Source organism: Streptomyces sp. NPDC006643 (assembly GCF_042870175.1).
Lineage (GTDB): Bacteria > Actinomycetota > Actinomycetes > Streptomycetales > Streptomycetaceae > Streptomyces.
Genome location: NZ_JBIAHA010000017.1, coordinates 113,612 through 228,954 on the forward strand (window position 1 = coordinate 113,612; position 115,343 = coordinate 228,954).

Genomic DNA, 115,343 nt, shown 5'->3' on the forward strand with positions numbered 1-115,343 from the left:
TCCTCGGGCGGCAGCCGCGTCCGTACCGGGGGACGGCGGCGGGCACCACGGCGGCGCACCCCGCCGAGAACTGAGAGAGGCAGGCGGCGACAGTGGCCAGAACGACGGACGGGAACGGCATGCCCGTACCCCAGCGGCTGCTGGCCGCCGCCACCCGGCTCTTCGCCGAGCAGGGCTACGGCAGCACGTCGGTCCAGGAGATCGTGGAGGCGGCGGGCGTCACCAAGGGCGCGCTCTACCACTACTTCGGCTCCAAGGAAGACCTCCTCCAGGAGGTGTACGCGCGGGTGCTCCGCCTCCAGCAGGAGCGGCTGGACGCCTTCGCCGACGCCGACGAGCCCGTGGAGCGACGGCTCCGGGCGGCGGCGGCCGACGTGGTCGTCACCACCATCGACAATCTGGACGACGCGGCGATCTTCTTCCGCTCGATGCACCATCTCAGCCCCGAGAAGAACAAACAGGTACGGGCCGAACGGCGGCGCTACCACGAGCGGTTCCGCGCGCTGGTCGAAGAGGGCCAGCGCACCGGGGTGTTCACCTCCGCCACACCGGCCGACCTGGTGGTGGACTACCACTTCGGCTCCGTCCACCACCTCTCCACCTGGTACCGCCCCGACGGGCCGCTCACCCCGCAGCAGGTCGCCGACCACCTCGCCGATCTGCTGCTGCGCGCGCTGCGCCCGTGAGCGAGTGCGGGCTCACCGCCCGGGGCGGCCGACGCGGACCTCGCCGCCCTCGGGGCTGAGCGCGATGAGACACGTGGTCGAGGACCGCCCGCTGCCCGCGTAGCCCGCGCGCCCGCGCCGGTGGGCCCCGATCGCCGAATGGGGCCCGGCGTGGGCCTTCGGACCCTCGCGCTGGGTCCGGGGGCCGTCGTTACCGTTCCGGACGGCGGGGTGACGCTCCCCGCCCCCGACGCGGGCTACGACGAGGTGACGTGTGAAACGCAGCGACTGGATACGCCGGGCCGTACGCCTGAACAGAGGGCAGTCGGCTCCCGAGTATCTGGGGATGCTGGCGCTCGTCGCCGTGGTGACCGGCGCGATCGTCGCGACCGGCATCGGCGGTGACGTGTCCGGTTACGCGCGCCACCATGTCTGCCGCATCGTCCACATGGCCGACGGCGGCGGCTGCGAGGCCGGGAACGAATCCGGTCCCGGCGAACCCGTCGAGCCCGCGACAGCCCCCGGCGAGAGGCCCGGCGGGCCGGGCGGGCCGGACGAGGGGCCCGTCGACAGGCCCGGTGAGACGCCCGTCGTCGAAGCCACCGGCAAGCCCGCCGGCGAGGGGAACGCGCTCCCCAGCCTCTGCTTCGAGCCGCGCGAGCGGTCCTCGAACTCCAGGGTCTCCGTGCCGGGCAACGGCCCCGTCAGCAAGGCGGCGGCCTGGGGCTACTCGTACCTGGTCAACTTCGTCATCGACGAGATCGACAACGAGAAGAACAAGGAGAAGCGGGTCCAGCTGGCGCTCGACGACCTCGCCTACTGCCTGCCCGACCACAACATCGTCATCGCCCAGCCGCACGAGGGAAACCTTCAGCAGATGGACGGCGCGGCCCTGATCGAGACCGTCGAGATCAGCGGCACGACCTACCGCGTCTACGCCTTCAAGACCGGGAAGTTCACCTGGTCCGACGACGCCGACCTCGGCTGGAAGAACCGGGCGTTCCACGGCGTCTTCGACGTCAGCGACGACCGCCGCACCGTCACCTTCCAGGAGCCGCCCCGCCCCAAGCGGAAGGAGGGCTGGCGGCCCGGCGACGAGGGGTGCCAGATCGAGGGGCAGGAACCGCCCGACCGCAGCCGGTACTACAACACCTACTCCCCGCTGGACAACGAGGCGTCGACGCAGGCGGTCCGGATGCTCGTGAACGATCTGCGCCGCTGCTACCCCGACTACAACGTTCTCGCGATGCACTCGGAGCAGCCGTCGCACTGGGTGGACGAGCCGGACTCCTTCGTCCACGAGGGCCGATACCGGCTGAACTCCCCGGAGTACCACGACGACGAGTCCGGCGACGACATCGCGTCCGGCCGGGCCGTGTTCGACGTGTACGTCTTCGACAAGGGGAGGTTCAGCAACGACGGCGACGGCGGCTACACCAACTGGGCCTACTACGGCGACTTCTCCCGCGACGGCAAGGAGGCGGCCTTCGAGCAGCCCGAACCCGCCGATCTGGAGGCCGATTCCATCCCCACCGGCCCGGGCACGGTCAACTTCAACGACGAGACACCGAAGTACACGGGGGCCGGACCGTACCCGGGCACCGACTACTCCGGCGATGTCCCGGGCGACGACGGCGAGCTGACGCGGTCGCTGATCGAGGAGTACGGCCGGAGCTTCCCCGACACGAACATCATCGCGGTGAAGTCCTTCAACGACATCTCCTTCTCCGGAGTCTCCGGTATCGAACACCTCGCGGTGGTGGACGGCGTCAACATCTTCGCCGTCGACGAGGGAACCCTCGTCAACAACGGTGACGGCGGCTGGCAGAACTGGGGCTTCACCGGCTACTACGACTACGACCCGGACGAGAAGCAGGTCACCTTCAAGCGGTAGCGGCCCTGGCTACTGATACTTCTTCAACTCCCGCCGCGCCAACGACCGTTGGTGCACCTCGTCCGGGCCGTCCGCCAGCCGCAGCGTGCGCGCCGCCGCCCACAGCTCCGCCAGCGGATAGTCCTGGCTCACCCCGCCCGCGCCGTACAGCTGCACCGCGCTGTCGATGATGCCGACCACCGCGCGCGGCGTCGCGATCTTGATGGCCTGGATCTCCGTGTGCGCGCCCCGGTTGCCGACCGTGTCCATCAGCCAGGCCGTCTTGAGCACCAGCAGCCGCAACTGCTCGACCGTCACCCGCGCGTCGGCGATCCAGTTCCGGACCACGCCCTGCGCGGCGATGGGCTTGCCGAAGGCCGTACGGGACACCGCCCGCCGGCACATCAGCTCGATGGCGCGCTCGGCCATGCCGATCAGCCGCATGCAGTGGTGGATCCGGCCGGGGCCGAGCCGGGCCTGGGCGATGGCGAACCCGCCGCCCTCCTCGCCGATCAGATGGGTGGCCGGGACCCGGACGTCCGAGAACGACACCTCGGCGTGGCCGCCGTGGGAGTGGTCCTCGTAGCCGTACACGCTCATCGCGCGCTCGACGGTGAGACCGGGGGTGTCGCGCGGGACGAGGATCATCGACTGCTGGCGGCGGGCGTCGGGCCCGTCCGGGTCGGTCTTGCCCATCACGATGAAGATCCGGCAGTCCGGGTTCATCGCCCCGGAGATGTACCACTTACGGCCGTTGATCACATACTCGTCACCGGCGCGCTCGATCCGGGTGCGGATGTTCGTCGCGTCGGACGAGGCGACCTCCGGTTCGGTCATCGCGAACGCCGAGCGGATCTCACCGGCCAGCAGCGGCCGGAGCCAGCGCTCCTTCTGCTCGTCGCTGCCGAACTGGGCGAGCACCTCCATGTTCCCGGTGTCGGGCGCCGCGCAGTTGAGCGCCGTCGGGGCCAACTGCGGGCTGTGGCCGGTGATTTCGGCGAGCGGCGCGTACTGGAGATTGGTCAGCCCGGCGCCGTGCTCGCTGTCCGGCAGGAAGAGATTCCACAGCCCGCGCCCGCGCGCCTCGGCCTTCAGCTCGTCCACGATCTCCGGGGTGTCCCAGGGGTCGGCGAGAGCGGCCCGCTGTTCGTGGGCGACCGGCTCGGCGGGACGGATGTGCTTGTCCATGAAGTCCAGCAGCTCGCTGCGGAGTTCCTCGGTACGGGCGTCGAATGCGAAGTCCATGGGTCCCGGTCAGCCTTCCTGGAGGGTGGTGAGGCCGTGCTCGATGAAGACGGGGACGAGATCCCCGATGCGCTCGAATCCGCCGCCGACGGTCTGGCCCAGCGTGTAGCGGTAGTGGATGCCTTCGAGGATCACCGCGAGCTTGAACCAGGCGAAGGCCGTGTACCAGGCGATCGCCGAGGTGTCGCGGCCCGACCCGGCGGCGTAGCGCGCGATCAGCTCGGCGGGGTCGGGATGCCCGGCCGCGCCCGCAGTCGTACTGATCGGGGAGCCGGTGATCTCCAGCGGCGCGCTGTACATCACGAGCAGCCCGAGATCGGTCAGCGGATCGCCGAGCGTGGACATCTCCCAGTCCAGGACGGCCTTGATGCGGTCGTCGTCGCCGATCAGGACGTTGTCGAGCCGGTAGTCGCCGTGAATGACCGTCGGCGCGGGGGAGTCCGGCAGCGAGCGGCCGAGCGCGGCGTGCAACTCGTCGACGCCGGCCAGGTCCCGGTTCCGTGAGGCGTCCAACTGCTTTCCCCAGCGGCGCAGTTGACGGTCGAGGAAACCCTCGGGCCGGCCGAAGTCGGCGAGTCCCACCGCCGAGGGGTCGACCGCGTGCAGTTCGACCAGGGTGTCGACCAGGCCGAGGAGCGCGGCGCGGGTGCGCCCGGGGCCGAGGGGGGCGAGCTGTTCGGCCGTACGGTACGGGGTCCCCCGCACGTACTCCATCAGGTAGAAGGGCGCCCCGAGCACATCGGGGTCCTCGCACAGCAGCAGGGGCTCGGGCACCGGCACGGCCGTCGGGTGCAGGGCGCTGATCACCCGGAACTCGCGCTTCATGTCGTGCGCCGTGGCGAGGACATGGCCGAGCGGGGGCCTGCGGACCACCCAGTCCCGCGCGCCATCGGTGACCAGATAGGTCAGATTCGACCGGCCGCCCTCGATCAGCCGGGCGCTCAGCGGTCCGCCCACCAGTCCGGGGCGCTCGCGGTCGAGGTGGCCGCGCAGCCGCTCCGGGTCGAGTCCTGGCGGGGGACTGGCGCTCATCGGTCGTACCTCCATGGGGGCGGGGGCGGTGGAAAGCCTTCGCCGTTCATGATGCCGACCAGTCGGTATGCCGTCCAGTGCGGAACGGGATCCAGGTGCCGGGTCCGGGGGCCGGACCCGGCGGCGGGCGGCCGGGTCAGTGGTCGTCCCAGTGGCCCTCGTGGGCGGCGTGCCGGTGGCCGTCGTGGACGTAGTCCTTGTGGTCGCCGTGCGCGACGGCGGGGTGGCCGCAGCCCTCGCCGTGCCGGTGGGGGTGGCTCTCGTGGACGACATGGGCCACGGGCTCGCACTCGTCCCAGTGCTCGACGTGCTTGCGGTGCAGATGGCCGTCGTGCGCGTAGTCGACGTGGTCGCCGTGCCGCACCTCGGTGTGGCCGCAGGTCGGTCCGTGGGTGTGTTCGTGCCTGGCGTGTTCCTGGTGAAGCGGCGTCATGATGTGCACCTTTGCTGTGGTTCGGGCGATAGGTGAGCGGCCGGTCGGGACGCTACCAGTCCTGTCCGTGATGGTCGGTAAGTCCGGTTCGCGTCCCGTAAATCGGATGACCGCACGAGCCGCCCGGTGCTGAACTGGGGGACATGACCGCCGCAGCCGCACCGCCGCCCCAGCCCTTCCGCTGGTCGCTGTCCTCGTTCGGCGGCGGCCGGCCCGACCAACTCGGCACGCTCGCCACGCCGGAGGACCCGAGCCCGCCCTCCGATGCGGTCCTCCGTGAGCTGACCACCGCCACCGCCAAGGTCCTCGCCCGCGTCGACGGCGCCGACCTCTGCTTCCTCGGCCGGTCGCTGGACTCGATGTACGACCTGCTGACCGGCGCGCTGGAGCACTCGCCGTGGGACGGGCGGCTGCTGCGGCTGCCGGTCTCCTGCATGGCCGACACCCACTGGAGCCCCGCCGACGCCCGCCGCTTCCGCGAACACCTCGCCTCCGTGGGACTTGAGCCGTACGCGCTGGCGCGCCGTAGACGCCCCATCGCCCTGGTCGACGTCGTCGCGGAGGGGCGCAGTTACGGCACGCTCCACCGTCATCTCGCCGAGTGGATCGAGGAGACCCGCGAGCCGTGGGCGGTCATCCGGCGCAAGCTCCGGTACATCGGCGTGACGGCGCGCACGCGCACCAGCCCCCGCACCTGGCGCTGGCAGCAGGATCCCGACAACGCCTGGGTGCGGACCCTGCCGGCCGCCCATGTGACCGACGTGTCCCTCGACGGCCGGGTGTGGTCGTATCTGGCGAACGATCAGCCGAAGGTCAACCAGTCCTTCCCGCACGGGAACTGGTTCGACGAGGAGTCGACGCCGGCGCCCCGCCACCACCGGGTCGCCCGCGCGCTCGCCGAGGCCCGGTACTTCACCGACGCGGGCCGCGACAGCCGGCTGCGCGAGGAGCTGATCCGGCTGATGGCCCGTGAGCCGGGCTTCGCGGGGCGCGAACAGCGCCGGATCGCGCTGGCGCTCCGTACCAGGGCGACCTCCCGCACCGGCTCGGGCGCCCGCCCCCGCTCCGGCACACGGGCGCGCTACAAGACGGGCAACCGGTAGCGCGCCCTCACAGCACCGTCACACCGAACGCCGCCAGACAGATCACACACACCACCGTCGCCACTCCCGCGCGCACCGGCAGCGCGCGCGGCTCCGCGGTGTCCAGCGCCACCATCCGCCGGTGCGCCACCAGGAGGAACGCCAGCCAGACGAGCAGGCCCAGCGCCGCCGCGACCACCCCGGCGGCCGTCGTGTCGCCCCGGACGACCTGCCGGCCCGCGAGCACCGCCACGACCGTGTACGTCAGCGTCGTACGCCGCCAGGCCAGCCGGGTCCGCTCCGGCTGGAGGCCCGGGTCCCGCGCGGCGTCACCCGGGGGCGGGCCGCCCATCAGCGGCTCCCGCCCGCCACCACCACGACCAGCATGATCACGGCGACGGCCGCCACCGACAGACCCAGCAGCGTCGGAAAGGCCGTCACCGGCAGATCCTCGCCCCGGCGCATCGCCCGCTCGCTGCGCACCCACTGGCTGATCGCCCGCAGCGCGCTGAGCGCGCCGATCGCGAAGAGCACCACCGCGAGCCCCACCCGGACACCCCAGCGCAGGTCCGGCAGGAACTGGTCGACCGCGAATCCGCCGCCCACCAGGGCGAGCGCGGTCCGGATCCAGGCCAGGAACGTGCGCTCGTTGGCGAGCGAGAAGCGGTAGTCGGGCGTCGTGCCCTCGTCGCTGATCCGCCGGGGCGCGAACCACAGACGCAGGCTCCGCACAAAGTCGATCACCCGTCGCACCTTACGCATCTCGCGTGCGGGCCGCCTTCAGCAGCTCGTACGCCATCAGACCGTCCGGCGTCCACCGCCGCCCGCCGTCGCCGGCGCCCTCCGCGTTTTCGGCCAGCCGTCGCTCCAGCTCCGCGTCGGTGAGAAAAGCGTGCCAGTCGATCTCCTCCAGCTGCGGGGAGACCGGCAGTACGCAGCGGACCTCGTAGACCCGGGACCACCACCGTCCCTCCTCGGCGTCGTAGAGGAACGTGAACAGCGGTACGGGGCGCGGCAGGCCCGACACCCCCAGCTCCTCCTCGGCCTCGCGCAGCGCCGCGTCGTCGTACGTCTCGCCCGCGTCCACCACACCGCCCACGAACATGTCGTAGTGGGACGGGAAGGCCGCCTTGGTCGGGGTCCTGCGGTGGACGAAGATTCGGTCGTCCGCGTCGCGCGCGAGGACGAAGACGCAGCGGTGCCGCAAGCCCTTCGCGTACGCCTCACCGCGTGTGGCCTGCCGTACGACGTGGTCGTGCTCGTCCACGATGTCGATGATCTCGTCGGAGCTGCTCATGCGGGACAGCCTGGCACGCACGGCCGGTTGACTCGTTACCGGCCCGTACGGAAGATCGGACCACCTCAGTCGCCCCGAGAAGGTGGGAACCCATGGCGTACGACGCCGACGTGATCGTGATCGGCGCGGGACTGGCCGGTCTTGTCGCCACCGCCGAACTCGTGGACGCCGGGCGCTCGGTGATCCTGCTCGACCAGGAACCCGAGGCGTCCATCGGCGGACAGGCGCACTGGTCCTTCGGCGGGATGTTCCTCGTGGACTCGCCCGAGCAGCGACGGCTGCGCGTCAGGGACAGCCGTGATCTCGCGCTCCAGGACTGGCTCGGCACGGCCGGCTTCGACCGCGCGGAGGACCACTGGCCGCGCAAGTGGGCCGAGGCGTACGTGGACTTCGCCGCCGGGGAGAAGCGGTCCTGGCTGCGGGAGCGGGGGGTGCGGTTCTTCCCGGTCGTCGGCTGGGCCGAGCGCGGCGGCTACGGCGCGCGCGGGCACGGCAACTCGGTGCCGCGCTTCCACATCACCTGGGGGACGGGACCCGGCGTCGTCGAGCCGTTCGAACGGAAGGTGCGCGAAGGCGTCGCCAAGGGGCTGGTGACGTTCCGCTTCCGGCACCGGGTCACCGGGCTCGGCGCCACCGCGGGCGTGGTCGACACCGTGACCGGCGAGGTGCTGGAGCCGAGCGACGCCGAACGCGGCACGGCCAGCAGCCGTGTCACGACGGGCGAGTTCGCGCTCCGGGCACAGGCCGTTATCGTGACGTCCGGCGGGATCGGCGGCAACCACGACCTCGTACGCGCCCAGTGGCCCGACCGCCTCGGGACCCCGCCCGAGAAGATGCTCTCCGGCGTGCCCGCCCATGTCGACGGACTGATGCTCGGCATCACCGAGCGGGCCGGCGCCCACCACATCAACCGGGACCGGATGTGGCACTACACGGAGGGCATCGAGAACTGGAACCCGATCTGGGCCAGGCACGGCATCCGGATCCTGCCCGGCCCCTCGTCGCTCTGGCTCGACGCGCGCGGGCGGCGGCTGCCGGTGCCGCTCTTCCCCGGCTTCGACACGCTCGGGACGCTCGACCACATCATGCACTCCGGCCACGACCACACCTGGTTCGTCCTCAACCAGCGCGTCATCGGCAAGGAGTTCGCCCTCTCGGGCTCCGAGCAGAACCCCGACCTGACGGGCAAGTCCGTCCGCGACGTGATCAACCGCGCGCGGCAGGACGTGCCGGGGCCGGTGAAGGCGTTCATGGACAACGGCGCGGACTTCGTCGTGGAGAAGGACCTCGCCTCCCTCGTACGCGGTATGAACGCGCTCACCGAGCAGCCGCTGATCGACGAGGCGGAGCTGCGCCGGGAGATCACCGCGCGCGACCGGGAGGTCGCGAACCCGTTCACCAAGGACCTCCAGCTGACGGCCGTGCGCGGGGCGCGCGCCTTTCTGGGCGACAAGCTGATCCGTACGGTGGCGCCGCACCGCATCCTCGACCCCAAGGCCGGTCCGCTGATCGCCGTACGGCTGCACATCCTGACCCGCAAGTCGCTCGGCGGGCTTCAGACCGACCTGTCGTCGCGCGTGCTGCGGGAGGACGGCACGCCGCTGGCCGGGGTGTACGCGGCGGGGGAGGCGGCCGGGTTCGGCGGCGGCGGGATGCACGGGTACCGCTCGCTGGAGGGGACGTTCCTCGGCGGCTGCGTCTTCTCCGGCCGCGCGGCCGGGCGGGCGGCGGCGCGGGCGGTGGCCTGACCCGTCCTAGAGGCGCTCGACCACCCGGAAACGTTCCGCCACCACCAGCGTCCCGTCGTGCACCGTGAACGACGGGTCGCCCAGGGCCTCGCGCATCTCGTCGCTGTGCCAGAACGCCTCGTGGCCCGCGCGCCAGGACTCCACCGAGTCGTACCCCTCGCCCTCGTCCAGCGCGTGCTGGAGGTCGACCTGGCCCAGCGGCAGCACCCGTACCTCCGTCAGCTCGACGACGGCGATCTCGCGGCCGTCCGAGTCGATCAGCGCCGAGCGCTCGCCGACCGGCGGCAGCTCCTCCTTCTCCGCCTCGTACTCGGCGAGCAGGCCCGTCGTAGAGACCTTCTCCCCGGACAGGACGGCCGCGACGAGCTGATCGCGCAGCGGCCCGGGGAAGGCGAGCAGGAACGGGGGCAGGGCCTCGCGGGGCGCGTCGCTGTTCTCCTGGGGCGTCTCCATGGGCGCCAGTCTGCCGGTCCCGGCGGATCCATGCCTGACGAAACCATGACGGAGGTCCGTCGGCCCTGGCTTCCGGGCCCCGGTGGTGTTCGAATCGAGAGATGACCACCGAAGACACCGGCCCCCAGGGCACGCCCGTCGGGCGGCGCCTGGTGCTCTCCATGCTCGGCCTCGGCGCGGCCGGGGTCGTCACCGCGCCGTATCTCCAGCGCGGGCTGGAATCCTTCCTCGGCGCGGTGTCCGACAGCGACCCGACGGGGCTGACCGGGCTGCTGCCCAACGGGGGCGGGTTCCGCTACTACTCGGTGGCCGCCTCCGTACCCCGCAAGGACGCCGGGAACTACCGGCTGACGGTGGACGGGCTGGTCGACCGGCCCGCCACGTACACGCTCGACGCCCTGCGGAAGCTGCCGCAGACCCGGATGGTCCGTGACGTCCAGTGCGTCACCGGCTGGCGGGTGCCGGAAACACCGTTCGAGGGAGTACGGCTGTCCCGGATCCTGGACGCGGCGGGGGTACGGCCCGACGCCGGGGCCGTGCGCTTCACCTGCTTCGACGGCACGTACAGCGAGAGCCTGACCATGGAACAGGCCAGGCGGCCCGACGTACTGGTGGCGCTGAGGATGCGCGACAAGCCGGTCGAGCACGCGCACGGCGGTCCGGTCCGGCTCTACGTGGCGCCCATGTACTTCTACAAATCGGCGAAATGGCTCTCCGGGATCTCCGTCACCTCCGACGTCCGGCCCGGTTACTGGGAGGAGCGCGGCTATGACGTCGACGCCTGGGTCGGGCGGTCCAACGGCCGCACCGACACCCCGACCGTCTGACCGGCCGGCCGACGCGAGGGACGCGGCGCGTCCGCGCCTGCGCCGGCGGTTCAGCCGGGCCGAGCGGCTGGTCCACCGCGCGACCGGCGTCCTGATGCTGGTGTGCGTGGCGACGGCGGCCTGTCTGTACGTACCGCAGCTGGCCGAACTCGTCGGCCGGCGTCATCTGGTGGTCACCCTGCACGAGTGGTCCGGGCTGCTGCTGCCCGCGCCGTTCCTGGTGGGGCTGGCGTCCCCGGCGTTCCGCGCCGATCTGCGGCGGCTGAACCGCTTCGCGCCGCACGACAAGGAGTGGCTGCGGGCGGTACGGCGGCGCGACTTCCGGCCGGAGTCGCGGCCGGCGGGCAAGTTCAACGCGGGGCAGAAGCTGTACGGCGGCTGGATCGCCGGAGCGGTGCTGGTCATGCTCGCGACGGGTCTGCTGATGTGGTTCACCTGGCTGACGCCGCTGGTGTGGCGCACGAGCGCGACGTTCGTGCACGACTGGCTGTCGCTGGCCGTGGGCCTGGTGCTCGTCGGGCACATCGGGATGGCGTTCGCCGACCCGGAGGCCCGGCGCGGTATGCGGACCGGGTCGGTGGAACGGCCGTGGGCGGAGCGGGAGCACCCTCTGTGGAAGGAAGAGGAGTGACCCGCCCCGCCCAGGCGGGGGACGCCGCTTCGGGACCGCGCTAGACGATCAGCGAGAGCAGCATCACAAAGCCGAGACCGACGACGGAGATGATCGTCTCCATCACCGACCAGGTCTTGATCGTCTGGCCGACGTCCATCCCGAAGTACTCCTTCACCAGCCAGAATCCGGCGTCGTTGACATGGCTGAAGAAGAGCGAACCGGCGCCGATGGCGAGCACCAGCAGCGCGGCGTGCGAGGTCGACATGTCGGCGGCGAGCGGCGCCGCGAGCCCGGCGGCGGAGATCGTCGCGACGGTCGCCGAACCGGTCGCCAGCCGGATCGCCACCGCGATCAGCCAGCCCAGCAGCAGCGCGGGGATCGACCAGTCCTCGGAGAAGTCGAGGATCATCTGTCCGACGCCCGCGTCGATCAGGGTCTGCTTGAAACCGCCGCCCGCGGCGACGATCAGCAGCACGCCCGCGATGGGCCCGAAGGACTTCTCTACGGTCGAGGCGAGCCGGTCCTTGGTGAATCCGGCGGCGCGCCCCAGGGTGAACATGCCGACGAGTACGGCGGCGAGGAGCGCGATCAGCGGGGAGCCGACGACGTCGGCGACCTTCTGGACCTGGTTCTCCGGGTCGTCCACGACGATGTCGACCAGTGCCTTGACCAGCATCAGGACGACCGGCAGCAGGACGGTCGCGACCGTGGCGCCGAAGCTCGGACGCTTCTCGGTCTCCTCCGACGGACGCTTCTCCAGCGTCTGGAGCATCCGCTCGGGCGGCTGGATGTCCACCCAGCGCGCGGCGTAGCGGGAGAACAGCGGACCCGCGATGATCACCGTGGGTATGGAGATGACCAGGCCCAGCGCCAGCGTGACACCGAGGTCGGCGCCGATGGCGTCGATCGCGACGAGCGGGCCGGGGTGCGGCGGTATCAGCCCGTGCATGACGGAGAGACCCGCCAGGGCCGGGATACCGATCCGCATCAGGGAGAAGTTGCCGCGCTTGGCGACCAGCAGCACGACCGGGATCAGCAGCACGATGCCGACCTCGAAGAAGAGCGGCAGCCCGATCACCGAGGCGATGAGGACCATCGCCCAGGGCATGGCCCGGCCGCTCGCCCGGCTGAGGATCGTGTCGACTATCTGGTCGGCGCCGCCCGAGTCCGCGAGCAGCTTGCCGAGTATCGCGCCGAGCGCGATCAGCACACCGACACCCGCGACGGTGGAGCCGAGACCGGCGGAGAAGCTGGTGATCGTGTCGCCCAGCGACGCGCCGGCGAAGGCGCCGAGCGCCAGCGTGCCGATGGTCAGGGCGAGGAAGGCGTGCAGCTTGAACTTGGTGATGAGCAGGACGATGACGGCAATACCGGCGAGAACGGCGATGCCCAGCTGCGTGTTGCCGGCCGAGGTGATCGGTTCTACGGCGTCCGCTGCCAGCGTCTCGACACTGAGACTGGTCACGGGGATTTCCTTAAGTGATCGGGGAGATGGGGGAAGTCGGGTCTTCGGGGAGTGGACCGGCCCTGCTGTCAGGCGGGTTCGGGCTCGGCTCCTGGTTTGTGGGGGCGGTCGAGCGCCGTGAGCGCGGCGACGCCCCGTACGGCGATCTCCTCGGGGGTGCCCGAAACGTCGACCGTGACGCCCGCCTCGTCGTCGCCCAGCGGCTGCAACGTGGCGAACTGCGAATCCAGCAGGGCGGTGGGCATGAAGTGCCCCTTGCGGTCGGCCATCCGCCGCTCGATCAGGGCCCGTTCACCGGTGAGATGCAGGAAGACGGCGTCCGGCGCCGCCGCCCGCAGCCGGTCCCGGTAGGCGCGCTTGAGCGCCGAACTGCTGACCACGCCGCCGAGACCCGCCCGGCCGTGCGCCCAGCGCCCGATCGCGTCCAGCCAGGGCCAGCGGTCGTCGTCGTCCAGCGGGGTGCCCGCGGACATCTTGGCGATGTTCGCCGGGGGATGGAAGTCGTCGCCCTCGGCGTACGGGACGCCCAGTGCGGCGGCAAGCAGGGGACCGACGGTGGTTTTGCCGGTACCTGCCACGCCCATCACCACGACGACGTGGGGGGTGCTCATCTCATGCCTCGCTGTCTTCACGTGCTCCGCTGCCTCCGCGCTACTGAAACCCATATGTACGACGTATTCAAGGTGTCGTAACCCACACGTCATATTTTTTCTTCGCCGAGCCCGCCCCGTAGGCTTCCGTCATGACCACAGAAGGCCGGGGCCTGCATACCCATGTGCTCGACACCCTCGGCCTCGCCATCACGGGGGGCGAGTACCCCGAAGGCGGCGTCGTGCGCACCGACGAGGTCGCTCAGCGCTTCGACGTCTCGCGCACCGTCGTACGGGAAGTGGTCCGCGTCCTCGAATCGATGCACCTCGTCCAGTCACGGCGCCGCGTCGGGGTGACCGTGCGGCCCGCCCGCGAGTGGAACGTCTACGACCCGCGCGTCATCCGCTGGCGGCTCGCCGGCAACGACCGGCCGCGCCAGCTGCGCTCGCTGACCGTGCTGCGCTCCGCGATCGAACCGGTCGCCGCCGGGCTCGCCGCCCTCCACGCCACGCCCGAACAGTGCGCCGCCCTCACCGAGCAGGCGCTCGGGATGGTCGCCACCTCGCGCGGCCACCAGCTGGAGGGCTATCTGCGCCACGACATCGCCTTCCACCGGGTGGTTCTCGACGCGTCGGGCAACGAGATGTTCGCGCGGCTCGGGGACGTCGTCGCGGAGGTGCTGACGGGCCGTACCCGGCACGAGGTGATGTTCCACGACCCGGACCCGGCGGCCGTGACCCTGCATGTACGGGTCGCCGAAGCCGTACGGGAACGGGACGCGGCCCGCGCCGAGGAGCTGACCCGGGAGATCGCCGTCGGCGCCCTCCAGGAACTCGACGTCCTCGCGCCCTGACCCTGGACCGCGAGGGCGCGGCGCGGTGTCAGACTTGGCCCTTCGGACTCGATGGAGAGGCAGGTCCTGGCATGTCGCAGCAGGTGCGAGGCGTCGTGGCGCCCGGCAAGAACGAGGCGGTGCGGGTCGAGACGATCGTGATCCCCGATCCCGGCGCCGGCGAGGCCGTGGTGAAGATCCAGGCGTGCGGGGTCTGCCACACCGATCTGCACTACAAGCAGGGCGGGATCAGCGACGACTACCCCTTCCTCCTCGGCCACGAGGCGTCGGGCATCGTCGAATCGGTCGGCGCCGGGGTCACCGATGTCGCCCCCGGTGACTTCGTCATCCTCAACTGGCGCGCCGTCTGCGGCAGTTGCCGGGCATGTCTGCGGGGCAGGCCCTGGTACTGCTTCAACACCCACAACGCCACCCAGAAGATGACTCTGACGGACGGCACGGAGCTCTCCCCGGCGCTGGGCATCGGCGCCTTCGCGGAGAAGACCCTGGTCGCCGCCGGACAGTGCACCAAGGTCGACCCGTCGGTCGCCCCGGCCGTCGCCGGGCTGCTGGGCTGCGGCGTCATGGCGGGCATCGGCGCGGCGATCAACACCGGCAACGTCGGCCGGGGCGACTCCGTCGCCGTCATCGGCTGCGGAGGCGTCGGCGACGCGGCGATCGTCGGATCCCGTCTCGCGGGCGCGGCCAGGATCATCGCCATCGACATCGACGACCGCAAACTCACCACGGCGAAGACGATGGGCGCCACCCACACCGTCAACTCCCGCACCACCGACGTCGTCGAGGCGGTCCGTGAACTGACCGGGGGCTTCGGAGCCGATGTCGTCATCGAGGCGGTCGGCCGCCCGGAGACGTACAACCAGGCTTTCTACGCACGGGACCTGGCCGGCACCGTCGTCCTGGTCGGAGTCCCCACCCCGGAGATGAAGATCGAACTGCCGCTGCTCGACGTCTTCGGACGCGGCGGATCGCTCAAGTCGTCCTGGTACGGCGACTGTCTGCCGTCCCGCGACTTCCCGATGCTGATCGACCTGCACCAGCAGGGCCGTATCGACCTGGCCGCGTTCGTCACCGAGACCATCGGACTCGGCGACGTGGAGCAGGCGTTCGCCCGGATGCACAAGGGCGACGTGCTGCGCTCGGTCGTGATGCTCTGATGGCCGCCCGGATCGACCACCTCGTCACCTCCGGCACGTTCTCGCTCGACGGAGGCACCTGGGACGTCGACAACAACGTCTGGATCGTCGGTGACGACACCGAGGTGATCGTCATCGACGCCGCCCACGACGCCACGGCCATCGAGGCGGCGCTCGGCGGCCGTACGCTGCGCGCCGTCGTCTGCACCCACGCGCACAACGACCACATCGACGCGGCCCCGGCGCTCGCCGCCGCCACCGGCGCGCCGATCCTGCTGCACCCGGACGATCTGCCGCTGTGGAAGCAGACCCACCCGGACCGGCTGCCCGACGGCCAACTGACCGACGGTCAGAGCCTGTCGGTGGCCGGCACCACCCTCACGGTGCTCCATACGCCCGGCCACGCGCCCGGCGCGGTGTGTCTGTACGCACCCGAACTGGTCACCGTCTTCACGGGGGACACGCTCTTCCAGGGCGGGCCCGGCGCCACCGGCCGGTCCTTCTCGCACTTCCCGACCATCATCGAGTCGATCCGTGAGCGGCTGCTGACGCTGCCGCCCGGCACGGTCGTCAGGACCGGGCACGGCGACTCGACCACCATCGGCGCCGAGGCGCCGGCGCTGGACGACTGGATCCGCGAAGGCGGCTGAACCGGCCACGAGGCCACCGGATCACAAGGCCAGGGGCCCGGACACGTGACTCATGTCCGGGCCCCTGCCGTATGCCTGGGTAAGGCCGGAATTCGCAACATCCCTCCGGCCGGATCCCCTTTTCTGCTTTCAGCCCGGGATTGACTGGCTGGTACAAATGTGAGTTGGCTCCCACTGCTCGCGCACCGATCGTTTCCGGCCGGTCAACTGGCCTGAACCTTCAGTCCGAGACGGAACTCCTGCTCGTCGCCGTGCAACGACGGGTGGCGCTGGCGGAGTTCGTCGGCCAGGGCGCGGCGGCCCCTTATACCCAGTTTGCGGTAGGCCCGGGTCAGATGCTGTTCGACCGTACTCACGGTAACGAACAACCGGCTGCTGATTTCGCGATTGGTGTATCCGCGTACGGCGAGTTGGGCGACGCGCAGTTCCGCTTCGCTGAGAACGGACGTGTCGCTCGGTTCCGGTTGTTCCCGCAGGGCCATCGACGTACCCGCCGGTACGACGGCATCGGCCGTACGGGTGTGGTCGAGCGCTTTCGAGGGCGCGGGCGACTGACGCGCCGGCAGGCTTTTCTGTTCCGGGATCTGACCGGGCCGGACGGCGCTCGGTCGTTTCTCCTGTCCCAGCGTCTGGAATCGGGCGATCGCCTTCAGTGTCCGGTTCAACTCCAGCTGATTCCCGGAATCCTGGAATGCCTTGGCGGCACGGCCGAGAAGCCGCGAGTCCTCGGTGGGCCCGCTCGCGAAAGCGAGTACGCGCAGTGCCAGCCCGCAGGCATATGGATCCGAATCCATCGAGAGCTTTATCTGCTGCTTCGCCAGATCGCGTGCCACCTCGATGTTGCCGAGCTGAAGATTCGCCTCCGCGAGGTCACTTCGCCAGGGCACGGGTGTGGCCGCGATCGAGTCCCATTTACGCATCAGCTGCTGGCAGCGCTGGAAGTCGCTCACCGCGGCGAGCGGCCGATTGGTCGCCAGATGGAAATGGCCGCGCGCCCGCAGATATCGGAGCCCGCCCATCGTCTCGAATGCCGCGTCGGGGACCGGAATCCGCAACGTCCTCGCCGCGTCGTCGAAGGCGCCGGCCGCGATGTCCGCGTACAGCATGATCGCCAGCGGATGGCTGATCGACACCCCCCAGTTGCCCTCACCGAGCAGCGCGAGGGACGCCTTGGCACGTTCGGACGCGGCGGTCACCTCGCCGCGCTGGAGCATGATCCCGGCCCGGAGCGCCTCGAACACCGCCTGCCAGGTCACCGCGGAGCGCTGGCGCGCCTCCAGGGCGAATCGCGCGCACCACCGTTCGGCGCTCTCGCTCTTGCCGCCGAGCGTCAGCGCCGTGATGGCCGTGGCCAGCGCCTCCAACGAGGTGTCGCTCAGGCGGCAGTTCTGGAGGATGCGCTCCGCGCTCGCGTTCGTCGCGTCGTCGCCGCCCCTGCGCCACGCCTGCTTGAGGGTGCCCGCCGTCTGGTTCCACGGCGCGGACCGCGGCTGGATGCCGGGCCCGGCCTCGTCCGGCCGGACCGCCGCGGGGCCGAAGTGCCACTCGTACGCCAGGTTCAGCTCCGCCTCCGTCTGGGGGTCCACCGGCTCGGGAGAGCCGGTCAGGACCTCGTGCGCCCGGATGAAGGTCTTCTTGTCCCCGTTCCACAGCGCGTGCCGCATCAGCGCGAAGCACCCGTCCTGGTCGAGGTTCCCGGCATGGGCGGCCTCGCGCAGCGACGGTATGTACGACGCCGCGGCGGAGGGGTTCACCCGCCAGCCGCTCCAGACGATGGACTGCCGGATGGAGAGCTGTTCACGTACGTCCTCCGAGGCCGCCAGCGCCAGTTCGAGAGCCTGTGTGGCGAACTCGACGTCGTTCGCGCCGACGGCCTGGTCGGCCGCCTGACGCAGTACGGGGATCGACCAGCCGGGCGGTCTCTCGCCGGCCGCCACCAGGTGCTTCGCCACGTCGGTCGCGGATGACGCGTGTAGATGTTTGAGCTCGGCGGCCGACGCGTGCAGACGTGAACGGGCGGCGGGCGAGAGGCTGTCGAGCACCGCCGAGGTGGCGCGCGGATGCCGGAAGCCGCCGTCGACGAGCAGCCCGGCGTGGCCGAGCGCGTCCAGCAGGGTGGTCACGGCCTGCGGGTGGACGCCGGAGAGCTTGGCGATCTGCTCCGGGCCCCCGTGGCCGCCGAGGACCGCGAGCGCCGCCGTCACTTCGAGGAGCTGGGTGTCGGGGCGGTCGAGGAACGCGTACACGGCACGGGCGTAGGCGTTGCCCACGACCGCCTGTCCGCTCCGGTCACCCTCGCGGTAGTCGTCGACCAGCGCGTTCGCCAGCATCGGATTCCCGGCGCTGAGCGTGCGGATCTGGAGCGGCAGTTCGTCGGCGAAGCCGCCGTCCAGCGAATCCTCCAGGAGCCCGGCGATGGCTTGTTCCGACATGGGCGTCAGCTGGACCGAGAAATACCGGGGCTGTCGCGAGAAATACGTACTGAGTCGGGTGAACGGACTCTGCTGCCAATCCGGCTGATTGAGCAGGATCAACAGCTTTGTCGAGCGGATACGGCGCTGGAGTTGCAGGAGCAGTTTCAGTGAGGTTTCGTCGGCGAAATGGAGATCGTCCACTCCGATGACAATGGGCTGGGCACGCGCCAGATCGAGGATTGTGTCGCAGACGTTCCGTACGTACGCAGCTTCGGCTTGGTCATCGCTGAGCCTTGTGGTGCGGTCGTCCTTCTTGCCGGCGGCGGCGGCCCGGGGAATCGCGTGTCCGCGACTGGGCACCTCTATCGGACAAGAAGAATTTGCCAGCAGTTGGTCTATGACTGCTGCCCCGATTTGCTGTTCGTCAGGAGCGCCGGTGGCACTCAGGGTAAGGGCACCGGAACTCGCCGCGTAGTCGAGCAGTTCGTTCTGGAGAGCGGTCTTTCCGCTGGCGATCCCTCCGCTTACCATTACCAGGCGGCCTATTCCTGGCGAACTCTGGTCAAACTGATTGCGCAAGAAGATCCTTGCGGAGTCCGGTGCTATGCGCAATTGATTACTACAGGCGGTTATCATAGCTAATCTATCCCCCCAGATAGACTGACCTGTGAGTAGTGTATTGTTCATTGCCACGGTATCAGAATTTCTGCGGCTGTGGACGTTTGTGATCGAGTTCGCGGAGTGTTGGTGGCGCTTTGGGGCGCGGTTGGGATAGCTCGCTGTGACGGTTGGTGCAGATATCCCCCGATGTCCCTGCGTACAGACCCACGGAACTCCGTGGGGCGCTTAGTGGGGGCGCGCGGGAGTTTTTCCAGTTTTTACACAGGAGCCCCCGGCACAAGGTGTGCCGGGGGCTTCGGGGCGGAGCGCGGGCCTAGTCCACACGGCTCGCGGTGATCATATGGAGGCTGGTGCTCTCGTACAGCTCCTCGCCCGCGTTGTGCAGCTGGAAGCCCTTCTCCTTCAACAGGGAGGCGGTCGCTTCGAGCCGGCCGTCGATGTTGTGGACCTCGGCGGCGACCATACGGATGGACGGCCAGTACTTGTCGTCGATGCCCCGCAGCACTTCGAGTTCGGCGCGCTCGACGTCGACCTTCAACAGACCCACGTCGCCCACCCCGTGCTCGGCGAACAGCTCCGTCAGCGTGACCATGCGGACCGGGAACTCGATCGCGTCGGAGCGGCAGAGCGAGATGAAGCCGTCCCGCTCGGCCTGGCTGTCGATCCCGGCGCTCGTGAGCCCCGCCTCAAGGGTCCGGCGGTCGTCGTCCTCGTCGACGAAGACCGTCGACATCACCTCGCTGTTCGGGTAGTAGGTGAGCGTCACGTCGCGCGACTCGGAGCCGACCGCCACATTGACCGGGGTGCCCCGCGGGATGTGCCGCGCGAAGTTGTTCGTCAGACACTCGAAGCTCGGCGGGGCCGGCTCGCACGCGATCACCCGCAGATCGGCGACCTCCTTCGCCAGCATCAGGGAGATCAGACCCACGTGCGCGCCGACGTCGATCACCGTGTCGCCCGGCCGGAGCCGGGAGACGCAGTCCGCGTAGGCGCCTTCGGTGAACTCCTGGCACACCACCGACGCGGTGAGCCGGTTGGTGCAGTTGATCATTCGCCCATCGGGCAGGGAGTATTCGACAAGACTGCTCTGACCAGTTGCCATGAGTGTCGAGAACCTTTCAGCGAGCCCACAACCGACAGTCGTCAGACTGCCGTTGTGGGCTCGCTGTTCCTACCCTTGCCCAACCCCTATTCTTTGCCCGCTATTTGCGACTCGGTGCCACGTTGTTGGGCAATTACGGACTCAATGATGTCGTCCAGCGTCCGGCTCGGCCGGAAGCCGATCCGGTCACGGGCCTTGTCGCAGTTGGGGATCCGGCGCTGCATGTCCTCGAAGCCGGGGCCGTACGCCTGCTCGTAGGGGATTTTCACCACGGTGCTGGTGGAGCCGGTCGCCGCGATGACCTTCGCCGCCAGCTCGGCCATGCTGACCTGCTCGGAGCTGCCGAGGTTGTACACGGTGCCGTGCGCCCCCTCGTCCTCCAGGAGCGCCACGAGCGAGGGGATCACGTCCAGGACATGGCAGAAGCACCGGATCTGCTGCCCGTCGCCGAACAGGGTGACCGGTTCACCGGCGAGCGCCTGCGCCACGAAACGGGGGATGACCATGCCGTAACGGCCGCTCTGACGCGGTCCCACCGTGTTGAACAGCCGGACGATCACCGTCTTCACGCCGTACTCGACGCCGTAGAGATACGCCATCGTCTCGTCCAGGGCCTTCGCCTCGGCGTACGACCAGCGGTTCTTCAGCGGGGAGCCGACGATCCGGTCCGCGTCCTCGGTCAGCCCGTTCGCGGTGTTCTTGCCGTACACCTCGCTGGTGGAGGCGACCAGGATCGGCACGTCGTGCCGGCGGGCCGCCTCCAGCACGGTCTCGGTGCCGCCCAGATTGGTGCGCAGGCTCTCCAGCGTCTTGCCCATGATGGTGAACACACCGACGGCGGCGGCCAGATGGTAGATACGGTCCACCCCGGCCATGCAGCTCTCCACCGTCGCGGTGTCGCACACCGAGCCCTGGACGAGCCGGAGCCGGGGCTCCTCTGACCAGGCGGCGAGATTGTCCGCGCTGCCGGTGCTGATGTCATCGAGGACGACCACCTCGTGCCCGAGGCTGAGCAGGTGTTCGGTGAGGTGCGAGCCGATGAAGCCCGCGCCCCCCGTGATCAGGCAGCGCAAGTTCTGGTCCTTTCCGGGAGACGGCCGGCCGGGTTCACACCGGCCCGCCGACGGTGGTCGGGTCGAAGCGGTAGGTCGCGTCCAGCACGAGCGGGCAGTCCGCGATCCAGGAGTAGTCGTGGCCGGGCTGCACCGTGTGGATCAGCACCAGATCCCAGTCCTGGGCGGCCGGTTCCACGGTGCTGTCCATACCGGCGCCGCTGGGCAGGGTCATCCGGGTGACCAGCGGGTCGAAGTACTCGACCTTCGCGCCGCGCCGGGCGAGAGAGTCGATGATCTCCAGCGCCGACGACGAACGGACGTCGAGCACACCCGGCTTGTAACTGACGCCGACGATGAGGATGTTGCTGCCGCCGAAGCCCTTGCCGGCGTCGGAGAGCACGCTCTGCATCCGGTCGACGACCCCCTTCGGCCGCTCGGCGATCGCGTTCATCGCCTGGTTGACCAGGGGGGCGGTGGTGCGGGTCTCCCGCAACTGCCAGAGCAGATAGTGCGGATCGCACGGAATGCAGTGACCGCCGACGCCCGGACCGGGGTGGAAGGCCATGAAGCCGTACGGCTTGGTCCTGGCCGCCTCGATGACCTCGATCGGGTCCAGCGAGAAGCCCGCGCAGATGTCGGCGAACTCGTTCGCCAGCGCGATGTTGACGGCGCGGAAGGTGTTCTCGTACAGCTTGGTCATCTCGGCGACCTCGGGGGAGCCCACCTGGTGGGTCACCGAGGCCAGCAGCTCGATCACACGGGTCGCCTTGGCGGCGCACTCCGGTGTGACGCCGCCGATCACGCGCGGTGTGTCGCGCTGGGTGTGGGTGACGTTGCCCGGGTCGATCCGCTCCGGACTGGACGCCACATAGATGTCCGTCCCGATGGTGAAGCCCCGGTCGATCAGCGGCTCGACAAGCATCCGGGTGGTGGTCCCGACGAAGCTGGTGGAGGTGAGGATCAGGGTCTGGCCCGGTCGCGCGTACCGCACGACCTCGTCGCAGGCGCCCTGCAACGGACCGAGATCCGGCAGCAGATGGCGGTCGACGGGGGTCGGGACGCAGACGATGACGACATCGGCGTCGGCCATCCGGTCCGCGTCGGTGGTGAGTTCGAAGCCCTCGCGGCCCAGCGAGCTCTCAAGCTGCCGATGATCGGACTCGATCAGATCGACGGCCTGGGACTCGATGGCCCTCAGACGGCCGGCGTCGCGGTCGATCCCCACGACATGGACCCCGCCCGCGTGCAGTCCCAGGGCGGTCGGCAGCCCGACGTATCCCATGCCGACGACCGCGACGGACGTGTGCTCTCCCGGGCTGGGCGAAGCCTTCTCGATGATCAGGGATTCCGGCATTATCCACTCGACCTCACGTTGGTTGGCCTGGGCTGCTCCGCCAGGAACAGCAGGCGCGGGTCCGGTGCTCGTCCTCGACCGCCGGACTGACTTGGGCCCGTCCTGCGGGCCGGACAGGCCCCAGGGCCTTCTCTCGGGCCGGGACTTGACCTGTGGCCTTACCTCGGGCCGGACAGGACCTAGAGGACGGCCCTCAGCAGTTCGAAGGCCTCGGCGTAGTCCGTCGTGACCTGTGAGCCGCGGTACTCGGCGAGCGCGCGCACACCGCGCTCGCTACGGGGGTTGGGCCAGGACTCCACCTCGTTGCCGTACGCGCGCAGCGCTTCGAGCTTGCGCTCGACGTGCGAGGCGTCCAGCGGCTGCCAGCAGTTGGGCCGGAACGTCGGGAGCCCGGACGCCTCCCCGCAGTCGGTCGCCGAGCGGACCTCGAAGCAGCGGATCTCCCGCACGCTCCCCTTGCCGGGCCGGCCGGCCACCCGCGCCGCCCGGCTCACGATCTGGTGATCGAGACTCAGGTCGCTCATGCTCGTGGTGAAGAGCGCGTCCGGCTCGAACTCGCGGACCTCGCGCTCGAACACCCGGTTCAGCTCGAGGTGGCCGACGGTGTCCAGCCGGTTGTCGCCGTACGTGTGGATGGTGACCCGCTCGATTCCGAGGATCTTCGCGGCCCGCTCGATCGAGGAGGCGCGCGGGGTCACGTTCAGTCCGTTCTCGGACCGCGAGCCGTCGTCGTTGGTGAGCACGCACAGACTGATCCGCACGCCGTCGTCGGCCAGCTTCGCGATCGTGCCGCCGGCGCCGAGGGTCTCGTCGTCGCCGTGCGCGACAGCGATCAGCAACCTCCGCATCATTCGCAGCATCGGTTTCCTTCTCGTGTGTGGCAGCCGGTCGGCTGCCTGAGACCACAAAGGACGTTCGGATGCCGTCGCGCACCGCGCGCATGGCCCGGTATTCCGAACGGTGTGACAGGTTGCCGGCCGGCGGCCCGACCTGAATTCGTGAATACCGCCGACCGCTATTAGGCGTTCGAATGTGTCAGTGGCGGAGACGGCCGTCAACCCCTAGCCGGGCCATGGGAAACGCGTCCGCCACCACCTCAAATGAAGCTCAACTCAATCCGCGGACCGTCTGCTCGGGGCGACTCGGCGGCTACTTCTATTCGGGGTTGAACGTGCCATCGGCGGTCAGTCGCGGGCAACCCCTAAAGTCCCGCGAACAACCTGTCAAGAGCGGGATGGCCTGCGGTGGTCACCGATATGCCGACGCGTCCCGCGCCGGTCGCGCGGGTCCGCCGCGGCTCGCCACGACCCGGCCGCGCGCCCGGCGCGAAGCCCCTCGCGACGTACTGAGGGGTGCCGTGGAACCAGCTAGGGGTACGGGCCGGCTGCCCTCGCTCGTAAAGTGTCGCTCATTGGAACTATCCAACTGACGGGCCGGTAGGTAAAGAACTCACCTGCCGGACGTAAAGAGAGCGGCCGGTTGAGCCCTGCGGTTCGCTGGAATTCATGAAATCGGGCCGGGACGACGGGCATTCTGCCCCATCCATAAATTCGGCGGGCACTGTGAGCGGGCCCGCGACGGCTAAAGACGTAGGGGTTACGTGAGCATGTCTGAAGAGCGACTGGTCGGCGCTTTGCGTGCGTCGTTGAAAGAGACCGAACGACTCCGCGAGCAGAACAAGCGGCTCACGGAGGCGGGCAGCGAACCGATCGCGATCATCTCCATGGCCTGCCGTTTCCCCGGCGGGGTGAAGACCCCGGAGGAGCTGTGGCAGGTGCTCGCCGACGGCACCGACGTCATCGGCGAGTTCCCCACCGACCGCGGCTGGGACCTGGAGCGGCTCTACGACCCGACCGGCGAACGGCCGGGCTCCACCTACGTCCGCGAGGGCGGCTTCCTCCACGACGCCGCCGACTTCGACGCCGACTTCTTCGGTGTCGCCCCGCGCGACGCCCTGCTCATGGACCCGCAGCAGCGCCTGCTGCTGGAGACGTCGTGGGAGGCCTTCGAGCGCTCCGGCATCCCGCCGCGCTCGGTGAAGGGCAGCCCCGTCGGCGTGTTCACCGGCGTGATGTACCACAACTACCCCGGCAGTTACGGCTCTTCGGGACCCGTGTCCGGCCGGCTCTCCTACACCTTCGGACTCGAAGGCCCCGCCGTCACGGTGGACACCGCCTGCTCGTCCTCCCTCGTGACACTCCATCTGGCCGCTCAGGCCCTGCGCCAGGGCGAGTGCACCCTCGCGCTGGCCGGCGGTGTGTCCGTGATGGCGAGCCCCCGGACGTTCGTCGAGTTCAGCATCGACGGCAACCTCTCGCGCGACGGCCGCTGCCGCCCCTTCGCCGAGTCCGCCGACGGCACCTCCTGGTCCGAGGGCGCCGGTGTGCTGCTCCTGGAGCGGCTGTCCGACGCCCGCCGCAACGGCCACCAGGTACTGGCCGTCGTCCGGGGCAGCGCCGTCAACCAGGACGGCGCCACCAACGGCATCGCCGCCCCCAACGGCCCCGCCCAGCAGCGCGTCATCCGCCAGGCGCTCGCCGCCGCCCGCCTGACGCCCGACCAGGTCGACGTCGTCGAGGCACACGGCTCGTCCACCGAGCTGGGCGACCCCATCGAGGCCGACGCGCTGCTCGCGACGTACGGCAAGGAGCGCCCCGCCGACCGGCCGCAGTGGCTCGGCTCGGTCAAGTCCAACCTCGGTCACACCCAGGGCGCCGCGGGCGTCGCCGGGATCATGAAGATGGTCCTGGCCATGCGCAACGGCGTGCTGCCCAAGACACTGAACGTGGACAGCCCCAGCAAGCACGTCGACTGGTCGCAGGGCGCCGTCAGACTCCTCACCGAGAACGTCGACTGGACGACCCTCGACGGCGCGCCCCGCCGGGCCGGTGTCTCCTCCTTCGGCCTCAGCGGCACCAACGCGCACGTCATCCTCGAAGAGGCCCCGGAGCCCGAGGCCGACGAGTCGGCCGAGCCCGCGCCCCGGCGCGCCGGACACATCCCCTGGGTGCTCTCCGGCCGCAGCCGTGACTCCCTGCGCGCGCAGGCCGCCCGGCTCCTCACCCACCTCACCGAACGCCCCGGGGCCGACCCGCTGGACATCGGCCACGCGCTGGCCACCACCCGCTCACCGCTGGAGTTCCGGGCCGCGATCCTCGGCGCCGACCGCGACGAGCTGATGCGCGGACTCACCGGGCTGGCCGAGGGCGAGCCCACCGGCGTCGAGCAGGGCGTGGTGCGGGGCGAGACCTCCTCCACCGCCTTCCTCTTCCCCGGCGGCGGCGCCCAGCGCGTCGGCATGGGACGCGAACTCAGCGCCGCCTACCCGGTGTTCGCCGCCGCCCTGGACGAGGTCTGCGCCGAGCTGGACAAACACCTCGACCGGCCGCTGCGCCCGATGATCGACGGCGACGCCGAGGCGCTCGACCAGGTCGGCAACGCGCAGGTCGCGCTCTTCGCCGTCGAGGTGGCGCTGTTCCGGCTGATGGAGTCGCTGGGCATCCGCCCCGACCTCCTCGCGGGCCACTCCACCGGCGAGCTGACCATCGCGCATGTCTCCGGGATCCTCTCCCTGGCCGACGCCGCCGAACTCGTCGCCGCCCGGGGCCGGTTGATGCAGGCGCTGCCCACCGGTGGCGCCATGGTCGCCATCAACGCCACCGAGGACACGGTCAGGCCGCTGCTGACCGACGGGGTCGGCATAGCCGGCGTCAACAGCCCCGACTCCGTCGTCGTCTCCGGCGACGCCGACCAGGCCCGCGCCGTCGCGAAGATCTGCGCCGACCGGGGCCACCGCACCAAGCAGCTGCGCGTCAGCCACGCCGCCCACTCGCCGCTGATGAAGCCCATGGTCGACGAGTACCGCGCCGTCGCCGAGCGCATGATCTTCCGCCCCGCGCGCGTCGCGATCGTCTCCACCGTCACCGGCCGGCTCGCCGCCGACGACGACCTGCGCACCCCCGACTACTGGGTGCGCCACCTCCTACAGACGGTGCGCTTCCGCGACGCCGTCGACAGCCTGCGCGCCGAAGGCGTCAACCGCTTCGTGGAGCTGGGCCCCGACGGTGTGCTCGCCGGCATGACCCAGGGCTGTCTGACCGACGCCAAGGACAGCCCCGTCGTGGTCTCCCTGCTCCGCAAGGACCGGCCCGAGGAGGTCGCCTTCGCCGGGGCGCTCGCCCAACTCCACGTACGGGGCGTCTCCCTGGACTGGGCGACGCTCTTCACCGACCGGGGCGCCCGCGCGGCGCAGCTGCCGACGTACGCCTTCCAGGGCAAGCGCTTCTGGCTCCAGGCGTCCACCGACGGCGACGCCACCTCGCTCGGTCTCGATCCCGTCGACCACCCGCTGCTCGGCGCCGCCACCGTCCTCGCCGGCACCGACGGCCTGGTGCTCTCCGGTCGGCTCTCCGCCGCGACGCACCCGTGGCTCGCCGACCACACCATCGGCGGCTCGATCATGCTGCCGGGCACCGCCTTCGTGGAGCTGGCGATGAGCGCCGGGACCCGGGTCGGCTCCCCGCGCCTTCGTGAACTGTCCCTGCACGCACCGCTCGTACTGCCCCGCGAGGGCGCCGTACGCATCCAGCTGACCGTCGGCGCCGCCGACGCCTCCGGCACCCACACCATCGACGTCCACTCCCGGACCGAGGACGAGTCCGGGCGGCTGCCGTGGGTGCACCACGCCTCCGGTCTGCTCGTCGCGGCCCGCGGCGGCGCCCCCGCCGAGCCCGTCACCACCTGGCCGCCCACCGGCGCCGACATCCTCGACGTCGACGGGATGTACGAGGAACTGGCCGCCCGCGGCTCGGAGTACGGCCCCATGTTCCAGGGGCTGCGCGCCGCCTGGCGGCGCGGCGACGAGATCTTCGCCGAGGTGAGCCTCCCGGAGAACGCGCGGGCGGTCGCCGAGGACTTCGGCCTGCACCCCGCCGTGTTCGACGCGGCTCTGCACGCCATCGGGCTGGCCGACGCGGACGCCGCGACCGACGACGGCACCGTTACGCTGCCGTACGCGTGGACCGACGTGGAGCTGCACGCCACCGGGGCGGCGTCCGTACGCGTACGGGTCGGGCCCGCCGCGAACAGCACCGCCGCCGGCCGCAGCATGGCGCTCGACATCTTCGACGTCGCGGGGCAGCCCGTCGCCTCCGTCGGCGCGCTGATGCTCCGCGCGATCTCCGAGGAGCAACTGGCCGCGGCCGGCCGCCCCGGCGGCACCGTCGCGGGCGACGCGCTGTTCGGCGTCGAGTGGACGCCCGCCCCTCTCGCGGAGAGCGTCGCGCCGCTGCGCGTCGCCGACTTCGATGCGCTCGGCACGCTCGGCGACGACGCGCCCGCGCCGGACCTCGTCGTCCTGCCGCTCACCGGCGGCGGCGACGCCGCGTCCGCCCGCGCCGCCACGCACCGGGCACTGGACGCCGTACAGCTGTGGATCCGCGAGGCGCGCTTCCGCTCCGCCCGGCTGGTGATCCTCACCCGGGGCGCGCTCGCGCTGCCCGGCGAGGACATCACCGACCTCGGCGCAGCCGCCGTACACGGACTGATCCGCTCCGCGCAGACCGAGGACCCGGGACGTTTCGTCCTCGTCGACACCGACGCCGAACAGGACGCCCGCGATCTGCTGCCGAAGCTGGTGGCGCTGGGCGAGCCGTCCGTCGCGCTGCGCGCCGGCGCCGCCTCCGTGCCGCGCCTCGCCCGCGCCTCCTTCGGCGAGGACACCGGCGCGCCCGCCTGGGACGCCGAATCGACGGTCCTGATCACCGGTGGCACCGGGGCGCTCGGCGGGCTCGTCGCCCGCCATCTCGCCTCGGCCCACGGCGTACGGCGGCTGCTGCTCGTCAGCCGCAGCGGGCCCAAGGCGGCCGGCGCCGCCGACCTGGTGGCCGCGCTCGCCGAACTCGGCGCCGAGGCCGAGGTCGTGGCCTGCGACCTCGCCGACCGGAAGGCCGCCAAGAAGCTGCTGGCCCGCCGCCGGGTCACCGCCGTCATCCACTCCGCGGGAGTCCTGGACGACGGCATGCTCGGGTCCCTGACACCCGAGCGCCTGGACACCGTGCTGCGGCCCAAGGCGGACGCCGCGTGGAACCTGCACGAGCTGACCAAGGACTCCGGCCTCACCGCGTTCGTGCTGTTCTCGTCCGCCGCCGGAGTGCTCGGCGCGCCGGGACAGGCCAACTACGCGGCGGCCAACGCCTTCCTCGACGCGCTCGCCCAGCACCGGCGCGCCCAGGGCCTGCCGGCCCAGTCGCTGGCCTGGGGCCAGTGGGCCCAGGACTCCGGCATGGCGGGCGTCCTCGCCGACCCCGCCCACACCGGCCCGAACCGGGGTGGCATGCCCGCGCTCACCGAGGTCGAGGGCCTGGCCCTGCTCGACGCCGCGCCGACATCGCCGAACGCCGTCCTCGTCCCGCTGAAGCTGGACGTCGCCGAACTGCGCAAGGCGCCCGGCGGCGTCGCGGACATGCTGCGCGGCCTCGTCAGCACCGTACGCAGGGCGGCGAGCGCCCCGGAGTCCGAGACCGACCCCCGGCTCGCGGGCTATCTGCGGATGCCGGAGGCCGAGCGGCGCGCCGCGCTGCTCGATCTCGTCGTCGGCAACGTCGTGGAGGTGCTGGGGCACGGTTCGAAGGAACTGATCGACGCGGACCGGGCGTTCAAGGATCTCGGGTTCGATTCGCTGACGGCCGTTGAGCTGCGTAACCGGTTGAGCGCCGCGACGGGTGCGCAGTTGGCGAGCACGCTGGTGTTCGACTATCCGACGGCCAACGAACTCACCGCCCATCTGTACGAGTCGATGTTCGCCGGGCTCACGGAGCGCACGACACCGGCCCTCTCGCACGGCGCCCTGCTCGACCTGGTCCTCGGCAATGTCGCCGAGGTGCTGGGGCACGGTTCGAAGGAACTGATCGACGCGGACCGGGCGTTCAAGGATCTCGGGTTCGATTCGCTGACGGCCGTTGAGCTGCGTAACCGGTTGAGCGCCGCGACGGGTGCGCAGTTGGCGAGCACGCTGGTGTTCGACTATCCGACCGCCAACGAACTCACCGCCCATCTGCGCGAGACGCTGTACGGCACGCTCGCCGACCTCGCCGCGACCGGCGCCGCCGAGCCCGGCACCACCGGCGCGGCCACCGGCGACGACCCGATCGTCATCGTCGGCATGGCCTGCCGCTACCCCGGCGACGTCAACACCCCCGAAGACCTCTGGGAGCTGGTCTGGGAGGGCCGCGACGCGGCCACCCCGTTCCCCACCGACCGGTCCTGGGACATGGACTACTGGCTGGGGCTGCTCGCCGAGGCGAACACCACCCCGCAGGGCGGATTCGTCTCCTCCGCCACCGACTTCGACGCCGCGTTCTTCGGGATCAGCCCCAACGAGGCGATCATGATGGACCCGCAGCAGCGCATGCTGATGGAGACCACCTGGGAGGCGCTGGAGCGGGCGGGCATCGACCCGCTGTCCCTCAAGGGCACCGCGACCGGGGTCTTCGCGGGCAGCATGCAGGGCAGTTACGACTCGGGCCCGCTCAGCACGCTGGAGCAGTACAGCCAGTACATCGGCACCGGCGGACTCGGCAGCATGGTGTCCGGGCGCATCGCGTACACCTTCGGCTTCGAGGGCCCCGCCGTCTCCGTCGACACCGCGTGCTCGTCCTCGCTCGTCGCCCTCCACCTCGCGGGCCAGGCCCTGCGCAACGGCGACTGCTCGCTCGCCCTCGCGGGCGGCGTCACCGCCCTCGTATCGGCCGAACCGTTCGCGCAGTACGCCGACGGCACCGCCGCCGACGGCCGCTGCAAGGCGTACTCCGCCTCCGCCGACGGCGTCGGCTGGGGCGAGGGCGTCGGCCTCGTCGTTCTCGAACGGATGTCGGACGCCACCCGTAACGGCCACCAGATCCTGGCCGTCGTACGCGGCACCGCCGTCAACTCCGACGGCGCGTCCAACGGCCCCACCGCACCCAACGGCCCCTCCCAGGAGCGGGTCATCCGCAAGGCGCTGAGCTACGCGGGCCTTCAGCCGCACGAGGTGGACGTCGTCGAGGGCCACGGCACCGGTACGACCCTGGGCGACCCCATCGAGGCCAACGCCCTGCTGTCCACCTACGGTCAGGGCCGCCCCGACGACCGGCCGCTGTGGCTCGGCTCCGTGAAGTCCAACTTCGGGCACACGCAGGCCGCCGCCGGTGTCGCCGGTGTCATCAAGATGGTCCAGGCGATGCGGCACGGCGGGCTGCCGATGAGCCGCTTCGCCGGCGAGCCGACCCCGCAGGTCGACTGGTCGACGGGCAACGTCAAGCTGCTCGCCGAGAGCATCCCGTGGCCCGACCACGACCGGCCGCGCCGCGCCGGCGTCTCGTCCTTCGGCCTCAGCGGCACCAACTCGCACGTCATCCTGGAGCAGGCGCCCGAGCCGGCCGCGCCCGAGACGAAGGCCGCCGAGCCCGCCCAGGACACCACGGCGGAGCGGGAGTTCGACGGGCACGCCGTACCGTGGCTGCTCACCGCCCGTACCGCCGAGGCACTGCCCGCGCAGGCCGCGCGGCTGCGCGCGCACCTCGCCGAGAACCCCGGCAGCGACCCGCGCGACATCGGCCACTCGCTCGCCCTGCGGCAGCCGCAGTTCGCGCACCGCGCGGCCGTCGTCGGCGCCAGCACCGAGGAGTTGCTCACCGCCCTCACCGCCCTCGCCGACGAGGAGGAGTCGCCCGGCGTCGTGACCGGCACCGCCGGCTCCGGCGGACCACTCGCGTTCGTCTTCCCCGGCAACGGCAGCCAGCGGCCCGGCATGGGGCGCGAACTGTACGCGGCCTTCCCCGCGTTCGCGGCGGCGTTCGACGAGGTCAGCGGATACTTCGACGAGTACCTCGACCGGCCGCTGCGCGATGTGATGTTCGCCGAACCCGGCTCGGTGGCCGCGCAGTTGCTCGGCCAGGTCGCCTTCGGGCAGGCCGCCCAGTTCACCATGGGCGTCTCGCTCGTACGGCTCCTCGAATCCTGGAAGGTACGGCCCGACCAGCTGCTCGGCCACTCCGGCGGCGAGATCGTCGCCGCGTACACGGCCGGGGTGTTCTCGCTCGCCGACGCCGTCAAGTTCACCTCCCACCGCAGCGAACTCCTCCAGGAGATCCCGAGCGGCGGCGCGATGATCGTCATCGAGGCCGACGAGGACGAGATCCGCCCCCACCTCACCGACCGCACCGGCATCGCGGCCGTCAACGGCCCCCGCTCCGTGGTGGTCTCCGGCGAGGCCGCGCAGGCCGAGGCCGTCGCCGAGCACTGGCGCGCCCAGGGCCGCCGCGTCAAGCGGCTGCCGATCCCGCGCGCCGGGCACTCCCCGATGATCGACCCGCTCCTGGACGACCTGCGCGAGGTGGCCGCCGAACTCAGCTGCGAGCCGCCCCGGATCAAGGTCGTCTCCACCGTCACCGGCGCCCCGGTCACCGGCGGCGAACTCGCCGACCCCGAGCACTGGGTCGCCAACGTGCGCGGCACGGTCCGCTTCCTGGACGGCATCCGCGCGCTGGAGGCCGCCGGCGTCACCCGCTACCTCGACCTCAGCTCCGACGGCGCGCTCGCCGGAGTGCTGGCGACCTGCCTCACCGGCGCCGTCGAGGACGCCGCCGCCCTGCCCGTCCTGCGCAAGGACACCCGAGAGGACACCTCCGCCGCGCTCGCCGCCGGCCGGCTGTACGCCGACGGCTTCGCCATCGACACCACGAGGCTGCTGATCGGGCGCGGCGCCGAGCGGGTCGAACTGCCGCCCTACGCGTTCCGCCGCAGGCGCTACTGGCCCGACGTCGACATGGCGGCGGTCAAGCAGACCGGCGGCACGGCGTCGACCGGCGTCGACTCCACCGAGCACCCGCTCCTCGGCTCCTCCATCGAACTGGCCGGCTCCGGCGAGGTCGTCCTCAGCGGCCAGCTGTCGCTCGGGACACAGCGCTGGCTCGCCGACCACGCGCTCGGCGACACGGTCCTGTTCCCCGGCGCCGGATTCGTCGAACTCGCCGTCCGCGCGGGCGACGAGGTCGGCTGCCGCCGCCTGGAGGACCTGACCATCGAGACGCCGCTGCTCCTTCCCGAGCACGGCAGGACACAGGTACAGGTCGTCGTCGGCGCCCCCGACGCGTCCGGCGCCCGGCCGGTCACCGTCCACTCCCGGCCCGACGGCGCCCCGGCCGCCGACGGCGCCGGGTCCTGGACCCGGCACGCGAGCGGTCTGCTCGTGACCGACGGTGCCCCCGAGCCCGCCGGCCTCACCCAGTGGCCGCCGCCCGGCGCCGAGGCCATCGGCGTCGACGATCTGTACGACGGCTTCGCCGAGGCCGGTTTCCGCTACGGGCCCGCCTTCCGCGGGCTGCGCGCCGCCTGGCGCCTCGGCGACGAGGTGTTCGCCGAGATCCGGCTCGGCGCCGAGGCCAGCAGGCTCGCCGAGCGGTTCGGACTGCACCCGGCCGCGCTCGACGCCGCCATCCAGGCCGTCGGCCTCGCGGGCGCCGTCGACGTCGAGTACGGCATGCCGTTCTCCTGGTCCGGAGTCGACCTGTACGCCACCGGGGCCACCAAGCTCCGGGTCAGGGTCACCCCGACCCGCGCCGACGCCGTGTCCGTCCTCATCGCCGACCAGGCCGGCGACCCCGTCGCCTCCGTCGAGTCGCTGGTGCTGCGCCCGGCGGGCATCCTGAACGCCGCGTCCGGCGCCGCGCCCCGGCACGACTCGCTCTTCGGCTGGGACTGGCAGCGGCTCCGCACCGCCCCGGCCACCGCCGGGACGCCGCCCCTGACCTGGGCGCTCGTCGCCGGCGCACCGACCGGCACCGCCAAGGCGCTCGCCTCGTCCGGCCTCCAACTGGCCGCCGAGGACGACCTGTCGGCGCTCGCCGCCCGGGTCCCCGGCGCCGATGTGGTCGTCGTGGACGCCACCGCGCTCACCGAAGGCGCACCGGCGGGGCCGCGGGCCGTGCACACGGCGGTCGGCAACGCACTGACCCTGGTCAAGGAGTGGCTGGACACACCGGTCTTCGCCTCGGCGAAGCTGCTGGTGCTGACCTCCGGCGCCGTCGCGGTCGGCGACGAGGACATCACCGACCTGGCCGGCGCCGCCGTCCGCGGTCTGGTGCGCTCCGCGCAGTCGGAGAACCCCGACCGGTTCCTGCTCGTGGACACCGACGGCGCCGCCGAATCCCTGCGGGCCCTGCGCACCGTGCCCGCCGGCGGCGAACCGCAGACAGCGCTGCGCGCGGGCGTCGCGTACGCGGGCAGACTGATCCGTACGGCCGCCGGGACCGGCGGACCGAGCGGCACCTTCGACGGGACCGGCACCACCCTCGTCACCGGCGCCTCCGGCTCCGTCGGCCGGCTCCTCACCCGGCACCTGGTGACCGAACTCGGCGTGCGGAGGCTGCTGTTGGTCAGCCGGGGAGGCGCGGCCCCCGACCTGGTGGCCGAACTCACCGAGCTGGGCGCCGCCGTCACCGTCGCAGCCTGCGACGCGGCGGACCGCACCGCGCTGGCCGCCGCGATCGACGGCATCGGGCCGGAGCACCCGCTGACCTCGGTCGTGCACCTCGCGGCCGTGGTGGACGACGGCACGATCGCCTCGCTGACCGAGGCGAAACTGACCTCGGTGCTGCGCCCGAAGGTGGACGCGGCATGGCATCTGCACGAGCTGACCCGGGACAAGGAGCTGAGCGCGTTCGTGCTCTTCTCCTCCGTCGCGGGCGTCCTCGGCAACCCCGGACAGGGCAACTACGCGGCGGCGAACAGCTTCGTCGACGCCCTGGCCGCCCACCGCCGGGCGCTGGGCCTGCCGGGCCAGTCGCTGGCCTGGGGCCTCTGGGCGGCGAGCGGCGCGGGCTCCGGCGCGGTGACCGACGTCGACGAGGCGGCGCTGACCCGTGGGGGCATGGCCGGACTGACCGACGCCGAGGGGCTGAAGCTGTTCGACGCCGCACTCGCCCGGCACGAGTCGCTGCTCGTCCCGATGGACGTCGCACCGGCGGCGGGCGACGGCGGACCCGTGCCGCACGTCCTGCGCACGCTGGTGGCACCGACCCGGCGGGCCGCGTCCCGTACGGCCACGTCCGACGTCGCCGCACTGCGCGGGCGGCTGGCCGGCCGGAGCCGCGAACAGCTCGACAAGGCGCTCCTGGAACTGGTTCTCGACCACGCGGGCGCGCTGCTCGGATACGGCGACAACGAGACCATCGAGCCGGACCGGCACTTCCTGGAGTCCGGCTTCGACTCGCTGACCGCCGTGGAGCTGCGCAACCGTCTCAACACGGCGACCGGACTGCGGCTGCCCGCCACGATCGCGTTCGACCACCAGACCCCGGCGGGGCTCGCCGCCCATCTGGCCGGTGAACTCGGCGCCGCCGAGGCCGAGGTGGCGGCGACGGAGCCCGTCACCGGACCGGCGCCCGAGTCCGAGCCCGGCGAGACGGTGCCCGAACTCTTCCGGGAGATGGTGCGCGCCGGACGGATCCAGGAGGGCCTCGGGCTGCTCCAGTGGGTGGCCAAGGTCCGGCCGACGTTCTCGTCACGGGCCGACATCGACCAACTGCCGCCGTCCGTACAGCTGTCCGACGGTACGAAGGCCCCGCACCTGGTGTGCCTGTGCACGCCGGCCGCGATGGGCGGTGTCTACCAGTACGCGCGGATCGCCTCGTACTTCCAGGGCTCGCGGAAGGTGTCCGTGGTGCCGATGCCCGGCTTCGGCACCGGTGAGCAACTGCCCGATTCGGCGGGCGCCGTCATCGACGTACTCGCCGAGACCGTCCGGAGAATCGTCGGCGACGAGGAGTTCGCGCTCGTCGGGCACTCCGGCGGCGGACTGTTCGCCTACGCCACCGCCGAACTGCTCGGCAGGACGGGCCGGGCGCCCCTGGGTGTCGCGCTGCTGGACACGTACCCCATCGCCAGGTCCGAGGAGTTCGAGAACTTCGCGGCCGAGGTGGCGATCGGGGCGCTCGCCCGGGAGGTCTGGTCGAACCAGCTGGGCAACAAGACCTCGCTGAGCGCCATGGCCAGGTACGTGACCCTGATGCCCGACGTCGAGCTGACCGAGATACCGACGCCGACGCTGCTGCTGCACGCGACGGACCGGTTCAACGTCGCGGACGGCGAGGCCACGGAGACCCCGGCGGCGGGGGCGGCGGGCGCTGAGGCGGGCCCGGCCGACAGCTGGAAGTCGACCTGGACCCTGGCCACTTCGGTCGAGACCGTCCCCGGCGACCACTTCAGCATCGTCGAGGGCCACGCCGACACCACCGCCACCGCCATCAAGACCTGGCTCGACTCGCTGAGCTGAACAGAGCTGAGCGAGCCGGACCGGGACGACCCTGAACCACCGCGTGGCCGAGGACGCTCCGTTCTCGGCCACGCAGTGGTCGTCACGCCACCCGAGAAGCCGGGGCCCGACGGCCCCGGCGCGTTCCCAGGAAAGAAGGGTTTCGTATGGACGCGTTGGCCGAGGCGCTGCTCGCCGGAGCGGCAGCCGACGAGCTGGAGAAGCTGCCGGTCCCCACGGAGTATCTCGCCGCCCACACCCGCGTCGAGGACATCGGCATGTTCGGCGACGCCGAGGACAAGGACGTCCGGAAGTCGCTGCGCGTCGGCCGGGTGCCGATGCCCGAACTCGCCCCGGACGAAGTACTCGTGGCCGTGATGGCCAGCTCCGTCAACTACAACACGGTGTGGTCGGCCACCTTCGAGCCGGTGCCCACCTTCACCTTCCTCAAGTCGTACGGCAGGACCGGCCCGTGGGAGAAGCGGCACGACCAGCCGTACCACGTGCTCGGCTCCGACGCCGCCGGTGTCGTCGTACGCAAGGGTGTCGGCGTACGGCGCTGGCGGATCGGCGACCATGTGCTCGCCAGCCCCATCCAGGTGGACGACCAGGAGGCGGTCACCCACGCCGACGGCATGCTCGGCGAGGGCCAGAAGGCCTGGGGCTACGAGACCAACTTCGGCGGCCTCGCGCACTACGCGATCGTCCGCGCCAGCCAGTTGATACCCAAGCCCGCCCATCTGACCTGGGAGGAGGCCGCGAGCACCCCCGCGTGCGCCGGCACCGCCTACCGCATGCTGGTCAGCGACCGGGGCGCGCGGATGAAGCAGGGCGACATCGTCCTCATCTGGGGCGCGGCCGGCGGACTGGGCGTGCACGCCGTCCAGTTGGTCAAGAACGGCGGCGGTATCGCCGTCGGCGTGGTCGGGTCCGAGGAGAAGGCGCGGGTCCTGCGGGAGCTGGGCTGCGACCTGGTCATCAACCGCAGCGAACTGGGCATCGGCGACGCCGACGGCCATGACCCCGCGCAGGTCATCGAGGCGGGCAAGAAGATCGGCAAGATCATCCGCCGGGAGATCGGCGAGGACCCGCACATCGTCTTCGAGTACACCGGCCAGTCCACCTTCGGCATCTCCATGTTCGTCGTACGCCGCGGCGGAACCGTCGTCACCTGCGGATCGAGCACCGGCTACCAGCACCAGTACGACAACCGCTACCTCTGGATGAAGCTCAAGCGCGTCATCGGCAGCCACGCCGCGAACCTCGCCGAGCAGTGGGAGAGCAACCGGCTGATCGACATGGGCCGCGTCATGCCCGTGCTCTCCGCCGTCCACCCCCTCGAAGCGATCGGCGAGGCCGCCAGAGAGGTCCAGAACAACACCCACATCGGCAAGATCGGTGTCCTGGCCCTCGCCCCGAAGACCGGCCTCGGCGTCACCGACCAGGCCAAGCGCGACCGGATCGGCGAGGACCGCATCAACCCCATGGGGGTCACCAACCATGTCTAGTCGCACCGTAGGCATCCTGGCGACCGGCTCTTACGTGCCCGGGACCGTCGTCGGCAACGACGACCTCGCACCGGGCCTCGACGTCACCGCCGAGTGGATCGAACGCAAGACCGCCATCAAGTCCCGCCGGTACGCGGCGCCTTCACAGGCCACGTCCGACCTCGCCATCGCGGCGGCCACCAGCGCGCTGGACCAGATCGGGCTGCCCGCCGACCGGCTCGACTACATCATCGTCCCCACCACCACCCCCGACTCCCCGCTGCCGCCGGTCTCCTGCCTGGTGCAGTCGGCACTCGGCGCCCGCCGGGCGGCCTGCTTCGACATCAACATCGGATGCAGCGGCTTCGTCGTCGGGCTCGACGTCGCGGCCAAACTGGTCGCGGCCCGGCCCGGCTCGTACGCCCTGGTGGTGGCCGCCGAGATCTGGTCGCGCTTCACCGACCCCAAGGAGCGCGGCACCCGGGTGCTCCTCGCCGACGCGGCGGGCGCCGCCGTGATCGGCCCGGTCCCCGAGACGTACGGGATCATCGGCACCGACCTGCTCGGCCACGGCGACCAGTCCGAACTCCTGGTGATCGAAGGGGGCGGCAGCCGGAACCCCGCCTCGCACCGGACCGTCGACGAGGGCGGTCACTATCTGCGGATGCGCGGGCGGGACGTGACCGAGTACGTACGCGGGAAGGTGCCGCAGGCCATCAAGGAGCTGCTGGCCAGGACCGGCGTCGGACAGACGGACGTCGACCACTTCGTACCGCACCAGGCCAACGGGGTCCTGCTGCGCGACCTCGCCGACGAGGCGGGTCTGGAGAACGCCCGGACGCATCTGACGATCGAGGAGTTCGGCAACTCGGGCGCCGCCTCGCTGCCCGTCACGCTCGACCACGCCAACCGGGCCGGTGAGCTGCGCGACGGCGACACCGTCCTGCTCGCGGCGTTCGGCGGCGGCATGGCGCTGGGCGCCGGTGTGCTGCGCTGGAAGACGACCGGAGGACCGTCGTGAGCGCCGCCGCGCCCGCCGCGCCCGCCGGGGCCGCCGGGGCCGCCGGGGCCGGCGACCCGGGCGACGGCACCGAGATCAGCCGGGTCGGGGTGGTGGGCTGCGGTCTGATGGGCTCCGGCATCGCCGAGATGTGCGCCGGATCCGGTGTGGACGTGCTCGTCGCCGTCTCGTCCGACCGCTCGGCGACGGCCGGCATACACCGGATCGAGAAATCGCTGGACCGGGCCGTGGCCAAGGGCCGGGTCGCCGAGGCCGAACGCGCCGCGATCCTCGGGCGGATCACCCTCACCACCGATCTGCGCGACCTCGCCGGGCGCCAGCTGGTCCTGGAGGCCATCACCGAGGACGAGCCGGCCAAACTCGCGCTCTTCGCCCGTCTCGACGCGATCGTCGAGGACCCGCGGGCCGTCCTGACCACCAACACCTCGTCGCTGCCCGTCATGCGGGTCGCCGGCGCCACCGCGCGCCCCGAGCGGGTCGTCGGGACGCACTTCTTCAACCCGGTGACCGTCATGCCGCTGGTCGAGCTGACCGGCTGTCTGCTCACCTCGGAGCAGACGTACGACCGGGTCGAGACGTTCGTCACGAAGATGCTGGGCAAGGAGGTCGTACGGTCCCCGGACCGGGCCGGCTTCGTCGTCAACGCCCTCCTCGTCCCCTATCTGCTCGCGGCGATGCGGATGGCGGAGTCGGGGTTCGCCACGCCGGAGGACATCGACCGGGGGATGACCCTGGGCTGCGCCCATCCGATGGGGCCGCTGAGACTGGCCGACATGATCGGTCTCGACACGCTCGCGGCGGTCGCGGACGGGCTGTACGCGGAGTTCAAGGACCCCCTGTGCGCGGCGCCGCCGCTGCTGTCCCGGATGGTCGAGGGCGGACTGCTCGGCAAGAAGTCCGGTCGTGGTTTCTACAGCTACGTCTGATGCCGCGTCAGGTTCTGCTGCCGGTGCCGCGTCTGACGTCGCGTCAGTGTTCGTGGCGGGGGCCGTGGCGGGGCGGCCCGGCCGGCCGGTCAACCCCTATCCGGGGGCGCCGGTACGAGGCGGCCGGGCGCCCGTCGACGGTCGCGGGGGCGGCCACGGCCGGGTCCGCACCGGGCCGGGCCACCACCCCCTACGCCCGTCCGCTTAGGGGTCCGCGCGGCGACGCGCGGGCGCTATCGTCCGTGACGTCCCGTCGCGTGCTCAGCTGCTCAGCGCCGACTTGCCGGGTTCCGTGGAGGGGTTCATGCGCGTTCTACTGGTAGCGCCGTCTTCGCACACACGACTGCACCATCTGGTGCCGCTGGGCTGGGCCCTGCGCACGGCGGGGCACGCGGTGCTGATCGCCGCCCGCCCCGCCTTCACCGAGGCCGTCACCGCGGCCGGCTTCGTCGCCGTCGCCGTCGGCACGGACGCCCCCGACGGGTCCGACTCGCCCGGGGCGGCCTCCGGCGATTCGGCCGACGGCGCGCGCCTCGCCGAACAGGCCGACGTGGACGGCCTGGTGGCCCACGGCGAGCGGTGGCGGCCCGACCTGGTGCTCTGGGACGCCCACGCGCCCGCGGGGGCGACCGCGGCCGGACTGCTGGGCGCGGCGCGCGTCCGCGTCGTCGGACCGTTCGACAGCCGCCCCGGCGCGGACGGCGACCCGGTGGACCGTACGGCCGGCGAACGGGCCGGCGGCGAGCGGGTGGCCGGCGAGCGAGTGGCCGGCGAACGGGCCGACGGTGACGGCACCCTGGACTGTCTCCCGCCGTCCCTGCGCCGGTCGGAGGACGCCGACAACCTGTCCGTACGCCTGGTGCCCTACACCGGCCCCGACGTGATCCCCGCCTGGCTCCAGCGCACCCCGCGCACCCGCAGGATCTACGTGGCCCCCGACGTACCCGACAGCGCGATCCCCGCCCTGTTCGACGCGGCGGCCGGAACCGACGCCGAGCTGATCTGCGAACTGAGCCAGGACCGTATCCCGCCCGGCGTCCAACTCCCCGCCCAGGCAAGGCTCTTCGACTCCGTACCGGCCGGGACCGTCCTCGCGTCCTGCGTCGGTGTCGTGCACGGGGGCGGCACCGCGCTCGCCATGGCCGCGCTCTCCCACGGGCTGCCGCAGCTCACCCTTCTGTCCGACTCCGCCGCCCCGGGCGCCGGTATCGCGCAGCGGCTCGCCCAGCACGGCGCCGGACTGCTCAGCGACCCGGCACGGCTGGACGCCGCCGTCATCGGGCAGCTCGCGGGTGATTCCCCGGCCCGGGAGAAAGCTCGGCTCCTCCTCAAGGAAATGACGTCCATGCCGACCCCGCGCGAGGTCGTACCGGAATTGGTCGGCATCGCGACCGGCCGATGAAGGGGCGGGCGGTCCGGCCCCACCGAATTTAGGGGTGGGTGCGGGTACCCGATCTCGGTAGCGTTCAGCGTGGAGCTTCGACGGAGCGAAGAAGGAACTCTCCGGTTCGCGACGCACGGCGAACTCATTCGATCTCATTCCAGTGGTGTCATTCCACGCGCTGGGCAACCGAATTGGGCATCTCGTGAACGGGGCCGCCATGGGTCAGGAAGAAAAGCTTCGCGCATATCTCAAGCGGGCGACCGCCGACCTCCAGGAGACGCGGCAACGGCTGCGGGAAGTCGAGTCGCGTGGCTACGAGCCCATCGCGATCGTCGGTATGAGCTGTCGTTATCCCGGCGGTATTTCCACCCCGGACGAACTGTGGCGGCTCGTGGCGGAAGGCCGGGACGCGATCGGTGATTTTCCGGCCGATCGCGGCTGGGACGTGGAGCGCCTCTACCACCCCGATCCCGAGCAGCCCGGAAAAACGTATGTGCGTAGGGGTGGATTCCTCTACGACGCCGCCGAATTCGACGCCGCGTTCTTCGGGATCAGCCCCCTGGAAGCCGGCCGGATGGACCCGCAGCAGCGCATCCTCCTCGAAGCGTCCTGGGAGGCGGTCGAACGGGCCGGTATCGCCCCCGAGTCCCTGCGTTCCAGCGCCACCGGTGTGTTCGCCGGTCTGATGTACCACGACTACGACGGCGGCGCCCCCGGCGGCAGCCTGGTCTCCGGCCAGGTCGCCTACAACCTCGGACTTGAGGGCCCGGCCGTCTCCGTCGACACCGCCTGCTCGTCCTCGCTGGTCGCCGTGCACCTCGCCGCCCAGTCGCTGCGCAGCGGCGAGTGCACGATGGCACTGGCCGGCGGGGTGGCCGTGATGAGCACCCCCGAGATCTTCGTCGACTTCAGCCGCCGCCGCGGGCTCGCCCCCGACGGCCGCTGCAAGTCGTTCTCCGACGACGCCGACGGCACCTCCTGGGCCGAGGGCGTCGGTGTGCTGGTCCTCGAACGGCTCTCCGACGCACGGCGGCTGGGCCACCGGGTGTGGGGCGTGGTGCGCGGCTCCGCCGTCAACCAGGACGGCGCCAGCAACGGCATGATGGCGCCGAACGGCCCCTCCCAGATCAAGGTCATCCAGCAGGCCCTCGCCGACGCGGGCCTCACCACGGCCGACGTCGACGCCGTCGAGGCGCACGGCACCGGCACCGCGCTCGGCGACCCCATCGAGGCGCGCTCGCTGCTCGCCACGTACGGGCAGGGCAGGCCCGCCGACCGGCCGCTGCGGCTCGGCTCCATCAAGTCCAACCTCGGCCATCCGCAGGCCGCGGCGGGCATCGCCGGCATCATCAAGATGCTCCTCGCGATGCGGCACCGCCAACTGCCCAAGACCCTGCACGTGGGGGAGCCCTCACGGCACGTGGACTGGGCGTCGGGCGCGGTCAGCCTGCTCACCGAGGCCGAGCCGTGGCAGGACCACGGGCGTCCGCGCCGGGCCGCCGTGTCGTCGTTCGGCCTCAGCGGCACCAACGCGCACATCATCCTGGAGGAGACCGACGAGCGGCCGGGCGGCGCGGACGCCACCGGCGAGCGGCCGGCCGGCGGCGCGGTCACCCCGCTGGTGCTCTCGGCCAGGACGGAGTCCGCGCTGCGGGAGTCGGCGCGCCGCGTCGCCGTCCACCTGGACACGGCCGGCGCCCTGGACACCGCCGTCGGCCCGGACACCGCCGGCCCCTTGGACACCGCCGCCCGTCTCGACGACACCGGCCTCTCGCTGGTGACCGGCCGCTCCCTCTTCGAGCACCGCGCCGTCGTCGTCGGCGCCGACCGGGCCGAACTCACCGCCGGGCTGGGCGCCCTGGCGAGCGGCGAGGCCGCGCAGAGCGTCGTGACCGGCCGCGCGGCCGGGGCGCGCGCCAAGACGGTCTTCGTCTTCTCCGGCCAGGGCTCGCAGTGGGCCGGCATGACGACCCGGCTCCTGGCCGAGTCCGAGGTGTACGCGCAGCGGCTCGCCGAGTGCGAGAAGGCGTTGTCCCAGTACGTCGACTGGTCGGTCACCGAGGTCCTGCGCGGCGATCCCGGCGCACCGCCCGCCGAACGCGTCGACGTCGTCCAGCCCGTGCTGTGGGCCGTGATGGTCTCCCTGGCCGCCGTCTGGCGCGCGCACGGCGTCGAGCCCGACGTCGTCATCGGCCACTCGCAGGGCGAGATCGCCGCCGCGAGCGTGTCGGGCGCCCTGTCGCTGTACGACGGCGCGCGTGTGGTGGCCCTGCGCAGCAAGGCCATCGCCGAACTCCTCGACCGGCGGGGCGGCATGCTCGCCGTGGGCCTGTCGGCCGAGCGCGCCGAGGCGTACGTGGACCGCTACCGCGACCAGGTCTCGATCGCGGCCGAGAACGGCGCCGAGTCCGTGGTGCTGTCCGGCGAGGGCGCCGTACTGGACCGGCTGCGGGAGGAGTTGGCGGCCGACGACGTACGCGCCAAGCGGGTCCCCGTGGACTACGCCTCGCACTCCGCGTTCGTCGACGCCCTGGAGGAGCGCCTGTTGAGCGATCTCGCGCCGATCGAACCGCGCGAGGCGGAGGTGGCGATGATGTCCACCGTCACCGGCGGCTGGGTCGACGGCACCGAGCTGGACGCGCGCTACTGGTTCGACAATCTACGGGGCCGGGTCCGGTTCGCCTCGGTGGTGGGGGAGTTGGCCACCTCGGGCCCCATGGCGTTCCTGGAGATCAGCGCCCACCCGGTCCTCGGCATGAGCATCCAGGAGACCCTGGACGCGCTGGAGAACACCGCCGTCGTCACCGGCACGCTGCGGCGTGACGAGGGCGGGCTCGACCGGTTCGTCAGATCGGCGGCCGAACGGCACGTGCGCGGACTGCCCGTGGACTGGGCGACGTTCTTCCCGGACGCCGAGCCCGTCGACGTACCGACCAACCCGTTCCAGCGCAGCCGTTACTGGCATCCCGAGTGGGCGCTGCCCACCACCTCCGCGCCGGTGCCCGGCACGGCGGACGACGGCCCGTTCTGGGCCGGTGTGGAGCGCAACGACACCGGGGCGCTCGCCGAACTGCTCGACGTGGACGCCGCCCGGCTGGGCGATGTCGTGCCCGCACTCGCCGCCTGGCGCCGGGAGCGCAACCGGCGGTCGACCGTCGACTCCTGGCGCTACCGGGTGACCTGGGCGCCCCCGGCCGGCGGCCCGTTCACGGGGCTGACCGGCTGCTGGCTGCTCGTCGTCCCGCCCGGCGACCCGCGGGCCGACGCGATCGGCCGCGCGCTCGCCGCGAGCGGCGCCACCGTCGTCACCGCCGGGACCGGGGAGGCCACGGACCGCGCCGCGCTCGCCGCCCGGCTGCGCGACGCGCTCGCCGGTCAACAGCCCACCGGCGTCCTGTCGTTGACGGCCACCGAAGGACCGGCGGGAGCCGGGCACGCGGGACTTCCGTACGCCGTCCGGAGCACCGTCACCCTCTTCCAGGCGCTGCGCGACGCGGACATCGCCGCGCCCCTGTGGTGCGTCACCTCCGGCGCCGTCGCGGTCGACACCGCCGAGGACGTCGACCCAGACGCCGCCGCCCTCTGGGGACTGGGCACCGTACTCGCGCTCGACGCCCCGGACACCTGGGGCGGCCTCGTCGACATCGCCGCGTCCGAGACCGGCGACCCGGCCGCCCTGGACCGCCTCTGCCGGATCCTGTCCGGCGCCGACGGCGAGGAGCAGGTCGCCGTGCGCCGTACGGGAGCCTTCGCCCGCCGGCTGGTACGCGCCCCGCTCGGCGACGACGCCCCCACCACCTGGCGCCCGCGCGGCACCGTGCTGGTCACCGGCGGCACCGGAGTCGTCGGCGGGCACGTGGCCCGCTGGCTGGCGAGCGCCGGAGCCGAACGCGTCGTCCTCACCAGCCGGCGCGGCCCCGACGCACCCGGCGCCGCCGAACTGGCCGCCGAACTGAACGAGTTGGGCGCCGAGGTGGTCGTCGAGTCCTGCGACGTCGCCGACCCGGCGGCGGTCGCCGCGCTCGTCGCCGCACTGCCCGACGACAAACCGCTGACCGCCGTCCTGCACGCGGCCGGGGTACTGACCGGGGAAACGCCCCTGGCCGAGGTGACCCCCGAGGAGTTCGCCGACGCGATGCGCGCCAAGGCCGGCGGAGCCGCCGCCCTGGACACGGCGCTGGGCGACCGGGAACTCGACGCCTTCGTGCTGTTCTCCTCCGGCGCCGCCGTCTGGGGCACCGCCGGACAGCCCGCCTACGCCGCCGCCAACGCCTACCTCGACGGGCTCGCCCAGCGCCGCCGCGCCCGCGGCCTCACCGCGACGTCCGTCGCCTGGGGCTCCTGGGGCGGCGGCGGCATGGTCGGCGAGGAGAGCGGCGCGCACCTGCGCCGGATGGGCCTGGCCGAGATGGACCCGGAGGCCGCCGTACGGGCGCTCGGCCTCGCGCTGGACCGGGACGAGAGCCATCTCGTCGTCGCCGACATCGACTGGGACCTCTTCGTCCCCGTCTACACCCTCGCCCGCGACCGCCCGTTGCTGCGCGACCTCACCGACGCGCGGCGGGTCCTCGACGAGCAGACCGGTGCGGGCGACGCACCGGCCACCGCCGACGGCGCGGGTACGGCGCTGGCCGACCGGCTCGCCCCACTGAGCGAGACCGAGCAGCACCAGCACCTCCTCGAACTGGTGCGCGGCCATGTCGCCGCCGTACTCGGCCACCCCGGCGCCGCGTCCGTCGAACCCGACGGTGTCTTCAAGGAGATCGGCTTCGACTCCGTGACGGCCGTCGACCTGCGCAACCGGCTGGGCGCCGCCGTCGGGCTGAAGCTGCCCGCCACCGTCGTCTTCGACTACGTCAGCTCCAAGGCGCTCGCCGCGCACCTCTGGACGCTCGTCTGCGAGACCGAGGGCGCCGGAGCCGTACCGCTGAGCGTCGAACTCGACCGGCTGGAAGCCCGGTTGGCGGAGCTGAGCCGCGACGAGATCGAACGCACCCGCGTCACCGCACGGCTCCAGAGCCTGGTCGGGAAGCTGACCGGGACCCTCGGCGGCGGGGACGGCCCGAGTGTGACGGACCGGCTGAAGTCGGCCACGACCGACGACCTCTTCGACTTGATCGACAACGAACTCGGCGCGAGTTGACCGGGCATCCCCCAGGGACAGGACACGAGAAGCAATGGCTGCTGACGAAGACAAGCTGGTCGACTACCTCAAGCGCGTGACGGCCAATCTGCACCAGACCCGCGAGCGGCTGCGCGAGCTGGAGGCCGCCGAGCAGGAGCCGATAGCCATCGTCGCCATGGGCTGCCGCTTCCCCGGCGACATCCGCACCCCGGAGGACCTGTGGAAGCTGGTGGCGGCGGGCGGCGACGCGATCGGCCCGTTCCCCACCGACCGCGGCTGGGACGTGGACGCGCTCTTCGACGGCGGTCCGGCCGACGACCGGGTCACCGAGGGCGGATTCCTCAGCGGCGCCGGTGACTTCGACGCCGCGTTCTTCGGCATCTCGCCGCGCGAGGCCCTGGCCCTGGACCCGCAGCAGCGCGTCGCGCTCGAACTCGCCTGGGAGACCCTGGAGCGCGCCGGCATCCCGCCGCTCTCGCTGCGTGAGGCACCGGTCGGCGTGTTCCTCGGCAGCGGCAGCCAGGACTACTACGACGGAGTCGCGCCCGCGCGGATGGCGGCCGTCGCCGACGACTACCTGAGCACCGGCACCGCGGGCTCCGTCATCTCCGGCCGCATCGCCTACTCGCTGGGACTCGAAGGCCCCGCAGTCACCGTCGACACCGCCTGCTCGTCGTCCCTGGTCGCCCTGCACCTGGCCGCCCAGGCCCTGCGGCAGCGCGACTGCTCCCTCGCCCTGGCGGGCGGTGTGATGGTGATGTCCACACCGTCCCCGTTCCGTGCCTTCAGCCGGCAGCGCGGTCTCGCCCCGGACGGCCGCTGCAAGGCGTTCTCCGACGACGCCGACGGCACCGGCTGGTCCGAGGGCGCCGGACTGCTGCTGCTGGAGCGGCTGTCCGACGCGCGCCGGGCCGGCCACCCCGTACTCGCCGTCATCCGCGGCTCCGCCGTCAACTCCGACGGCGCCTCCAACGGCCTCACCGCGCCGAACGGCCCCTCCCAGCAGCGCGTCATCCGGCAGGCGCTCACGAACGCGGCCCTGTCCCCGGCCGACATCGACGCCGTGGAGGGGCATGGCACCGGTACGACCCTGGGCGACCCGATCGAGGCGCAGGCGCTGCTCGCGACATACGGCGCGGACCGCCCCGAGGACCGGCCGCTGTGGCTCGGCTCGGTCAAGTCCAACATCGGGCACGCGCAGGCCGCCGCCGGGGTGAGCGGTGTCATCAAGATGGTTCTCGCCATGCGGCACAAGCTGCTGCCGAAGACGCTGCACGTGTCGCGGCCGAGCGGTGAGATCGACTGGTCGGCCGGCGCCGTACGGCTCCTGGAGAGCGAACGCCCCTGGGAGAACGGGGACCGGCCGCGCCGCGCGGGCGTGTCCTCGTTCGGGGTGAGCGGAACCAACGCCCACGTCATCCTGGAGGAGGCCCCGGCGCCCGCCCCCGAGCCCGAGCCCGAGCAGCCGGCCGACGCCGCGCCGTGGCCCGCCGGGGCCGCCGTACCCCTGCCCGTCACCGCCCAGAGCCCGACGGCGCTCCAGGCCCAGGCCCGGCAGCTGATCCCGGTCGCCGCCCACCTCACGGAACACTCCGCGGACCGGCTGCTCGACCTCGGCCACTCGCTGGCGACGACCCGCTCCCCGCTCCAGCACCGCGCCGTGGTCCTCGCCGGCGACACCGCCGCCGCGGCCGACGGGCTCACCGCGCTCGCCGACGGGGCCACCGCCCCCGGACTCCTGACGGGCCCGCCGGTCCCCGGCCGTACCGCGTTCCTCTTCTCCGGCCAGGGCTCCCAGCGCGTCGGCATGGGACGTGAACTGCACGCCGCCTTCCCGGTGTTCGCCGCCGCGCTGGACACCGTGTGCGACGTATTCGGACCGTTCCTGGACCGCCCGCTGCGGGACGTCATCTTCGACGACGCCGAGCGGCTCGACCGCACCGAGTACACCCAACCCGCCCTGTTCGCCGTCGAGGTGGCGCTCTTCCGGCTCCTGGAGTCCTGGTCCGTCACCCCGGACGTGCTGATCGGCCACTCCATCGGCGAACTCGTCGCCGCCCATGTCTCCGGGGTGCTCGACCTGCACGACGCGTGCGCGCTCGTCGCCGCCCGAGGCCGGCTCATGCAGGCGCTGCCCGGCGGCGGCGCGATGATCGCGGTCGAGGCCACCGAGGACGAGGTACGGCCGCTGCTCACCGACCGGGTGAGCCTCGCCGCCGTCAACGGCCCCCGCTCCGTGGTGATCTCGGGCGACGACGGCGAAGTCACCGCCCTCGCCGCCCGGTTCGCCGACACCGGCCGCAAGACCCGGCGGCTGCGCGTCAGCCATGCCTTCCACTCCCCGCACATGGACGGCATGCTCGCCGAGTTCGGCGCCGTCGTGCGGGGTCTGACCTTCGCCGCGCCGACCGTTCCCGTGGTCTCCAACGTCACCGGCGAGCTCGCCACGGCCGGCGAACTCGGCAGCGCCGAGTACTGGGTTCGGCACGTCCGCGAGGCCGTCCGCTTCCACGACGGCGTACGCACCCTGGAATCCACCGGCGTCACCCGCTACGTCGAGGTCGGCCCCGACGGCGTGCTCGCCGCGCTGACCCGCCGCGCCCTCACGGCGGCCGAGGACGGCGCCGTCGTGCTGCCCACGCTCCGCGCGAACCGGCCCGAGCCCGGCAGCGTACTGACCGCACTGGCCCAGCTGTACATCAGCGGCGTCGACCCCGACTGGACGGCCGTCTTCGCCGGCCGGGGCGCCCGCGAAGTCCCGCTGCCCGTCTACGCGTTCCAGCACCGCCGCTACTGGCTCGACGGGCGCGACACGCAGGACGACGTCGCCTCGGCGGGCCTGCGCACCCACGGACACCCCCTGCTCGGCGCCGCGATCACCCTCGCCGGCACCGAGGGCGCCGTGCTGACCGGTCGGCTCTCGCTGGCCCAACAGCCCTGGCTGGCCCAGCACATGGTGGGCGACACCGCGATGCTGCCGGGCACGGCCTTCGTGGAACTCGCCGTCCAGGCGGGCGACCAGGTCGGCTGCGGACGCGTCGAGGAACTGACCCTCAGCGGCCCCCTGGTGCTGCCCGCCCACGGCGGCGTACGGGTCCAGCTCACCGTGGGCGCCGCCGACCCGTCCGGGCGCCGCCCCGTCGCCGTGCACTCGCAGCCCGAGGACGCGCCCGACGACGAGCCGTGGACCCGGCACGCGGCGGGCACCGTCGCCCGGTCGACCGGCCGCCCCGGCGCCTCGCTCACCGTCTGGCCGCCGAAGGACGCCGAGGAGATCCCGACGGACGGGCTCTACGACGACTTCGCCGACACCGGACTGACCTACGGCCCCGTGTTCCGCTCCCTGCGCGCCGCCTGGCGCGTCGGCGACGAGATCTTCGCCGAGGTACGGCTGCCCGACGAACCGGCCCACGGCGCCGAGGAGTTCGCCCTCCACCCCGCCGTACTCGACGCGGCGACCCACGCCCTGCGGGCGGCGGGCGGCGGCGACAGCACGGCCGGCGGCACCGGCCTCGTCCCGTTCTCCTGGTCCGGCGTCGAACTGCACGCCAGCGGCGCCTCCGCGCTGCGCGTACGCTTCTCGCCGACCGCGCCCGAGACCTTCGCCGTCACGGTCGCCGACGCGGCGGGCGACCCCGTCGCCACCGTCGAGGCCAACGTGTTCCGCCCGCTGGAGACCACCGCGCACACCGCCGGGGCCGTACGCCTTCCGCTGTACCGCACCGACTGGCTGCCGATGCCGGCCGAGGCACTGCCCGAACACCGGTCGGCCACCGCCGAGTTCGACGCCGTCGACCTCACCGGACCGGTCCCCGAGGTCGTCGTCCTGCGCGGCGTCCCCGGCACGGACGCCGGGGCCACCCGCGCGGCCACCAGCCGCGCGCTGCTCGCCACCCAGGCGTGGCTCGCCTCCGGCCACACCGCCGGCGCCACGCTGGTCCTGCTCACCTCCGGCGCCGTCCCGGCCGTCGGCGAGCCGGTACGCGACCTCGCGGGCGCGGCCGTCTGGGGCCTGGTCCGCGCGGCGCAGGCCGAACACCCGGACCGGTTCGTACTGCTCGACGTCGAGGACCCCGAGGCGGACATCGCCGACGACGTCCTGGCCGCCCTACGCGCCGGTGGCGAGCCGCAGATCGCGGTACGCGGCACCGTCCCGCACGCCGCCCGGCTCATCCGCACCGCGCCGGAGCCCCAACAGGGCGGTGGCGGACCGGCGTTCGACCCCGCGGGCACGGTGCTCCTCACCGGCGCGTCCGGCGCGCTGGGCGGCGTCGTCGCCCGCCGTCTCGTCACGGAGCACGGCGCCCGGCACCTGCTGCTGCTCAGCCGCGGCGGCAAGCCGGCCGTCGCCGCTCTCGTCGCCGAACTCACCGCGCTCGGCGCCCAGGTGAGCGTGTCCGCCTGCGATGTCGCCGACCGCAGGGCACTGGGCAAGGTGCTGGGCCGGATCCCCAAGAAGCACCCCCTCACCGCCGTGCTGCACGCCGCCGGTGTGCTGGACGACGCCGTACTGACCGCGCTGACACCCGAGCGGGTGGACGCGGTGCTGCGGCCCAAGGTCGACGGTGCACTGAACCTGCACGAGCTGACCCGGGGCGCCGACCTCGCCGCGTTCGTCCTCTTCTCCTCCGTCTCCGGCGTCCTCGGCGCCCCCGGCCAGGCCAACTACGCCGCCGCCAACGCTTTCCTGGACGGCTTCGCCGCCCATCGCCGCGCGGCCGGACTGCCCGCGCTGTCCGTCGCCTGGGGCCTGTGGAGCGGCGTCGGCGGCATGGGCGGCGCGCTCGCCGACACCGACACCACCCGCCATGCGCGCGGCGGACTGCTGCCGCTGTCCACGGACGAGGGGCTGGCGCTCTTCGACGCCGCGATCCGTACGGCACCGGACGGGACCGGATCCGGGGCCGAGCCCGAGGCCGAGCCCGGGGCCGACTTCGGAGCCGGGGCCGCCGTCGTCGCCGTGAAGCTCGACCTCGCCGCCCTGCGCGCCCGGGGCGCCGACGCCCCGAAGCCGCTGCACACCCTGGCCGTCGGCCGCACCCGCCGCGCCGCCTCCGGAGCCGTCGCGCACACCTCGTCGTACGCCGGCACGGTCGCCGCGCTGCCCGCCGAGGACCGTCTCGCGGCCGTCCTGGACCTCGTACGCGAACACACCGCGTCCGTCCTCGCCTACCCCTCCGCGCGCGAGGTCGACCCGCTGCTCGAATTCCAGCAGCTCGGCTTCGACTCACTGACCGCGATCGAACTGCGCAACGGCCTGGGCACGGCCACCGGCCTGCGGCTGCCCGCCACCCTGGTCTTCGACCACCCCACCCCCACCACACTCGCCGAGCACCTGCTCGCCACCCTGTCCGGTGCCGCCGATGCCGCCGTCGTCACCGCGCCGTCCGGCGCCGAACAGGACGAGCCGGTCGCGATCGTCGGCCTCGCCTGCCGCTTCCCCGGCGGTGTCTCCTCGCCCGACGACCTGTGGCGGATGCTCACCGAAGCGGCCGACGGCATAGGGGAGTTCCCCGCCGACCGGGGCTGGGACGTCGAGGGCCTTTACGACCCCGAGCGCCGCCGCCCGAACACCAGTTACGTCCGCGAGGGCGGCTTCCTGTACGACGCGGGCGACTTCGATCCCGCGTTCTTCGGCGTCGCGCCGAAGGAGGCGCCGATGATCGATCCGCAGCAGCGGATCCTCCTCGAAGCGTCGTGGGAGGCGCTGGAGCGGGCCGGTATCGACCCCCGGTCGCTCAAGGGCTCCCGTACCGGGGTGTACGCCGGTGTGCAGTACCACGACTATCTGGGCGCGGGCAGCTCCGGCTCCATCGTGACCGGACGGGTCGCCTACAGCCTCGGACTCGAAGGCCCCGCCGTGTCCGTCGACACCGCGTGCTCCTCGTCGCTGGTCGCGCTGCACCTCGCCGCGCAGGCCCTGCGCCAGGGCGACTGCTCGCTCGCGCTGGCCGGCGGAGTCACCGTGATGGCGACGCCCGAGACCTTCGTGGAGTTCAGCAGGCAGGGCGGGCTCGCCCCCGACGGCCGGTGCAAGGCGTTCTCCGACGACGCCGACGGCACCGCCTGGTCCGAGGGCGCCGGTCTCGTCGTCCTGGAACGGCTCTCCGACGCGCGCCGCAACGGCCACCCCGTGCTCGCCGTCGTACGCGGCTCCGCCGTCAACCAGGACGGCACGTCGAACGGTCTCACCGCCCCCAACGGCCCCGCCCAGCAACGGGTGATCCGGCAGGCCCTGGCCGGCGCCCGCCTCACCGCCGGCGACATCGACGCCGTCGAGGCGCACGGCACCGGCACCAGGCTCGGCGACCCCATCGAGGCGCAGGCTCTGATGGCGACGTACGGCCAGGAGTCCCCGGCCGACCGGCCGCTGCTCATCGGGTCCGTCAAGTCCAACATCGGGCACACCCAGGCAGCCGCGGGCGTCGCCGGGATCATCAAGATGGTCCTCGCCATGCGCCACGCCGAACTGCCGAAGACCCTCCATGTCAACGCGCCGTCGGGGGAGATCGACTGGTCGGCGGGCCATGTCCGGCTGCTCACCGAGGCCGTGCCGTGGGAGCGCTCGGAGCGGCCCCGGCGCGCGGGCGTCTCCTCGTTCGGCGTCAGCGGCACCAACGCGCACGTGATCATCGAGGAGCCGCCGGCCGACGCCCACGGGACGGCCGACGCCCCCGCGCCCTCCGACGCCGACTCCGACGAGGCCGCGCCGACCGTCCCGTGGGTGCTCTCCGGCCGCACCACGGAGGCCCTGCGCCTCCAGGCCGAACGTCTGCTCTCCTACCTCAACGACGACCCCGACCGGGACCTCGCCGACGTCGGCCACTCGCTCGCCACCTCACGCGCCGCGCTGGAGAACCGCGCGGTCGTGGTCGGCGCCCGCTACCCGGAGTTCCTGCGCGGTCTGATGGCCCTCGTCGACGGCGAGGAGGCACCGGGCGTCGCCGAGGGCGTCGCCACCGGCGGCGGCCGGACCGGGTTCCTCTTCTCCGGCCAGGGCGCGCAGCGGCTCGGCATGGGGCGTGAACTGTACGACGCCTTCCCCGTGTTCGCCGCCGCGCTGGACAGCGTGTGCGAGGTGATCGACCGGTACGCGGCCCGGCCGCTGCGCGAGGTGATGTGGGCGGAGCCCGACACGGCCGACGCGCTGCTGCTGGACGAGACCGAGTTCACCCAGCCCGCGCTCTTCGCCGTCGAGGTGGCGCTGTTCCGGCTGCTGGAGTCGTGGGGGATCAGCCCCGACTACGTGGCGGGCCACTCCATCGGCGAACTGGCCGCCGCGCATGTCTCCGGCGTCCTCACCCTGGAGGACGCCGGCGCCCTCGTCGTGGCGCGCGGCGCCCTCATGCAGGCGCTGCCCACCGGCGGCGCGATGACCGCCGTCGCCGCGTCGGAGGAGCGCGTACGGGCCGCCCTGACGGACGACGTCGACATCGCCGCCGTCAACGGCCCCGAATCCGTGGTGATCTCGGGCCCGGCCGACGCGGTCGACGCCGTCGCCGCGGCGTTCGACCGGACCCGGCGGCTGCGCGTCTCGCACGCCTTCCACTCGGGCCTGATGGACCCGATGCTGGACGAACTCGCCGCCGTGGCACAGAAGTCGCAGTTCCAGGCGCCCCGTATCCCGGTCGTCTCCACGGTCACCGGCCAGGAGATCGGTGACGAACTGAGCACCCCGGACTACTGGGTCGGGCAGGTACGCCGTCCCGTACGGTTCCACGACGCCGTACGCGCCATGGACGCGCTCGGCGTGACCCGCTACGTGGAGATCGGCCCCGGCGCGACCCTCGCCGCCCTCGCCCAGGAGGCCCTGGTGGAGCGGTCGGACGAGGTCCTGGTCACCCCGCTCATCGGCAAGGACCGGCCGGAGGCCGCAGCCGCACTGACCGGACTCGGGCGGCTGCACATCAGCGGCGCGTCCGTCGACTGGCGCGCCGTGTTCGGTGAGCGCCAGCAGGTCGAGCTGCCCACCTATCCGTTCCAGCGGCAGCGCTACTGGCTGGAGACCGCGTCGGCCGGCGCCGGTCCCGAGGAGCACCCGCTGCTCGGCTCCGCGACCGAACTCGCGGGCGCCGACGGTGTGTTGTTCACCAGCCGTATCTCGCTCGGCACCCACCCCTGGCTCGCCGGGCACCGCGTCGACCGCTCCGTACTCCTCCCCGGCACCGCCTTCGTGGAGATGGCGATCCGGGCGGGCGACGAGGTCGGCTGCCCCCAGCTGGACGAACTGACCATCGAGGCACCCCTGGTCGTGCCGGAACGGGCGGGCGTACGGCTCCAACTCGCCGTGGACGCGCCCGACTCGGCGGGTGTACGGCGCTTCGGCGTCCACTCCCGTGTCGAAGGCGCCGACGACCGGCTGCCGTGGACCCGCCATGTGAGCGGGGCGCTGGCACCGGCCGCCGCCGTACGGCCGTCGTTCGACCTCACCGAGTGGCCGCCGCCGCGCGCCGAGCGGCTGCCGCTCGACGGGATGTACGCCGACCTCGCGGAACAGGGCCTGGTCTACGGTCCCGCGTTCCAGGGCCTGCGTACCGTATGGCGGCGCGGCGACGAGGTGTTCGGCGAGGTGAGCCTGGAGCCCGGCACCCACACCGACGTCGACCGGTTCGGGATCCACCCCGCGCTGCTCGACGCCGCCCTGCACACCATCGGCTGCGGAGCGTCGGCGGGCAGCGAACCCGTACTGCCGTTCTCCTGGGAGCGGGTGGACCTGCACGCGGTCGGCACCACCAACGTGCGCGTACACGTACGGCCTTCGGGCAACGGCGTGGTGGCCCTGGACATCGCCGACGCCGCCGGAAAGCCCGTCGTCTCCGTCGGATCCCTGCTGCTGCGTCCCCTGTCGGCCGCGACCGCGCGGCCCGTCGCCGCGCCCGCCGCGAACGCCGACACCCTCTTCGGTGTGGAATGGCAGCGGGTCACCGCCGAACCGGTCGGCAGTGTGGGCGGTGCGGACGGTGTCGGCGGTGCGGGCGGCTGGAGCGTGCTCGGCCCCGACCGCTGGGGGCTGGCCGACGGGCTCGGCGCCACGGTCGTCGACGACCCGTCGGCCGGCGAGGGCCCCGTCCTGCTGCCGGCCGGCTCCGACGAGGCCGGCGCCCCCGCCGTGCACCGCGAGGTGCACCGCGTCCTCGGGGTCCTCCAGTCGTGGCTCGCGGACCCGCGCTCGGCGGACCGCACGCTCGTCGTGGTGACCCGGGGCGCGGTCGCCCGCGACGGCGAGAACCCGAGCGACCTCACGGGCGCGGCGGTGGCCGGACTGGTGCGCTCGGCGCAGGCCGAACACCCCGGCCCCGTCGCCCTCGTGGACCTCGAAGCGACCGGCGCCACGGACACCGGCGCCACGGACGCCACAGTGCGGCTGCTGACCGCCGCCGCGGCGGCGGACGAGCCCCACACGGCGCTGCGCGACGGCGCCGTCCTGGCCCCCCGGCTGATCCGGACTGCCGCACCCGTCACCCCGGCCGCCCCGCTCTGGGACCCCGAAGGGACCGTCCTGATCACCGGCGCGGGCGGGGCACTCGGTGGCGCCGTCGCCCGCCATCTCGTCGCCCGGCACGACGTACGGCACCTGCTGCTGGCGAGCCGGCGCGGCGCGGACGCCCCCGGGGCCGCCGCGCTGCGCGACGAACTCACCGCACTCGGCGCGACCGTCTCCGTGGCCGCCTGCGACATCGCCGACCGGGACGCGGTGGCGGCCCTGCTCGCCACCGTGCCCGCCGACCGGCCGCTGCGCGGCGTCGTGCACGCCGCCGGTGTGCTGGACGACGGCGTGATCACCTCGCTCACCCCGGACCGGGTGGCCGCGGTGCTGCGGCCGAAGGTCGACGCGGCGCTCAATCTGCACGAGTTGACCGGCGGGCTCGACCTTTCGGCGTTCGTCCTGTTCTCCTCGGCCGCCGGTGTGCTCGGCTCGCCCGGACAGGGCGGCTACGCGGCGGCGAACGCGTTCCTCGACGCGCTGGCCGCCCGGCGCCGGGCCGCCGGTCTGGCCGGGACATCGCTCGCCTGGGGCGCGTGGGACACCGGCGACGGCGGTATGGCCGACGGCCTCGGCGCCGCCGACACCGCCCGGCTCGCCGGCACCGGCATCGGCACGCTCAGCACGGCGGAAGGCCTCGGTCTCCTCGACGCGGCCCGCGCCCTGGACGACGCGCTGCTGCTGCCGATCCGGCTGGACACCCGGGCACTCGCCGGCCGGGACGCCGACGAACTGCCCGCGCTCCTGCGGAGCCTGGTGCCCGCGTCCGGGTCCGCGCGCCGTACCGCCGACGACGCCCCGGCCGAGAGCGGCACGCTGCGCGAACGGCTCGCCGCGATGCAGCCCCACCAGCGGATGCCCGCGCTGCTCACGCTCGTGCGGACCCACGCGGCCGGGATCCTCGGCTACGCGGGGCCCGAGGAGATCGAGCTGGACAAGCCGTTCAACGAGGTCGGATTCGACTCGCTGTCCGCCATGGGCTTCCGTAACAAGCTCACCCTCGTCACCGGACTGAAGCTGTCGGCGGGGATGATCTACGACTACCCCGACCCGCGTTCGCTCGCCGAACACCTGGGCGCCGAACTGGCCCCGGCGGCCGACGAGTCGGCGGGCCCGGCCCTGACCGACGACGGCATCCGGGACGCGCTCGCCGCGATCCCGGTCGCCCGGCTGCGCGAGGCGGGACTGCTGAACGGACTACTCGAACTCGTCGGGATCGAGCCGGAACCCGTTTCCGGCGCCGCCGCCGACGGGGAGTCCGAGGGGAGCGGCGAGTCGGCGGCCATCGACGCCATGGACAGCGACGCACTGATCAGCATGGCCCTGGGCGAAACGCTCGGCGACGATCCGACGAGAGACTGACCGCGCGTGCGGCGGCCGGCGGGAACGCCCCGCCGGCCCCGCCCCCAGGTCCCGCCCGATCCGCCCAACCGCACTATTCATGTAGGGAGATGTACCTGGATGACCAGTAGCTACATGATCGAGGCGAAGGGGCTACGCAAATCGTTCGGCAGCGTGTCGGTCCTCACGTCGGTCGATCTGACTGTCGAACGCGGCAAGATGCTCGCGCTGCTGGGACCCAACGGCGCGGGCAAGACCACGGCCGTACGGATCATGAGCACCCTGCTCGGCGCCGACGGCGGGACCGTCACCATCGGCGGCCACGACGCCACCAGGAACGCCCGCGCGGTACGCAGGATCATCGGGCTCACCGGCCAGGACACGGCGGTGGACGAACTGCTCACCGGGCACGAGAACTTGGTCATGATGGGCAGACTGTTCCGGCTCGGCAAGGCCGCGGCCGTACGCCGGGCGGGTGAACTGCTCGAACAGTTCAGCCTCGTCGACGCCGCGCACCGGCCCATCAAGACCTACTCCGGCGGGATGCGCCGCAGACTCGACCTCGCGGTCAGCCTGCTCAACTCGCCACCGGTGCTCTTCCTGGACGAGCCCACCACCGGTCTGGACCCGACCAGCAGGATGGAGATGTGGGACACCATCAGATCGCTGATGGCGGCCGGCACCACGGTCCTGCTCACCACCCAGTATCTCGAGGAGGCCGACCAACTCGCCGACCGCATCGCCCTGATCAACGGAGGCAGGGTCGTCGCCGAGGGGACGGCGAAGGAGCTGAAGAGCCAGGTAGGCACGGAACGCGTCGAACTGACCTTCGCGGCGGCCGACATGACGATGGCTCACGCACTCTTCGCCGGACACCGGTTGGACGAGCACACCATCAGCGTGGCCATCGACGGCGTCGCGGACATCCGCGCCCTGCTGAACCTGGCGGCGGAGAAGGGCATCGACGTGGCGCGGTTCGCGCTCCACGAACCCACGCTGGACGACGTGTTCCGCACGCTGACCACCGGCACCGGCGCCGTCAAGAGCACCACCACGGGAGACACGAAATGACCCAGGCCGTCGCGGTGAAGGAACGCTCGTCGTTCGCCCTCGTCCTCGGAGACTGCGGGGTGCTCGTCGGCAGAAGCCTGCGCCATCTCACCCGCAGCGCCGACCAGATGATCCAGGCGGTCGCCCTGCCGGTCATGCTGCTCCTGCTGTTCCGCTACATGTTCGGCGGCGCCATCGACACCGGCGGCCCGTCCTACGTCAACTATCTGATCGCCGGAATCGTCGTGCTCAGCGTGGCGTTCAGCGCCTCGGCGACCTCGGTCGGGGTGGCGAGCGACCTCCAGAACGGGATCGTCGACCGGTTCCGCTCCATGCCGATGTTCGGCCCCGCCGTCCTCGTCGGACACGTCGTCTCCGCGTCGCTGCGGAACATCCTGTCCGTCGTGATGGTGATCGGCGTCGGCTATCTGGTCGACTTCCGCCCGAACGCGACCGCCTCCGAATGGCTGGCCGCCTGCGGCATCCTGCTGCTGTTCGTGGTCGCCATCGCCTGGATCGCCACACTCTTCGGAGTCATCGCCGGCAGCGTCGAGGCCGCCAGCGGCTACGCCATGATCCTGGTGTTCCTGCCGTACGCGAGCAGCGCGCTCGTACCGGCCGACGGGATGCCGACCGTGCTGCGCGTCATCGTCGAGAACCAGCCGTTCACGCCGGTCGTCGACGCCGTACGCGCGCTGCTCGTCGGCACGCCGCTCGGCAACAGCGCCTGGGTGGCGCTCGCCTGGTGGGTGCCGATCCTGCTCGTCACATCGGCGTTCACGATGCGGGTCTTCCACCGGCACACCACCCGCTGACACCGGCCGGGCGGGCCGCGCCGCCGTCGACTCAGGCGACGCGGTCCCGCGCGGCCGACCAGCGGGCGATGTGGTGGTTGACGGCGGCGATGACGGCGGCGGCCTGGTCGTTGAGATAGAAGTGACCACCGGGGAAGACCTGGATCTCGAAGTCCGCCTCCGTGTGATCGGCCCACGCCCGCGCGTCGTCGACGGGCACCTGCGGATCGGCGTCGCCGACCAGCGCCACGACCGGACACGCGACCGAGGCGCCCGGTTCGCTCCGGTACGACTGCACGGCCGCGTAGTCGCTGCGCAGCGCGGGCAGGATCATGCGCAGGATGTCGTCGTCACCGAGGACCTGTGCGTCGGTACCGCTCATCCGGCGGACCTCGTCGAGGATGTTCTCGTCCGTGGACAGCTCACGCGTCGACACACATATGCAGGGCGGCGCGCACCGCCCGGAGACGATCACCCCCAGCAGATCCACGTCCGTGCCGCGCAGCCGCCGAGCGACCTCGAACGCCACCGTCGCGCCCATGCTGTGACCGAAGAGGGTCACCGGCCGGTCCGCCCACTCCAGCACCTCACGCGTCACCGCGTCGGCCAGCTCCGGAATGTTGTCGATGCCTTTCTCGTCCCGCCGGTCCTGCCGGCCCGGATACTGGACGGCCAGTACGTCCGTCCCGGGCGCGAGCGCCTTGGCCACCGGCAGAAAGAACGACGCCGAACCTCCCGCGTGCGGCAGGCACACCAGTTGGGTGCTCGCCGCCGAGGCCGGCCGAAAGCGTCGAATCCACGGCTGCGTTTCGCGGGATGCGAGAGTCATGATGTTTCGTAGCCTCATTCTGCGCGCGCACGTCGATTGAGCATTGCATGCCCAATGTGCCAGCGTAAGCCCCCCGTACGCAACCCCTAACCCCCCGGACCCGTGCGCGCGTTGGCGATATCGGGGGCAGTCCTTAGGGGTGGCTGAGGTAAATCTTCGTCGCTATCGTGTCGAGCGTATTCGCCACTGAATTCATATCGATTCTGGGCGTGGTGAAGGCCGCGGAAAAGCCGCAACGAAACTGATTGGTAATTCGTGCTGGTGCGCCGTGCTGAGTTCGACCGGAGCGATGGGTGACGTCGGTGGGGAACAACGAAGAAAAGCTGCTCAACTACCTCAAGCGCGCGACAGCCGACCTCCGCGACGCGCGGCGGAAGCTGAGCGAGGCCGAGGAGCGGCAGCACGCCCCGATCGCGATCGTGGGGATGGCCTGCCGGTTCCCGGGAGGCGTGACGTCCCCCGAGCAGCTGTGGCAGCTCGTCGCCGCAGGCGCGGACGGCGTCACCGGCTTTCCCGCCGACCGCGGCTGGGACACCGAGGGGCTGTACGACCCGGAACCGGGAAAGCCCGGCACGACTTACGTCCGCGAGGGCGGCTTCCTGCACGACTCCGCCGACTTCGACCCCGCGTTCTTCGGGATATCGCCGCGCGAGGCGCTGGCGATGGACCCCCAGCAGCGGCTGGTCCTGGAGACGTCCTGGGAGGCGTTCGAGCGCGCGGGCATCGACCCGCACACGGTGCGCGGCTCACAGACCGGTGTCTTCGCCGGTGTGATGTACCACGACTACGGATCATGGGTCCGGGAGATCCCCGACGAGCTGGCCGGTTATCTCGGCAACGGCACGTCCGGCAGCATCCTCTCCGGCCGGATCGCCTACACCCTGGGCCTCGAAGGCCCCGCCATGACCGTGGACACCGCCTGCTCGTCCTCCCTCGTCGCCCTCCACTCGGCGATGCAGGCGCTGCGCCGGGGCGAGTGCTCGCTGGCCCTGGCCGGCGGGGTGACGGTGATGTCGACCCCGGACACCTTCGTCGAGTTCAGCCTCCAGCAGGGCCTCGCCGCCGACGGCCGGTGCAAGCCGTTCGCGGCGGCGGCCGACGGCACCGGCTGGGGCGAGGGCGTCGGCATGCTGCTGCTGGAGACGCTGGCCGACGCGCGGCGCAACGGGCACCAGGTGCTCGGCGTCGTACGCGGCTCCGCCGTCAACCAGGACGGCGCCTCCAGCGGTATGACCGTCCCCAACGGCCCCTCCCAGCAGCGGGTCATCCGGGCCGCGCTGGCCGACGCGGGGATCGAGGCGTCCGGGGTGGACGCCGTCGAGGCGCACGGCACCGGCACCCGGCTCGGCGACCCCATCGAGGCGCAGGCCCTGCTCGCGACGTACGGCAAGGAACGCCGGGAGCCGCTCTGGCTGGGGTCGGTGAAGTCCAACATCGGGCACACGCAGGCCGCCGCCGGTGTGGCGAGCGTCATCAAGATGGTCATGGCGATGCGGCACGGCGTGCTGCCCCGGACGCTGCACGTGGACGCGCCGTCGCCGCACGTGGACTGGTCCCAGGGGCCGGTGGAACTGCTCACCGAGGCGCGGCCCTGGGACAGCGGCGACCGGCCGAGGCGCGCGGGCGTCTCGTCGTTCGGGCTGAGCGGCACCAACGCGCACGTGATCCTCGAACAGTCACCGGCGCAGGAGCCGGCGCCGGGCACGACGGCCGAGGCCGCGAGCCCCGCCGGGACGCCCGCCGCCCGCTCGGCCGCCCCCGCCGCCGTGCCGTGGCTCATCTCCGGCGCCAGCGACGGCGCACTGCGCGGCCAGGCGGCGCGCCTGCTGGCCCTGCTGGACGAGACCGCCCGGCAGAGCGCCGAGAGCCCCGCCCCCGACCCGGTCGACATCGGCCACTCACTCCTGCGCGGCCGGGCCGCGTTCGACCGCCGCGCCGTCGTGGTCGGCTCCGGCGCCGAGCAGTTGCGCGCGGGACTGACCGCGCTCACCGACGACGACCTGCCCGTACGGGTGGCGGCCACGACCGGCGGCAGACTCGCCCTCGTCTTCCCCGGCCAGGGCGCCCAGTGGCCCGGCATGGGCGCCCAACTGGCGGCGGAATCACCCGCGTTCGCCCGGCGTCTCGCCGAATGCGCCGCCGCGCTGGCCCCGTTCACCGACTGGTCGCTCACCGACGTCGTCAACGGCGCCGACGGCGCGCCCTCGCTGGAGCGCGTCGACGTCGTCCAGCCCACGTCGTTCGCGGTGATGGTGTCGCTCGCCGCGCTGTGGGAGTCGTACGGTGTGCGCCCCGACGCGGTCGTCGGCCACTCGCAGGGCGAGATCGCGGCGGCGGTCGTCTCGGGCGCCCTGACCCTCGAAGACGGCGCCCGCGTCGTCGCGTTGCGCTCGCAGGCCATCGCGCGGACCCTGGCCGGGGCCGGCGGCATGATGTCCGTACGGCTCCCGGTCGCCGAACTGGAGCCGCGTCTGCGCCCCGGCGTCTCCGTCGCCGCCGTCAACGGCCCCGGTTCCGTGGCCGTTTCGGGTGATCCGGCCGGACTCGACGCGCTGTACGAGGAGTTGACGGCCGACGGCGTACGGGTCCGGCGCATCGCCGTCGACTACGCCTCGCACTCGGCCCATGTCGAGCTGCTGCGCGACGAACTCCTCGACGTACTGGCGCCGGTGGCGCCCCGTACCTCCGAGATCCCGTTCTACTCCACCGTCACCGGCGACTGGCTGGACACCACGGCCATGGACGCCGGGTACTGGTACCGCAATCTGCGCCAACGCGTGCTGTTCTCGGACGCCGTCGAGGCACTGACCGAGGACGGCTTCGGCACGTTCGTGGAGTCCAGCGCGCACCCCGTCCTCGTCCCCGGCATCAGCGACAGCCTCGACGCGGGCGAGCACGACGGCACCGTGTCCGGCACCCTGCGCCGCGACGAGGGCGGACTCGACCGCTTCCTGCGCTCGGCCGGCGACCTGTGGGCCGCGGGCGTCGACATCGACTGGAGCACGGCCTTCCCCGCCGACGCGCGGCGCGTCGACCTCCCGACGTACGCCTTCGACCGGCAGCGCTACTGGCTGGACGAGACCGCCGTCGTCGGAGACGTCGCGTCCGCCGGTCTCCTGTCCACCGGACACGCGCTGCTCGGCGCCGCGTTCCAGCGCGCCGACGGCCAGGGCATGACCTTCACCGGCCGGGTCGGACTCGGTACACACCCGTGGCTCGCCGACCATGTGGTCGAGGGCCGCACGCTCTTCCCCGGCACCGGCTTCGTCGAGCTGGCGATCCGCGCGGGCGACGGGGTGGGCCACTCCCGCCTCGAAGAACTCACCCTGGGCGCACCCCTGTTCCTGCCCGGCACGGGCTCCGTGGTGGTGCAGGTCCAGATCGACGCGCCCGCCGACGGATCCCCCGACCGGCGCGACGTCGCCGTCTACTCACGGCCCGAGGACGCGCCCGCCGATCTGCCCTGGACCCGGCACGCCACCGGCACACTCGCCGCCGCGCACAGCGGCCCCGGCTTCGACCTCACCCAGTGGCCCCCGACGGGCGCCGAGCCCTTCGCCGTCGACGACGTCTACGGCCGGCTGGCCGACGCCGGACTCGCGTACGGCCCCGCCTTCCGCGGGCTGCGCGGCGCCTGGCTGCGCGGCACGGAGATCTTCGCCGAGGTCGCCCTGCCCGCCGGGGCCCGCGAGCAGGCCGGACGGTACGGGCTCCACCCCGCGCTCCTCGACGCCGCGCTGCACGCGATCGGACTCGGGGCCGACGCCGCCGCCCGGACCACGGGCGGCGCCGAACTGCCCTTCGCCTGGCAGGACGTCGAGCTGTTCGCGACCGAGGCCACCGGCCTGCGGGTACGCGTACGGCCGATCGCACCCGGCACCGTCTCCATCGAGGCCGCCGACACCACCGGGACACCCGTCGCGTCGGTCGGTTCACTGGCGCTGCGCCCCGTCACCGCCGAGCAGTTGGCGGCCGGCGCGAACGCGACGCGCGACGCGCTCTTCCGGGTCGAGTGGCAGGAGACGGCCACCGGCGCGGAGCCGGAGGCCCGGCGCTGGACCGTGATCGCCCCGGCAGCCGCCCGCTCCCTGGCCGGCGCCCTCCCGGGCGCGGGGAGCGCCGACTCGCTCGACGACCTGACCGACCCCGACGCCGCGGCCGGCGTGGTCGTGCTGACGCCCCACCGCTCGGGGCCCGATCCACTCGCCGTCCACGAAGCCGTCGCCAGGACGTTGACGGACCTTCAGAGCTGGTTGTCCCGGGAACGGTTCGCCGATGGCACGCTCCTCGTGGTGACGCGCGGCGCGACCGACGGCACCGACCTGGCCGGAGCGGCCGTCTGGGGCTTGCTGCGCACCGCCCAACAGGAGAACCCCGGACGGTTCGTGCTCGTGGACCTGGGCGAGCACGACGAACCGTCGGACCTCGCCCGTCTCCTGCCCCGGGCCGCGGCGCTCGGCGAGCCCGAGATCGCCGTACGCGCCGGCGCGCTCCGCGTACCACGCCTGGTACGGGCGTACGAGAGCCCGACCACCCCCACGGCGACCGACGGCGCACCCGTCTGGAACCCCGAAGGCACCGTCCTGGTGACCGGCGCGAGCGGCACACTCGCGGCCTCGGTCGTCCGCCACCTCGTCGCCGAGCGCGGTGTGCGGCATCTGCTGCTCCTCAGCCGCAGCGGCGCGACGGTCACCGACCTCGGCGACGCCACCGTCACGGCGCTGGCCTGCGACGTCACCGACCGGTCCGCGCTCGCGGCGGCGCTGGCGGCCGTTCCGGCCACGCACCCGCTGACCGCCGTCGTCCACACGGCGGGTGTCCTGGACGACGGCACGATCCCGTCGCTGACCCCGGAGCGGGTGTCCGCCGTACTGCGGCCCAAGGTCGACGCCGCCTGGCATCTGCACGAACTGACCGCCGGCCTGACCCTCGACCACTTCGTCCTGTTCTCGTCGTTCGCCGGCCTCGCAGGCAGCGCCGGACAGGCCAACTACTCGGCCGCCAACGCCTATCTCGACGCCCTCGCCCTCCACCGCAGGGCGGCCGGCCTGCCCGCGCACGCGCTCGCCTGGGGCTTCTGGGACAGCGCGAGCGGCATGACCGGCCATCTCGACGCCGCCGACCGCGCGCGGATCGGCCGCGGCGGTATCGCCCCGCTCTCCACCGGCGAGGGACTGGAACTCTTCGACGCGGCCGTCACACACGCCGAGCCCGTCCTCGCGCCCGCACGTCTCGACCTGGCCCAACTCCGTTCCCAGGGAGCCGAGTCGCAGGCACTGTTCCGCGTACTCGTGCCGACGGCGACCCGACGCGGCGTCGCGGGAGCAGCCGCGACGGCCACGGCCGACGCCGACTCCTGGCAGGGCGCGCTCCTCGCCCTCCCCGAGGCCGAACGCGAGCAGCGGCTGCTCGATCTCGTACGCGGCCAGGCCGCCGCCGTACTCGGCCACGGCAGCGCCGCCGCCATCGAACCGACCCGCGCCTTCCGGGACTTCGGCTTCGACTCGCTCACGGCCGTCGAGCTGCGCAACCGGCTGAACTCCGCCACCCGGCTGCGACTGCCCGCCACTCTCGTCTTCGACCACCCGTCCCCACTGGTCCTCGCGCGCTTCCTCCACGGCGAGCTGGCCGGACTGGTCTCAACTCCCGCCGCGACGCCCGCTGTTGTGACCGGCGCCCCGGCGACCACGGACGAACCCGTCGCGATCGTCGGCATGAGCTGCCGCTACCCCGGCGACATCGCGTCCCCCGAAGACCTGTGGCGCCTGGTGTCCGGCGGCGTCGACGCCATCTCGGACTTTCCGCACGACCGTGGCTGGGACATCGACGGCGTGTACGACCCCGAGCCGGGTGTCGAGGGCAAGTCGTACGTCCGCCAAGGCGGATTCCTCGCCGGAGCCGCCGACTTCGACGCCGGATTCTTCGGGATCTCGCCGCGCGAGGCACTGACGATGGACCCGCAGGAGCGACTGCTCCTCGAACTGTCCTGGGAGGCGTTCGAGCGCGCGGCCATCGCCCCCGACGCCGTACGCGGCAGCCGGACCGGTGTCTTCGCCGGGCTGATGCACCACGACTACGCGGCCAGCAGCAGCGGCGGCAGCCTGGTCTCCGGCCGTATCTCGTACACCTTCGGCCTCGAAGGCCCCGCGATCACCGTCGACACCGCGTGCTCGTCGTCGCTGGTCGCCCTGCACTGGGCTGCTCGCTCGCTGCGCGCGGGCGAGTGCTCGCTGGCCCTCGCGGGCGGCGTGGCCGTGATGTCGACACCGGAGATGTTCGTCGACTTCAGCCAGCAGCGCGGTCTCGCGCCCGACGGCCGCTGCAAGTCCTTCTCCGCGGGCGCCGACGGCGCGGCCTGGTCCGAGGGCGCGGGCATGCTCCTGCTGGAGCGGCTCTCCGACGCGCGCCGCAACGGTCACCGGGTGCTCGGTGTCATACGCGGCTCCGCCGTCAACCAGGATGGCGCGTCGAACGGCTTCGCCGCCCCCAACGGCCCCTCGCAGCAACGCGTCATCCGCGCCGCGCTGGCGAACGCGGGACTGACGGCGGCGGACGTCGACGTCGTGGAGGGCCATGGCACCGGAACCTCCCTCGGCGACCCGATCGAGGCGCAGGCGCTCCTCGCCACGTACGGGCAGAACCGCGAGACACCCCTCATGCTCGGCTCGATCAAGTCCAACATCGGGCACGCGCAGGCCGCCGCCGGAGTCGCCGGCGTCATCAAGATGATCACGGCCATGCACCACGAGGTCGTGCCCCGCACCCTCCACGTGGACGAGCCCAGCGACCAGGTCGACTGGTCGACCGGCGCCGTGGAGCTGCTGACCGAGGACCGCGCGTGGCCGGCCGTCGACCGGCCCTGGCGGGCGGGTGTGTCGTCCTTCGGCATCAGCGGCACGAACGCGCACGTCATCGTGGAACAGGCCGCACCCCAGGACGAGCCGGCCCGACCGGAGTCCCCGGCCGGCACGCCCCTGGTCCCGCTGGTCCTCTCCGGGCGCAGCGCACGGGGCGTACGCGAGACGGCGCGCAATGTCTCGGCCCTGCTGGACGGCGGCGTGGCCGCGCGGGACGCCGCGTACTCCCTGGCGACCGCACGCGGTGCGCTCGACCACCGCGCGGTGGCCGTCGGCGGGGACGCCGACGAACTCCGGGCGGCACTGACGAAGATCGCCTCCGGCGGCACGCCGCTGCGGATGGCTCCCGGTGGTGGTCTGGGGTTGGTGTTCTCGGGTCAGGGGTCGCAGTGGGTGGGGATGGGGCGTGGTCTGTACGAGGCGTTCCCGGCTTTCGCGGTGGCGTTGGACGAGGTGCTGGACGTACTGGACGGCGATGTGCGGTCGGTGTTGTGGGCGGAGCTGGAGTCCGCCGAGGCGGCTTTGCTGGGTGAGACGGGGAGCACGCAGCCGGCGTTGTTCGCGGTGGAGGTGGCCCTTTTCCGGTTGTTGGAGTCGTGGGGTGTGCGGCCGGACGCTCTGGGTGGTCATTCGGTCGGTGAGATCGCCGCCGCGCATGTGGCGGGGGTGTTGTCGTTGTCGGACGCTGCCGCTTTGGTGTCGGCGCGTGGTCGGTTGATGCAGGCGCTGCCGACGGGTGGCGCGATGGTCGCGGTCCAGGCGACGGAGGAGGAGACGACTCCGCTGCTGGGCGAGGGTGTGTCGTTGGCGGCGGTCAACTCGCCTGGTTCGGTGGTGGTTTCGGGTGCGGAGGACGCGGTGGCCGCGGTCGCCGGGCACTTCACCGCCCTGGGCCGTAAGACGTCGCGGCTGAAGGTGTCGCACGCGTTCCACTCCGCGCTGATGGCCCCGATGCTGGACGACTTCCGCGACGTGGTGGCCGGTCTTGAACTCCGGGAGCCTCAACTGCCGTTGATCACCGGCGGTGACGTGCGGTCCGTCGACTTCTGGGTCGACCACGTACGCGACACCGTCCGGTTCGTGGACGTCGTGCGACGTATGGAGTCCCAGGGCGTCACGACGTTCGTCGAGATCGGCCCGGACGCCGTGCTCTCCGCGATGGGACCCGAGTGCGTCACCGGCGACGACACCGCGTTCATCCCGCTCATGCGCCGTCACCGGGACGAACCGCGCACCGCGCTGGAGGGTGTCGGTCGGGCCTGGACCCGGGGCGTGCCCGTCGACTGGCGTGCGCCGGTCCCCGGCGGACTGCCGGTCGACCTCCCCACGTACCCCTTCGAGCACCGCCGCTACTGGCTGGAGCCGTCCCCCGGCGCGGGCATGTCCGGTGGCAGCGGTCAGGACACGACGGACCATCCGATACTCGTCGCCGCTCTCGACCAGGTGGACTCCGATGGAGTCACGCTCACCGGCAGGCTCTCGCTCGGCACCCACCCCTGGCTCGCCGAGCACCGGGTGCACGACACGATCCTGCTGCCGGGAACGGCCCTGGTCGACCTGGCGTGGCACGCCGGCGCGTACGTGGAGTGCCCGACCGTCGACGAACTGACGCTGTACGCACCGCTGGTGGTCCCCGCCGACGGCGACGTACGGCTGCGCGTCACCGTCGGCGAACGGTCCGTGGCGGGCCGCCGGTCGGTCTCCGTGCACGGCCGGGCGACCGGCGAGGAATGGACCGAGTACGCGGGCGGCACTCTCAGCGAGGAACTGCCGGCCCCCGTCTCCCTCACCCAGTGGCCGCCGCCCGGCGCCACCCCGCTGGACGTCGGCGCCGCCTACGAGCGGCTGTCGGACGCCGGAATCGAGTACGGCCCCGTCTTCCGGGGCCTGCGGGCCGCCTGGCAGCAGGGCGCCGACATCTTCGCCGAGGTCGCGCTGCCCGAGGACACGGATCCGGACGGCTTCGCGCTGCACCCGGCGCTGTTCGACGCCGTCCTGCACGCGGGTGCCTTCCAGGGCACCGACGGACTGCCCTTCGTCTGGAACGGCGTCGCCGTGCACCGCACCGGCGCGACCGGCCTGCGGGTCAGGCTGACGGCGCGCGGCGAGAACGGGGTCGCGCTCACGGTCGCCGACACGGACGGCTCGCCCGTCGCGACGGTGGAGTCCCTGGTCACCCGCCCCGTGACCGCGGGGGCGCTCACGACCGGCGCCGACCGGTCGCTCCACCGCCCGCTGTGGCGGGAGCTGTCGGGCACCACGCCCTTCGACGGCACGATGACCGTGGTCACGGACCTGGCCGACCTCACCGCGGAGGCACCGGACGTCGTCGTCCTGCGTGTCGACCCGGCGGACGGGGACGGTACGGTTCCGTCGGCCGCCCGCGCGACGGCGCTAGGTGTGCTGACGGCCCTTCAGAACTGGCTCTCCGACGGGCGGTTCACCGAGTCACGGCTTGCTGTGCTGACCCGCGACGGCGCCCCGGCCACGGCCGATCCGAACCTCTCCCAGTCCCCGGTCTGGGGTCTCGTACACGCCGCCCAGGCCGAACACCCGGGCCGGTTCGTCCTGTTCGACACCGCATACGGCCCCGACGCGACGGGCGTGTCCGACGAGGCGCTGCGCGCCGCGCTGGGCTGCGGCGAGCCCGAGGTCCGGATCATCGAGAACGGCACGCTTCTCGTACCGCGCTGGACCCGGACGAAGGCGGTGGACGGCCCGCGCATGCCCGCCTCCGTCCTCATCACCGGCGGCACCGGCGGTCTCGGCGCGGCGGTCGCCCGGCATCTGGCCGGGACCCACGGCGTACGCGACCTGGTCCTGGTGAGCCGGCGTGGCCCCGAGGCCCCCGGCGCCCAGGAACTGCGCGCCGAACTGACGGCGCTCGGCGCCGAGGTGGCGCTCGTCGCCGCCGACGTGTCCGAACGGGACGCCGTGGCGGCGCTGTTCGCCGCCCATCCCGTCGACGGAGTCATCCACGCGGCGGGTGTACTGGCCGACGGGCTCGTCGAGTCGCTGACGGCGGATCAGTTCGACACCGTGTTCCGCCCGAAGGCGGACGCGGCGTGGAATCTGCACGAGCTGAGCGGCGATCTCTCCCTCTTCGTGCTGTTCTCGTCGGCGACCGGCGCCATCGATCCGGCCGCCCAGGGCAACTACGCCGCCGCCAACGCCTTCCTCGACGCCCTCGCCCAGCACCGCGACTCCCTCGGTCTGCCGGCCACCTCGCTCGCCTGGGGCTTCTGGGACGAGGAGGGAATGGGCGCCCAGCTCGACGCCGCCGACCGGGAGCGCATCCGCCGTACCGGCATCGCCGCGCTGTCGACCGGGGAAGGACTCGCACTCTTCGACGCCGCCGTGGCCACCGGCTCCCCGGCGCTGGCCCCCGTACGGCTCGACACCCAGGTCCTGCGCTCCCGCGACGGTGAAGTCCCCGTCGTCCTGCGCGACTTGATCCGCCGGCCGGGCCGTCGGGCCACCGCCGGTGCCGGGCTGCCGTTCACGGTGAAGCTGACCTCGCTGCCCGAGGCCGAGCGGGAGGCGTACGTACTCGGCATCGTCCGCGCCGAGGTCGCCGCCGTCCTCGGCCACGACAGCGCCGCCGACATCGAACCGCGCCGCGCCTTCACCGACTTCGGCTTCGACTCGCTGACCTCGGTCGAGTTCCGCAACAAGGTCGCCGCCGTCACCGGTCTGCGACTGCCCGCCACCGTCGTCTTCGACCACCCCACACCGCGCGCGCTCGCCGACCATCTGCTGGCGGCGGCGATCGAGTCCGCGCCGGCGCGGGCCGCCACGACGGCGACGGCCGCCGACCGCGACGATCCGATCGTGATCGTCGGCATGAGCTGCCGCTACCCGGGCGGTGTCGCGTCGCCCGACGACCTGTGGGAGCTGGTCTCCGGCGGCGTGGACGCGATCTCCGGCTTCCCGGCCGACCGGGGCTGGGACCTGGAGTCCCTGCACGGCGCGGCCCCCGGCCAGTCGTACACCGCCGAGGGCGGGTTCCTCTCCGGCGCGGCCGACTTCGACGCCGACTTCTTCGGGATCTCGCCGCGCGAGGCGCTGGCGATGGACCCGCAGCAGCGGCTGCTCCTGGAGACCGCCTGGGAGTCGTTCGAGCACGCGGGCATCGACCCGGACTCCCTGCACGGCACCGACACAGGCATCTTCGCCGGTGTCATGTACCGCGACTACGGCAGCACCTTGACCGCCGTCCCCGACGACCTGCTCGGCTACTTCGGCAACGGCACCCTCAACAGCGTGGTCACCGGCCGCGTCGCCTACTCGCTCGGCCTTGAGGGCCCCGCGGTGACCGTCGACACGGCGTGCTCGTCGTCGCTGGTCGCCCTGCACTGGGCCGCGCAGGCCCTGCGGGCGGGGGAGTGCTCGCTGGCCCTGGCCGGCGGGGTGACGGTGATGTCCACACCGGGCACGTTCGTGGAGTTCTCCCGGCAGAACGGCCTTGCCTCCAACGGGCGTTGCAAGTCGTTCTCCGTCGACGCCGACGGCACCGGCTGGTCCGAGGGTGTCGGCCTCGTCGTCCTCGAACGGCTCTCCGACGCCCGCCGCAACGGGCACCGGGTGCTCGCCACCGTCCGGGGCTCGGCGATCAACCAGGACGGCGCGTCCAACGGCCTCACCGCCCCCAACGGCCCCTCGCAGCAGCGGGTGATCCGCTCCGCGCTCGCCAACGCGGGCCTGTCGACGTCGGACGTCGACGTCGTGGAGGCGCACGGCACCGGTACGCGGCTCGGTGACCCCATCGAGGCGCAGGCGCTCCTCGCGACATACGGGCAGGACCGCGAGACGCCGCTGCTGCTGGGCTCGATCAAGTCGAACCTCGGGCACGCGCAGGCCGCCGCCGGTGTCGCCGGTGTGATCAAGATGGTGCAGGCGATGCGGTACGGGCAGGCGCCCCGGACCCTGCATGTGGCGGCACCGTCGGACCAGGTGGACTGGAGCGAGGGCGCCGTCGAGCTGCTGAGCGAGGCGCGCGACCTGCCGGCCGTCGGCCGGCCGTGGCGGGCCGGGGTGTCGTCGTTCGGCATCAGCGGCACCAACGCGCATGTGATCCTCGAACAGGGCCCGGACGCCGACGCGTTGACACCCGGGCCCACCACCGAGACCGGGAGCCCCGTCGGCCCCGTCGTTCCCCTCGTCCTGTCGGGCAAGACCGAGCGCGCCGTCCAGGACCAGGCGGACCGGCTGCTCGCGATCGTCGACGGCGCGCCCGCCGTGGACGTCGCCCACGCCCTGGCCACCACCCGCGCCGCGCTCCAGCACCGCGCCACCGTCACCGGCGGCACGCCCGACGAGCTGCGCGCCGCCCTGACGGCCCTCGCCCGGGGCGGCCCGGCCACGGACCTCGTCCGCGGCACGGTCTCCGGTGGCGGCCTCGGCCATGTCTTCTCCGGCCAGGGCTCGCAGTGGGCCGGGATGGGACGTGGACTGTACGAGACGTTTCCCGCCTTCGCGTCGGCGCTGGACCGTGTGTGCGCGCTGCTCGACAAGGAACTGCCCCGTCCTCTCACCGAGGTGATGTGGGCGGAGCCCGACTCGCCCGACGCGGCCCTGCTGAGCCAGACCGGCTACACCCAGCCCGCGCTCTTCGCGGTCGAGGTGGCGCTGTTCCGGCTCCTGGAGTCGTGGGGGCTGCGGCCGGACGCCGTGGGCGGTCACTCCATCGGTGAGATCGCCGCCGCGCACGTCGCGGGAGTCCTGTCGCTGTCGGACGCCGCCGCGCTGGTCGCGGCCCGTGGCCGGCTGATGCAGGCACTGCCCGCCGGTGGCGCGATGGTCGCCGTCCAGGCCACCGAGGACGAGGTCACCCCGCTGCTGAGCGACACCGTCTCGCTCGGGGCCGTCAACGGCCCCGGCGCCGTGGTGGTCTCCGGTGTCGAGGAAGCCGTGCTCGCCGTCGCCGACCACCTCACCTCACTCGGCCGCAAGACGTCACGGCTGAAGGTGTCGCACGCGTTCCACTCCGCGCTGATGGCCCCGATGCTGGACGACTTCCGCGCCGTCGTCTCCGGTCTCGAACTCCGGGAGCCACAGCTGCCGTTCGCCACCACAGGGGACGTGCGGTCCGTCGACTTCTGGGTCGACCACGTACGCGAGCCCGTCCGCTTCATGGACGTCGTCCGCACGATGGAGGGCGCGGGCGTCACCACCTTCCTGGAGATCGGGCCGGACGCCGTCCTGACCGCCATGGGACCGGCCTGTGTCACCGGCCAGGACATCGCGTTCGTCCCCGTGCTGCGCCGCGACCGCGACACGGTCCGCACCGCTCTCCAGGGCGTCGGCCGGGCCTGGACCCGGGGCGTGCCCGTCGACTGGACGGCGCTCCTGCCGTCCGCCCGGCGCGTCGACCTCCCGACGTACGCCTTCCAGCACAGCCGCTACTGGCTCGAAGGCTCCCCGCACACGGGCGACATGGCGGGCGCCGGGCAGGAGGCGGCGGACCATCCGATGCTCGCCGCCGTCGTACCGTCACCGGACACCGACACCGTCACCCTCACCGGGCAGCTCTCCGCGCGCGGCCTGCCGTGGCTGGCCGACCACGCCGTGCACGGCGTCGTGATGGTGCCGGGCACCGCGCTCGTCGAGCTGGCGATGCGGGCCGGCCGTGAGGCAGGCGCCCCCGCCGTCGAGGAACTGACCCTGGAGGCACCGCTGTTGGTCCCCGGTACGGGAGCGACCGCGCTACGGGTGGACGTCGCCGAACCCGACGGGACCGGCCGCCGCCGGATCCGGCTGCACTCCCGCCCCGACGGCGGCGCGTGGCAGCGACACGCCACCGGCTACGTCAACGCGACCGTGACCGGGCCCGATCCGGCCGGCGTCGATCTCGTGGCCTGGCCGCCGCCGGGTGCCGAACCGCTCGAAGTGAGCGGTGCCTACGACGAGTTGGCCGACCGCGGCTACGCGTACGGCCCGGCGTTCCAGGGGCTGCGCGCCGCCTGGCGCCGCGACGACGAGACCTTCGCCGAGGTCGAACTGCCCGAGCACACGGACCCGTCGGGCTACGGCATGCACCCCGCCCTGCTGGACGCCTGCTGGCACGCCCTGCTCCTCGGCGCCCAGGACGAACGCCCCGTCCTGCCGTTCGCCTGGACCGGCGTCGCCCTGCACACCGAGGCGCCCACCCGGGTACGGGTACGCATCGCCCCCGCGGGACCCGACACGATGACCATGACCATGACCGTCGCCGACCCCGCCGGGCGCGTCGTCGCCACGGTGACCGGTCTCGTCGCCCGGCCCGTCTCCGCCGAACAGCTCTCGGCCGGTCCGCGTTCGCTGTACCGGATCACCCCCACCCCCGTCTCCGCGCCGGCCACCGCCGAGACGGAGAAGCGGAGTTGGGCGGTGCTCGGCGCGGACAGCCTCGGACTCGGCCTGCCCGTCCACCCCGACCTGGCAGCCGTCCCGGACCCGGCACCCGACGTCGTCACCTACCACTGCCCCGTCCACGAGGGGCCCGTGCCCGACGCCGTCCGTACCGCGACGGTCGATCTGCTCGGCCTGCTGTCGGCGTGGCTCGCCGAACCCCGGCTGGCCACCACCCGCCTCGTCCTCACCCTCGGCGACCACCTCAGCCAGTCGCCCCTCGCCGGACTCGTCCGCGCCGCCCAGGCCGAACACCCGGGCCGCATCACCCTCGTCCATCTGCGCACCACCGACGCCCGCCTGCTCACCCGCGCCGTCACCGCCGACGAGCCCGAACTCACCCTCGGCGACGACACGATCGAGGCACCCCGGCTGACCAGGATCACCGATCTCCCGGAGCCCGCCGACCTCACCGACCCGGCCGGGCCGGCCGTCGAAGGCCCCGTCCTGATCACCGGCGGCACCGGCGGTCTCGGCGCGATCGTCGCCCGGCACCTGGTCCGCACGCACGCCGTACGCGAGCTGGTCCTGGCCAGCCGGCGAGGCCCGGAGGCGCCCGGCGCCGACGACCTGCGCGCAGAACTCACCGCGCTCGGGGCCCGGGTGACCCTCGTCGCCTGCGACGCCGCCGACCGGGACGCGCTGGCCGCCACACTGGCCCGCCATCCCGTGCGCTCCGTGGTGCACGCCGCCGGAGTCGTGGACAACGGCGTACTCGCCTCACTGACCCCGGACCGGGTCGCCGCCGTGCTCCGGCCCAAGGTCGACGCCGCGTGGAATCTGCACGAACTCACCGAAGACCTCGCCGCGTTCGTCCTGTTCTCCTCGTCGGCGGGCACACTCCTCGGCGCCGGACAGGCCAACTACGCCACGGCGAACGTCTTCCTGGACGCCCTGGCCCGCCACCGGCACACCCTCGGCCTGCCCGCCGTCTCCCTGGGCTGGGGCCTGTGGGACACCGACTCCGGCATGGCCGGCGAACTGGACGAGGCGGGCAAGCAGCGCATGCGCCGCCTCGGAATGCCGGCGATCGGCACCGACGAGGCACTGGGTCTCTTCGACGCCGCACTCGGCGCCCGCGACCCCGCCGTACTGCCGATCCGCTTCGACACCGCCGCCCTGCGCTCGCGCGGCGACGACCTGCCCGCCATGCTGCGCGCCCTGGTCCCGCGGCCCGTCCGCACGACGGCCGCCGCCGCCCCGGTCGCCTCCGCGACCGAGGACCTGGCGAAGGTCCTGGCCGGTCTGGAACGCGAGGACCAGGACGCGTACTTGAGCACACTCGTACGCGGACATGTCGCCGCCGTGCTCGGCCACCCCGACGCCGCGACGATCGACCCCGGCCGCGCGCTGCGCGAGATGGGCTTCGACTCGCTCGCCGCCGTCGAACTGCGCAACCTCCTCAGCGCGGCGACCGGTCTGCAACTCTCCGCCACGCTCGTCTTCGACCACCCGTCGGTCGACGCCCTCGCCCAGCACCTGGGCGATCAGCTCCTCGACCACGGCGTCGACCCGACGGCGCTCGCGCTCGCCGAGGTCGACCGGCTCGCCGAGGCCCTGACCCGGACGGACGCCGACCACGCGTCGGTCACCAACCGGCTGGAGGCGCTGCTGCGGCAGTGGCGGGACACCGAATCCGCCGAGGACACCACCGCGCGGCGCGACTTCGACTCGGCCACCGACGACGAGCTGTTCGCCCTCCTCGACAACGAACTCCCGGACTGAGCCTCCGCCAGGACCGGGCCTCATCCGGACCGGGGCGCAGCCCCGCCCGAGTCCCGGTCCCACCCCGAGCTGCCATGGCCCCGAACACCGAAGAATGGAACGCGCTGATGAACGAGCCGGAGTACGCCGCACTCGGCCAGGCGCCCGGCGAGCCGGCCGGCCGCGTCCCCTGGTCGGCCGACCGCCCGCCGGCCGAGGCGCTCGACGCGCTGCGCCGCCTGGTGCGCGACCACACGCTCGCCGTGCTGCGCAAGGCACGCCCCGACGCGCCGGGCGCCGGCGACGCGCCCGGCACCCCGGGCCCGCCCGGGGCCGTCGACCCCGACCGGGCCTTCCGGGACCTCGGTTTCGACTCGCTCGCCGTCGTCGGCCTCGTCAAGGCACTCTCGGCGGCCACCGGCACCGAACTGCCCGCCACCGTCCTGTTCGACCACCCCACCCCCGAGGCACTGACCCGCCACCTCGCCACCGAACTCCTCGGTATCGAGGCCGACGCGGACCGCACGGCGCGGCAGCCGGCCGAGGACGGCGAGCCCATCGCCGTCGTCGGCATGGGCTGCCGCTTCCCGGGCGGCGTGATGTCGCCCGACGACCTGTGGCGGATCGTCAGCGAGGAACGCCACGTCATCTCCGGCTTCCCCACCGACCGCGGCTGGGACCTCGGCAAGCTCTTCGACCCGGACCTGAGCAAGGCCGGCACGACATACGCCCACGAGTCCGGCTTCCTCGACGACGCGCTCGAATTCGACGCCGACTTCTTCGGCATCTCGCCGCGCGAGGCCAAGGCCATGGACCCGCAGCAGCGCCTCGTACTCGAAACGTCCTGGGAGGCGTTCGAGCGGGCCGGCATCGACGCCACCACACTGCGCTCCAGCGCCACCGGTGTGTTCATCGGCGCCGAGCAGCAGGAGTACGGCCCCCGGCTGCACGAGGCACCCGAGGGGACCGACGGCTATCTGGTGACCGGCAACGCGCTGAGCGTCCTGGCGGGGCGGGTGAGTTACGTGTACGGGCTGAGCGGCCCCGCCCTCAGCGTCGACACCGCCTGCTCGGGCTCCCTGGTCGCCATGCACCTCGCCATGCGCTCGCTGCGCGCGGGTGAGTGCTCCCTGGCCCTCGCCGGCGGCGCGGCCGTCCTCAGCGGCCCCGGCACCTTCACCGCGTACAGCCGCCAGCGCGCGCTCGCGGCGGACGGCAAGTGCAAGGCCTTCGCCGCCGCCGCCGACGGTACGGGCTTCGCCGAGGGCGTCGGTCTCGTCGTCCTGGAACGGCTCTCCGACGCCCGGCGCAACGGCCACCAGGTGCTCGCCCTGCTGCGCGGCTCCGCCGTCAACCAGGACGGCGCGTCCAACGGACTCACCGCGCCCAACGGCATCGCCCAGCGCCAGGTCATCCGCGACGCCCTCGCCGACGCCGGTATCGCACCGTCCGACGTCGACGTCGTGGAGGCGCACGGCACCGGCACCACACTCGGCGACCCCATCGAGGCGCGGGCGCTGCTCGCCGCGTACGGACAGGACCGGCGGAGCCCGCTGCGCCTCGGCTCACTCAAGTCGAACATCGGGCACACCCAGGCCGCCGCCGGGGTGGCCGGTGTGATCAAGATGGTGCAGGCGCTGCGGCACGGCGTACTGCCGAAGACGCTGCATGTCGACGCCCCGTCGACCCAGGTCGACTGGTCGGCGGGCGACGTCGAACTGCTCACCGAGGCACTGCCCTGGGAGAGCGGCGACCGGCCGAGGCGCGCCGGTGTCTCCTCGTTCGGCGTCAGCGGCACCAACGCCCACCTCATCGTGGAGGAGGCCGCCGACGAGATCCCCGCCGAGGCCCCGGTCGCACCGGCCGAGGACGGCGCGGACACCCTCGTGCCCTGGGTGCTCACCGCGAAGAACGACGCCGCGCTCGGCGCTCTCGCCACCCGCCTGCTGGAGTATCTGGACACGCGCGAGGACGCCGACCTCGTGGACGTGGGCCACTCGCTCACCACCGGCCGCGCCGTGTTCGGCCGGCGCGCCGTCCTCGTCGGCCGCGACCGCGCCGAGCTGCGCGCCGCGCTCACCGACGTCGCCGCCGGGAACGACCTGCCCCCGGAGACCGTCACCGCCGGCGGCAAGACCGTGTTCGTCTTCCCGGGCCAGGGCACCCAGTGGATCCGCATGGGCGCCCAACTGGCCGGGGAGAGCCCCGTGTTCGCCAAGCGCCTCGCCGAGTGCGCCGACGCTCTCGAACCGCTCACCGACTGGTCGCTCTGGGACGTCCTGCGCGACCCCGACGGCTCCGCGCTGGAGCGCGTCGACGTCGTCCAGCCCGCCTCGTTCGCCGTGATGGTGTCCCTGGCGGCCCTCTGGCGCTCCTACGGTGTGCGGCCGGACGCCGTCGTCGGCCACTCGCAGGGCGAGATCGCGGCGGCCGTCGTCTCCGGCGCCCTGTCCCTGGAGGACGGTGCCTGGATCGTCGCCCTGCGCTCCCAGGCCATCGCCCGCTCCCTGGCCGGCGCGGGCGGCATGATGTCGATCGCCCTGCCCGTCGCCGATGTCGAACCACGGCTGCGTCCCGGGGTGTCCGTCGCCGCCGTGAACGGCCCGCGCTCGGTCGTCGTCTCCGGCGACCCCGATCAACTCGACGGCCTGTACGCGCAGTTGAAGACCGAGGAGATCCGCGTCCGGCGTATCGCCGTCGACTACGCCTCGCACTCCCCACAGGTCGAGGAGTTGCGCGACGAACTCCTCCAGGTCCTCGCCCCGATCCGGCCGCGCACCGCCCGGATCCCGTTCTTCTCCACCGTCACCGGCGACTGGCTGGACACCACCACCATGGACGCCGGGTACTGGTACCGGAATCTGCGCCAACAGGTCCTGTTCGCCGACGCCGTCGCCACCCTCGCCGAGGAGGGCCACACCGGCTTCCTGGAGATCAGCGCCCACCCCGTCGTCACGGTCGGCATCCAGGAGAACCTCGACGTCCTCGATCGGCACGCGGCCGTCGTCGGGACACTGCGCCGGGGGGAGGGCGGCCTCGACCGATTCCTGCGCTCGGCGGGCGAGTTGTTCGCCCACGGGGTCGACGTCGACTGGACGACGGCGTTCCCGAAGAGCGCGCGGCGGGTCGACCTGCCGACGTACGCCTTCCAGCGGGAGCACTATTGGCTGGACAGCACCCCCCGGTCCGACGGGGGCGACGTCGCCTCCGTCGGACTCACCCCCACCGGCCATCCGCTCCTCGGCGCCGCCATGGTCCTCGCCGAGGGCGACACCCTCGCGCTGACCGGACGCCTAGACATCCGCACCCAGCCGTGGCTCGCCGACCACGTCGTCGCGGGCAGCGTCCTGTTCCCCGGCACCGGATTCGTCGAACTGGCCGTCCGCGCGGCCGACGAGGTCGGCGCGGGCACCGTCGAGGAGCTGACCCTCCTGACGCCGCTCGTGCTACCGGACACCGGAGCGGTCGTCGTCCAGGTCGCCCTCGGCGCCGCCGACACCACCGGCCGCCGTCCCCTCACCGTCCACTCCCGCCCCGAAGGCGCGCTGCCCGACCAGCCGTGGGCCGAGCACGCCGTTGGCCACCTCACCGCCACCGCCCCCACCCCGGGCTTCGCACTCACCCAGTGGCCGCCGCCCGGGGCCGAGCCCGTCGACCTGAGCGGCGCGTACGCCACGCTCGCCGAGCAGGGTTACGGCTACGGCCCCGCGTTCCAGGGGCTGCGCGCCGTGTGGCGCCAGGGCGACGAGGTCTTCGCCGAGGTGGCACTGCCGGACGGGGCGGAGGCCGACCGGTTCGGCATCCACCCGGCGCTGCTCGACGCCGTCGTACAGGCCGTGGACGTGGGGGAGTTGCTGCCGCCCGCCCCCGAGGGGGAGATCGCCCTGCCCTTCGCGTGGAACGGTGTCGCGCTGTTCGCGCAAGGAGCGGCGGCCGTACGCGTACGGCTGACGCCCGCCGGGGACAACGCCGTCGCCATCGAGGTCGCCGACGCCACCGGCGCGCCCGTCGCCTCGGTCGAATCGCTGCTGATCCGGGCCATGCGGCCGGCCGCCACCGCGGACGCCGCCAGGGACTCGCTCTACCGCATGGACTGGCAGCCGCTGCCCGACACCGCGCCCCTGCCCGACACCGCGCCCCTGTCCGACGCCGCGCCCCTGTCCGAACCGGTTTCCGCGCCGGACAGCGCCGTCGTCGGCACCGACCACTTCGGTCTCCGGGAGGCCGTCGGCGCGCGGGCCGACCTCGACACCGCCGTACCGGACACCGTCTTCCTCTCCGTCACCTCCGCCGACAGCGCGGACACCGTCGACCAGGCGCACCGCGTGACCGCCGCCGTACTGGCGGACATCCAGCGCCTGCTGGCCGACGAACGCCTCGCCGGCTCCCGGCTCGTCGTCGTCACCCGAGGCGCCATGTCCACCGGCGGCGAGGACGTCACCGACCTGCCGGCCGCGGCCGTCTGGGGACTCGTCCGCGCCGCACAGGCCGAGGAGCCGGGCCGCTTCGTGCTGCTCGACATCGACCGGCAGCCGCCCGGCGCCGGAGACCTGCGCACGGCGCTCGACTCCGGCGAGTCCCAACTCGCGCTGCGCGACGGCCGGTTGTTCATCCCGCGTATCGTCCGCGCGGCCCCCACGACGCCCACGGCCCCGGAAGACGCCTCCCGCCCGCTCGACCCCGAGGGCACCGTCCTGATCACCGGCGGCACCGGCGTACTCGGCGCCCTGCTCGCCCGGCATCTGGTGCGCGCGCACGGCGCACGCCACCTCCTGCTCACCAGCAGGCGCGGCGCCGACGCACCGGGCGCCGCCGACCTCGCCGCCGAACTCGGCGCGCTCGGAGCCGAGGTGACGATCACGGCGTGCGACACCGCCGACCGGTCCGCGCTCGCGGCGGCGCTGGCGGCCGTTCCGGCCGCGCACCCGCTGACCGCCGTCGTCCATACGGCGGGTGTCCTGGACGACGGCACGATCCCGTCGCTGACCCCGGAGCGGGTGTCCGCCGTACTGCGGCCCAAGGTCGACGCCGCCTGGCATCTGCACGAACTGACCCGGGACGCCGGCCTCGCCGCGTTCGTCCTCTACTCCTCACTCGCCGGCACCGTCGACGGCCCCGGCCAGGGCAACTACGCCGCCGCGAACACCTTCCTCGACGGCCTCGCCGCCCACCGCCGGGCGACCGGTCTGCCCGCGCACGCGCTGGGCTGGGGCTTCTGGTCCCAGCGCAGCGGACTGACCGGTCACCTCACCGACGCCGACCTCGCCCGCATGGCCGGATCGGGCGACATCGGACTGACCGACGACGAAGGGCTCGCGCTCTTCGACGCCGCCCTGCGCAGCGACGAACCGCTGCTCTACCCGATGCGACTCGACGCGAACGCGCTGCGCGCCCGGGGCGCCGAACTGCCCCTGGTGCTCCGGGGTCTCGTCCCGACGGCCACGCGCCGTATCGCGGCGGCGGACGGCGAGAGGGCCGAACTCTCCGCCATGGAAGGGAGACTCGCCGGGCTCACCGAGCCGCAGCGCGCGCAGTTCCTCCTCGACGCCGTGCGCGGACACATCGCCTCGGTCCTCGGCCACCAGGGCACCGACGCGATCAAACCCCACCGTGCGCTGCGGGAGTTGGGCTTCGACTCGCTCGCCGCCGTCGAACTGCGCAACCGCCTCAGCCGCGCCACCGGACTGCGGCTGCCCGCCACGCTGGTCTTCGACCACCCCACACCCGACGCGCTCGCGACCGTGCTCCGCGAGAGGTTCGCGGCGACGCCGACCGCCGCCGCCGTGACGCGACGCACCGTCGCGACGGACAGCGAGGCGGACGACCCGGTCGTCATCGTGGGCATGAGCTGCCGCTACCCCGGCGACGTCGCCTCGCCGGAGGACCTGTGGCGCCTGGTGTCGGGCGGCGTCGACACCGTCGCCGGCTTCCCGCTCGACCGCGGCTGGGACGTCGAGGGCGTGTACGACCCGGAGCCGGGCGCCGAGGGCAAGTCCTATGTCCGCGACGGCAGTTTCCTCACCGACGCGGCCGGCTTCGACGCCGGATTCTTCGGGATCTCGCCGCGCGAGGCACTGACGATGGACCCGCAGCAACGACTCCTCCTCGAACTCTCCTGGGAGGTCTTCGAGCGCGCGGGCATCGACGTCGACAGCCTGCGCGGCAGCGACACCGGCGTCTTCGCCGGTCTGATGTACCACGACTACACCGGCTCCAGCAGCGAAGGCAGTCTCGTCTCCGGCCGGATCTCCTACACGTACGGCCTCGAAGGCCCCGCGATCACCGTCGACACCGCGTGCTCGTCGTCACTGGTCGCCATGCACTGGGCCATGCAGGCGCTGCGCCGCGGCGAGTGCTCGCTCGCGCTCGCCGGCGGCGTCACGGTGATGTCCACGCCCGAACTCTTCATCGACTTCAGCCGCCAGCGCGGCCTCGCCCCGGACGGCCGCTGCAAGTCCTTCGCGGGCGCCGCCGACGGCACCGGCTGGGCCGAGGGCGCCGGGCTGCTGCTCCTGGAGCGGCTGTCCGACGCGCGCCGCAACGGCCACCGGGTACTGGGGGTGCTGCGCGGCTCCGCCGTCAACCAGGACGGCGCGTCCAACGGCATCACCGCACCCAACGGCCCCTCGCAGCAACGGGTGATCCGCGCCGCACTCGCCGACGCCGGGCTCGCCCCCGCCGATGTCGACGCGGTCGAGGCACACGGCACCGGTACGACCCTGGGTGACCCGATCGAGGCGCAGGCGCTCCTCGCGACGTACGGCCAGGACCGTGAGACACCGCTGTGGCTGGGCTCGATCAAGTCCAACATGGGCCACACGCAGGCCGCCGCCGGTGTGGCCGGCGTGATCAAGATGGTGCAGGCGATGCGGCACGGTGTCCTGCCGCAGACGCTGAATGTGGACGAGCCGACCCCGCACGTGGACTGGACCGAGGGCGCGGTGGAACTCCTCACCGAGCGACGCACCTGGCCGGCCGTGGACCGGCCGCGCCGCGCGGGTGTCTCGTCGTTCGGCATCAGCGGCACCAACGCGCACCTCATCGTCGAACAGGCGCCGCCGACCGAGTCCGAGCCGACGCGGGAGACTCCCGAACCGCCCGTTCTGCCCTTGGTGTTGTCGGGCCGGACCGAGAGCGCGGTACGCGACCGGGCCCGGCAGCTGCTCGACACACTCGACCGGACCACGCGGCCTCTCGACCTCTCCCACGCGCTGGCGACCACCCGCACCGGGCTTGAACGGCGTGCCACGGTCGTCGGCGGCTCACGCGACGACCTGCAGGCCGGGCTGACGGCGCTCGCGGACGGCGCCACGGCGCCGGATGTGGTGCGCGGTACGGCCTCCGACGGTGGTGTGGGGTTGGTGTTCTCGGGTCAGGGGTCGCAGTGGGTGGGGATGGGACGTGGTCTTTACGAGGCGTTCCCGGCTTTCGCGGTGGTGTTGGACGAGGTGCTGGACGCGCTGGGTGGGGCGGGCTGCGATGTGCGGTCGGTGATGTGGGCGGAGCCGGAGTCCACCGAGGCGGCCCTGCTGGGTGAGACGGGGAGCACGCAGCCGGCGTTGTTCGCGGTGGAGGTGGCGTTGTTCCGGTTGTTGGAGTCGTGGGGTGTGCGGCCGGACGCTCTGGGTGGTCATTCGGTCGGTGAGATCGCCGCCGCGCATGTGGCGGGGGTGTTGTCGTTGTCGGACGCGGCTGCTTTGGTGTCGGCGCGTGGTCGGTTGATGCAGGCGCTGCCGGTCGGTGGCGCGATGGTCGCGATCCAGGCCACCGAGGACGAAGTAGCGCCGCTGCTGAGCGACGACGTGTCGCTCGCGGCGGTCAACTCACCTCGCTCGCTGGTGGTTTCGGGAGTGGAGAGCGCGGTGGTCGCGGTCGCCGGGCACTTCACCGCCCTGGGCCGTAAGACGTCGCGGCTGAAGGTGTCGCACGCGTTCCACTCCGCGCTGATGGCCCCGATGCTGGACGAGTTCCGTGAGGTCGTCTCCGGTCTTGAACTCCGTGAGCCTCAACTGCCGTTGATCACCGGCGGCGACGTGCGGTCGGTCGACTTCTGGGTCGACCACGTACGCGACACCGTCCGGTTCGTGGACGTCGTCCGGCGCATCGAGAGCGAAGGCGTCACCACCTTCGTCGAGATCGGCCCGGACGCCGTGCTCTCCGCCATGGGACCCGAGTGCGTCACCGGCGACGACACCGCGTTCATCCCGCTCATGCGCCGCGACCGCACCGAGGCCCACACCTTCGTGCGGGCCATCGGCCAGGCGTGGACCCGCGGCGTCACCGTCGACTGGTCGGCCGCCCTTCCCGGCGCGCTGCCGGTCGACCTCCCCACCTATCCCTTTGAACGGCGCCGCTACTGGCTGGAGCCGTCCCCCGGTACGGGCGGCGCGCCGGGTGGCAGTGGTCAGGACGCGACCGGGCACCCGATGCTCGCCTCCGTCGTACCGGCACCCGACAGCGACTCCGTCACCCTCACCGGACTGCTCTCGCCACGTGTCCAACCCTGGCTCGCCGAGCACCGGTTGGGGGGCGCGATCGTCGTGCCGGGGGCCGCGTTCGTGGAGTTGGCGATCCGCGCGGGCGACGAGGTCGGCTGCCCGCGCGTGGACGAGCTGACGCTCGAAGCGCCCCTCGTGCTCGCGGGCCAGGAGGCCGCCCGTCTCCAGGTCGTCGTGGGCGCGCCCGACGCGACGGCCCGCCGTGCCGTCACCGTCTACGCACGCGCCGAGCGCGCCGACCGGGCGCACGAGTGGACCCGGCACGCGAGTGGCTTCCTCGCTCCGTCAGACCGGGCAGCCGACCCCGTCCTGGCGGCGGCGTCGGACGTCTGGCCGCCGGCCGGTGCGGAAGTGGTGGACGTGGACGCGACGTACGCGGCCCTGGCGGACCAGGGGTTCACGTACGGGCCCCTCTTTACCGGACTGCGGGCCCTGTGGCGCAGCGGCCCGGAGATCCTGGCCGAGGTCGAACTCCCCGAGGAGGCGGCGGCCGGCTTCGGCATCCACCCCGCACTGCTCGACGCGGCCCTTCACGGCGGTGAACTGTTCGCCGCCGACAACGAGTTGACCATGCCGTACGCCTGGCGGGGCATCACACTGCACGCCACGCAAGCCACCCGGCTGCGCGTCCGGCTCACCCCGGTGCCCGAGGGCGGCTACGCCATCAGCGCCACGGACCCGACCGGTGCCCCGGTCATCAGCGCCGAATCCCTGCTGGTGCGCTCCGTACCCACCGGCGAGCTGGATCTGGAGGCGGTGGGCACGCACGACAAGCTGTTCACGGTCGAGTGGACGACACTGCCCGACGCCCGAGGCACTCTCGGCGCCACCGGCGCCACCGGCGTCACCGATACCGCCCGGCTGGCGAGCATCGGCGAAGACCTCGGCGTCACCCCCAACCACCCCGACGTATCCGCCCTGTTCGCGTCCGGCGACCCCCTGCCAGACGCGGTGCTCTACGCGCCTCCCGTGGCCGAGGCGGCGCCCGACCCGATCGCCGCCGTCCACGCGGCGACGGCCGACACCCTGGCCTTCCTCGGCGACTGGCTCGCCGACAGCCGCACCACCGCCGTCCGCCTCGCCGTCGTCGTCCGGGGGCCGGAGCTGATCGACGGCGCCGTCACCGGACTCGTACGCGCCGCCCAGGCCGAGAACCCGGACCGGATCACACTCCTGCGGCTGCGCGACGACGGGTCCGCCGCCGCGCTGCCGGCGGCCGTCGCCTCCGGTGAACCGGAGCTGGTCGTACGAGACTCGCGACTGCACGTCCCGCGCCTGGCCGCCGCGACCGGCGCGACCCGGGACCTGGACCCCGGCGACACCGTCCTGATCACCGGCGGCACCGGAGGCCTCGGCGCGGCCGTCGCCCGGCACCTGGTGGACCGCTACGGCGTCCGTGAACTGATCCTCGTCAGCCGGCGCGGCCCCCGGTCGCCCGGTGTGGACCGGCTGACCGGCGAACTCGCCGCGCGGGGCGCCCAGATCACCGTCGTCGCCTGCGACGTCGCCGACCGGGACTCGGTGGCCAAGCTGCTCGCCGACCATCCGGTGACCGGCATCGTGCACACGGCGGGCATCGTCGACGACGGACTGATCGGCTCCCTGACACCCGACCGGCTCGCCGCCGTGCTGCGGCCGAAGGCGGACGCCGCCTGGCATCTGCACCAACTCGCCGGTGACGTCTCGATGTTCGTGATGTACTCGTCCGCCGCCGGCACCTTCGACGGCGCCGGACAGGCCAACTACGCGGCGGCCAACGGCTTCCTGGACGCACTCGCGACATACCGCCGGGAACTCGGCCTGCCCGCGACGTCGCTCGCCTGGGGCCTGTGGGAGGAGCGCGCCGGTATGGCGGGCGAACTGACCACGGCGGACCTGGAACGGATGCGCCGCGCGGGCCTGCGAGCCCTGCCGACCGACGACGCGCTCGCTCTCTTCGACACCGCGACCGGGCTCGACGCGCCGGTGGTGCTGCCGATGTGGCTGGACGCCGAGGCCGTCGGCCGGGCGGACCGCCGGACACCCCCGATGCTGCGCGGTCTGGTCCGCACACCCGTGCGCCGTACCGCGCGCACCGCGCCCGCACCGGTCGCCCTGTCGCTGGAGGAGCGGCTGGCGGCCATGCGACCGGGGGAGAAGGCGCCGTATCTGCTCGACTTCGTGCGTACGCACGTGGCGACCGTGCTCGGCCACGACGGGCCGCGCGACGTCGAACCGGGGCGGGGCTTCGCCGAGTTGGGCGTCGACTCGCTCGCCGCGCTCGAACTGCGCAACCTGCTGGCCGAGCGCGCCGAGGTCCGGCTGCCGGCCACGCTGGTCTTCGACCACCCGACACCGCAGGCGATCGCCGATCTGCTCCACGAGGAACTGGTCGGCGAGCCCGAGGAGGTCTCCCCCCTGGAGGCGGAGTTCGCCTCGATCGAGGCGGCGCTCTCCTCGGGCGACCCGGCCGGCCAGGAGTACGGCCAGGTCCTCGCCCGGCTGCGCGCGCTCACCGCGAAGTGGCCCGAGCCGGGCGCGCGGGACGGCGGGCGCGAGGAGATCGCGTCCGCGACGGCCGACGAACTGTTCGACATCCTCGACGGCGAATTCGGCGATCTCACCTGAGCGACCCCGCGCCGCCCGCCGGACCGGCCCGAGCCGCCCCCGCGACCGCGGGGGCGGCTCACCCGAATGGCGGGGCGAGGATGCTCGGAGCACAGTGGAACAGGCGGCGTTCACCGCGCTCCGGAAGCTCCCTGTTCCAGAAAGGTGAGTCGGTCATGGCAGTCGAAGAAGCCTCGTCAACAACCATGTCGAACGGCCATCACGGTCACCACGGTCACCACGACGTCAAGGGAACGACGACCATCGCGGACTCGGTGGTGGCCTCGATAGCCGGTATCGCGACCCGTGACGCCACCGGGGTCCACGCGATGGGCAGCGGTCTCTCCCGGACCCTCGGGGCCGCCAGGGACAAGATGGCCCGCTCCGACGACGTGACCCGCGGTGTGCGGGTGGAGGTCGGTGAGAGGCAGACCGCCGTCGACGTCGATGTGGTCGTGGAGTACGGCTATCCGATCACACGGACTTCCGACGACATCCGTACCGGCATCGTCGAGGCGGTCGAGAACATGACCGGGCTTGAGGTCGCCGAGGTGAACATCGACGTTCTCGACGTGCACCTGCCGGATTCGGACGACGGCGACAGCGGCGGCTCGTCCCGTACGCGATGACGGAAAGCCCCTCCGCCGGGCAGGGCGGAGGGGCCGTCGTACGGTCACCGGCGAAGAGGACGGTCACCGGCGAAGGGGCCGGCGGCCCCGCGGGCGGACGGGTCTCACCAGGTGATCGGCAGCCTCGAAGGACCGCGCACGATGACGCCGTACTTCCACTCCACGCCCTCCACACCGTCCGCGAGACGCAGCTCCGGCAGCCGTGCCAGCAGCGCCGTCAGCGACTCCTGGAGCTCCAGCCGGGCCAGCTGGGCGCCGATGCAGTGGTGCGGACCGTGACCGAACGCCACGTGCGGGTTGGGTGACCGTGTGAAGTCGATCGTCTCCGGATCGTCGAACACCTCCGGATCGCGGTTGGCGGCGTGCAGCGCGGCCAGCACCGGGTCACCGGTGCGTACCACCGTGTCACCGAACCGCACGTCCTCCAGCGCGTACCGGGCGAACATCGCGGCGGTGTTGATCGGCACGTACCGCAGCAGCTCCTCCACCGCGCCCGGCATCAGCTCGGGCGACTTCCGCAGCCGCTCCAGCAGCTCGGGGCGGGTGAGCAGGGTGAAGACGAAGCTCGGCAGCGCCGATGCCACGGTCTCGACCCCGCCCGTGAGCAGTCCCGCGCCGGCCAGCGAGATCAGCTCCGTGTCGTCCAGCTTGTCGCCGTTGTCGCGCGCGAAGACCAGCGCCCCCAGCAGATCGTCCGTGGGCTCCTTGCGGCGCAGAGCGACCAGATCGGCCATGTACTTGTCGAGTTCGTCGCCGATCTCGAAGAGCACGTCGCCCTTCATCGTCGCGTCGTTGGTGACGCCCTCGGTCCAGGTACGGAAGACGTCCCGGTCGGAGTAGGGCACGCCGAGCAGGTCGCAGATGACGTTCACCGGCAGCAGCCGGGCGAAGTCCTCCACCAGGTCGGCGCGCGGCCCCCGCTCGACCATGTCGTCGATCAGCCGGTCGGCGAGCGCCTGGACGCCCGCGCGCATCTGGTTCATCCGGCGCATCGTGAACGCCTTGCCGACCAGCCGGCGCAGCCGGGTGTGGTCCGGCGGGTCCATGCCCATGATGCCGTCGCCGGTCGACTGCCTGCGCATCCGCGGCTGGTCGAGCCCCTGCGCGATCTCGCGGCTGAACCGGGGATCGGTCAGTACGAGCTTGACGTCGGCGTGCCGCGTCGCCAGCCAGGCGGGTTCGCCGTACGCCAGCTGGACACGGCTCATCGGCTCCTCGCGCTGCAACGTGGCGTACAGCGGGGACACGCTGGTCTCGTGCATGTCGAACGGATAGTCCCGGACCTGACGGTCCTGGACGCGCGCCTGGACGCTCATCCTGCCTCTCTCCTCACCGTGGAGCCTGCTGAGCACGCTCCGGGAAATCGGGCGCTTCCCGGCAAGCTACCGCCCACCCACCGGGCCACCACACCCCTAACTACGGGCGCCGCCGGTCGCGTTCGGACCCCGACCCGCCGCCGCCAGCAACTGATTCGCCCGGTCCGTGAGCTGTCGCCGGTCGACCTTCCGGTTCGAGTTCAGCGGGAACTGGTCCAGCCGGTGGAAGTGTTTCGGCAGCACCCCGGCGGGCAGCGACCGGCGCAGCCGGCGGACGAGTTCGACGGCCGCGACCTTCTCCCCGGTGTAGAAGGCGACCAGTTCCGTGCCGGTGTCCCCGTCCGCCGCGACCGCGACCGCGTCATGCACCCCGCAGTCCCGCAGCGCGTGCTCGACCTCGGCCAGCTCCACCCGCCACCCCTGCACCTGGACCTGCGAGTCGCGCCGTCCGAGATAGATCAGCTCGCCGTCGTCCAGCCGCCGGATCCGGTCCCCGGTGCGGTACCAGCGCCGGCCCGCCCGCTCGAAGAAGTGCCCCGGCTCGTTGCGCGGATCGACGTAACCCGCCGCGAGCTGCGGCCCGGACACGCACAACTCGCCCTCGGTGTCGGCCGGTTCGCCGTCCTCGTCGAGCAGCAGATGGTCGTGGCCCGCGTGCACCCGGCCGATCGGCGTAAGTCCGTTCACCGACGCGCGCTCCGACCGCTCACCGTCCCAGCGGTAGGCGGTGATGGTGATGGTCAGCTCGGTGGGCCCGTACAGATTCTCCAGCGTCGAGCCGGGCGCGGCCCGCTGCCAGTCCGCGGCGTCCCGGGTCTTCAGCGCCTCCCCGGCGAACAGGCTCCAGCGCAGCCCCGGCATCCGGTCCGCCGCCAGCCCACCCGTCCTGCGCACCAGGTCGATGACGCTCGGCGTGGAGAACCACACCGTCAGCCCCTGCTCGGTGATGAAGGCCGGCAGGTCACGGTAGGCGTGCGCGGGTACGGCGACGGACGTCGCGCCCGCGCCCCAGGCGCTGAAGATGTCGAACGCCGCGCAGTCGAAGTTCAGGTCGAACGCCTGCGAGAACACATCGGCCGGGCCGAAGTCGTACCGCTCGTCGATCAGCCGGAAGTAGTGCTCGGCGCTCCCGTGCGTCAGGATCACGCCCTTCGGCCGCCCCGTCGACCCGGACGTGAACAGCAGATACGCCGTGTCACCGGGCTTGACCTCGGCGGGCGCGTCCAGCGCGTGCCGGTCCTCGGGCACCACCCGCCGCCCCGGCACCGTGTCGCCGTCCAGGGCGTCGGGCACCAGCACCCCGAAGTCGCCCCGTCCGTCGAGGACTTCGGCCAGCACCGGGAGGCTCGACCGGTCCGCGATCAGCACGGTGGCGCCGGACGCCTCGACGATCTGCCGGGTCCGGGCCGCCGGGAAGTCGGGGCGCAGCGGCACGACGGCCGCCCCCGCGTAGAGCGCGGCGAGGATGCCCGGATACGCCGTGGGCCCCTTCCCCGCCAGTACGCCCACGGCCCGCGCCCCCGTACGCGCCAGCGCCCCGCCCCAGGACAGCGCCTGTCGGTGCAACTCCCGATAGGTCAGTGACTCCTCGCCGATCCGCACGGCGACACCGTCCGGAGACGTCGCGAGCCCGCGGCGGAATCGTGCGTGCAGCCCTTGCCCGGCCGATGTGTCCATGGTCGAACTCCGCAATGAATAGGGGGTGCCGTCCGTCGATGAATGCCGGTACGACAAGTAAACTCAATCCCCGACCATCGGGCGTGAGTTCCGCCCTGGCAACCCTTAATCCCCCTCCTCTGATTACGGAGTGACAGTGACCATGTGGGACGACCGTTTCGAAGAACTGCTGCGCCGCCACCTTCCGTATCTCCCGGCCGACGAGCCGCTGGAGGAGACCACCTCGCTGCGTGATGTCGGACTCGACTCCATGGGCATGGTCGAGCTGCTCTCCTCGGTGGAGAGCCTGTACGGGGTGCGGCTGCGGGACGACGCCCTCACCATGGAGACCTTCGAATCACCGGCCACCCTGTGGCGCACGCTCGCCGCCGTACGCACCTGAACCTCCCCGGTCCGACGCCCGCCCGCGCGCCGGGAATTAGGGGTCCGGTAGGGGTACGGCCGGGGCTACGCTTTCCGCATTCCCCATGGCGTCCAAGTTCCGCGGTCTTCTGCGGCCATCCTGTGAGGCGGACATGAGTCGGCACGTATTCACGCACGCTCAGAATTCGATAGAGCGGCTCCATGAGTTTCTGCTCGTCGGCGCCCGGCTGACCCCGGACAAACCGGCGGTCGTCGAATTCGCCGGCAACGAGGTCGGCACCATTTCCTACCGGCAGCTGGAACGCCGGGTCGAGGAGTGCGTCACCACGCTCGGCGACCTGGGCCTCGACATGGGCGACCGCGTCGTCCTGGAGTCCGACACCTCCGCCGCCGCGATCGCGACCTTCCTCGCCTGTTCGTCGCTGGGGCTGCCGTTCGTCCCGGTCAGCCCGGAGACCCCGGCGCAGCGGCTGCTGTCGATCATCGGGAGCGTACGGCCCGCGCTCTACCTCCAGACCACGGACGGCCGCCGGGACGGCATCCCCGAGCACGTCGGCACCGGCCGGTTCGGACCGTCCGGTGTGACGATCGAACGGGCGCCCGCGCCCCGGCGCGCGCACCGCCGCGAGATCGTCTCCGCCGACCCCGCGTACATGGTCTTCACGTCCGGCACCACGGGCACGGCCAAGGGCGTGGTGATGAGCCACCGCGGGATCCTCGCCTTCTACCGGGGGATGCTCCAGCACGGCATCGTCGCCCCGGAGAGCCGGGTCGCCACGACGGCCCCGCTCCAGTTCGACTTCTCGCTGCTCGACATCGGCCTCGCGCTCGGCAGCGGCGCCACCGTCGTCCCCGTGCCGCGCGCGCTGCTGCGCTGGCCGCGCCGCTTCCTGCGGTTCCTCGCCGACACCGAGGCCACCCAGGTCAACGGCGCCCCCTCGATCTGGCGCTCCGTGCTGCGCCACGAACCGGACCAGCTGGGCGAGTTGGGCGACCAGATCCGCGGTGTGCTGTTCTCCGGCGAGCCGTTCCCGCTGCACGAACTGCGCCGGCTCCAGGAGTTGCTGCCCGCCGCCCGGATCGTGAACTGCTTCGGCAGCACCGAGTCCGTCGCCTCGTCGTTCACCGACGCGCCCCGCCCGGTCCCCGAGGAGCAGAAGCAGCTCTCGATCGGATTCGCGCACCCCGGCGCCGAGATGATGCTGCTCGACGACGACCACCGGCCCATCGACGAGCCCGGCGTCACCGGCCACATCTACCTCCGCAGCTCGGCGCTGTTCACCGCGTACTGGAACGACCCCGAGGCCACCGCCAAGGCACTCGTGCCCGACCCGGTGACGCCCGAGACCGGCCAGACCGTCTTCCGTACGGGAGACCTCGCCCACCGCGGCGAGGGCGGCGAGCTGTACTTCGACGGCCGCGCCGACTCGCAGGTCAAGATCCGCGGCAACCGGGTCGAACTGGCCGAGGTGGAACGCCGGGTGGCGGAGTTCACCGGCGTCGAGTCGGCCAGCGCCGTCCTGCTCCCGAAGAAGGACGCGGACCCGGTGCTCGTGGTCTTCGTCGTCCTGGCGCCCGGCGGCAAGAGCGTCGACGAGATGGAGCTGGGCGCGTTCTGCATGGAGTACCTGCCGGACTACATGGCGCCGCAGGAGATCCATGTCGTGGACGAACTGCCCGTGACGCCCAACGGCAAGGTCGACCGCAACGCCCTGCTGAAGTCGGTGTCCTAGGGCAATTGCACACGCAAGCGCCGGACGGGCAACGGCCCGTCCGGCGCCTCGGCGCGTACGCCTCACCCGTCAACCGCCCGCTACGGCAGGACGGTTCGCCGCCTCGGCCGCAGCACGGACTTCGGATCGACCGTCGTCACCTCGAAGTTGCGCGTCGTGCACGCGACCCGCCCGAAGAGGCTGTCCGGCCCCGACACATACATCTCCCGCACCCCGAGACCGATCAGCGCGTCCACCACGTCGGGCCAGCGCACGGGCCGTACGAAGCCGTCCAGCAGCATCGCGCGTACGCCGTCCGCCGTCGTACGCACCGATCCGTCCTGGTCCGCGACCACCGGGATCGTGGGGTCGGTGAACCGCAGGGCGGGGAACAGCTCGCGCTCCACCCGCTCCCGCAGCGGCCCGAACGTGCTGGAGTGCACCGGCGGATCCATCGTGTACAGCGGCAGCCCGCCGGCCGCGCGTATCCGCTGCTGGAACCAGTCCAGCTTCTCGGCGCGCAGCGACACCATGTAGAAGTCGTGGTCGATGTGGCAGGAGATCTCGTGCCACTCCCGCTCCTCGTCCAACTCCGCCTGGATCTCCTTGAGAAGCACCTGCGGGGTGCGGGCGAAGGAGTGCGTGACGATGCCGGGGTGGTCGTCGGTGAAGTACGCCGTCTCGTACCGCACCAGGTCCGACGTCAGCCGCACCGCGTCCGCGAACGCCAGCGCGCCGGAGTGCACGGCCGCCGCCTTGCCGCCGAAGCTGGGACCCACGCAGTGGCTCGGGCTCAGGCCCAGGGTGGACCCGGCCCAGCGGGCGAGCGCCAGACATGTCACCAGGAAGGTGACCTGCGCCGCCTCGGAGTAGTCGCCGTCGCTGTCCCGGTAGCGCTCGAACAGGGGGTAGCCGAGCGTGTCGGACGCCTCGGCGACCATCTCGCGGGCGCCCGGGTCGATGAGCAGGAACTTGCCCACGGTCGGGAAGTCCTGCGGTCCCATCCCGGGGAAAACGATCGCGGTGCCCCGCGGGGAGTCGGTTGCCATCCACTTCTCCTCAAGAGTGCGGTCGGTCCATGAGTCCGGCGGCCCGTCAGTCCGTCAGCCCGTCGGCGCGGCGGCCCGTCAGCCCGTGAGCTTCGTGAGTCCCTGCTCGATCGCGGCGAGCGCGTCGGCGACATGCGGGAGGCTCAGCGGATCGGCCGCCCGCTGCGCCGCGCGCTGCTCGTCGCGGGTCCGGCCGTAGAGCATGCTGGTCGCGGCCCGGAACCGCAGGGCCTTCGGGTCGTCCCCGAAATGCGTGCCCGCCAGGACGGCGATGCCGAGTTGGTCGATGAGCCGGCTCTGGAGGGACTCGCCGTCGGTGACGCCCTGACCGGCCAACTCCGCGCGCAGCGGGGCGAAGTCCGGGTAGACGTAGAACCCGCCCGTCGGCGGCCGGCATGTCGCGCCCGCCGCGGTGACGATGTCGTACACGGCCTTCGCGACCGTGCCGTGCAGCCGCGCGTCGTCCCGCAGCCGGTCCCGGATCTCGGGCGGCTCGGCGAACGCGTACTCCGCCACCGACTGCATCGGGCCCGCCAGGGTGGACCACACCTCGCTGGCGACCGACGCGACGTCGTCGCGCAGCCGCTCACCGGCGGGCGTGGCGGGGAAACGGGCGGCGCCGATCCGCCAACCGCCCAGCGCCAGGCTCTTGCTGAGCCCGGTGACCACGATCGTACGGTCGGGCACGACCTCGGCCGGGCTCAGGAACTCCGCGTCCGGGTCGTGCAGGATGTCGCGGTAGATCTCGTCCGACACCAGGAGCAGATCCTCCTCCTCGGCGACGGCGCAGATCTCCCGTACGAGAGCCGGCGGCGCGTATGTGCCGGTCGGATTGTCCGGCGATGTCAGCACCACGACGCGCGGGTCGTGACCGAGCCCCCGCGCCGTCCGGATCGTGTCGCGCAGCGCCGCCGGATCGGGCACCCCGCCGCACTCCTCGGGGATCGGCACCCCGAACGCCCGCTTCCCGGCGAGCCTCGTCTGCGGGCCGTACGTCACCCAGCAGGGACTCGGCAGCAGCACATCACCGGGGTGGACGAGTTGCAGCGCCAGCAGCAGCGGCTTGCTGCCGGGCGCGAGCAGCACCTGCGCCGCGTCGGTCGGCAGCCGGCGACGGGCGAAGTACCCCGCCACGGCGGCCCGGACACCGTGGTCGCCGGCCACCGGGCCGTACGCGTTGCGGTCCGCGCCGGCCGTCAGCCGCTCGGCCAGCGGTGGGAAGACGGGCAGCCGCGACTCACCGAAACCCAGGTGCACGATTGGCTCGCCGGCGGCCTGACGCCGCGCCACGAGCTGGTCGAGCGCCAGATTCGGGGAGATGCCCCGCGACCGGGTCCGCCGCTCCCGCGTGTTCCGCTCCCGCACGTCTCGCTCCTCCGGGTCCGATTCCCAGTGCGACATCAGCCGCCCACCCCCGCCCCGGCGCCCGACCCGGACAGGGCGGAACTCGTCGCGCCTTCGAACGCCGCCGCGATGTCCGCCGGCGCTGAGGAGTCGAGCACGAGTTGGTCCACCCACGCCGCGGTGGGGGAGTAGTGCGCCCGGAACGGCCTGCCGACCAGCTCCGGGTCCCGCGCCTGGAGCATCCGCAGCTGGAAGAACTTCCCCTCCGGGGTCTCCTCGACGCCGTCGACGACGACCTTGCCCGGCGTCGCGCTCATGACGGGTCCGCGTACGGTACGGGCCAGGCCGGGCAGCTTCCGGTACGCCGTCTGGAAGATCTCGTGCGCCTTCACCAGCGGCACCTCGAAGTACTTGCGCGGCCCGGTGTCCCGCTCCACGAACATGTAGTACGGCACGGCGCCCGAGGCGAGTTCGCCCCGCCACAACTCCGCCCAGGTGCGCGCGTCGTCGTTGACGTGCGCGATGAGCGGCGCCTGGCAGTAGACCAGCGCGCCCGTGGCCCGGATCCGGGCGAGCGACCGGCGCGCGAGGGCCGTCTCCAGTTCGCGCGGATGGCTGAAGTGGGCCATCACCGCGAGATTGCGGCCGGACGCCACGATCTCCTCGAACAGCCGCAGCGCGTCGTCGGCGTCGGGATCGCTGGTGAAGCGCTGCGGCCAGTACGCCACGGACTTCGTACCGATCCGGACGGTGCGCACCGTGTCGACCTTGAGCAGCGGCTCCAGATGGCCGCGCAGCCGTTCGGTGGACATCACCATCGGGTCGCCGCCGGTGACGAGCACGTCCGACACCGCCGGATGCTGGGTCAGATACTCCACCAGCAGGGCGGGATCGGGCGCGGCGAACCGGAGATCCGCGTCACCGATGAACTGCGCCCAGCGGAAGCAGTAGGTGCAGTACGAGTGACAGGTCTGCCCCTGCTGAGGGAAGTACAGCACCGTCTCGCGGTACTTGTGCTGCATGCCGGACAGTTCACCGTCGGACAGGGTCGGCACATTGAGCTGCATCTGACCGGACGGGTGCGGATTGAGCCCGGCCCTGATCCGGTTGACCTCGTCCCGCAATTCCTTCCTGGAACCGCCGCGCCGGAGCAGGTCGACCAGGATCGCCTCGTCCGCCGCCGCGAGCATTCCGTGCTGCGGGAACACCAGCTGGAATATCGGGTCGTCGGGAATGCGATGCCAGTCGATCAGCTCGGAGAGTACATATTCGTTGACCCGGAAAGGCAGTACCTGCGACACCGCTCGGACCGCTTCGAGCGCGTCCTTCGACATTCCGTAACGCGCGGCGACTTCATCGATGTGATGCGGACCGAGCGCGCGAAATCTCGGCGCGTCGGCGGAGTTCAGCAATGGCAAGGACATGCAACCCATCCTCTGGTCCGGCGTCGTGTCCTGCACAACCCCTAGGAAATGGCGTCGCAGGTCGTACGGCTGAAGGAGCTAGTCGGCGAGGCCCTTCAGGAACTCCACCAGCGTCGCCCGGAAACGCTCGGGTTCCTCGAAGTGCGGCATATGGCTGGAGTCCTCGAAGATCTCCCAGCGCACGTCCGGCACCAGCTCCTCGAACGGCCGTACGGTGACCGGGGTTGCCTCGTCGTGCGCCCCGGAGATCACCAGCGTCGGGACGGCGATGTCCGGCAGCCGGTCCTGAAGGGACCAGTCCTTGAGCGTGCCGACGACATGGAACTCGCTCGGCCCGTTCATGGTCCGGTAGACGGTCGGATCGTTCGCCGTCTCCATCGTCGTCGCCAGATACTCCTTGGGCCACGGCCGGACCCGGCACACATGCCGGTCGTTGAACACCTGGACGGCGTCGGTGTATTCGGCGGAGTCCGTCGTGCCCGCCGCCTCGTGTGCCCGCAGAGTCCTCTCCACCTCGGGAGGCAGCGCGGCCCGCAGCACGTCCATCTCCTGACGCCACAACGGGTACGAGGCCGGGGAGTTGGCGACGACCAGACCACGGAGCCCGGCCGGCCGGTCCGCGGCGTGCCGCGCGGCGAGCATGCCGCCCCAGGACTGCCCGAGCAGGACGTAGTTGTCGGCGATGTTGAGCTGCCGCAGGAGGTTGTCGAGTTCGTCGAGGAACAGCTCGACGGTCCAGAAGTCCGCGCCGGCGTCCGGCAGATGGGTGGAGCCGCCGTTGCCGAGCTGGTCGTAGTGCACGACCGGCCAGCCGTCCTCGGCGAGCGCGGCGGTACGCAGCAGATAGTCGTGCGTGCTGCCGGGCCCGCCGTGCACGGTGACGACGGCCGGCCGCCGCGAGTCGGCCGGACCCGTCACGCGGTACCAGGTGCGGTACTCGCGGAACGGTATCCACCCCTTGGCCCTGGCCCGGGGCGCCGCTGCCGCCATTCCCGCCACCTCGCTTCCGAACGCCGAACTCCTTTAATCCGTCCGCGTTCCTGTCTAGCCGCCACGCCTTCCCGCGCACCAGCCCCTAAGGGGTCCCACCCCCCGGCCGCCGACCCCTAACTTGTCCGGCGCCCCTCTCTCCACAAGCACCGCGCGCGGTATAAATCGAGCGTCGCAGCCACAGTCATTGGAGAACTCCGTGCGCGTCATGCTGATGTCCTTTCCGACCCGCACCCACATCTACAGCCTGGCGCCGGTCGGTTGGGCGCTGCGGGCCGCCGGCCACGAGGTGCGCTACGTCGGCCAGCGCAATCCCGCCGAGGTCGACCCGTTCATGCAGACCGGTCTCGACGCCATGTGGACCGGTGGCGATTTCGACATCGCCAAACACCGGCACTACGCCGAGCCCGGCGACGGTACGGAGGAGAACTACTTCCCGCTCTCCGAGGCCCGCCCCGAGAAACTGACCGACGCGTTCGTCAGCGAGGCGTACGAGACGACGACCGCGATGATCCAGTACCTCAACCGGGACCGGCTGCTCAGCGAGACGCTGCGCTTCGCCAAACAGTGGAAGCCGGACCTCATCGTCTGGGATCCACTGATGTACGCGGCCCCGATGATCGCCAAAGTCGTCGGCGCCGCCCATATGCGCATGCTCTACGCCCAGGACCAGAACGCCCGCGTGCACTTCGAGTACGAGAAACTCAAGGCACGCCGTCCCGATGTCTCCTGGCCCGACCCGCTCGCCGACTGGATGTCCGAATGGCTCGGCCGGCACGGCTGTGAGTTCGACGAGGACCTGCGTTTCGGAATGGCGAGCATCGACCCCTCACCGGCCTGTGTGCGTTTCCCGCTGGACGTGAACTACATTCCCGTCCGGTTCGTTCCGGTCAACAAACCGCTGGCCGTGCCCGACTGGGTGTTCCAGCGGCCCGAGAAGCCGCGCGTACTGCTCACGCTCGGAGTGTCGAACCGCCAGGTGCACGGCGTGGAACAGGCGTCGGTGACCGATCTCCTCGAAGGACTCGGCGATCTGGACATCGAGGTGATCGCGACGTTCGACAGGACGCAGCTCTCGTCCGTGGCGCGGATTCCCGGCAATGTCAGGGCCGAGGCGTTCGTACCGATGAACGAGGTACTGGCGAGCTGTTCCGCCATCGTGCACCAGGGCGGCGGGGCGACCATCGGAAACGCCGTCGTCAACGGCGTCCCGCAACTGCTCGTACCGGGCACCATCTGGAGCGAACGGGCCTCCGCCGTCGCCCAGGAGAAGCGCGGATACGGGCTGTTCCTCGATCTGGAGGACGCGACGGCCGAGCGCGTACGGGCGTGTGTCGTGCGCCTGCTCGAAGAACCGTCGTTCCGGCAGAACGCCGTCGAGGTGCAGCGCGAGATGCTGGCCACGCCGACGCTCGCCGATATCGTCCCCGACCTGGAGGCCGCGGCGGCGGGCCGCCGTCAGGCGGTGACGGCCGGCGTCTGACGGCGCGAGGCCCGACGGCGCCCCGTCGCGCGCGGCCGGTGGCCCGTGTCAGAGCCAGCGGTCCGGCAGATCCAGCAGCGCGCGCCGCATGGCCAGCCGTTCCACGAGCGGATCACGGTCGCCCGCACCGGCGAGCGCCGCGGCCACCGTCTCCGCCGCCGGATGGGCGAGATCGCGCAAGTAGAGCCAGTCCTCGACGAATTCGCGCTCGAACGCCTCACTCGGCCAGCGCGGCCCGTCGGGGGTGGCCAGCGGATTGACCCGCAGTACGTCGCCGGGCCGGGGACCGGTGAGCCAGCCCGCCGGCTCGGCGGGCACGGGTGCCCCATGGACGAAGGCCAGGGCGGCGGCCTCGTAAAGCTTCTCCGGTTCGACCGGGTCGGCCCCGATCCCGTACAGCGCCGACTTGGTCAACTCGGCGTCGTTGAAGCACAGTCGGGGCGCCAGCGCCTCCACATACCCGTCCACCGTCAGCGGGGCGCCGGGGGAGAAGTTCTCGACGTCCGCGTTGTGCGCGTGACCGATCAGGACCCGGTCGTCCTTGGCGACCCGCTTCAACTCCGCGACGGCGTGCGGCTTGTCGGGGAAGTAGTGGAAGCTGTCGTGGGCGAAGCTCACGTCGACCACGTCGTCCGCCAGCGGGAACGGCCCCGCCGCGTCGAAGCAGACCAGCCGGGCGCGCGGCGCCGCGAACAGCCGGGCCAGCCACAGATGTGAGAAGACCAGGTCCGACCCGATCGCGGGACCCGACCGCCCCAGCCAGGGCCGCATGAAGTGCCCGGCGCCGCAGCCGACTTCGAAGAGCGTCCCGTACCGGGGGGCGTGTCCCTCCAGCAGCGCCAGCCCGCTCAGATGCGTCGGCTGGCACCAGCGGTGCAGGAAGTACGTGCCCAGCCCGCCGTAGCCGAGCCCCGCCATGACACTCGCGGCGGTCGCGGAGCCCTCGGTGACCGTGAAGACCGTCTCGCGCAGGGCGACCGGGTCGGCGGCGGGGATCGAGGCGTCCTTGCGGTCGGCGAGCAGCAGCGTGAGCGCGTGCGTCACATCGCCGGCCCGGACGGCGTCCGTCGCCTCGGCCCGCAATTCGTCATGGCCGAGGCGCAGATAGGGAATTCCGTCGATACAGGGCCAGAGGGAGTCGCCGTCCGTGAGGATGAATGGTTCCGCCCATTCCAGCGGTCCGCCTGTCGCCGGACTTCGCAGCATGTGCCTGAACTCTTCGTCCAGGAAACTTTCCCAGGCCATTCGACGCCTCCGGTGTGGGGTTCAGGCAATTGCCTGAATGTGGCTGGACCGTAGCACCGGAGTTACCGGAACGACCATGAACGAGTTATGCGCCCGGTGTGATGAGGGGTGCCCTCCGCGAGATGGCGGAAAAGAGCCGTACACCCCTAGGGGCTGCTCGGTCGCCGTGCAGGTGAAAGCAGTTCCGGGCGGATCGGAGAGTGGCGTTCCGGAAAGCCGGAATGGACCCGCAGTCCGATTCTCGGCTGGTAATCGAACGGTAAAGATAGGGGGATTGGCTAGGGGATTCGGTCGGGGTTCCCGAGAATGGTGGCCGGTACCCCGGTCACGTATTCCGGGCAATCTCCATCGATTCTTCACGGGCGGCTCCGCGCCCGCGTGCGGGATTGCCCGGCCGGACGGCCCATGGAACACGAAATGCCGGTCGGGGAGAATCCCGACCGGCATCGCTTCAACTGTGGTGTCCGAGGGGGGACTTGAACCCCCACGCCCGATAAAGGGCACTAGCACCTCAAGCTAGCGCGTCTGCCATTCCGCCACCCGGACAAGGTGTCCGCCAGACGACCGAAGGCCGTTCCGACGTGGAAAACCATAGCAAACATCGGGCACTGCCCGATCCCGCCCCGGTGGGAGGATGGGACGACCACCGGCACCGACAGCGGGAGTGAGCAGCGTGAGCCAGCCGAACACGGGCGGGACGGTCTCGGGCGAGGACGAGGTCGTGGACCTCTGCCGTGATCTGATCCGGATCGACACCAGCAACTACGGAGACCACTCGGGCCCCGGCGAACGGCTCGCCGCCGAGTACGTGGCGGAGAAACTGGCCGAGGTGGGTCTCGAACCGCGCATCTTCGAGTCCCACAAGGGCCGCGCCTCCACCGTCGCGAGGATCGCCGGCGAGGACCCCTCCAGGCCGGCGCTGCTCATCCACGGCCACACCGATGTCGTCCCCGCCAACGCGGACGACTGGACGCACGACCCGTTCGCCGGCGAGATCGCCGACGGCTGCCTCTGGGGGCGGGGCGCGGTCGACATGAAGGACATGGACGCCATGACCCTCGCCGTGGTGCGGGACCGGCTCCGCAGCGGTCGCAAGCCCCCGCGCGACATCGTCCTCGCCTTCCTCGCCGACGAGGAGGCCGGCGGCACGTACGGGGCGCGGTATCTGGTCGACAACCACCCCGATCTCTTCGAGGGCGTCACCGAGGCGATCAGCGAGGTCGGCGGCTTCTCCTTCACCGTCAACGAGAACCTGCGCCTCTATCTCGTCGAGACGGCGCAGAAGGGCATGCACTGGATGCGGCTGACCGTGGACGGCACCGCCGGACACGGCTCGATGACCAACAAGGACAACGCGATCACCGAACTCTGCGAAGCGGTGGCCCGGTTGGGCCGCCACGAGTGGCCCGTACGGATGACGAAGACGGTCCGGTCGTTCCTGGACGAGCTGTCCGACGCCCTGGGCGTCCCGCTCGACCCGGAGGACATGGAGGGCACGCTCGCCACGCTCGGCGGCATCGCGAAGATGATCGGCGCCACCCTGCGCAACTCCGCCGCCCCGACCATGCTCGGCGCGGGCTACAAGGTGAACGTGATCCCCGGACAGGCGACCGCCCATGTCGACGGCCGCTTCCTGCCCGGCTACGAGGAGGAGTTCCTCGCCGACATCGACCGGATCCTCGGCCCGCGCGTGAAGCGCGAGGACGTGCACGGTGACAAGGCGCTGGAGACCAGCTTCGACGGCCGGCTGGTGGACGCCATGCAGACCGCGCTCGTCGCGGAGGACCCGATCGCGCGGGCCGTGCCGTACATGCTGTCGGGCGGCACGGACGCCAAGTCCTTCGACGACCTCGGCATCCGCGGCTTCGGCTTCGCCCCGCTCAAGCTCCCGCCGGAGCTGGACTTCGCCGGGATGTTCCACGGTGTCGACGAGCGGGTGCCGCTGGACGGCCTGAAGTTCGGCGTCCGGGTGCTGGACCGCTTCATCGACGCCAGCTGACTCCGGCCGGGGCGATATTCGCCAGCGCGTACGTACTTGACTGAAAAGAGTGAATGCGACCATACGCTCGTAGCCTCATTACTCCCTCCTCGTTACAGGTGTGCGGTCCGAAGTTGGGACCGCATTTGCCAACGAGGAGGATTACATGATCAAGAAGGTCGTCGCCGCTGCGGCTGCCACCGGCGGTCTCGTGCTCGCGGGTGCGGGCATGGCCGTTGCTGACTCCGGTGCCCAGGGTGCCGCCGTGGGGTCCCCCGGCGTGCTCTCGGGCAACGTCATCCAGGCGCCCATCCACATTCCGGTGAATGTGTGCGGCAACACGGTCTCCGTGATCGGGCTGCTGAACCCCGCCTTCGGCAACACCTGCGTCAACGCGTGACGTTGTCACTCAACCCGTAAGGGTCTGAGCCCAGCGGCCCCGGAGCGCGCCCCATGCGCTCCGGGGCCGCCGGGCTTCAAGCCCCAGGCGTCGTGCCGGGGGTATCCGGTAGCAGAAGGCAGGAACAAGCTATGAGACAGGTCACGCGCAAAGGCCTGATCACCGTGGCGGCGGCCGGCGGCGTACTCGCCCTCGGCGGCGGCTACGCGCACGCGGACTCGGGTGCCGATGGAACAGCGGCGAACTCCCCGGGCGTGCTGTCCGGGAACAACGTCCAGGTCCCGGTGCACGTCCCGGTCAACGTCTGCGGCAACACCGTCAACGTCGTCGGAGTACTGAACCCCGCCATGGGCAACGGCTGCGCGAACGTGTCGGACGGTGCCGGCTCACGCCCCCCGCAAGGCGGCAAGGAGCACCCCGGCACTCCGGGCAAGGGCGGCTCGCACACCGAGGGAGGCGCCGGAAACTCACCCGGTGTCGGCTCCGGCAATGTGATCGAGGTGCCGATCGACGTCCCCGTGAACGTCTGCGGGAACAGCGTCGACGTCATCGGGGCACTGAACCCCACCACGGGCAACGGCTGCGAGAACGCGGACACCCCCGCGCCGCCGACCGAGCACACGCCCGAGACCCCGGGCACTCCGAAGCCCCCGACGGAGCGCGTCATCCCGCCGTCCCCCCACACCCCGAACACCCCGAAGGCACAGGTCGTCGATCCGCCGGCCGCCCCCAAGGGCACCGAGGTACTGGCCCGGACCGGGTCGGACGGGCTCGGACTGGTGATTCCGGCCGGTGCGGCCCTGCTCCTCGCGGGCGGGCTCATCTACCGCCGCGCCCGCGCCGCCGCGTAGGCACCGCACTGGGCCGTACCGCACAGGGCCGTACGAGTGACGGCACACCGGTTCGGTCCCGGTACGGCCACGGGGCGGGGCTCCGCACAGAGCGGGGACCCGCCCCGTCGCCGTCACCAGGTGGCGCGCACCTGACGGATGATGCGTCGGCGCAGCCGCACTCTGCGACTGCCGTCCCGATGCAGGCTCAGTCGGTCCATTTCCCAGTGTCCGTACTCGGCGTGGTCGGTCAGCAGGCGGGTCGCGTCGCTGCGGGACACCCCGCGCGGCACGTACACGTCGACAAATTCGTATTCCGGCATCGCATCTATTGTGCGGGCAGAGGCCCGGTACGGATAGCGTCTGCTCTATGTCTGATGCTGCGCAGCCCACGGCTGCCGAGGTACGTGCCGCCGCCGAGGCGGTCAAGGTCGCGCTGGACCGTCACCTCGCGGCGGTCGAACGCCGCACGGGGGAGGACGACCCGGCGGTTTCCGAGGCGTTCAACGCCCTTGCCACCGCGGCGGAGGCGTACGACGAGCGGCTCTACGACCTCTACGACGAGGTCACCCCCTTCGAGATCCCCGGCACGGACGACTCCTTGCCGCCCTACACGGGCCCGGAGGAGCCGAACGCGCTCAGTGTGCTCATCCGCCGCGACTACGCGGTGGCGGAGCCGCGGAGACTGCTCGCTCAGGCACAGCGCATCGCCGATGTCGACGGGGACGCCGAGACCGTGGCGGTCGTCGGCGCCAGCGTGCACGCCGCCGTCGGTGTGCTCTTCGGTGAGTACGAACCGGACGAGATCGCCTCCCGGCACAAGGAGTTCGGCCTGGAGGAGGGCGACTCGACACTCTGGGTGTCGGCCGCCGACGACCTGCCAGAGCCCGGCGAATGGCTCAGCGCCCCCTTCGAACAGGCCGACCCGCAACAGGTGGTCTGCCGCTTCGACGTCAGCTCGGTCTTCGACGAGGACGACTTCGACGGCCAGAGGGACCTCGGCGACCTGGAAGAACAGGACGCCTGACCCCGCCCCCGACCCGCCCGCACTCCCGCGGGCGGGTCCTTGCCGTCGCCCGCCCGCGGGGCGGGGCCGTGCCCGGCGTCACGCGCCGGCCGGAACTTCCCGGACGCGCTCTGGCCCGTTCGGGTCACACCGCCGGCGTGAGCAGGCCCTCCAGGAGGGAACGGAGCCGGGTCGTCCGGTCGGCCGCCGGGATTCCCGTCACCGCCTGGGCGAGCGCCTGGTCGACGCCGTGGACCACGGACAGATGGCGTTCGCCCCGGCTGAAGGCCGTGTACACCCACGGCCGGTTCAGAGCCTGCGCCGCGTCGCCGGGCAGGACCACGACGGCGGCCGGCCACCGCATCCCCGCCGCCTGGTGCGCGGTGAGCGCCCAGCCGTGCCGTACGACCGATTCGACCAGCTCCCTGGGCACCACCACGGGCAGCCCGTCGCAGTCCAGCCGCAGGCCCGCCGCGTCCGCCGACACCACCGAGGCCATCACCGCGCGGCCCGGCGCGGGCACATAGGCCACCCGGTCGTCCGGGTCGAAACCGCCGAACCGGCCGGGGCCGGGGTTCAGCCGCTCCTTGAGCGCCGCGTTCAGCGCGCGCGTGCCGACCGCCCCGGCGTGTCCCACCGTGATGACCTGTGTCTGTCCGGACGGCACACCGATCGCGCGCGGCACCGAGTCGGCGACGAGCTGCACCGTACGGTGCACGGCCTCGCCCGCGTCCCGTACGGGCACGATCACGACCTCCTTGCCGGGCGCCTCGACCTGGTTCAGCTCACCGATGCCGATGCCGGAGACCAGCTCGCCGAGCGGCCCCGGGTCCGGCGTACGCGAGGCGATCTGCGGGCACACCCGGGCCGCCAGCAGATCCGCGAAGACCCGCCCCGCGCCCGCCGACCACAGCACCCCCGGGTCGCCGCTGAGGACCAGCCGCGCGCCGTCGGGCAGCGACTCCACCAGCACCGTCGCCGTCTCCACGTCCAGCTGGGGCGCGTCCAGGACGACCAGCAGATCGAGATCCAGCGCGCCGTCCGCGTCCCGCCCCGGCCCCTCCGTGCCGGACAGCAGCCCCGCGACCGTCACCGCACCGGCGCCCAGCCGGTGCCGGCCGTTCTCGCTGTGCGCGGCCACGACCGGACGCAGACCCAGCGTGCGCGCCGCCTCGGCCAGCGCCACCGGCTCGGCGCGCGCGGCCTCACCGCCGGTGTGGACCACCAGACCGTGTCCGGCGACCGCGCGGATCAGCTCGCCCGCCGAGGGCGACGGAGCCTGCGCGGCGGCTTCGTCCCAGGACGCCTCCTGGGCGGTCTTCACCAGCCGGGCCAGGCCGTCGGCAAGGCTCTCCTCGGCGAGCGCGTACCGGTCCAGGCCGAGCAGCACCGGCACGGCCGGACCGTCGGCGGCGCCCTCCTCGTCCTCCGTACCCTCCTCGGCGGGTACGGCGCCGTCCTGGAACATCAGCACCGCGCCCTCCGCGACGGCGTGCCGCAGCGCCTCGTCCGGGTCGGGCACCGACCGCTCCGCCAGCGCGGCCCGCACCTGCGGGTACGCGAGCGCGGTGCTGCCCCGCACGGCGGCGCGCTCCAGCAGCCAGCCCACGAGAGCGGCGGCCCGCCGCTCGTCGCCGGGACCGCACCCGTCGCCGAGCAGCGCGCGGGCGAAACCGTCGGCCTGCTCGGGCTGTACGCCGGGAACGGACAGCAGCAGCCACGGATCCTCGCGCAGGGCGTCACCGGCCTGCTCCCCGAGCGCGGCCGTGACCGGTGCGGCCAGCGTCCGCGGCGCGCCACCCTCGACGAGCACGTCCCCGACGGCCGCCACGGCCCCCGGAGCGGTCTCGGCGGCCACGGCGGCGGTACGCACGGGCTCGGGAGCCCGGGGCCGGTCCTGAGCCGGTACGGGGGCGGCCACGGGCGCCGGCGGGGCCGCCTGGCCGCTCTCCATGGCCCGTACGGCGGCGAGCAGATCCGCCGCCTGCCCGCTCAGCTTGGTGCCCGCCGGGATGGGGCCCTCCTTCTCGGCCTTCCGCTGCGCGATCCGGGCGCGCAGCTCACGCTGCGCGGCGATCTCCTCCTCCGCCTCGGACAGCTGCGCCGCCGCGTCCTCGGCGGATTTCGTCCCGTCCTCCGCCGAATCCTCGGCCGCGTCCTCGGCGTCCTCGGCCGCGTCTGCATCGGACTCCGGCTCAGCGGCTGCGTCCGCCCCGGCCACCGCCACCGCCGCGGACTCCTCCGCGACCGCGCCGTCGCGGTCCTCGGCGGAGGCCTCGTCGGGGGAACCGGGGGTCGTCCCCCGGGAAGGCACAGTCACAGCGTGCTCCAGTCCTGATCGGGATAGCGGTGCACGGGCGCCGACACATCGTCGAGCGCCTGGCAGATCTCGTCCGGAAGCCTAAGGCTCTCCACTGACAACGCGGCCGTGAGCTGCTGCGCGTTGCGCGCGCCGACGATCGGGGCGACCACACCCGGCCGGTCCCTGACCCACGCCAGCGCCACCTCCAGCGCCGTCGTCGCCAGCCCCTCCGCCGCCGTCATCACCGCGTCGACGATGCGGCTCGCCGGCTCGTCGAGATACGGCTCCACGAACGGCGCCAACTGCTCCGACGCGCCACGGGAGTCGGCGGGTGTCGAATACCGGTACTTGCCCGTCAGCACCCCCCGGCCCAGCGGCGACGAGGGCAGCAGCCCGACCCCCAGATCGACGGCGGCGGGCAACACCTCGCGCTCCACGCCCCGTTGCAGCAGCGAGTACTCCATCTGCGTGCTGGCCAGCCGGGTCCGGATCCCGGGCGAGGCCAGCTGCCAGGTCGCCGCCTTGGCGAGCTGCCAGCCCGAGAAGTTCGACACCCCCGCGTATCTGGCCCGGCCGCTGCTCACGGCTATGTCGAGCGCCTGGAGCGTCTCCTCCAACGGCGTCCCGGAGTCGAACGCGTGCACCTGCCAGAGATCGACATGATCCGTGCCCAGCCGCTCCAGCGAGGCGTCCAGCGCGGAGAGCAGATGCCCGCGCGAGCCGTTGAAGCGCCGGTACGGATCCGGCACACTGCCCGCCTTGGTGGCGATCACCAGATCCCGGCGCGGCACGAGTCTCTCCACCAACTGCCCGAGCAGATACTCCGCCTCCCCGCCGCCGTACACGTCGGCGGTGTCGACAAGGGTGCCGCCCGCCTCCCAGAAAGCCTTCAACTGGTCGGCGGCGTCGTGCTCGTCGGTGTCCCGCCCCCAGGTCAGCGTGCCGAGCCCGATCCGGGACACTCGCAGGCCGGTACGGCCGAGATGCCTCTGCTCCATGACCGCTGAGATTACTGGCCGGAACCGCACTCGCAGTGAGCCTGTGGACAACCGGCCCCCGGCGGCAGCCCGATGCCACCCCTGACGGATGCCGGACCACGCGCTAGAGTCCCGGCACAGGGACGTTACTGATCGGTAAGGGAGTGGTTATGCGGCTCGGCATCAATCTCGGCTACTGGGGCGCCGGCATGGACAGCGACAACCTCGCCGTCGCCCAGGAGGCCGACCGGCTCGGCTACGACGTCTGCTGGGCCGCCGAGGCGTACGGCTCCGACGTCCCCACCGTGCTGAGCTGGGTCGCCGCCCAGACCGAGAACATCGACATCGGCTCGGCGATCCTCCAGATCCCGGCCCGCCAGCCCGCCATGACCGCGATGACGGCCGCTACGCTCGACTCGCTCTCCGGCGGCCGGTTCCGCCTCGGCCTCGGCGTCTCCGGCCCGCAGGTCTCGGAGGGCTGGTACGGCGTCAAGTTCGACAAGCCGCTGTCCCGCACCCGTGAGTACGTCGAGATCGTCCGCCGCGCCATGTCCCGCGAGCGCCTCTCCTACGAAGGCGAGCACTGGACCCTGCCGCTGCCCGACGGACCCGGAAAGCCGCTCAAGCTCACCGTCCACCCCGAGCGCCCGCACATCCCCCTCTACATCGCCGCGATCGGCCCCAAGAACCTCGAACAGACCGGCGAGATCGCCGACGGCGCCCTGCTGATCTTCCCGTCGGCCGAACATCTTGAGGAGACCGCGCTCCGGCATCTGCGCGCGGGCCGCGAGAAGGCCGGTCTGACCATGACCGGATTCGATGTCTGCCCGACCCTGCCGATCGCGCTCGGCGAGGACACCGCCGCGCTGGCGGACATGTTCCGCCCGTACACCGCCCTGTACGTGGGCGGTATGGGCAGCCGTAAGCAGAACTTCTACAACCAGCTGGCCGGGCGCATGGGGTACGAGCGCGAGGCGGCGGAGATCCAGGACAAGTACCTCGCCGGCGACAAGGACGGCGCCGCGGCGGCCGTGCCGCACCGGCTGATCGACTCGACCACACTGCTCGGCCCGGTGGAGCGGATCGCCGACCGGATGAAGGAGTACGACGCGGCCGGTGTGACGACCCTGACGCTGTCCCCGGCGGGCTTCACCCTCGACGACCGCCTCGCGGCCCTGCGCGCGGGCACCGAGGCCCTGGAACTGGCCGGCCTCGTCACCTGAGGGCACCGAGGCACCTCAGGGATCTCAGGGACTCAGGCGCCCGGTGTACCGCCGCGGCGGTACCCGGCAGCACCTGACTGGCTCAGAAGTCCGCGGCCGTGGTGGGGGCTCGGGGGGTCTTCCCCGCCACGGCCGTCACGAAGGACAACGCCCCGGCCCCCACCCGGTTACGCGCCCGCGCATACGTACGGACGTGCGCCGTCCCGTCCTCCCATCGGCCGAGTCGGGACGCTGTGCTGTTGCCGCTTCCCGCCGGTCACATTTGACTCACCTGTGTGGGTGTCTGCGGCGGACACCGGCATGGAGGTGGCATCCGATGCTCTCGGCCCGAGGCCTGTTCGAGGAAATCCTCGACAACGACGAATCCTTCCGGCTCTTCTGCTCCATCGCGGCCAGCGGCGAGGCCCAGGGCGGCTGGGAGAACGGCCGTATCGCCGCCTTGGTCCCCGACGGAATGCGTGACCTCGCCCCCAAGATCACCCGGCACGGCGCCGACGAGGACAAACACGGCCGTATCTTCCACGCCCTCCTGAAGAGGCGCGGCCTGGAACCGGTCGACGTCCCGCCCGCCACCGACTACACGATGCTGCTCGAAGAGCGCGGCATCGGTCTCACGCACGACAAGTTGCGCCGGAACGACCCGCTGACCGAGGAGGACATCGTCGTCTACCTCTCGCACAGCCGGGTGACCGAACAGCGCGCCGCCGACCAGATGGACATGCTGATGCGGTACTTCGGCGACCACCCGCTCGTCGGCAACGCCATCCGGATCATCAGCGCCGACGAGGACAACCATCTGGCGTACTGCCACGAGGAGTTGCTGCGCCTCGCGGGACTCGGCCACGGCCGCACCATCCACCGGGTGCTCCGGGAGAGCGCGCAGGCCGAGATCCGGATCTACCGCGACGTGAGCCTCGCCGTGATGGACCAGATGGGCCGTGTTCTCGACTGGCCCCGGCCCAAGGCGGCACTGCTGCGCGCCGGGATCCTCGGTCTGTACGCGATGGAGCGGGCGGGCGGCTGGCGGCGCATGGTCAGTCTCACCATGCCGGAGCGCCGCGACGCGCTGGGCGGCCCGGCGACCGCCGCCCCCGCCTTCTGAGCCCGGATTCCGGAGCCCAGAGCCCCTCCAGGCCCCCGCCCCCGGCCGTCGGATCAGCGGATCAGAGCCACCCGTTGCGCTTGAAAAGCCGGTGCAGGAAGATCACCGCGCCCACCATCAGGGCGATCGCGGCCGGATACCCCCACACCTGGCTCAGCTCCGGCATGTGCTGGAAGTTCATGCCCCACACCCCCGCGAGCAGCGTCGGCACCGCCGCCATCGCCGCCCAGGCCGAGATCTTGCGCATGTCGTCGTTCTGCCGCACGCCCATCTGCGCCAGATGGGCCGACAGGATGTCCGAGAGCAGCCGGTCGAGGCCCTCCACCTGCTCGTTGACGCGCGTCAGATGGTCGTCCACGTCCCGGAAGAACGGCTGCGACCGCTCCTGGACGAACGGCACACCGGAGCGCGTGAGCCGCGAGATGGGCGCCGCCAGCGGCCCGGCCGCCCGGCGGAACTCCAGCACCTGCCGCTTGAAGGTGTAGATCCGCTCCGCCGCCGGCTGGTCGCCCGCCTCGCGGCTCCTCGCCGAGCCGCCCTCGGCGGGCGAGAAGACCTGCGTCTCCAGCTCCTCCAGGTCGACCTGGAGCTCCCCGCAGACATCGAGGTAGTGGTCGACCACCGCGTCGCTCACGGCGTAGAGAACGGCGGTGGGACCGTGCTTGAGCACGTTCGGCTCCGCCTCCAGCCGGGTGCGTACGGCGTGCAGCGGCGCGCCCTCGCCGTGCCGGACGGTCACCACGAACGAGTCGCCGATGAAGATCATCAGCTCCCCGCTGGTGACGGTGTCCTTGTCGGAGTCGTACACCACCGGCTTGAGCACCATGAACAGGGAGTCGTCGTAGACCTCCAGCTTGGGCCGCTGATGCGCCTTGAGCGAGTCCTCCACGGCCAGTGGATGCATCCCGAACTCACTGCTGACGAGGGCGAACTCCTGCTCCGTCGGCTCATGGAGCCCGATCCAGAGAAAGGCGTTCCCCTCCGCACGCGCCTCGGCGAGGGCGTCGGACAGATCTGCGGGCCCGTCGGTACGGCGCCCGTCGCGGTAGATGGCACGGTCGACGATCACCCCGTGCATTCTTCCCGGGAGAAGCGCTTCGACGCACGTCTGCCGCACCCGCTCCCTGTTCACCGGCCGCCCGCCCGCCGCTGTCCGGGTGGCCACCGCGCCCTTCCCCCGCCGGTCTAGGCTGGCCCCATGGCCACCCTGATCCTCGTACGGCACGGGCGTTCCACCGCCAACACCTCGGGCGTCCTCGCCGGCCGGACCCCCGGCGTCGGGCTCGACGAGCAGGGCCTCGCGCAGGCCGCCGCCCTGCCGGGGCGCCTCGCCGGCCTGCCGCTCGCCGCCGTCGTCAGCAGCCCCCTCCAGCGCTGTCTGGAGACGATCCGGCCGCTCCTCGACGCCCGCCCCGGCGTCGAGACGCACCACGAGGAGCGGATCAACGAGTGCGACTACGGCGACTGGTCCGGGCGCAAGCTCGCCGAACTCTCCGACGACCCCCTGATGTCGGTCGTGCAGCAGCACCCCTCGTCCGCCGCGTTCCCCGGCGGCGAGTCGATGCGCGCCATGCAGGCACGCGCCGTGGACGCCGTACGGGACTGGAACGCCCGCGTCGAGGCGGAGCACGGCGAGGACGCCGTCTTCCTGATGTGCTCGCACGGCGACATCATCAAGTCCCTGGTGGCCGACGCCCTCGGCATGCACCTCGACCTCTTCCAGCGGATCCACGCCGACCCCTGCTCGATCACCGCCATCAGGTACACCCGGCTGCGCCCGTTCGTGGTGCGGCTCGGGGACACCGGCGACCTCGGGTCCCTGACGCCGCGTGAGAACGGCGCGGCGGGAAAGAAGGACTCCAGCGGTGAAGCCGTCGTGGGTGGTGGCACCGGCGCGGTGTGATCGCCGCGCGCAGTAGGGTGGACGGGCCGTCCGTGCCATCCCCGGAAGTTCGCCCGCCGGGCACCGCGGCCCGCCCCATTCCGTCAATTCCCAAGGGAGACAGGACGTGTCCCGTCAGGTGTTCCTCTACGACCCGCCGGACCGCTTCGTGGCCGGTACGGTCGGGCTGCCTGGCCGCCGTACGTTCTTCCTCCAGGCATCCGCCTCGGGCCGCGTCACCAGCGTGTCCCTGGAGAAGACCCAGGTCGCCGCGCTCGCCGAGCGGATCGATGAACTGCTCGACGAGGTCGTGCGCCGTACCGGCGGCAACGCACCGGTGCCCGCCATGGCACCCACCGACGTCGCCGACGCCGCCCCGCTCGACGCCCCCGTCGAGGAGGAGTTCCGGGTCGGCACCATGGCCCTGGCCTGGGACGGCGACGAACAGCGCATGATCGTCGAGGCCCAGGCACTCGTCGAACTCGACGCGGACACCGACGAAGACCTCGCCGACGCCGAGGAGCGGCTGCTCCAGGACGAGGAGAACGGCCCGCCGATGCTCCGCGTGCGGCTCTCCGGCGCCCAGGCGAGGGCCTTCGCCAAACGTGCCCTGGACGTGGTCAACGCAGGCCGGCCGCCGTGCCCGCTGTGCAGTCTGCCGCTCGACCCGGAGGGACACGTATGTCCGCGCCAGAACGGATACCGCCGCGACGCATGAGCGTGACCGCGCTGGATCTGATCACCAAGGGCGAACTGACCGTGCGGGGCCGGATCCGTGAGGCCTCCAACGCCGTTCTCCACTGCGCCGTGTCGTACGAGGGCCACGAGGCGTTCTGCGTCTACAAGCCCGTCGCCGGGGAGCAGCCGCTCTGGGACTTCCCCGACGGCACGCTCGCCCAGCGCGAGGTGGCCGCGTACGAGATCTCCGAGGCGACCGGGTGGGGTCTGGTGCCGCCCACCGTGCTGCGCGACGGGCCGTACGGCGAAGGCATGTGCCAGCTGTGGATCGAGGCCGACGAGAGCGACACGGCGCCCCAACTCCTCGCGCTGGTCGAGGAGAAGGAGCCCGCCGAAGGCTGGAAGGCGATCGGTTTCGCCGAGGTCGGCGAGGGCCGCACGGCGTTGCTCGTGCACGCCGACGACCCGCGCCTGCGGCGGCTCGCGGTCCTCGACGCGGTCATCAACAACGGCGACCGCAAGGGCGGCCATCTGCTGCCCGAGGCCGGTGGCCGGCTGTACGCGATCGACCACGGCGTCACCTTCAACGTGGACGACAAGCTGCGCACCCTGCTGTGGGGCTGGGCGGGGGAGCCGCTGCCCGCCGAGGCCGTCACGGTCCTGGACCGGCTGGCCGGCGAACTCGCCGAAGGCACCCCGCTCGCCACCCGGTTGGCCGAACTGATCACACCGGCCGAGACCGAGGCCGTACGCGCCCGGGTCCAGGAGCTGCGCCGTACGGGACTGCATCCGAAGCCGTCCGGGCAGTGGCCCGCGATCCCCTGGCCGCCGGTCTGAGCGGACGTATGTGCACGGCGGGGGCGCCGGCGGGCCGTGCGGCGGCCATGCACCGACCGGCGGATCACGCAAGAGCGCCGAACTGGACAACAGTCCTGGTCCGGTTCGTATCCGGAAGCAACGTCCGGTTACGCTCATGACATGCATGCCTGGCCCGCTTCCGACGTCCCCGCCCTGCCCGGCAAGGGCCGCGACCTCCGGATTCACGACACCGCGACCGGTGGCCCCGTCACCGTCGATCCCGGACCCGTCGCCCGTATCTACGTCTGCGGCATCACGCCGTACGACGCGACGCACATCGGGCACGCGGCGACCTACAACGCGTTCGACCTCGTGCAGCGCGTCTGGCTCGACACCAAGCGGCAGATCCAGTACGTCCAGAACGTCACCGACATCGACGACCCGCTGCTTGAGCGGGCGGCGCGCGACGGGGAGGACTGGACCGGGCTCGCCGAGCGCGAGACCGCCCTCTTCCGGGAGGACATGACGGCGCTGCGGATGCTGCCGCCGCAGCACTACATCGGCGCGGTCGAGGCGATACCGGGCATCGTGCCGCTCGTGGAGCGGCTGTGCGAGAGCGGCGCCGCGTACGTCCTGGAGGGCGACGTCTACTTCTCCGTCGAGGCCGACCCGCACTTCGGCGAGGTCTCCGGTCTCGACGCGGAGGCGATGCGGCTGCTCTCCGCCGAGCGCGGCGGCGACCCCGAGCGACCCGGCAAGAAGAACCCGCTCGACCCGATGCTCTGGATGGCCGCCCGCGAGGGCGAGCCGGACTGGGACGGCGGCAGTCTCGGCCGCGGCCGGCCGGGCTGGCACATCGAGTGTGTGGCCATCGCCCTCGACCACCTCGGCATGGGCTTCGACGTCCAGGGCGGCGGCAGCGACCTGGCCTTCCCGCACCACGAGATGGGCGCCTCGCACGCGCAGGCGCTGACCGGCGAGTACCCGTTCGCCAAGGCGTACGTGCACGCCGGGATGGTCGCTCTCGACGGCGCGAAGATGTCCAAGTCCAAGGGCAATCTGGTCTTCGTCTCGACCCTGCGCCGGGCGGGCGTGGACCCGGCCGCGATCCGGCTCTCGCTGCTCGCGCACCACTACCGCGCCGACTGGGAGTGGACGGACCAGGTGCTCGAAGAGGCGGTGGCACGGCTGGCGCGCTGGCGTGCGGCCGTGTCCCGTCCCGACGGCCCCGACGCGGGTGCGCTGGTGGAAGAGGTCCGGGAGGCCCTGGCGAACGACCTGGACGCCCCGGCGGCCCTGGCCGCCGTCGACCGCTGGGCGGCCCGTCAGGAGTCCACGGGCGGTACGGACGAAGGGGCACCCGGAGTGGTTTCCCGGACGGTCGACGCGCTGCTGGGCGTCGCGCTGTAGAGCGGTGACGGAATCGGTGCACCGGGTCCGCCCGGGGGCCGATTCGTCCCCGGTCGCCGGACGGACCGCGGATCCGGTCCGTCCGGCGATCGACAGCCAACACGACGAGGTCACACGTGACCCGGTGGCCGGATGCCCGGCCACCCGCCGCGCCGCTCAGTCGTCCGAGGAATCCTCGTCGTCCGCCGGGCCGGCGTCCGGGCCCGGTTTCCCGTCGGGACCGGATTCCTTGTCCTTGTCAGGCCCCGTGGCTGGACCCGTGGCCGCGTCCGGACCCGGTCCTGGCCTCGGGGCCCGCGGCGGTCTGCCGCGCCCCGGTCCCGAACCCGGCCCCGATGTGTCGCGCAGATACGTCCCCGAGCCCTCGCCGGTCTCCGTGGCGTGCCCGCCGGGCGCCTGCCCGGGACCGCCGTCACGCCGGCGCAGATACCGCTCGAACTCCCGCGCGATGGCCTCGCCCGACGCCTCGGGCAGCTCCGCGGTGTCCCGCGCCTCCTCCAGCGACTGGACGTACTCCGCCACCTCGCTGTCCTCGGCGGCCAGTTGGTCCACCCCGAGCTGCCACGCCCGCGCGTCCTCCGCCAGTTCGCCCAGCGGGATCCGCAGCCCGATCAGATCCTCCAGCCGGTTCAGCAGGGCCAGCGTGGCCTTCGGGTTGGGCGGCTGCGACACGTAGTGCGGTACGGCGGCCCACAGACTCACCGCCGGCACCCCCGCGTGGGTGCACGCCTCCTGAAGGATGCCGACGATGCCCGTCGGCCCCTCGTACCGCGTCTCCTCCAGGTCCATCGTCCTGGCCAGGTCCGCGTCCGAGGTCACGCCGCTCACCGGCACCGGGCGGGTGTGCGGGGTGTCGCCGAGCAGCGCGCCCAGGATCACCACCATCTCCACGCCCAGCTCATGGGCGAAGCCCAGGATCTCGTTGCAGAAGGAGCGCCAGCGCATGGACGGTTCGATGCCGCGGACCAGCACCAGGTCACGGGGTTTCTCCCCGCCGACCCGGACCACGGAGAGCCGGGTCGTGGGCCAGACGATCTTCCGTGCGCCGCCGTCCAGCCAGACCGTGGGCCGGTTGACCTGGAAGTCGTAGTAGTCCTCGGCGTCGAGCGCCGCGAACACCTCGCCCTTCCACTCCCTGTCCAGATGTCCGACCGCCGTGGAGGCGGCGTCGCCGGCGTCGTTCCAGCCCTCGAACGCGGCCACCATGACCGGGTCGATCAGCTCGGGTACCCCCTCGAGCTCGATCACCC

At 72.3% G+C, this 115,343-nt stretch carries 59 protein-coding genes, 1 tRNA gene and 2 pseudogenes; 34 read left to right on the top strand and 28 right to left on the bottom strand.

Going from position 1 to position 115,343, the window contains the following annotated elements:
• The first annotated feature begins 92 nt into the window (after positions 1–92).
• On the top strand, positions 93–686 hold the full coding sequence (locus tag ACFYNU_RS23360) for a TetR/AcrR family transcriptional regulator (RefSeq protein WP_356588450.1): 594 nt from the start codon (positions 93–95) through the stop codon (positions 684–686).
• A 253-nt stretch (positions 687–939) separates the two neighbouring features.
• On the top strand, positions 940–2,559 hold the full coding sequence (locus ACFYNU_RS23365; RefSeq protein ID WP_356588452.1) for a hypothetical protein: 1,620 nt from the start codon (positions 940–942) through the stop codon (positions 2,557–2,559).
• Positions 2,560–2,568: 9 nt separating this feature from the next.
• Here the strand turns inward: ACFYNU_RS23365 and ACFYNU_RS23370 are convergent, their stop codons facing one another.
• The 3 genes from ACFYNU_RS23370 to ACFYNU_RS23380 all read right to left on the bottom strand — a co-directional run bounded on the left by ACFYNU_RS23370 (position 2,569) and on the right by ACFYNU_RS23380 (position 5,248).
• Positions 2,569–3,783, bottom strand: coding sequence for an acyl-CoA dehydrogenase family protein (locus ACFYNU_RS23370; RefSeq protein ID WP_356588454.1), 1,215 nt, complete (start codon positions 3,781–3,783; stop codon positions 2,569–2,571).
• Positions 3,784–3,792: 9 nt separating this feature from the next.
• The gene (locus ACFYNU_RS23375) at positions 3,793–4,815 is read right to left on the bottom strand and encodes a phosphotransferase family protein (protein WP_356588456.1); all 1,023 of its coding nucleotides are present in this window, start codon (positions 4,813–4,815) and stop codon (positions 3,793–3,795) included.
• Positions 4,816–4,951: 136 nt separating this feature from the next.
• Positions 4,952–5,248, bottom strand: a complete 297-nt coding sequence (locus tag ACFYNU_RS23380; protein ID WP_356588458.1) for a hypothetical protein — start codon at positions 5,246–5,248, stop codon at positions 4,952–4,954.
• Positions 5,249–5,391: 143 nt separating this feature from the next.
• Between ACFYNU_RS23380 and ACFYNU_RS23385 the strand changes: the two genes are divergently transcribed.
• Positions 5,392–6,351, top strand: a complete 960-nt coding sequence (locus ACFYNU_RS23385; protein WP_356588460.1) for a hypothetical protein — start codon at positions 5,392–5,394, stop codon at positions 6,349–6,351.
• 7 nt (positions 6,352–6,358) lie between these two features.
• Here the strand turns inward: ACFYNU_RS23385 and ACFYNU_RS23390 are convergent, their stop codons facing one another.
• From ACFYNU_RS23390 to ACFYNU_RS23400, 3 genes are read right to left on the bottom strand one after another with little or no spacing between them, the layout of a single operon-like run.
• Positions 6,359–6,682: a DUF202 domain-containing protein gene (locus tag ACFYNU_RS23390; RefSeq protein WP_356588462.1), complete on the bottom strand. Its 324-nt coding sequence runs from the start codon at positions 6,680–6,682 to the stop codon at positions 6,359–6,361.
• Positions 6,682–7,074, bottom strand: a complete 393-nt coding sequence (locus tag ACFYNU_RS23395) for a DUF202 domain-containing protein (protein WP_356588464.1) — start codon at positions 7,072–7,074, stop codon at positions 6,682–6,684. The genes ACFYNU_RS23390 and ACFYNU_RS23395 overlap by 1 nt, the downstream gene beginning before the upstream one ends.
• Before the next feature lie 10 nt (positions 7,075–7,084).
• Positions 7,085–7,627, bottom strand: coding sequence for an NUDIX domain-containing protein (locus ACFYNU_RS23400; protein ID WP_356588466.1), 543 nt, complete (start codon positions 7,625–7,627; stop codon positions 7,085–7,087).
• A gap of 92 nt (positions 7,628–7,719) precedes the next feature.
• On the opposite strand from ACFYNU_RS23400, the gene ACFYNU_RS23405 reads away from it, so the two are divergent.
• Complete coding sequence (locus ACFYNU_RS23405) at positions 7,720–9,375, top strand: FAD-binding dehydrogenase (RefSeq protein ID WP_356588468.1); 1,656 nt, start codon at positions 7,720–7,722, stop codon at positions 9,373–9,375.
• Positions 9,376–9,381: 6 nt separating this feature from the next.
• Here ACFYNU_RS23405 and ACFYNU_RS23410 read toward each other — a convergent pair whose 3' ends face one another.
• Entirely contained in the window at positions 9,382–9,828 is a 447-nt protein-coding gene (locus tag ACFYNU_RS23410) for an ASCH domain-containing protein (protein WP_356588470.1), read from the bottom strand.
• Positions 9,829–9,929: 101 nt separating this feature from the next.
• Here ACFYNU_RS23410 and ACFYNU_RS23415 point away from each other — a divergent pair, with 101 nt between their 5' ends.
• Positions 9,930–10,655 carry a molybdopterin-dependent oxidoreductase gene (locus tag ACFYNU_RS23415; RefSeq protein ID WP_356588472.1) on the top strand — a complete coding sequence of 242 codons (726 nt, stop codon included), beginning with the start codon at positions 9,930–9,932 and terminating at the stop codon, positions 10,653–10,655.
• Positions 10,597–11,286: a cytochrome b/b6 domain-containing protein gene (locus ACFYNU_RS23420; protein ID WP_356588474.1), complete on the top strand. Its 690-nt coding sequence runs from the start codon at positions 10,597–10,599 to the stop codon at positions 11,284–11,286. Before ACFYNU_RS23415 ends, ACFYNU_RS23420 begins: the two co-directional genes overlap by 59 nt.
• A gap of 40 nt (positions 11,287–11,326) precedes the next feature.
• On the opposite strand, the gene ACFYNU_RS23425 is transcribed toward ACFYNU_RS23420, so the two are convergent.
• Together ACFYNU_RS23425 and ACFYNU_RS23430 are read right to left on the bottom strand one after the other, a co-directional pair.
• The gene (locus ACFYNU_RS23425) at positions 11,327–12,733 is read right to left on the bottom strand and encodes a gluconate:H+ symporter (RefSeq protein WP_356588476.1); all 1,407 of its coding nucleotides are present in this window, start codon (positions 12,731–12,733) and stop codon (positions 11,327–11,329) included.
• 68 nt (positions 12,734–12,801) lie between these two features.
• The gene (locus ACFYNU_RS23430; protein WP_356588478.1) at positions 12,802–13,344 is read right to left on the bottom strand and encodes a gluconokinase; all 543 of its coding nucleotides are present in this window, start codon (positions 13,342–13,344) and stop codon (positions 12,802–12,804) included.
• 131 nt (positions 13,345–13,475) lie between these two features.
• On the opposite strand from ACFYNU_RS23430, the gene ACFYNU_RS23435 reads away from it, so the two are divergent.
• The 3 genes from ACFYNU_RS23435 to ACFYNU_RS23445 all read left to right on the top strand — a co-directional run bounded on the left by ACFYNU_RS23435 (position 13,476) and on the right by ACFYNU_RS23445 (position 15,963).
• Positions 13,476–14,177 (top strand): FCD domain-containing protein, encoded by a 702-nt coding sequence (locus tag ACFYNU_RS23435; protein ID WP_356588480.1) that lies wholly within the window; start codon positions 13,476–13,478, stop codon positions 14,175–14,177.
• A gap of 71 nt (positions 14,178–14,248) precedes the next feature.
• Complete coding sequence (locus ACFYNU_RS23440; protein WP_356588482.1) at positions 14,249–15,334, top strand: S-(hydroxymethyl)mycothiol dehydrogenase; 1,086 nt, start codon at positions 14,249–14,251, stop codon at positions 15,332–15,334.
• On the top strand, positions 15,334–15,963 hold the full coding sequence (locus ACFYNU_RS23445; RefSeq protein ID WP_356588484.1) for an MBL fold metallo-hydrolase: 630 nt from the start codon (positions 15,334–15,336) through the stop codon (positions 15,961–15,963). The genes ACFYNU_RS23440 and ACFYNU_RS23445 overlap by 1 nt, the downstream gene beginning before the upstream one ends.
• A 203-nt stretch (positions 15,964–16,166) precedes the next feature.
• Here ACFYNU_RS23445 and ACFYNU_RS23450 read toward each other — a convergent pair whose 3' ends face one another.
• The 5 genes from ACFYNU_RS23450 to ACFYNU_RS23470 form a co-directional block, all read right to left on the bottom strand.
• Complete coding sequence (locus tag ACFYNU_RS23450) at positions 16,167–19,013, bottom strand: AAA family ATPase (RefSeq protein WP_356588486.1); 2,847 nt, start codon at positions 19,011–19,013, stop codon at positions 16,167–16,169.
• Between the two features lie 298 nt (positions 19,014–19,311).
• Positions 19,312–20,100 (bottom strand): FkbM family methyltransferase, encoded by a 789-nt coding sequence (locus tag ACFYNU_RS23455; protein ID WP_356588488.1) that lies wholly within the window; start codon positions 20,098–20,100, stop codon positions 19,312–19,314.
• Positions 20,101–20,186: 86 nt separating this feature from the next.
• Complete coding sequence (locus tag ACFYNU_RS23460; RefSeq protein ID WP_356588490.1) at positions 20,187–21,173, bottom strand: NAD-dependent epimerase/dehydratase family protein; 987 nt, start codon at positions 21,171–21,173, stop codon at positions 20,187–20,189.
• A gap of 34 nt (positions 21,174–21,207) precedes the next feature.
• Positions 21,208–22,509, bottom strand: coding sequence for a nucleotide sugar dehydrogenase (locus ACFYNU_RS23465; RefSeq protein WP_356588492.1), 1,302 nt, complete (start codon positions 22,507–22,509; stop codon positions 21,208–21,210).
• A 179-nt stretch (positions 22,510–22,688) separates the two neighbouring features.
• The gene (locus ACFYNU_RS23470; protein WP_356588494.1) at positions 22,689–23,369 is read right to left on the bottom strand and encodes a PIG-L family deacetylase; all 681 of its coding nucleotides are present in this window, start codon (positions 23,367–23,369) and stop codon (positions 22,689–22,691) included.
• A gap of 746 nt (positions 23,370–24,115) precedes the next feature.
• On the opposite strand from ACFYNU_RS23470, the gene ACFYNU_RS23475 reads away from it, so the two are divergent.
• The 9 genes and pseudogenes from ACFYNU_RS23475 to ACFYNU_RS23515 all read left to right on the top strand — a co-directional run bounded on the left by ACFYNU_RS23475 (position 24,116) and on the right by ACFYNU_RS23515 (position 58,433).
• Positions 24,116–35,821 carry a type I polyketide synthase gene (locus ACFYNU_RS23475; protein ID WP_356588496.1) on the top strand — a complete coding sequence of 3,902 codons (11,706 nt, stop codon included), beginning with the start codon at positions 24,116–24,118 and terminating at the stop codon, positions 35,819–35,821.
• A gap of 146 nt (positions 35,822–35,967) precedes the next feature.
• A complete protein-coding gene (ccrA, locus tag ACFYNU_RS23480; protein WP_356588498.1) occupies positions 35,968–37,308 on the top strand; it encodes a crotonyl-CoA carboxylase/reductase in 1,341 nt (446 codons plus the stop codon).
• A complete protein-coding gene (locus ACFYNU_RS23485) occupies positions 37,301–38,308 on the top strand; it encodes a ketoacyl-ACP synthase III (protein ID WP_356588500.1) in 1,008 nt (335 codons plus the stop codon). The genes ccrA and ACFYNU_RS23485 overlap by 8 nt, the downstream gene beginning before the upstream one ends.
• Positions 38,309–38,415: 107 nt before the next feature.
• Positions 38,416–39,234, top strand: a complete 819-nt coding sequence (locus ACFYNU_RS23490; protein ID WP_388767172.1) for a 3-hydroxybutyryl-CoA dehydrogenase — start codon at positions 38,416–38,418, stop codon at positions 39,232–39,234.
• 304 nt (positions 39,235–39,538) lie between these two features.
• Positions 39,539–40,636, top strand: a complete 1,098-nt coding sequence (locus ACFYNU_RS23495) for a nucleotide disphospho-sugar-binding domain-containing protein (RefSeq protein ID WP_356588502.1) — start codon at positions 39,539–39,541, stop codon at positions 40,634–40,636.
• Positions 40,637–40,835: 199 nt separating this feature from the next.
• Positions 40,836–45,761 (top strand): annotated as a pseudogene (locus ACFYNU_RS23500) (type I polyketide synthase); the annotation flags it as partial.
• Between the two features lie 34 nt (positions 45,762–45,795).
• Positions 45,796–56,589: a type I polyketide synthase gene (locus ACFYNU_RS23505; RefSeq protein WP_356588506.1), complete on the top strand. Its 10,794-nt coding sequence runs from the start codon at positions 45,796–45,798 to the stop codon at positions 56,587–56,589.
• 99 nt (positions 56,590–56,688) lie between these two features.
• Positions 56,689–57,639, top strand: a complete 951-nt coding sequence (locus ACFYNU_RS23510) for an ATP-binding cassette domain-containing protein (protein WP_356588508.1) — start codon at positions 56,689–56,691, stop codon at positions 57,637–57,639.
• Positions 57,636–58,433 carry an ABC transporter permease gene (locus tag ACFYNU_RS23515; protein ID WP_356588510.1) on the top strand — a complete coding sequence of 266 codons (798 nt, stop codon included), beginning with the start codon at positions 57,636–57,638 and terminating at the stop codon, positions 58,431–58,433. The genes ACFYNU_RS23510 and ACFYNU_RS23515 overlap by 4 nt, the downstream gene beginning before the upstream one ends.
• A gap of 31 nt (positions 58,434–58,464) precedes the next feature.
• Here ACFYNU_RS23515 and ACFYNU_RS23520 read toward each other — a convergent pair whose 3' ends face one another.
• Positions 58,465–59,241, bottom strand: a complete 777-nt coding sequence (locus tag ACFYNU_RS23520; RefSeq protein ID WP_356588512.1) for an alpha/beta fold hydrolase — start codon at positions 59,239–59,241, stop codon at positions 58,465–58,467.
• A gap of 293 nt (positions 59,242–59,534) precedes the next feature.
• On the opposite strand from ACFYNU_RS23520, the gene ACFYNU_RS23525 reads away from it, so the two are divergent.
• The 3 genes and pseudogenes from ACFYNU_RS23525 to ACFYNU_RS23535 all read left to right on the top strand — a co-directional run bounded on the left by ACFYNU_RS23525 (position 59,535) and on the right by ACFYNU_RS23535 (position 86,904).
• Positions 59,535–75,212: a type I polyketide synthase gene (locus ACFYNU_RS23525; protein WP_356588514.1), complete on the top strand. Its 15,678-nt coding sequence runs from the start codon at positions 59,535–59,537 to the stop codon at positions 75,210–75,212.
• 107 nt (positions 75,213–75,319) lie between these two features.
• A pseudogene (locus tag ACFYNU_RS23530) lies at positions 75,320–86,296 on the top strand (type I polyketide synthase); the annotation flags it as partial.
• 155 nt (positions 86,297–86,451) lie between these two features.
• Positions 86,452–86,904, top strand: coding sequence for an Asp23/Gls24 family envelope stress response protein (locus tag ACFYNU_RS23535; RefSeq protein WP_388767154.1), 453 nt, complete (start codon positions 86,452–86,454; stop codon positions 86,902–86,904).
• A 104-nt stretch (positions 86,905–87,008) separates the two neighbouring features.
• Here ACFYNU_RS23535 and ACFYNU_RS23540 read toward each other — a convergent pair whose 3' ends face one another.
• Positions 87,009–88,220 (bottom strand): cytochrome P450, encoded by a 1,212-nt coding sequence (locus tag ACFYNU_RS23540; RefSeq protein ID WP_356588518.1) that lies wholly within the window; start codon positions 88,218–88,220, stop codon positions 87,009–87,011.
• Between the two features lie 96 nt (positions 88,221–88,316).
• Positions 88,317–89,897 carry an AMP-binding protein gene (locus tag ACFYNU_RS23545; protein ID WP_356588520.1) on the bottom strand — a complete coding sequence of 527 codons (1,581 nt, stop codon included), beginning with the start codon at positions 89,895–89,897 and terminating at the stop codon, positions 88,317–88,319.
• A 130-nt stretch (positions 89,898–90,027) separates the two neighbouring features.
• Between ACFYNU_RS23545 and ACFYNU_RS23550 the strand changes: the two genes are divergently transcribed.
• A complete protein-coding gene (locus ACFYNU_RS23550) occupies positions 90,028–90,279 on the top strand; it encodes an acyl carrier protein (RefSeq protein ID WP_388767157.1) in 252 nt (83 codons plus the stop codon).
• 133 nt (positions 90,280–90,412) lie between these two features.
• Entirely contained in the window at positions 90,413–91,993 is a 1,581-nt protein-coding gene (locus ACFYNU_RS23555; protein WP_356588522.1) for a D-alanine--poly(phosphoribitol) ligase, read from the top strand.
• An 80-nt stretch (positions 91,994–92,073) separates the two neighbouring features.
• Here ACFYNU_RS23555 and ACFYNU_RS23560 read toward each other — a convergent pair whose 3' ends face one another.
• The 4 genes from ACFYNU_RS23560 to ACFYNU_RS23575 form a co-directional block, all read right to left on the bottom strand.
• Positions 92,074–93,021: an ACP S-malonyltransferase gene (locus tag ACFYNU_RS23560; protein WP_356588524.1), complete on the bottom strand. Its 948-nt coding sequence runs from the start codon at positions 93,019–93,021 to the stop codon at positions 92,074–92,076.
• Between the two features lie 78 nt (positions 93,022–93,099).
• Entirely contained in the window at positions 93,100–94,386 is a 1,287-nt protein-coding gene (locus ACFYNU_RS23565; protein WP_356588526.1) for an aminotransferase class I/II-fold pyridoxal phosphate-dependent enzyme, read from the bottom strand.
• A 35-nt stretch (positions 94,387–94,421) separates the two neighbouring features.
• A complete protein-coding gene (locus ACFYNU_RS23570; RefSeq protein WP_356588528.1) occupies positions 94,422–95,789 on the bottom strand; it encodes a lysine 2,3-aminomutase in 1,368 nt (455 codons plus the stop codon).
• Between the two features lie 78 nt (positions 95,790–95,867).
• Entirely contained in the window at positions 95,868–96,779 is a 912-nt protein-coding gene (locus ACFYNU_RS23575; RefSeq protein ID WP_356588530.1) for a proline iminopeptidase-family hydrolase, read from the bottom strand.
• Between the two features lie 208 nt (positions 96,780–96,987).
• Between ACFYNU_RS23575 and ACFYNU_RS23580 the strand changes: the two genes are divergently transcribed.
• Positions 96,988–98,262, top strand: coding sequence for a nucleotide disphospho-sugar-binding domain-containing protein (locus tag ACFYNU_RS23580; RefSeq protein WP_356588532.1), 1,275 nt, complete (start codon positions 96,988–96,990; stop codon positions 98,260–98,262).
• Between the two features lie 48 nt (positions 98,263–98,310).
• Here the strand turns inward: ACFYNU_RS23580 and ACFYNU_RS23585 are convergent, their stop codons facing one another.
• Complete coding sequence (locus tag ACFYNU_RS23585) at positions 98,311–99,507, bottom strand: methyltransferase domain-containing protein (protein ID WP_356588534.1); 1,197 nt, start codon at positions 99,505–99,507, stop codon at positions 98,311–98,313.
• Between the two features lie 458 nt (positions 99,508–99,965).
• A tRNA-Leu gene (locus ACFYNU_RS23590) sits at positions 99,966–100,053 on the bottom strand.
• 127 nt (positions 100,054–100,180) lie between these two features.
• Here ACFYNU_RS23590 and ACFYNU_RS23595 point away from each other — a divergent pair.
• The 3 genes from ACFYNU_RS23595 to ACFYNU_RS23605 all read left to right on the top strand — a co-directional run bounded on the left by ACFYNU_RS23595 (position 100,181) and on the right by ACFYNU_RS23605 (position 102,736).
• Entirely contained in the window at positions 100,181–101,506 is a 1,326-nt protein-coding gene (locus tag ACFYNU_RS23595; protein WP_356588536.1) for a M20/M25/M40 family metallo-hydrolase, read from the top strand.
• A 145-nt stretch (positions 101,507–101,651) separates the two neighbouring features.
• A complete protein-coding gene (chpH, locus tag ACFYNU_RS23600) occupies positions 101,652–101,885 on the top strand; it encodes a chaplin ChpH (RefSeq protein WP_189110438.1) in 234 nt (77 codons plus the stop codon).
• A gap of 131 nt (positions 101,886–102,016) precedes the next feature.
• On the top strand, positions 102,017–102,736 hold the full coding sequence (locus tag ACFYNU_RS23605) for a chaplin family protein (protein WP_356588539.1): 720 nt from the start codon (positions 102,017–102,019) through the stop codon (positions 102,734–102,736).
• Between the two features lie 113 nt (positions 102,737–102,849).
• Here the strand turns inward: ACFYNU_RS23605 and ACFYNU_RS23610 are convergent, their stop codons facing one another.
• Positions 102,850–103,038, bottom strand: a complete 189-nt coding sequence (locus ACFYNU_RS23610) for a DUF5703 family protein (RefSeq protein ID WP_023542774.1) — start codon at positions 103,036–103,038, stop codon at positions 102,850–102,852.
• 47 nt (positions 103,039–103,085) lie between these two features.
• Between ACFYNU_RS23610 and ACFYNU_RS23615 the strand changes: the two genes are divergently transcribed.
• Positions 103,086–103,742 (top strand): hypothetical protein, encoded by a 657-nt coding sequence (locus ACFYNU_RS23615; protein WP_356588541.1) that lies wholly within the window; start codon positions 103,086–103,088, stop codon positions 103,740–103,742.
• Positions 103,743–103,866: 124 nt separating this feature from the next.
• Here ACFYNU_RS23615 and ACFYNU_RS23620 read toward each other — a convergent pair whose 3' ends face one another.
• Together ACFYNU_RS23620 and ACFYNU_RS23625 are read right to left on the bottom strand one after the other, a co-directional pair.
• Positions 103,867–106,041 carry a helix-hairpin-helix domain-containing protein gene (locus ACFYNU_RS23620; RefSeq protein WP_388767163.1) on the bottom strand — a complete coding sequence of 725 codons (2,175 nt, stop codon included), beginning with the start codon at positions 106,039–106,041 and terminating at the stop codon, positions 103,867–103,869.
• Positions 106,038–107,021, bottom strand: coding sequence for an aldo/keto reductase (locus ACFYNU_RS23625; RefSeq protein ID WP_356588543.1), 984 nt, complete (start codon positions 107,019–107,021; stop codon positions 106,038–106,040). Before ACFYNU_RS23625 ends, ACFYNU_RS23620 begins: the two co-directional genes overlap by 4 nt.
• A 149-nt stretch (positions 107,022–107,170) precedes the next feature.
• On the opposite strand from ACFYNU_RS23625, the gene ACFYNU_RS23630 reads away from it, so the two are divergent.
• A complete protein-coding gene (locus ACFYNU_RS23630; RefSeq protein WP_356588545.1) occupies positions 107,171–108,223 on the top strand; it encodes an LLM class F420-dependent oxidoreductase in 1,053 nt (350 codons plus the stop codon).
• Between the two features lie 316 nt (positions 108,224–108,539).
• Complete coding sequence (locus tag ACFYNU_RS23635; RefSeq protein ID WP_356588547.1) at positions 108,540–109,325, top strand: ferritin-like domain-containing protein; 786 nt, start codon at positions 108,540–108,542, stop codon at positions 109,323–109,325.
• Between the two features lie 61 nt (positions 109,326–109,386).
• On the opposite strand, the gene corA is transcribed toward ACFYNU_RS23635, so the two are convergent.
• The gene (corA, locus tag ACFYNU_RS23640; RefSeq protein ID WP_356588592.1) at positions 109,387–110,403 is read right to left on the bottom strand and encodes a magnesium/cobalt transporter CorA; all 1,017 of its coding nucleotides are present in this window, start codon (positions 110,401–110,403) and stop codon (positions 109,387–109,389) included.
• A gap of 120 nt (positions 110,404–110,523) precedes the next feature.
• On the opposite strand from corA, the gene ACFYNU_RS23645 reads away from it, so the two are divergent.
• From ACFYNU_RS23645 to mshC, 4 genes are all read left to right on the top strand, one after another.
• Positions 110,524–111,228, top strand: coding sequence for a histidine phosphatase family protein (locus tag ACFYNU_RS23645; protein ID WP_356588549.1), 705 nt, complete (start codon positions 110,524–110,526; stop codon positions 111,226–111,228).
• Positions 111,229–111,334: 106 nt separating this feature from the next.
• Positions 111,335–111,925 carry a DUF3090 domain-containing protein gene (locus ACFYNU_RS23650; protein WP_329080526.1) on the top strand — a complete coding sequence of 197 codons (591 nt, stop codon included), beginning with the start codon at positions 111,335–111,337 and terminating at the stop codon, positions 111,923–111,925.
• Positions 111,889–112,722, top strand: coding sequence for an SCO1664 family protein (locus ACFYNU_RS23655; protein ID WP_356588551.1), 834 nt, complete (start codon positions 111,889–111,891; stop codon positions 112,720–112,722). The genes ACFYNU_RS23650 and ACFYNU_RS23655 overlap by 37 nt, the downstream gene beginning before the upstream one ends.
• 141 nt (positions 112,723–112,863) lie before the next feature.
• Positions 112,864–114,093, top strand: a complete 1,230-nt coding sequence (mshC, locus tag ACFYNU_RS23660) for a cysteine--1-D-myo-inosityl 2-amino-2-deoxy-alpha-D-glucopyranoside ligase (protein ID WP_356588553.1) — start codon at positions 112,864–112,866, stop codon at positions 114,091–114,093.
• Between the two features lie 156 nt (positions 114,094–114,249).
• On the opposite strand, the gene ACFYNU_RS23665 is transcribed toward mshC, so the two are convergent.
• Positions 114,250–115,341 carry a PAC2 family protein gene (locus tag ACFYNU_RS23665; RefSeq protein ID WP_356588555.1) on the bottom strand — a complete coding sequence of 364 codons (1,092 nt, stop codon included), beginning with the start codon at positions 115,339–115,341 and terminating at the stop codon, positions 114,250–114,252.
• Positions 115,342–115,343: the final 2 nt, after the last annotated feature.

What these genes read in the sequence shown, in the direction of transcription:
- ACFYNU_RS23520 (WP_356588512.1), bottom strand. Translation starts at nt 59,241, where the DNA reads ATGACTCTCGCATCCCGCGAAACGCAGCCGTGGATTCGACGCTTTCGG.
- ACFYNU_RS23575 (WP_356588530.1), bottom strand. Translation starts at nt 96,779, where the DNA reads ATGGCGGCAGCGGCGCCCCGGGCCAGGGCCAAGGGGTGGATACCGTTC.
- ACFYNU_RS23495 (WP_356588502.1), top strand. Translation starts at nt 39,539, where the DNA reads ATGCGCGTTCTACTGGTAGCGCCGTCTTCGCACACACGACTGCACCAT.
- ACFYNU_RS23375 (WP_356588456.1), bottom strand. Translation starts at nt 4,815, where the DNA reads ATGAGCGCCAGTCCCCCGCCAGGACTCGACCCGGAGCGGCTGCGCGGC.
- ACFYNU_RS23445 (WP_356588484.1), top strand. Translation starts at nt 15,334, where the DNA reads ATGGCCGCCCGGATCGACCACCTCGTCACCTCCGGCACGTTCTCGCTC.
- ACFYNU_RS23515 (WP_356588510.1), top strand. Translation starts at nt 57,636, where the DNA reads ATGACCCAGGCCGTCGCGGTGAAGGAACGCTCGTCGTTCGCCCTCGTC.
- ACFYNU_RS23410 (WP_356588470.1), bottom strand. Translation starts at nt 9,828, where the DNA reads ATGGAGACGCCCCAGGAGAACAGCGACGCGCCCCGCGAGGCCCTGCCC.
- ACFYNU_RS23570 (WP_356588528.1), bottom strand. Translation starts at nt 95,789, where the DNA reads ATGTCCTTGCCATTGCTGAACTCCGCCGACGCGCCGAGATTTCGCGCG.
- ACFYNU_RS23555 (WP_356588522.1), top strand. Translation starts at nt 90,413, where the DNA reads ATGAGTCGGCACGTATTCACGCACGCTCAGAATTCGATAGAGCGGCTC.
- ACFYNU_RS23455 (WP_356588488.1), bottom strand. Translation starts at nt 20,100, where the DNA reads ATGGCAACTGGTCAGAGCAGTCTTGTCGAATACTCCCTGCCCGATGGG.
- ACFYNU_RS23405 (WP_356588468.1), top strand. Translation starts at nt 7,720, where the DNA reads ATGGCGTACGACGCCGACGTGATCGTGATCGGCGCGGGACTGGCCGGT.
- ACFYNU_RS23485 (WP_356588500.1), top strand. Translation starts at nt 37,301, where the DNA reads ATGTCTAGTCGCACCGTAGGCATCCTGGCGACCGGCTCTTACGTGCCC.
- ACFYNU_RS23630 (WP_356588545.1), top strand. Translation starts at nt 107,171, where the DNA reads ATGCGGCTCGGCATCAATCTCGGCTACTGGGGCGCCGGCATGGACAGC.
- mshC (WP_356588553.1), top strand. Translation starts at nt 112,864, where the DNA reads ATGCATGCCTGGCCCGCTTCCGACGTCCCCGCCCTGCCCGGCAAGGGC.
- ACFYNU_RS23580 (WP_356588532.1), top strand. Translation starts at nt 96,988, where the DNA reads ATGCTGATGTCCTTTCCGACCCGCACCCACATCTACAGCCTGGCGCCG.
- ACFYNU_RS23370 (WP_356588454.1), bottom strand. Translation starts at nt 3,783, where the DNA reads ATGGACTTCGCATTCGACGCCCGTACCGAGGAACTCCGCAGCGAGCTG.
- ACFYNU_RS23505 (WP_356588506.1), top strand. Translation starts at nt 45,796, where the DNA reads ATGGCTGCTGACGAAGACAAGCTGGTCGACTACCTCAAGCGCGTGACG.
- ACFYNU_RS23385 (WP_356588460.1), top strand. Translation starts at nt 5,392, where the DNA reads ATGACCGCCGCAGCCGCACCGCCGCCCCAGCCCTTCCGCTGGTCGCTG.
- ACFYNU_RS23490 (WP_388767172.1), top strand. Translation starts at nt 38,416, where the DNA reads ATGGGCTCCGGCATCGCCGAGATGTGCGCCGGATCCGGTGTGGACGTG.
- ACFYNU_RS23560 (WP_356588524.1), bottom strand. Translation starts at nt 93,021, where the DNA reads ATGGCAACCGACTCCCCGCGGGGCACCGCGATCGTTTTCCCCGGGATG.
- ACFYNU_RS23540 (WP_356588518.1), bottom strand. Translation starts at nt 88,220, where the DNA reads ATGAGCGTCCAGGCGCGCGTCCAGGACCGTCAGGTCCGGGACTATCCG.
- ccrA (WP_356588498.1), top strand. Translation starts at nt 35,968, where the DNA reads ATGGACGCGTTGGCCGAGGCGCTGCTCGCCGGAGCGGCAGCCGACGAG.
- ACFYNU_RS23510 (WP_356588508.1), top strand. Translation starts at nt 56,689, where the DNA reads ATGACCAGTAGCTACATGATCGAGGCGAAGGGGCTACGCAAATCGTTC.
- ACFYNU_RS23655 (WP_356588551.1), top strand. Translation starts at nt 111,889, where the DNA reads ATGTCCGCGCCAGAACGGATACCGCCGCGACGCATGAGCGTGACCGCG.
- ACFYNU_RS23585 (WP_356588534.1), bottom strand. Translation starts at nt 99,507, where the DNA reads ATGGCCTGGGAAAGTTTCCTGGACGAAGAGTTCAGGCACATGCTGCGA.
- ACFYNU_RS23625 (WP_356588543.1), bottom strand. Translation starts at nt 107,021, where the DNA reads ATGGAGCAGAGGCATCTCGGCCGTACCGGCCTGCGAGTGTCCCGGATC.
- ACFYNU_RS23420 (WP_356588474.1), top strand. Translation starts at nt 10,597, where the DNA reads ATGACGTCGACGCCTGGGTCGGGCGGTCCAACGGCCGCACCGACACCC.
- ACFYNU_RS23435 (WP_356588480.1), top strand. Translation starts at nt 13,476, where the DNA reads ATGACCACAGAAGGCCGGGGCCTGCATACCCATGTGCTCGACACCCTC.
- ACFYNU_RS23535 (WP_388767154.1), top strand. Translation starts at nt 86,452, where the DNA reads ATGGCAGTCGAAGAAGCCTCGTCAACAACCATGTCGAACGGCCATCAC.
- ACFYNU_RS23400 (WP_356588466.1), bottom strand. Translation starts at nt 7,627, where the DNA reads ATGAGCAGCTCCGACGAGATCATCGACATCGTGGACGAGCACGACCAC.
- ACFYNU_RS23645 (WP_356588549.1), top strand. Translation starts at nt 110,524, where the DNA reads ATGGCCACCCTGATCCTCGTACGGCACGGGCGTTCCACCGCCAACACC.
- ACFYNU_RS23380 (WP_356588458.1), bottom strand. Translation starts at nt 5,248, where the DNA reads ATGACGCCGCTTCACCAGGAACACGCCAGGCACGAACACACCCACGGA.
- ACFYNU_RS23440 (WP_356588482.1), top strand. Translation starts at nt 14,249, where the DNA reads ATGTCGCAGCAGGTGCGAGGCGTCGTGGCGCCCGGCAAGAACGAGGCG.
- ACFYNU_RS23430 (WP_356588478.1), bottom strand. Translation starts at nt 13,344, where the DNA reads ATGAGCACCCCCCACGTCGTCGTGGTGATGGGCGTGGCAGGTACCGGC.
- ACFYNU_RS23610 (WP_023542774.1), bottom strand. Translation starts at nt 103,038, where the DNA reads ATGCCGGAATACGAATTTGTCGACGTGTACGTGCCGCGCGGGGTGTCC.
- ACFYNU_RS23450 (WP_356588486.1), bottom strand. Translation starts at nt 19,013, where the DNA reads ATGATAACCGCCTGTAGTAATCAATTGCGCATAGCACCGGACTCCGCA.
- ACFYNU_RS23635 (WP_356588547.1), top strand. Translation starts at nt 108,540, where the DNA reads ATGCTCTCGGCCCGAGGCCTGTTCGAGGAAATCCTCGACAACGACGAA.
- corA (WP_356588592.1), bottom strand. Translation starts at nt 110,403, where the DNA reads ATGCACGGGGTGATCGTCGACCGTGCCATCTACCGCGACGGGCGCCGT.
- ACFYNU_RS23475 (WP_356588496.1), top strand. Translation starts at nt 24,116, where the DNA reads ATGTCTGAAGAGCGACTGGTCGGCGCTTTGCGTGCGTCGTTGAAAGAG.
- chpH (WP_189110438.1), top strand. Translation starts at nt 101,652, where the DNA reads ATGATCAAGAAGGTCGTCGCCGCTGCGGCTGCCACCGGCGGTCTCGTG.
- ACFYNU_RS23605 (WP_356588539.1), top strand. Translation starts at nt 102,017, where the DNA reads ATGAGACAGGTCACGCGCAAAGGCCTGATCACCGTGGCGGCGGCCGGC.
- ACFYNU_RS23470 (WP_356588494.1), bottom strand. Translation starts at nt 23,369, where the DNA reads ATGCTGCGAATGATGCGGAGGTTGCTGATCGCTGTCGCGCACGGCGAC.
- ACFYNU_RS23465 (WP_356588492.1), bottom strand. Translation starts at nt 22,509, where the DNA reads ATGCCGGAATCCCTGATCATCGAGAAGGCTTCGCCCAGCCCGGGAGAG.
- ACFYNU_RS23615 (WP_356588541.1), top strand. Translation starts at nt 103,086, where the DNA reads ATGTCTGATGCTGCGCAGCCCACGGCTGCCGAGGTACGTGCCGCCGCC.
- ACFYNU_RS23390 (WP_356588462.1), bottom strand. Translation starts at nt 6,682, where the DNA reads ATGGGCGGCCCGCCCCCGGGTGACGCCGCGCGGGACCCGGGCCTCCAG.
- ACFYNU_RS23415 (WP_356588472.1), top strand. Translation starts at nt 9,930, where the DNA reads ATGACCACCGAAGACACCGGCCCCCAGGGCACGCCCGTCGGGCGGCGC.
- ACFYNU_RS23545 (WP_356588520.1), bottom strand. Translation starts at nt 89,897, where the DNA reads ATGGACACATCGGCCGGGCAAGGGCTGCACGCACGATTCCGCCGCGGG.